Source organism: Microbacterium sp. P5_E9 (assembly GCF_054049175.1).
The window spans coordinates 169932-285274 of sequence record NZ_JBFUMV010000002.1 but is presented as its reverse complement, the minus strand read 5'-3'; the positions used below and the strand labels follow the sequence as shown (position 1 = coordinate 285274).

The window sequence follows — 115343 nt, the reverse complement described above, 5'->3', positions numbered from 1 at the left end:
CTATGAACTGATTAGGTCTTGATCGGTCCTAATTCACCGGCAGGATGGACGGGTGACCGATGCCACCACGACCTCGCGCGTCCTCCGTCTGCTCAGCCTCTTGCAGACACGTCGCTCGTGGCAGGGCACCGAACTCGCCGAGCGCGTCGGCGTCAGCCCTCGCACGATCCGTCGTGACATCGACCGGCTCCGCGAGCTCGGCTACCGCATCGCGGCCGAGCGTGGCGCCATCGGCGGCTACCGCCTCGAGGCGGGCACGGAGCTTCCACCGCTGCTCTTCACCGCCGACGAGGCGGTGGCTCTTGCTCTCGGGCTGCGTGCCGGCGCCGCGGACGGAGCCGTTCGCGACCTGTCCGATCTCACGGTCTCGGTGCTCGCCAAACTCGAGCAGGTGCTGCCGGCCACGGTGCGGGCGCACGTGCATGCCACTCAGGTCGCGGTCTCATCCCCCGCCCCCGTGCGAGCCCGCGAACAGGTCGATCCGGAGATCTTCGCATCGCTGGCCCTCGCCTGCCGCGACTCCGAGGTGGTGCGCTTCGGGTACGTCGCCGCCGATCGCGTGCGCACCTCGCGTTGCGTCGAACCCGTCTCGCTCGTGCCTGTCGCGGGCCGGTGGTATCTCCTCGCCTGGGATCCCGGAGCAGACGATTGGCGCACGTTCCGCCTCGATCGCATCAGCGCTCCGACTCACACGCGACTCATCGTGGCGCGTCACGCCGTTCCGGGAGCGGATGCCGCCGCCTTCGTCGTGGAACGGCTCGCGGCCGCGGTGACACCGCGCTTCACGGCGACGATCCGGATTGCTGCGCCGCTGGCGGAGGTCGATGCCCACCTCGGTCCGTATACAACGGGGCTGAGCGCCGACGGGCCGGCGCACACACTCTGGGTCATCCACGACGACCACCTCGAGATCCTCGCCGGCGCACTGACCTGGCTCCGATGGGAGTTCACCATCGTCGAAGGCGAGGAGCTCCGGCACTTCACCCACGACTTCGCGTCGCGGCTGTCCGCGTGAGGATTCTCTGACCTCAGCGGTTGCGGTCAGGGAGCGGTGTCGGCGCTCGTTCGGTCCGAAACGGCCCGGGCCAGCGCTCTGAGGTGGGCGTCGCCGGTGCGGGAGTCGGGTTCGAGGTAGCTGCCTTCGGTCCATTCGTTCCACGCGTTGATGATCACGACCTGAGTGCCTGCGCTGTCGGCCGCGAAAACCAAGGCCTCGGTCACCGATGCGCCGAACGACTCCGGAGTGTTGCCTACGACGACCGGGTAGTACGGCCACTCCGAGACGACCAGCGTGTCGTCCTGATCAACCCGGGTCGTGGAATCCCAGCCCATGGCGACGGTGGGAACGAAGTCGATGGCGTGCGTCTCCCGCAGCGAGTGCCACTCCTGCTGGGCGGCGGAACGCCACTCCTCGTATTCGAAGGTGAGCTGACCGGCGGGCAGGCTGGCCCACTGATCGGAGGGCCACCCGTAGGTGCCGACCGAGTCGAAACCCAGCGCGGCGATCGCCTGGGGATCGAAGGCCTCGTATGCCCCGAGAACGTTCAGGTGAAGCTCGCCGCAGCCGGCGGCACGAGCTCGTGCCCGGAAATCGGCAAGGAGGGCACGGGTGCGGTCGGCTCCCCCGAGCCCGGTCACCAGCTCCTCAAGGAGGAAGACGGTGAACCATGCTTTTCCGTCAACGCGCCAGTATGCGGGGTGGGCGAAGTATCGCTGGATGACAGCATCCGTCATCCGAAGGAATTCGGCTTCGTCGACAGCGCCCTTGAACCACAGTTCGGGGTCTTCGCCCACGTTGCCCGGGAACACCCCGCGCCAATCGTGGTTGGCCCACATCAGGGCGAACTTGATCCCCGGATCGGGCAGGCTGAGGAAGGTCTCGTCAAGGGGCCGATTGAGGAAATCCGCGCCGTCGTACCAGTACCAGTCCCACAGGAACGCGTCGATGCCGGAGCCTGCGGCCAGATCGCAGCTGCGCTGCATGTTCTCCGGCACGGTCTCATCGAGGTACCCGAGCGTCGGGATCTGAGGCTGATAGTGACCCTCGAACCGCGGTCGCCCCGCCTTTATCAGATCCCACTCGGTGAAGCCCTCACCCAGCCATGGCGCTCGACGCGGCTCGTCGTGCCAGCTCGGGAAGTAGATCGCAGCGACTTCAACGTCATGGGACACGGGGCTGCTCCTCGGGCGATGCGCGTGCCCGAGGAGCTTCCCCGGCCGAGGGTCAGATTAGCGCGTACCCGTCACGCGGCGGCGTGCGAAGAAGACGTACAGACCCAGCACGATAATGGCGCCGATGATCGAGCCGATGATGCCGGAGGGCTGCAGGAAGCCGCCGTTCGGGTCGCTCCCGAAGATCAGGAACCCGAGGAAGCCTCCGACGAACGAGCCGACGATTCCGAGCACGATCGTCAGCAGGATGCCGATGCTCTGCTTGCCGGGAATGACCGCTCGGGCGATCAACCCCGCGATGAGGCCGATGACGATGAGGCCGATGATGGTCCAGAGCATGATGTTCTCCTTCGAGTGGCGAGCGCCGTCGGGAATGCGGCGCTCAGGTCGGCGACCAGGCTATGACCCATGGTCCAGACGCGACGGGCCCTTCACATCGAGAACGCAGCGCGGTAGCATGCCGCACTCCTGCGGAACGGGCATGCGCTGCTGCGCTGTGAGTGAGCACATCCGTCATGCTGCAGTCGCGTCACTGCAGCAGCGGGAGGAGCAGTTCGCTCAGCGCGATCTCGGTCTCGGCGGGGTCGAGGCCGCCGTCGAATCGCAGGATGCGCCACGTGTTGGCATCGCAGATCGCGACGATCTGCGCGCGCCTCCTGGTGCCCTCTGCTTCCGGCAGTGACGGATCGAGCGTGAACGCGCGGCGGCACCAGTCCACGTGGAATGCGCGCCCGCGAGCGGTGATCTCGGGCAGGCCGGGCACGAGTGGGGCCTCGGAGTAGGTCTTGAGGATCAGCACCCCGTACCGCTCGTAGTGCAGCACGAGGTTGTGGATCGTGTCGACTGCGGACGCGTCTGCCGCGGCTTCGCGGGCCGCGACGATCCGAGCCAGTTCGCGTTCGACTGTCGCGTTCATGAGCGCGGGCTTGCTGCCGAATCGACGGATGACGGTCTGCCCGGTCACGCCGGCATCGGCGGCGATGTCCTCGATGCGAATGTGCTCGTACGGAGTTGATATCAGCCGCGCCAGCATGGCATCGACGATCCGCTCCGCAGTGAGCTCGGCATCCTTCGCCCGCGCTGTCATCCGGTACGGCCGCGTATTCATGTTAGTTACGCTAACAGCTAATTCCGCCGGTATTGATGTTAGTTCCGCTAACTTCAAAGCATGAACACCTACACCGAACACACCGAGCGGATCGAAACCCGCCTCGGAACCCTCAATGCCCGCGTCACCGGCACCGGGCGCCTCACGATCCTCTGGTCGTCGATGTTCGTCGACAGTCACACCTGGGATCGGATCCTCCCTCTCCTCATCGACGGGAGCGCGATCCGGCGGCGATTCGTGCTCATCGACCCACCCGGCTTGGGGCTGAGCGACGCGCTGGTCCGACGATCCACGATTTCGGAAGCCGCGGATGCCGCGCGCGACGCACTCGTGTCGCTCGGCGCCGATGAACCCGTCGACTGGCTCGGCAACGCCTTCGGCGGCCATGTCGGTCTCAACCTGGCGACGGATCCCAACACGCTGCGAAGCCTCGTCGCGATCAGCTCGCCGACCGAGCCGATCGCCCCCGCCCTGCGTCGCAAGATCGGTCTGCTGCACCCGATGCTCTCGATGGCCGGCCCGGTCGGCCCGGTGCGGGATGCGATCGTCGAGGCGATGCTGACCGACGAGTCCGCGGCAACAACCTCCACCCTCCAGGTCGTGCTGGACAGCCTGGCGCGTCCCACGAAGGCGAGCATGAGCCTTGCCCTGCGTTCCTTCATCATCGACCGCACCGACGTGACCGACCGGCTCGCCGACATCCGCGTCCCGAGTCTCTTCATCGCCTCCGACGACCGCGGTGACTGGAGCCCCGCCGATGCGCAGCGCGCGGCATCCCTCGCACCAGGCGCCCAGGTCATGACCGTCACAGGAGCACGCACCCTGGTCCCGCTCGAGCAGCCCGGGCAGCTCGCCGCGGAGATCATCGCCTTCTGGGATCAGCTCACCGACTGAACAGGACTCCCGTGCTGCGCGCCCGGGTGCGATCCCACCGGACCGCGCCCGGGCGCTCTGAGTGATGTCAGGCCTGGTCGGGCCGCTCGACCTCGGTTCTCAGATCGCCTTGTGCCGCACCCGATCCGCTGCGGCCGCCACCTGCGCCTCGCAGCACGAACGCCACCCCGACGGCGAGGACCGCCCCGAGGATGGGACCCACGATGTAGACCCAGTACCCGGTGAAGTCCCCCGCGACCAGATCCGGTCCGAACGTGCGAGCCGGGTTCATCGAGGCTCCCGAGATCGGGCTGCCCCACAACCCGGCGAGGGCGATGTACGCGCCGACACCGAAGGCGCCGACGATGCCGATGTTCTGCGCGCCCGAAGCTGTGCCGAGGATGACGCTCACCAGCCCGAATGTCAGCACCGCCTCCATCGTGAGGGCGGACCAGTCCGACCAGCCGTCGGCCGGGTAGTTGGACCCGAACGACGAGGACACCCCGATGACCAGCGTCAGGAACCACGCCGCGAGAGCGGCGCCGGCGAGCTGCACGACGATGTAGCCCGGCACGCGTCGCCATGGGAAATCTCCGCGCAGAGAGAAGGCGAGCGTTACGGCGGGGTTGAGATGTGCGCCGGAGACCTTTCCCATGAAAAGAATGATGGCCATCACCATCAGCCCGGGCGCGACCACGGCAGCACCTCGGTCGATGGTGTCAGGAAAGGCCTCGCCCATCATCCCGCCGCCGGCCGCGACCAGGACCAGGAAGAACGTCCCGAGAAACTCCGAAACGAGGCGACGCCACTCCTGCTTCCCATCTTGGAAGTCGGATATCGGCTGGATCACCTCGGCTTCGAACCACCGATCGAAGCGACCCTTTTCCGTTGCACTCGAATCCTGCGCCATCGTCAACTCCGTTGCTTGGGAACGACTTGAACGGCGCCCGGGACTCAAGTCGGCGAGTACTCGACGTCGGCATTCGCGAGCATAGGGGTGTCGTTCCGCACCCCACAAGAGATCGTCTGGTGCCGACTATCGTTGTGACTCGTGACTGACGGGCCGGCAACCAGATACGCGCGCTCGGTGAGCGCTTGGACGCCGCTCGATTGGTGGAAGCTCGAAGCCAGAGCGCTCTACGGCGTCCCGGAACTGCGCAAAGCGATGGCGTACTTCGCACCCGCCCCGGCATATCGGGACCTGGCGAAGGACGTCGCCCCGCGATGGGGCATTCTGCTGACGGCCTCACACATCGCGAGCTTCACCTTTCCGATCCTCGCCGCACTCGTCGTCTTCGCCCCGGTCATCCGCGGCGGAGTCGCCCAGGTCGGATTGGGCGGTGCATTGGCGGGAATCGCGGCGCTGATCGCCGTGATCGGGTTCATCACCGACAGTCGTGACCCCCTCGGAGTCGATCCCCACATCGGGCGGCTCCTGGGGAACCTGCACCTGCTGCCGTCGAGCATCGGCTCGGTCCTCGCGATCATCGCGATCGCGCAGGACAACGCCGCCGGAGCGATCGGCGTCATCGGCTTCATCGCCGACGCCGTCGTCGGCGCCCTCCACTACTGGTTCTACCGCGGTCCCGCTGATTCCGGCACCGCCCGCTGGACGCGCAACATCACGCGGCTGCAGCTGGCGTTGGACGCCACGCCGCCGGATGAGCAGGCCCGCATCAACTCCGACATCCAGCAGGCGCTCGCGGTGCTCGGGGAACGAGGCATCCTCCCCGACGAGACGCTGGCGCCTGCGAGGGCCGTGGCGATCGGGCGGCTGGGGATGACCATGGCCCCGCGGGATGACCTGAAGCCGGCGAAACGCTAAACCGCGCGTCCCTGGGGCGCCCGCGGTCACGGCCCGACGTCGAACCAGAAGTCAGCGCGGTCGCCCCCGTCGCGTTCGAACGCGATCTGCCAGCATCCGGGCGCATCGAAGGAGAACCCGATTCCCCATTCGCTGCCCGGACGATGAAAAGTGCTGCCGCCGTGAGGATCGGGGCCCCAGGCGAGCGGCCGCTGCAATCCGTCCGGAGCGAGAACATGCACGTGGAGTGTGCCACTGCCGGTCATCCGCACCGCCATCTTCGTCGTGCTGCCGTCGCCGACGATCGCATCGGCGTCTGGACCGAACAGCAGGCCGTAGGCGGTGACGCCGGTCGAACCGGTGCCCTGGATCACCTGCCCGAGGGTGGGCGATGGAGGGTCGCAGTCCTGGCCGCCGAGAGTGCCGAGATTCGATTCCGTGACCGATGGCGCAGCCGCAGGCGCCGGCGGAGCGGTGCACGAAGTCAGCACGAGCGCCGCGCCGATGGCGAGGGATGCGCCCCAGCGGCGGGAAGAGGACGGCCGATCAGACATCTCAGTAAGTCGCGCGCCCGCCGCTGATGTCATAGACGGCGCCCGTCGAGAAGCTGCATTCGTCGGAGGTGAGCCACGCGACCAGCGCGGCGACCTCCGACGCCCTGCCGACCCGGCCCATCGGGATCAGCGATGTGATGTGCGCGAGCACATCAGGCGCCGTCGCCGCGTTCATCGGGGTGTCGATCACGGCCGGCGCTATCACGTTGACGAGCACGCCGGTCTTCGCCAGTTCCTTGCCGAGCGATTTGGTCAGTCCGATGACGGCGGCCTTCGAGGCCGAGTACGCACTGAGATTCGGATTGCCGTCTTTGCCCGCCATGCTCGCGATATTGACGATGCGCCCCCAGCCCCGCTCGACCATGCCCGGCACAACCGCCTGGATGACGCGGAAGGTGCCGTGCACGTTGACGTCGAAGGTGCGCGCCCAGGCCGCGGGGTCGGTCTCGATCAGGGGCTTGTTCGGTCCGACGATGCCGGCGCTGTTGATCAGGATGTCGACCGGGCCGACCGCGGCGACGGACGCGGCGATCGAGGCGGGATCGGTGACGTCCACTCGGTAGTCCGCTTCCGAGGACACATCGAAGGTGATGACATCGATGCCGTCGGTCCGCAGTCGCTCGGCGCAGGCGGCGCCGAGTCCGCTCTCGCCGCCGGTGATGATCGCGCGCCTCATGCGGGGCCTCTTAGGTGTGTCAGTGAGATTCACGGCTGACCTTGTCGCCGCTCGCGCCCACGAGGAAGTCGAGGTCGGCGCCGGTGTCGGCCTGCATGACGTGGTCGACGTAGAGCTTCGCCCAGCCGCGCACCGGCGCAGCGTACGCAGCCTCGCTTGCGGGGGTCTGGCTGCGGGACTGCAGCTCCCCGTCGGTCACGTCGAAGCTCAGGACGCGGTTCTCGACGTCGACGGTGACGATGTCGCCGGTGCGGATGAACGCGAGCGGTCCACCCGCGGCCGCCTCAGGCGCGACATGCAGGATGACGGTGCCATAGGCCGTGCCGCTCATCCTCGCGTCGCTGATGCGCACCATGTCACGCACGCCCTGCTCGAGGAGCTTCTGGGGCAGCGGCATGTTCCCGACCTCGGGCATCCCGGGGTAGCCGCGCGGACCGCACCCGCGCAGCACGAGCACCGAGTCTGCGGTGACGTCCAGATCCGGATCGTCGATGCGGGCGCGCATGTCCTCGACGCTGTCGAACACGACCGCGGGTCCGACGTGCTGCAGCAGCTCCGCGGTGGCCGCCGACGGCTTGATGATCGCTCCGCGCGGGGCGAGGTTGCCGCGCAGCACCGCGATCCCGGCATCCTCCATCAGTGGCGTATCGCGCGGGAAGATCACGGTGTCGTCGAACACGGGGTGATCGACGAGGTAGTCGACGAGCGGCTTGCCGGTCACCGTGATGGGCTCGGGGTGGAAGAGGTCCTTGACCTGCGTCAGCAGCGCGAGAAGGCCGCCGGCACGGTAGAGGTCGTCCATCAGGAACTTCCCGCTGGGCTGCAGGTTCGCAAGCACCGGCACTCCTGCGCCGGCCGCGTCGAAGTCCTCGAGCGTCAGATCGATCCCCAGCCGCCCGGCGATCGCCAGCAGGTGCACGACCGAGTTCGTCGATCCGCCGACGGCCGCGACCGCGATGATCGCGTTGAGGAAGGCGTCCTTGGTCATGATGTCGCTGGGCCTGCGGCCGACCGCGACCAGGTCGACGATGAGCCGACCGGTGTCATGCGACAGCGCGAGGAGACGTGCGTCCGCGGCGGGCGTGCCAGCGAAACCTGGGATGGTCATGCCGAGGGCTTCGGCCACGACGGCCATCGTCGACGCGGTGCCCATCGTGTTGCAGTGCCCCTTGCTGCGGATCATGGACTGCTCGGACTTCATGAACTGCTCGTTCGAGATCGTCCCTGCGCGGGCTTCCTCGCTGAGTCGCCAGACGTCCGTGCCGCAGCCGAGCGCCTGACCCCGAAAGTGGCCCGTCAGCATCGGCCCGCCAGGCACCACGATCGCCGGGATGTCGACGGATGCCGCGGCCATCAGCAGCGCCGGAATCGTCTTGTCGCAGCCACCGAGCAGCACGAGCCCGTCGATCGGGTTGGCGCGGAACATCTCCTCCATCGCCATCGCGGCCATGTTGCGCCACAGCATCGCGGTCGGCTTGACCTGCGTCTCGCCGAGCGAAACCACCGGCAGGTTGTACGGCACGCCGCCCGCGGCCCAGACGCCCTGCTTCACGCTCTCGGCGACCTCATTGAGGTGCATGTTGCACGGAGTGAGATCGGAGGCGGTGTTCGCGATCGCGATCTGCGGCTTCGTGGCGTCGAGCGCCTCGACGGGGTTTCCCCGGCGCATCCAGGCCCGATGGATGTAGGCGTTGCGGTCGTTTCCCTCGTACCAATCGGCACTGCGGAGATCGTTCACCATTGAACCTCGTTTTCCACCATATTGAACCTTCCGCTAACATTCTGAATCATGCCACAGGCGGCATCACGCACCAACGCACGGGAGCCATGACCACTTTCACCGCTGAACAGGCCACTGACGCCGAGTTCGACCTCGCCGAGGGGATCATCTGGGACGACCGGGCCAGTCTCGTCCGCTGGGTCGATATCTGGAAGGGCCGGGTGCTCTCGGGCAGCCTGCGTGAGGGACGGATCGTCGACGTCGCATCCGTCGAGCTCGGCCAGACCACCGGAGCGGTCGCCCTCGCCGAGGACGGCGGGCTCCTCGTTGCCGCCGCACGCGGGCTGGCGACCATCTCCCCCGACGGCGCGATCTCGTTCGGCCCCGATCTGCTCGGCGAGCGCCGCGAGGTGCGCTTCAACGACGGCTCGGTCGACCCGCAGGGCCGGTTCGTTGTGGGCACTCTCGCCCTCGGTGCAGCGACCGGCGAAGAGGTCCTGCTGCGCGTCTCGCCGGACGGCTCCGTCGAGACGCTGCGGACCGGCATCGGTCTCTCCAACGGCATCGGCTTCGCCCCGGATGGCGGCACGATCTACCACGTCGACACGCTCGCCAACACGGTTTCGAGCCACTCCTACGGCCCCGACGCGTTCGACGATGATGAGCCCTGGGTGCACGTGGTCACGGACTTCCCGCACTTTCCCGACGGCCTCACCGTCGGCACCGACGGCACGCTGTGGGTCGCGCTGTGGGGCGGGTCCAGCATCCGTCAACACTCCCTCACCGGCGAGCTGCTCGACGTCGTCTACGTGGATGCGACCCAGGCATCCTGCCCCGCCTTCATCGGCCCCGACCTCGCGACGCTCGGAATCACCACCGCGCAGGAGGGCCTGAAGGACTGGACGGATGCCTCGGGCGCACTGTTCCTCGCCGAGGTCGGCGCGACCGGACTGCCGGTGCCGCGCTGGGCGGGCAGCACCACCACTCCCTACTGGAACAACGACAAGGAAGCACTCGCATGAGACTCGTTCGCCTCGGAACCGCCGGCTCGGAAACCCCCGGAGTGCTCGTCGATGACGACACGTTCGTCGACCTGTCCGACGTCGTCTCGGACTTCGACGAGAAGTTCTTCGGTTCCGGCGCACTCGCCGGCCTTGCCGACGTCGTCGCCGAACGCGTCGCCGCCGGTCGCACGGAGCCCGTCGGCGACCGTCGGTTCGGCGCCCCGATCGCCCGCCCGCACCAGCTGCTGTGCATCGGACTGAACTACAGCGACCACGCCGCCGAGACTGGCCAGGCCGTCCCTGCTGAGCCGATTCTGTTCACGAAGTCGCCGAACACCCTGATCGGCCCGAACGACGATGTGCTCATCCCCCGCCGGTCGGTCAAGACCGACTGGGAGGTCGAGCTCGGCGTCGTGATCGGCAGCCACGCCTCCTACCTCGCCGACGAGGCAGAGGCCGCCGCCGCGATCGCCGGGTACGTCCTCGTCAACGACGTCAGCGAGCGCGAGTGGCAGACCGAACGAGGCGGCCAGTGGTCCAAGGGCAAGTCGGCGCCGACGTTCAACCCGGCCGGGCCGTGGCTCGTCACGCCCGACGAGATCGGCGACGTGCTCGCCCTGGACATGCGGCTCGACGTCGACGGCGTACGCCGCCAGACCGGTTCGACGTCGACGATGATCTTCAGCCCGGCCTTCATCGTCCACTACCTCAGCCAGTTCCTCGCGCTCGAGCCCGGCGACCTGATCAACACCGGCACCCCTCCCGGGGTCGGCATGGGCCAGAACCCGCCGACGTACCTGCACGGGGGCGAGACCATGACCCTCAGCATCACCCGCCTCGGCACTCAGACGCAGCACGTCATCGCGGATCCGACCGCAGCGGGCTGATGCGCGCCCTCGTCGTCACCGCACCCCGCCAGGCCGCGGTGCTCGAGGTGGCCGATCCCGTCGCCGCTCCGGGGCAGCTGCTGGTCGACGTCGAACGCGTGGGCATCTGCGGCACCGACATCGAGCTCTACACCGGTGCGATGGCCTACATCGAGCACGGCCACACGCACTTCCCGATCCGCCTCGGTCACGAATGGGCAGGGCGCGTCGTCGGCGTCGGCGATCCGGCAGACGAGCAGTGGATCGGCAAGCGCGTCACCGGCGACACGATGCTCGGGTGCGGCCGCTGCGAGTACTGCCTGGCGGGTACCCATCACGTGTGCCCGAACCGGTTCGAGGTCGGCATCCGGGACGGCTGGGCCGGAGCGCTGGCGGAGAAGGTGCTCATTCCGACCCGTTTCGCCTACGAAATCCCCGAGCATGTCAGCCTTGCGGCGGCCGCGCTGATCGAGCCGGGCGGAAACTCGCTGCGCGCCGTTCGGGCGGCGAACATCACGCCGGGACAGAAGGTGCTCGTCCTCGGATCGGGCACCATCGGCCTGCTCGCGGCGCAGTTCGCGCTCGCGGCCGGCGCGGAGGTGCATGTCGGCGGCGTGCGCGAGGGCTCGCTGGCCCTGGCCCGTTCGCTGGGGGTGCCGCACACCTGGCAGCTCGCTGCCCTCGTGGACACGGCATCCGATCAGTTCGACGCTGTCATCGAAGCCACCAGCAACGAGACGATGCCGGCCCTGTCGGTGCGGCTCGCGAAGCCTGCCGGGCGCATCGTCTACATCGGGCTCTCGTCCACCCCGAGTCTCGTCGACACGCGCGATGTCGCGCTGAAGGACATCACGGCGGTCGGCATCCTCTCCGCCTCCCCCGGCCTCGCCGGGGCCATCGAGCACTTCGCCGACGGATCCGTGATCCCCGACGCGATCGTCAGCGAAGTGGTCTCGCTCGAAGACGTGCCTGCGCGACTCGAGGGGCGTCGTGGCGCCGATGCGGGGCCTGGCCCCAAGGTGCATGTCGACCCGCGCCGGGGCGGCTAGTCCGAAAGGGATGCGACGATGACCGACCTGAATTCCCCAAGCGACGGCCGCCTTCTGCCGGAGGAGAAGCTGGTCGGGGCCGACCGCGTCATCGCCGTGCTCACCGAACTCGCCGACCACCCGCTCGGCGTCACCCTCGACGAGCTCGCCGGCATCCTTCGCAGCTCGAAGCCGACCGTCCACCGCGCCCTGGCAACGCTGCGTCGGGCAGGGCTCGCCGACATGACCGGGCGCGGGGTCTATATCCTCGGCGACGAATACCTGAGGCTCGCCTTCCGCAACCTCGACGGACGGCCCGAGAACGCCCGCATCCAGCCGCTGCTCGAGCAGCTCGCCGCCCAGTATGGCGAGACGATCCACTACGCCGTCCTCTCCGGCAAGGACATCGTCTACCGGGCCAAGATGGATCCCCCGCAGGGCGCCGTCCGCCTCACCTCAGTGGTCGGCGGTCGCAATCCGGCGCACCGGACAGCTGTCGGCAAGGCGCTTCTGAGTACTCGGCTTCTCGTTCTCGATCAGGTCATCGACTGGTTCGGTGAGTTTCCGCTGGACCAGAAGACGCCGAACACCCTGGTCACCGCCGAGGCACTTCTCGCAGAGTTCTCGAAGACCCGACTGCGCGGCTTCGGCATCGACAACCAGGAGAACGAGATCGGCGTCAACTGCGTCGCCATCCCGATCCACCTCGACGGCTCCGCCACCCCCTCCGGCGCCATCAGCGTCAGCGCCGTCACCTTCCGCTGCCCGCTGGAGCGCCTCGTCGACGCCGTTCCCGACATCCGCGAGACGATCGCACGGATGCTGGGGCCCCACGCGCTGGGATAGCCCTGGACGTCAGCTGTCCTCGCCGGGTCCCGATTCGACGATCTGTCGCATGACTTCGAGCGAGATCTCGTGGCGCTCCCCATCGATCCATTCCTGAACCGTGAACGGGACGTCCAGACCATCGAGGTAATCGGCGGTCTGCTCGAGCCGGGGCACGACCCGGATGTGGTCGTTGCCGAACAGGGTCGCGGCGTAGACCGGCTCCCCGCCGCGGATCGCGCGCCGCAACTCGCCCGTCGAGCGCCCCGTGATGCGGTGCAGCGACTTCAGCACTTCGCTGCCGAAGTCGGGGGTTCCGACGATCGTGAGTGAGAGGGCGTTCTCGGGCGCGGTCATGATCCATCACATCACGTGACGCAGCCATCGGAGTGCGCGCCGAACCGCATCGGGATGGATGCCACCGCCTTCGCGATACGCTCACGGTTTCTGATCCTGGTTCCCCAGGCCGCAGCCGCCCAGAACGAGGCAAACATCCAATCGGTCGCCGCGCCCACTTCTGCGGTCGACGAGATCGCCAAGGCGAAGACCCTCCTCGACTCCGGAGCGATCACGCGGGCCGAATCGCGCATAGCCGAATCCAGCCGATCTTCGCAAGCCCCTCGGACGCGCCTTGCGACCGACTTAGATTCAGGTCAGACCCGCAAGGATGCAGGTCGGGGGGAGAAAGCATGACGAGCACACTCGACGCCTGACGCGCTGGCGACGCACCTCGCTGTCGCTCGAGCCGCACCGCAGTCCCATCGCATGTCCGCGCCCAGAGTCGATCTGGCGCTGGCTGGCTCCGCTCGCCCGAGGCCTTCCGTCGTCGGCAGAGCGCCGACGACTCTCTCGGCGGATTCGACCGCCGAGGATCTGTCAAGCAGCCGGCCCGCAGAGGGCGCTGCAGCTCTGGGAGGGGTATCGAATGAACAGTTGGAAGCCGCTGGCGAGCGTGACGCTTGCCGCCGCGCTGATCCTCGCGCCGATGGCATCGATGGGTGCCTATGCTGACGAGGTCGCGCCGCCCGACGGGGTCGTAGAAGTCAACGAGGCGGCCGAGGCCGTCGTCGATGAAGCCGCGCCACCGCAGGAAACGGTCACCGCTCCGGCGGAGAACCCGGGAACGACAGAGGCCGCGCCTGACGTCGCAGCTCCCGTCGAGGAAGCACCGGCTGGAGAGCCGGTCGCCGCGGCTGTCGCCGAACCGCTCGCAACTGCGCCGGTCGCCGCACAGGCCGACCCGCAGCCCGACGAGAAGTGGGTCTTCGTCTGCAAATACGTCGGCAAGCCCGGCGTCGATGAGCGCCTGCAGACGGGCAACAATCCCATCTCCGTCAGTGTCAACTCGATCAAGAATTGGGACGGGATGACGATCCCCTCGCCGCTGTTCGCGGACGCGCAGGGTCGTTCCGCGGTGATCGCCTGGGACCCGGACAAGGGTGAGGGCCAGAACAACGAGCCCTCGGTCAACGATTGTCCGCCCGCAGATGGTCCGGATGAGGTCACGCCGCTGTGGAGCTACACTCCCCCGACGTGCGACGCGGACGGCACGCTGACGTTCACCGACGTCGTCGGTGTGAGCTGGACCGCGGTGTCCAATGGCAACGGCACCACGACCTACACCGCCGTGGCTGCCGAGGGCTACGTGCTCTCCGCACCGGTATCGTTCACCGCGCTCGATGGCCTGGACCAGCTGACCGGGGAGCAGTGCGGGCCGGACGTCTACCCGGTGCCGGCACTGTTCAACGCTGAACCCGATGAGCCGACATGCGCGTCTCCGGGCACGTTCGCCACCGGATTCCTCGGTGAACCCACCGAGGTCTTCGGCGACGTCGCGCTGTACGAGTTCGAGAACGTCTTCGTGACCGTCGACCGTTCGGTGGACGGCGAGGTCACGCTCACCGTCGAGGCGATGCCCGGCTTCACGCTGGACGGCCTGGAGGAGCCGAAGTGGGACGTGAACGGGGACGCGACATCCGCGACACGAACGATCGTGCTGGGTGACCAGCGCAGTGGACCCGAGGCATGCCCGCTGGTGGTCGTCCCCGCTCCGGCAGCTCCGACGTTCGTCGATGTCTGCGGCACGGTGAATGACGAATACACCGTTCCGGCAGACACGGCGACGGTGCGCTACGAGGTCGCCGAGGACGGCGACACCGTGACCATCACGGCTGTGCTCGTCTCCGAGGCCGACGAGTTCCCCGCCGGTGCCGTGACGGAGTGGACGTTCACATTCACGGATGACGCCTGCCCCGCGCCGGCTGGAGGGTCGACACCGCCATCCGCGATGCTGCCGGCCACCGGTGGCGGCGACATGATGCCGTGGGGCATCGCGGCCGCGGTGATGCTGCTCGCCGGCGCAACCTTGGTCGCTTCGCGGCGCCTCGCGCAGCACTAGTCCGACAGTTGAGCGGCCCCGCCTCGATCCCCGGATGGAGGCGGGGCTGCGGTCGTTCTGGCGGCGAAGCGCTCAGCGCCTCGCCTCCCGCACCGCCTCCGCTACGAGCTCCGCGCTCGTGACGTCATGCCCGCTCGCACCGCCGCCGGGGCCCGAGGGAGCGTCGGCGCCCGAGCGCTGACGCGCAGAGAGGTGCACTGCGTCGACACCCGCCGCGAAGAGTGCGGGAATGTCTGCCGCTGTCACACCTCCGCCTGCCATCACTTCGATACGGCCGGCGGATGCCGCGGCGAACTCCGACAGCAGCGCGATGCCGTCGATGCTGCGCGCAGCGCCCCCCGAGGTGAGGACGCGATCTGCTCCCTCTGCGATCAGAGAATCGAACACCGCTCGCGGATCGGCGCTCGCGTCGATCGCACGATGGAACACGACCGTCGCAGTGCCCGCGGCATCCCTCCAGCGGCGCATCGCGTCGAGATCGAGCAGACCGTCTCGGGTGAGCGCACCGACCACGACGCCTCCGGCTCCCCGCTCCACGCACGCCCGGATATCGGCCTCGACGACGGCAACCTCCTCCGCGGAATACACGAAACCACCCGCGCGCGGACGCACGAGGACGTTCACGAGGAGCGGGTCGACCGCGGCGAGCACCGACTCCAGGATGCCCAGCGATGGAGTGAGACCGCCGGTCTCCAGCGCCTGGCACAGCTCGAGCCTGGCGGCCCCGGCGTCGAGCGCAGCACGCGCCCCTGCGGCGTCCTGAACCGCGATCTCGACGGCGGGGCCGACCATGGTCACCCCGAGAATTCGATCTGCGCGTCCGCGTTGTTGAGCACGATCACCGGTGTGATCGCCGGATGCCCAGCTGCTGCGATCTTCTGAAGGTCGAACTCCAGCAGCGGAGTGCCCGCTGTCACCCGGGCGTCCTTCGCGACAAGCGTCCGGAATCCATCGCCCTTCATCTGGACGGTGTCGATCCCGACGTGGATGAGCAGCTCAGTCCCGTCGTCGAGTACCAGCGCGATGGCGTGGCTCGTTTCGAACGTGGCGCCCACGGTGCCGTCGGCGGGCGCGATGACGGTGTTCCCGGTGGGTTCGATCGCGAGGCCCGGGCCCATCATCTCCTCTGCGAACGTCGGGTCGGGAACGGCGCTCAGCGGCACGACCGCGCCCTGGACCGGCTGACGGAGCTTGAGCGTGGTCCGAGTCATCGTTGCCGTGGCCGTTTCCGTGGCCTGTGCGCGCTCTGGTTCGATGGTGTCCACGACGACCTCGCCAGACATCACGCGCTCCATCGCATCCTTGACGAACTGCACGTTCGTGCCGTAGACCACCTGCACCGAGTGCCCGCCCGTTTTCATCGTGCCCGCGGCGCCTGCGCGCTTGAGTGCGACGTCGTCGACCTGCGACACATCCGCGATCTCCATGCGCAGCCGTGTTGCGCAATTCTCGAGGTCTGTGATGTTCGCCTTGCCTCCGAGCGCATCGATGAAGCGCACGGCGGTCATGTTGTAGGCATCGTCCTTCGAGTGGGTGTCGAACTCCGTGCCCTCGCCGAGGATGTCGTCGTCCTCGCGACCAGGGGTCTTGAGGTTGAACCGCTTGATGAAGAAGTAGAACACCCCGAAGTAGACGAAGAACCAGAAGACGCCCATGATCGGGATGATCCAGGGGTTCTGCGCCATCGGATTCTGCCAGTTGAGGACGAGGTCGACGAAGCCGGCCGAGAATCCGAAGCCCATCCGCACCGGAAGTATCTGGCTGATCGCCATCGAGATGCCCGTGAACAGCGCATGCACGACGTACAGCACCGGTGCGAGGAACATGAACGCGAATTCGAGCGGTTCGGTCACACCGACGAAGAACGACGAGATCGCGCCGGCGAAGAGGATGCCGTACGCCAGCTTCTTCCGCGTGGTCTTCGCGGTGAGATACATGGCAAGCGCGGCACCGGGGAGACCGAACATCATGATCGGGAAGAACCCCGTCATGTACTGGCCTGTGACGCCGTAGGTGCCTTCGCCCGACAGGAAGTTGTTGAGGTCGTTGATGCCTGCGACGTCGAACCAGAACACCGAGTTGAGCGCATGGTGCAGACCCACGGGGATCAGCAGCCGGTTCAGGAAGCCGTAGATACCTGTGCCGAAGGGGCCGAGCGTGACGATGAACTCACCGAAAGCGACCAGTCCGCCGTACACCCACGGCCATACGAAGTAGAGCCCGATGGCGACGACGAGTGAGATGCCGGCGGTGACGATCGCCACAGACCGCTTGCCGGAGAAGAAGGACAGCGCATCCGGCAGCTTCGTGTCTTTGAAGCGGTTGTAGCAGAAGGCGCCGATCAGACCGCAGATGATGCCGATGAAGACGTTCTGCACCTTCAGGAAGGCCGGGTCGACCTCGTTGACATCAGCGACTCCGGTGTACAGCGCGACAGTCTCGGGCTTGAGCAGCGTCGTGATCACAAGCCACGACACGAGGCCCGCCAAGGCTGACGTGCCATCGGACTTTTTCGCCATGCCGATCGCGATACCGACCGCGAACAGCAGCGCCATGTTGTCGAGCAGCGCTCCGCCGGCGGCGCCGAGGAACGCCGAGAAGATGTTGGGACTCGCGCCGCCGTCGCTGATCCACCAGCTGATGCCGGACAGGATCGCTGCGACCGGAAGCACGGCGACCGGAAGCATGATCGACCGGCCGAGATTTTGAAGGAACTTCATGCTCTTCTCCTCGTTGAAAAGTGGGGCGTGATGGAAAAGTGGGGCGTCAAAGCCCCTGCCACTCCGGCTTGTTGTCGTACGCGTATCGGTAGTAGTCCAGATGCTCGAGCTTCGACGCCGCGGCCTCGTCGATGACAACGGTCACGTGGGGATGCAGCTGGATCGCCGAACCGGGAAGCGATGAGGTGACTGGACCCTCTACAGCGCCGGCGACGGCATCCGCCTTCCCCTCCCCGAATGCGAGCAGCACCAGGTGGCGGGCGCGCAGGATCGTTCCGAGTCCCTGCGTGACGCAGTGCATCGGGACCTGGTCGATCGAATCGAAGAAGCGCGCGTTGTCGCTGCGGGTCTGGGCAGTCAGCGTCTTCACGCGGGTCTGCGACGCGAAGGAGGAGCCCGGCTCGTTGAATCCGATGTGTCCGCCGGTGCCGATGCCGAGAATCTGCAGCTCGACCCCGCCCGCGGCGAGGATCGCGGCTTCGTAGTCATCGCCCGCGTGCTCGATGCCCTCGGGGGCGCCGTTCGGGGTGTGGATGAGCTCTGGGGTGAGGCCGAGCGGCTCCACCACCTCGCGCATGATGACGTTGCGGTAGGACTCCGGATGCCGCGGGTCGAGCCCGACGTACTCGTCCAGCGCGAATCCCCGCACACGGGAGACGTCCACTCCTTGCAGGCGCGAAGGCAGCGCCTCGTATACGGGGGTGGGAGTCGAACCCGTCGCGAGTCCGAGCACGACGTCGGGCTGCCGGCGGATCAGAGCCGCGATTTCGTCGGCGATCAGCGCGCCGGCGGTCGCCTTCGAGTCAACGACAACGATTTCAGCCACCGAGCACCTCGACTCTGCGGCGTCCGTCACACCGCGATCGGGGCCCACGATAGCGCTTCATCGCTCGCGCGCACCAGTAGCCTGATCGCCGAAAGCACGTAAATGCCGATTACGGCATGTCAGCGCAGGCGACGGCCCCGTGCGAGGTCGACCAGTCGCGACAGCACGTCGCCCGCTCGAAGGCCGTTGTGCTCGTGCTCGCTGGTGATCCACGGTCTGACTCCGGGCAGGAGGGCCGAGGTCTCGATGGCGAACTCGAACGGCACGTAGACGTCGTTGACGTAGATGGCGGTCGCGCCGCGCGCTCCGGATGCCGCGATCGCCGCGGCATCGTAGAGCCGTGGCCACTCGTGGTCGGCCAGCGCCAGCGTGACACTCCGCCAGGGCTGCAGGCCCGGCACAGTGTCGAGCCACTCTCGACGCGCGTGCTCTCCGGTCAGCAGGGTCGGGTCGGAGCGGAAGTCCGCGGGCTCGACCCGATCCGCCGACCACCGCGTCGCGTGGCCGTCGGCATAGCTCGACTCGTGGAACACGTAGTACAGCGGGTTGCGGACACTGAACGGAAGCGCTTTGCCGAGGTCATGACGGAACGCGTTAGTCGCGGGGTCGGCGTCGAGCAGCGACCAGAGGGTCTGCCAGCCGTCGTTGGACCCGAGGAGCATCCCCAGCGAGCGCAGCCGCGTCACCGAGACGACCTCGCGGTCCTCGAGCACGATGCGTCCGGCATCCGCCCGATCGACGAGGCGCCGCATCGCATCTCGATGGCCGGGAAAGCGGCGGTAATACCGCTCCGACTCCACGCGCATCTTGTCGTACGTGAGCGAGTAGACGTCGTCCGGATGCCGCCCGATCGCACTGAGCCCACCGGTGATGTAGACATCCGAGAGGGACGCGGCATCCGTCGACAGATAAGCGAGCGTCGTGAAGCCGCCGAAGGATTGCCCGAGCACACTCCAGGTGTCGACGCCGAGATGCGCGCGCACGGCCTCGCAGTCGCGCACGATCGAGTCCGCGCGAAGGTGCGTGATGTACTCGGCGAGCTCGTCGGCACCGCGCTCGAGGTCGGAGTCGCCGATCGGGGTTGATCGGCCAGTTCCGCGCTGGTCGAGCATCACTACGCGGTACTCCTCGAGCGCCGCGTCGAGCCACGCCGGCTGCGTCGGCGAATGGAACGGCTGCGGCGCCTCGCTGCCCGGTCCGCCCTGGAGGAAGACGAGGTATGGGAGCGCCTCGCCACCGGAGCGCGTCGCGACGGCCGCGTGGATGTCGATCGTGCGCCTGTCGGCTGGGTTCGACCAGACGAGGGGAACCGTGAGGGTGTGGTGGTCGATCGTGAGGTCCAGGAGGGAGCGGCGCGTCGAAGGCATGTGACGACCCTATTCGCCGGCCGCGCGGTGGGCTGCGGCTCGGGAGCCCGCCGTTAGGCTGACCGTGGGAGGGGCAGATGCCGACCATCGCCGTCATCGGACCGGGCGCAGTGGGCGGCGCCATAGCCGCCTGGCTCGCCCAGAATCCCGAGAACGATGTCACGGTCGCGGCCCGCACCCCGTTTCGCCGGCTCGTCGTCGATGTGGACGGCCACGTCCTGCGCGCCACGCCGCGGTTGATCACGGAACCCGCCGAGTCCGCCCCCGTGGACTGGGTTCTCGTAGCGACGAAGGCATACGCCGTGCGCGGCACGGCGATGTGGTTCCCGGGATTCACCGAGGCCCACACCCGCATCGCGATCCTGCAGAACGGCGTCGAGCACGTCGAGCGATTCGACCCGTACGCCCCCACCGAGCGCCTGCTGCCGGTGATGGTCGACCTGCCCGCCGAGCGAGGAGCACCCGGCCGAGTGAGGCAGACGGGTCCTGCTCACCTCGCCATCGCTCGGTCGCCCGACGGTGCCGACTTCGCCGAGCTCTTCGCCGGCACCGGCATCGAGGTGACGCAGGAGGATGACATGAGATCGGTGCTCTGGCGCAAGCTGTGCCTTAACGCGGCCGGTGCGATCTCGGCTGTGACCCTCTCGCCACCGCGCATCGCGCGGCATCCGGCCATCGCACGGTTCATGCACGAAGTCGTGGAGGAGTGCGTCACCGTCGGCAGAGCGGAGGGCGCGAATCTTGAGGACGAGATCGCCGATCGGGTCGTCGCCGGCGCGCAGTCGTCCCCGCGTCACGCGGTCAACTCACTGCACGCCGACCGGCTCGCGGGAAGACCGATGGAGATCGACGCGCGCAACGGTGCGATCGTCCGGATCGGACGGCGGCACGGCATCCCAACCCCTCAGAATGCCCTGCTCGTTTCGCTCCTCGAGGCAGTGACCGTGGTTGGGCAGCCGCCCCTCGGTACGGTCGAGGGATGAGCGATGCTCCAGTCTCCGGCTTCGATGGGCGCGAGCCTGGTTGGGTCGAGCACGCGATCTGGTGGCGTGTGTATCCGCTGGGGTTCGTGGGCGCCTTCCCCGAGACGTCCGCAGGACCAGCGACGGCGGACGAGCACCGGCTGCTGCGCCTGATCCCGTGGCTTGACCACGTCATCGAACTCGGCGCATCCGGGCTTGCGCTCGGCCCGATCTTCGCGTCATCGACACACGGATACGACTCGCTCGATCACTTCCGGATCGACCCGCGCCTCGGCGACGATGGCGACTTCACGACTCTCGTCACCGAGGCCCGCGCGCGCGGCCTTCGAATTCAGCTGGACGGAGTCTTCAACCACGTCGGCCGCGGGCACCCCCTCGTCGCGACAGAGTCCGAAGCTGTGAAGCGAACGAAGGACGGCCGGTTGGTTCCGTTCGAGGGTCACGACGCCCTCGTTGAGCTTGATCATGCCCGGCCGGCAACCAGGCGCCTCGTCATCGACGTGATGCGGCACTGGTTGGACCGTGGCGCTGACGCGTGGCGGTTGGATGCCGCATATCGGGTGCCTGCGGACTTCTGGGCGGCCGTGCTGCCCGAGGTCCGCCGCACCCATCCGGAGGCGTGGTTCGAGGCGGAGGTGATCCACGGCGACTATGCCGCGTTCGTTCGCGATGGGACGGTGGACAGCGTCACGCAGTATGAGCTGTGGAAGGCGATCTGGTCGAGTCTCGACGAGCGCAATCTCTGGGAGCTCGCCTGGGCCCTCGGGCGGCACAACGAGATGCTCGACGTCTTCGCGCCGACCACGTTCATCGGCAATCACGACGTCACCCGAATCGCGTCGGCCATCCGCGACCCGCGCCACCACCCGCACGCGGTCGTCCTCCTCGCGACCTTGGGGGGCACGCCGACGGTCTACGCCGGAGACGAGTGGGGGTTTCGCGGCGTCAAAGAGGAACGCGCCGGCGGCGACGACGTGATCAGACCGGAGTTCCCGGTCGACGGACCGAGCGCCCTCCCGATCCCCGACCGATCGTTGGCGCCGCTCTACAAGCAGCTGCTCGGGCTGCGTCGAAGGCACCCGTGGCTGCACCGCGCGAAGACCTCGAAGCCGCGGGCGCTCAGCAACGAGCATCTCGAAGTCGACGTGGCCTTCCAGCGGAACCGGCTTACGATCGCCCTGAACCTGGCCGACGCGGAGTTCCCGCTCCCGGTTGGCACGCTGCTGGCGTCGGACGCGGCGACGGCACAGAGTGCCGGGCGGCTCGCTCCGCACGGGTGGGCCATCCTCGACTGACCCGATCTGAGTGGCTCTCCCGACACTTTCGCGTTTACACCTATTGACGTCAAATGAGATTTGGCGTTATCGTGCACTTACGCGAAATGATTCGCACTCGCCTACATGAGGAAGCCCTGCGATGACCGGGCCACAAGTCCCTGCCCCCCGCTCGTATCGGATGCGTGCCCGTGCCGACGCCGCGGAGCAGACGCGGCTGCGCATCATCGGCGCGGCGATCGAACTCGCGTTCGAGAAGCCGGTCGCTGCGATCACTCTCCCCGTGATCGCAGAGCGAGCGAGGGTCTCGGTGCAGACGGTCCTGCGGCAGTTCGGCAGCCGCGAGGCACTGATCGACGAGGCCGCCGAGTCCGGCCGCGCGGCGGTGCGTGCCGAACGGCCCGCCGATCCCGATGACATCGAAGGGTCACTCGACGCCCTGATCGAGCACTACGAGGCGCGCGGTGACGGAGCGCTCCTGCTGCTGGGCCAGGAGGGCTGGGACCGGATCGCTGCGGACCTCACACGTGAGGGCAAACTGCTGCACCGGGACTGGGCGACCCGCACGTTCGCGCGGACCCTCGACGCGCTTCCGGATTCACGTCGAGTGGAGACACTCGATCTTCTCGTGGTGGCCACAGACGTCTACGCCTGGAAGCTGCTGCGACGTGACCGCGCCCTCACGCGCGGCGACACGGCATCGCGGATGCGGATGCTCGTCGAAGCGATCATTTCCACCGCGTCCGCAGAGATCCAGGAGTAGATCATGTCCACGGACTTCATCGAGACGCGGATGCGGGCGCTCGTGGCACGGGTGTTCGCATCATCAGACCAAGGGGGCGCGTCGTGACATCTGTACTTTTCGTTACATGGGATGGCGGTGGCAACGTGCCGCCAATTGTTCTGATGGCTCGCGAAGTCGCGAGGCGCGGCGGCTCCCCACGCGTGATCGGCCATCCTTCGCAACGGGCCGCGGTCGAGGCAGCCGGTCTGGACTTCGAGGCGTACCGGCGGGCGAAGCCATGGTCCGTGGTCGCGCCGAAGGCAGGGCTGCGCGCCGATCTCGGCTATGCCGCCGTATTCGGCGACCGCGGCATGGGAGAAGACGTCGTCGACTTGGTGCGGCGCAACCCGGCTGATCGGATCGTCGTGGACGGCCTGCTGGTCGGGGTCATGTGGTCGCTCGCGCGCGCCCACATCCCGTACACCATCCTGATCCACACCCTTCGATCGGTGATGTTCGGAGCGCTGGTCAGCGGCCCGCTCGGGATGATCATGCGGCTCAGGGGCTTCCGGCCCCGTGACCTCTATGCAAGCGCCGAGGGCGAGCTGGTCGCTACCGAACCGACGCTCGACCCAGGATCCGACCAGCTGCCGCCGTCCATCCACTACACCGGTCCCATCATTCCGGCAGTCGCCGCGCCCTCCCATGCGTCGACCCCTCCGACCGTCCTCGTGAGTCTCAGCACCACATTCGTCAACGGGCAGGTCGAGCTCCTCCAGACCATCATTGATGCCCTCGCTCCGCTCGAAGTCCATACGGTGGTCACCACAGGGCCCGCCATCGACCCACTCGCACTTCGACCGGCCGAGAACACCGTCGTCCACGCGTTCCTTCCACACGCCGACGCGATGGCGGGTGCCTCGTTGGTGATCGGGCATGGCGGACACGCAACGACGATGCTGGCTCTCGCGCACGGACTCCCCCTGCTGGTCATCCCCACCAACCAGTCCTTCGACCAGCCCGCGATCGCAAAGATGATCGCCTCACACGGCTTCGGCCTCACCCTCCCGAAACGCGCGTCGGTGAAGCAGATTCGCACCGCGACCACAGAGTTGCTGAGCAATCCCGGCTACGCCGCCGCGGCCAGGGAACTGGGCGACCAGATTCGCTTGCGACCTGCCGCAGAAAGGGCCGTCGACACACTCACCGCCGCCCACAAGAGCTGACCAGTTGATCTCCAGGCGACCAGCACAAACACGGAGTGTCGGATAGCGCCGGCTGACCGACGACAAAAGAACCCCAGTCACCCGCGGCGAGCGGCGGACTCGACGAGCTTGGAGAAGTTCGCGCCGACTCGGCACCCAGCCAGGTAGAGAACATGTGCCTACCACCGGGCATTGAGGTAGTCGACAGCGGCCGTGATCTCCTCTTCTTTGCTCGAGTACGGGGAGTCACGTGTCTCTAGTTCGAGGACGATGTCCCCGATGTAGCCTGTGTTCGCGAGGGCAGTGAACAAGCGTTTGAAGTCGACTCGGCCCTGCCCGACCACGCGACGGATGTCGCCGCTGACGGCATCGCGGAGGTGGACGATCCCCGCGCGAGGCGCGAGCAGACGCCACGCGTCGACGACGGATTCGTCGGCAGCCTCGATGTGGGAGACGTCGAATGCCAATTCGATGTCGGGATCGAGTTGGTTCATCAATGCGATCGCACGGCCGACGGTGTCGACCGGCCGCCCGAAGTAGGGTGCTTCGACCGCGAGTCGAACACCTCGTTCCTGAGCACGGATTGCAACGTCGTTCAGTGCGTCGGCCATCCGGGCGATCTGAGGATCCTTAACCCGTCGCGGTGATTTCTCCCCCGCAGGGAGTACTAGGAGGGGGCTCTCCGTCTCGGCAGCGAACTCCGGGAGAAGATCCACCCGATGCATGACGTCCTTGATGTCGTCGAATCCGTCGAACGATCCGGGATCGGCGTTGACGCTCGCCGACCGGAATCCTGAGTCGGCGAAAACCTGCGCCGCGCAGCGCATTTCGTCGCGCGATCCCATCACTGGGACGTGCTCGCAGAGCCCACGGAGCCCAACGAGATCCACAGTGTCGAACCCGAGCTCACGAGCGACGCGGAGGGCTCGCTCAAAGTCGTACTGACGCAGACAGACGGTGGAGAGTGTGAACGGATGTGCGGAAGATGCCTGCGTCGGGGTCGACCCGACCGTGTGGGTCATCCCAGCCGGAGGATGGATCGACACGTCGAGCTCACCCCAGTTCGCGCAGCACGGTCGCGACGATCGAATTCACCGCTAGGCCGTATCGCTCGTGGAGGGTCGGGAGCGCACCCGCGTCGAGGAACTCGTCCGGAAGCCCGACGGGCACCACACGGCGAGTGACGCCGCGGCGCACCAGCGCCGAGGCGACCGTCTCGAAGAGTCCTCCAACCACCGTGTGGTTCTCGAGCGTCACCGCTAGCCGGAGTGTGTCGATCTCGCGGATCACGGTGTCTTCGTCGAATGGCTTCAGCGTCGGAGTGTGGACCACCGCGACGTCCACCTTGTGGGCAGCCAGGGCCTCGGCCGCTTGCAGCGCGCGCATCGTCATGAGCCCGCTGGAGATGAACACGACATCTGCACCTGGGCGGACGACCTTCGCTTTGCCGAGTTCGAACGTGTAGTCGTACTCGTCGAGGACTGTCGGCACGTTGCCGCGCAGCAGGCGCAGGTATGTTGGCCCCGGGGTTGCGGCGAGCTGGGGCACGGCCTGCTCGAGGTCGATCGAGTCGCACGGGTCGACGATGGTGAGGCCCGGGATGCCGCGGAAGATCGCGACGTCCTCAGTGGCCTGGTGACTGGGACCGTATCCGGTGGTCAGGCCAGGAAGTCCACCGACGATGTTGACATTCAGGCCGGGCTCGGCGATGTCCAGGCAAATGAAGTCATACGCCCTACGCGCGGCGAATACCGAATAGGTCGACGCGAACGGTACGAGTCCCACTTCGGCCATACCTGCGGCGGCCCCGAAGAGCAGCTGCTCGGCCATGCCCATCTGGAAGAAGCGCTCTGGGAACGCTTCCCGGAAGATGTGCATGTCGGTGTACTTCGCGAGGTCGGCGGAGAGACCGACGACGCGGTCGTCCTTCCCAGCGAGCGCCGCCAGCGCGTGACCGAACGGCGCGGATGCCGTCTTCTGACCGGGATCGGCGAACGAGGCGATCATCGCCGAGGTCTTGAGCTTCGGCTTGGCTGCAGTGGTGCTCATGATGCCGCTCCTTCGGCCGCGGTCGCGGCATCCGATTCGAATCCTGCGATCAGCTGGGCACGGCAGATCGCCCATTCCTGTTCCTCGATGCGCATGAAGTGGGATTTCTCACGCGTCTCGAGCAGCGGCACGCCGCGGCCGACCTTCGTGTCGCAGACGATGACATGAGGTGGGCCGACCGGATCGGGGTCGCCGATAGCGTCGAACGCGCGGAGCACGGCCCCCGGGTCGTTGCCGTTCACGCGCTGGGTGTGCCAGCCGAAGGACTCCCACTTCTCCTCGACCGGTTCGATGTTCAGCACGCCCACGGTGGGACCGTCTGCCTGAAGCGCGTTCATGTCGACCAGAGCGATCAGGCGGCCGAGTTGATGGGATGCCGCGCCCATGGCGGCCTCCCATGTCGAGCCTTCGTTGAGTTCCCCGTCGGAGAGGAAGTTGATCACGCGCGAGTCGCTGTCGAGGTGGCGGAGCCCGAGCGCCATGCCCACTGCCACGGTGAGTCCGTGTCCGAGCGATCCGCCGGAGATCTCCATACCGGGCGTATAGCTCGCCATGCCCGACATCGGCAGACGGGAGTCGTCGGATCCGTAGGTGTCGAGTTCTTCGACGGGGATGATCCCGGCTTCGGCCAAGGCGGCGTAGAGGCCGATCGCGTAGTGACCGGTGGAGAGGAGGAAGCGGTCGCGCCCCTCCCAGTGCGGGTCTTCCGCGTGGTACCGCAATTGATCGGCGTACACGACGGAAAGCATGTCGGCGGCGCCGAGCGCCTGGCCGACGTAGCCCTGGCCCTGCACCTCGCCCATTGCGAGTGCGTTCAGGCGGATGCGCTGTGCGGCTTCGCGCACGCGGCTGAGCCTCGTTGTGAGGTCGAGCACGGTCGACGCTGTGGTCATGGTCGGAACTCCTTCGTTCGGTCGCAAGTCTGAATCGGGTCGGCCGTCAGTGCATGTGGCTGCCGCCGTTGATGTCTACCGTCGTGCCCTGCAGGTAGCTCGCGCCTTCGCTGGAGAGGAACACGATCACCGCTGCGATCTCGTCGGGCGTCGCAGTGCGTCCGAGCGGGATGGCGTCGACGATTGCGGCCTCGATCTCGTCAGTCGTCCCCACTCGGATGTTGGTGTCGACCGCGCCCGGCGTGACGGCGTTCACAGTTACTCCGCTGGAGCCGAGTTCACGCGCCAGTGCCTTGGTGAAGCCGAGGATCGCCGCTTTGGCTGCCGAGTACGGGACCTTGCCGAAGACGCCGCCACCGCGCTGCGCTGAGACTGACGACATATTGATGATGCGGCCGAACCCCTGATCGATCATGTCGGGCAGGAACGCCCTGGTGACGAGATAGGTGCCTGTGGCATTGACCGCCAGGACCTTGTTCCAGAGGTCGAGGGTGGTCTCAAGGAATGACACCGGTGAGGTGATGCCAGCGATGTTCGCGAGAGCGCCCACGGGCGGCAATGCTCCGTCGGCCACCCGCGCGCCGATCGTCCGCTGTGCTGACGCCACAGAGGCTTCGTCTGCCACATTTACGGGGCCACCGTATGCCGCCACGCCATGCTCCGAAGCGATGTCGGCGGCGACGCGAGCGGCGAGTTCGCCGTCGAGGTCCAGGATCGCGACGGCCCAGCCGGCCTTCGCGTATGCCCGAGCGGTCGCCTGCCCGATGCCTCGTTCTGCTGCTGCGCCGGTGAGGACGGCGGTGCGAGTGAGTGTCATGAGTCTCCTGCCTTCTGCCGCTCCGTTGCGGCGGCATGTCGATAGTACGACGAATTTACCGACAGTTCAATAGTTGACTGTTTGATTGTTGACAATGACGGAATCTGCTCACATACTGGCTTCACCGCTCGCGCCGCGAGTCGGACACAATGACGTGAGAGAGGCAGAGAGATGAGCGAAGCAGCCATCACGATGCGGGGTGTGGTCAACGGCACTCCCGAACGAAAGCGCGTGGCAGTCGGTTCCGGCGTCGGCGCGGTCATCGAAACGTACGACTTCATCGGGTTCGGCACTGCCGCGGCTCTCTACTTCGGGACAGCGTTCTTCCCCGGCTCCGATCCGGTCACCGGCACACTGCTGTCGTTCGCGACGCTCGGCGTCGGCTTCGCCGCCCGACCGATCGGCGGGATCATCGGCGGACACCTCGGCGACCGCGTCGGCCGGAAGCCCGTCCTCGTGGGATCACTGATCGTGATGGGCCTCGCCACCTTCGCGATCGGCCTGCTGCCGACGTACGCGATGGTCGGCATCCTCGCGCCGATCCTCCTGGTCATCGTCCGCATCATCCAGGGCCTTGCGTTCGGCGCCGAGTGGGGCGGCGCGATCTTGATGACCTACGAGCACGCACCATGGCGCTTCAAGGGAGGCTTCACCGGCATCGTGCAGGCGGGCTTCCCTGTCGGTCTGCTGCTGGCGAACCTGGTCTTTCTCGTCAGCGTCCACTTGCCCGGCGACTGGGCGTGGCGCGTGCCATTCCTGGCCAGCATCCTCCTGGTCATCGTGGGCCTCATCATCCGCGCCAAGGTTCCCGAGTCCCCCGTGTTCGAGGACGTCAAGTCCGAGGGAAAGGTCCTCAAGGCGCCGATCATCGAGGTCATCAAGACCGACTGGGGCAACATCCTCCGGGGCATCGGCCTTCGCGTCGCTGAGACCGCCGGCTACGCGATCTCGATCACCTATCTGATCTCGTACCTGAACACGAACAAGATCACCGAGAGTTGGCAGACGCTGACCGCCCTGTGCATTGCGGCAGCAATCGGCATCTTCGCCACCTGGGGATGGGCGCGACTCACCGACAAGATCGGACGACGCCCGCTCTACCTCGCCGTCACCGCGATGGGTGTGTTCTGGGGATTCCTGATGTTCCTCGGCGTGAACACCGCCGTCTACCCCATGGTCATCGTGGTCATCGTGCTCTCCTACGCCGTGTTCCAGAATGCCCTCGCCGGAGCTCAAGGCGCATGGTTCCCCGAGCTGTTCAACGCCAACACCCGCACCTCTGGGGCGTCGCTCGCCTACCAGATCTCCGCCATGGTCTCGGGCTTCACGCCTTTCATCACGACTCTCCTGTTCGGAGCTTTCGGTTGGGTGGGACCAGCCGCGTTGTTCGCGCTCTATGCGCTGATCGGATTCATCTCCGCCTTGGTGACACCCGAAACGTGGACCAAGGCGCAGCGCGAGTACGCCGCGCAGGCATCTTCTGAGGCACGCGAGCTCGAGCCGGCGCGATGACGACCGAGATGTGATGAGAGGGCGGCGGACTCCGCGGAATACGCCGCCCTCTCTAGACTCAACCTGAGGGGGGCGAGCGATGACCGACGGACCAGCGATCCTGGGTCTGCAGCGCAACACTCTGCGCATGCAGGCGATCGAGGCGCTCCGCCGAGCCATCACCACCGGTGAGCTTCCCCCGGGTTCCCATGTCTCCGAGATCGAGATGTCCGCACGCCTCGGCATAAGCCGAGGCACCCTCCGCGAAGCCATGCGCACCCTGGAACTCGAAGGCCTGCTGACAACCGGTTCCCGCGGGCGACTGCTCGTCCGGCTCATGGACGAGGAGGAACTCCGAGACCTTTTTCGGGTGCGGGCCGCGCTGGAGGCGCTCGCCGCCCGTACCGTCGCGCAGAGTCCAACACGCGAACAAGCTGTCACGGACCTCAGAGCCGCCGCGGATCGCATGTCGCTCGCCGAGAGCGAATCTCTGGAAGCCCGGATGCGGGCAGACCTCGACTTCCATCGCGAACTTTGCCGCCTCAGCGGGAACGCAACGCTCGTCAGGGCATGGTCCGCCCTCGAAGGCTCCATCCTGATGTCGATCACCCGCTCCGGAATCGAACGGGCCGTTCAGAACATGGACGTGCCGCGCCACCTCCAGATCGTCGATGCGATCGCGACAGGCGACGCCGAGCACGCCTCCGCCGCAGTGGAATTGCACATGCGACTGGCCACCGAGACCCTCGTGTCCTGAACTGCGCTGCGTCCAGTCCGGACTGATCCCGGTGCGGTCACGCAGGCAGCCTGCCGGCCGCGATGAGCGCGGCTCGAACCTCATCGGCAGTTGACGTTTCGCCCGCATCCAGCTCCTGGATGCCTCGGCGGATCGCTTCGACCTCCGACGCGCTGCTCAGCACGTCGACCGTTTCCAGCAGCGAGTCGTAGTCATCGGCGCTCATCAGCACCGCGGCACGATCCCCATTGCGGGTGACCTCGAACCGTTCACGGGTCGTCACGGCGGACTCGACGACCTTGGAGAGATTCGCCCGGGCATCTGCCAACGAAAGCGTCGTCATGTACAGAATTCCAGCGCAGGAACGTTCAGCTTTTCGGGAGCCGCAAACTAAAGAGCCCCGGATTTCCGGGGCTCTGAACTTGTAGCAGGAGCGGGGCTTGAACCCGCGACCTCACGATTATGAGTCGTGCGCTCTCACCAACTGAGCTACCCTGCCACACGGCATCCGGTCGCAAGAATTGGATGCTGCGAGCCCCGAGTCAGGATTGAACTGACGACCCCTTCCTTACCATGGAAGTGCTCTACCACTGAGCTATCGGGGCGTGCTGCCCGCGAGCAGGCAACTAGAAGAGAATACCAGAGCCTCGGCATCCCACTTAATCGGCGTCAGCCGAGCGACGACCTTCCCGCGTTCGCACGCAGCCATTCGATCGGGTCGATGGCGGTGTCGCCGCCGGCCAGAATCTCGAAGTGCGTGTGGGCGCCGAACGAGTGACCCGTGTCGCCCGTCTCGCCGAGGATCGTGCCCGCCTCGACGTGCTGACCCTCGGCCACCTTGATCGAGCCGTAGAGCATGTGCGCGTAGCGGCTCGAGATGAGCTGACCGTCGATGATGTGGTCGATGACGACCTCGACGCCGTATCCGCCGCCGCTGCTGGTCGCGGTGCGCACCGTGCCGGCAGCGATCGCCTGGATCTCGGCGCCCTGTCCAGGCACGAAGTCCGCACCTTCGTGCATGCGACCAGACCGCATGCCGAACCCGTAGGTGATCGGCACACCGACCGCGAACGGCCATTGGATTGCGGCGTTCGGGTCGTTGACGAAGAAGTTCGAGTAGTTGCTGATGCCGAGCTCGGATGCGATCTCGCCCAGCGACACTGTCGAGTAGTTCTCGTCGCGCTCGATTCCGGCGCTCTCGATCGTCGACGGCGTCACGTAGGCCTGAATGTCCTCGTTCGCCTCAACATCGCCCGCCGCGGTCACGGTAGCTGCGGGGTTGTCGGAATCGGCCACGGCGAGTGCGTCGGCGGGAGTCGTCATGCCGACTGCCAGCAGGCCCACGATTCCCATCACACCGACCGAGAACGACGCCGTCGCCAACTGACGCCTGCGTCGACCCGGAACTCGCTCGGCGGGGGTAGCGGCCCCCTCGGCATCGACCGCCGCCTTGGGTGCGGGCGCGGCATCCTGCTTCTGCACCGGTGTCTCGCCCGTGAACGCGAACAGTCGCGCGGCCATCTCGAACTCGTCGACGACGGATGCCGGATCCTCCGTCGCAGGTTCTGTCTGCGGTGCGCGGGCCGCTGCGGGCGCAGCCTGCTCGGCCGCCTCCGGCTCAACCGCGGGCACAAGCGTTTCCGCTTCGAGCGCCGGTTCGGGCTCGACGGTCGGCTCGAGGAGCTCGAACGGCTCCACCGCGACGAGGACGGGCTCGAGGTCGGCACGCATGGCGGCCTGCTCGGCGACAGCGATCACGGCATCGACGACGGCCGCGGCATCCGGAATCGAGGATGCGGGCGCAGCGGTGCGGGAGTCACTCGGAGTCGCCCACACGGTCGACTGGGGCCCGGTCTCGGACGCACGCATCGCGCGAGCATCGCGGCGGCTCAGCGGAGCCACGGGACCCGCGGTCGGCGCAGACGCGACGGGGGTTCGACTGGATCTGCGCGTGCGCGCAGGCTCAGCCATCGTGGGTTCGAAGGGCAAAACGCAGGCTCTCGGGGTCGAGTCGCTAATGGGGCAACGAAGTCGGTCGATGTGCTCTGATCACCCTCGCCGTTCGGGCGGCAAAGGTAACGAATAGATAAACACTACCCTCTCCGGCCTGGGAAAGCGGTGTGCGGAGGGGCTGTGGCGCTGATATATCTCCTCAGGTTGCGCCGCCTGCCGGTGCGCAACGCCGCCGATCCGCTCAGTCGATGGCGGCCTCGAGCAGTCGTTCGAACATGCCGGGACCCGAGGCCACGATGAGGATGCGACCCCGCGCGTCGGCCGGTGCGCCACCGACCATGCCACCGGCCTCCTCGACCAGGAGCGCACCCGCGGCGTGATCCCACGGTTGCAGTCCGCGCTCGAAATAGCCGTCGAGTCGGCCGGCGGCGACGAACGCGAGATCCAGCGAAGCCGCGCCGATGCGGCGGATGTCACGGGCCAGGGGCATCACCCGCGCGACGCGGGCGAGGTCGGTGGCGTGCGTCGCCGGGTCGTAGCCGAAGCCGGTCGCGAGGAGCGCACCCGCATCGCTCGGCTCGGCGTTCACCACGAGCCGGCTCTCCCCCAGCCAGGCGCCGCCACCGCGGGAGGCGCGGAAGAGCTCGCCCGACGCCGGGTTGAAGACGGCTGCGGCGAGCGCCTCCCACCGACCGGGAACGGGCTCGCCGGCGACCGCCGCGATGCTCACCGCGTAGGACGGGATGCCGTAGGCGTAGTTGACGGTTCCGTCGATGGGGTCGACCACCCACGTTATGTCGGTAGAGGCGCGTTCCGCGCCGGACTCTTCGCCGAGGAATCCGTCCCCCGGCCGTTCGGCTGCGATCCGCGCCCGGATGAACTGCTCGACTTCCCGGTCGGCCTCGGTGACGATGTCCGCGATGGCCGATTTCGTCGCAGCGATCGATACCCCTTCGCTCCGACGCCGGCGGGCGAGCTCGCCCGCCTCCTGGGCGATCTCGACGGCGAGTGCTTCCAGGTCATGTGCGAGGGGCATGGCTCCACGGTATCGCCGCAGCTCGGGACGCGTCGGGTTACCGTAGGCGGATGAGCACCGCGAGCGCTGCCACCCACGATGTCGTGATCGTCGGCGGCGGGCACAATGCCCTGGTCGCCGCGGCCTATCTCGCCCGGGCGGGGCGCACCGTCGTCGTGCTCGAGCGCCTCGACCACACCGGCGGCGCGGCCGTCTCGGAGCGGCCGTGGGCGGGCGTCGATGCCAAGCTGTCGCGCTACTCCTACCTCGTCAGCCTGCTCCCCCAGCGCATCATCGACGACCTCGGCCTCCGGATCGAACTGCGGCGGCGCCGCTACTCCTCTTACACACCCGATCTGCTCGATCCCGCCCGAGGAATTCTGGTGGATTCCGCGGATGCCGCGGCCACCACGAACTCGTTCGCCCGCACGACCGGCGACCCCGACGAAGCCGCGCGGTTCGCCGCGTTCTACGAGCGACTGGCCCCCCTCGCGTCGCTGATCTTCCCGACGATGACCCAGCCGCTGCTGCGCGCCGAGACGCTGCGGGCGCGACTGGGCGACGACGCACTCTGGGACGACGTCATCGAGCGCCCGCTCGGCGACCTGCTCGGAAAGTCGCTGCGCAGCGACGTCGCCCAGGGCATCGCGCTGACCGACGGGCTCATCGGCACGTTCGCCCGCAGCGATGACCCGGGCCTCCGCCAGAATCGCTGCTTCCTCTACCACGTGATCGGCGGCGGAACCGGGCACTGGGACGTGCCCGTCGGCGGCATGGGCCGCGTCACCGCGGAGCTCGAACGAGCCGCGCGGGATGCCGGAGCCGACCTGCGCACCACTGCCGAGGTCACCGCCATCTCGCCCGACGGCGAGGTGAGGATCCACAACGCGCCGCCGCTCCGCGGGCGCCTCGTGCTGAGCGGCGTCGGACCCGCCGTGCTCGCCACCCTCATCCGCGCGGGTGGCGGGACCGCGGCCCCGGACACCCCGGCCGAGGGCGCCCAGGTCAAGGTCAACATGCTGCTGCGCCGGCTCCCCCGGCTCAACGACACCACGGTCAGCCCCGAGGCGGCCTTCGGCGGAACCTTCCACGTCAACGAGACGCTCTCGCAGCTCGACCGGGCGTTCGACGTCGCCGCGACCGGCGGCATCCCGAGTCCGCTCCCGGCGGAGATCTACTGCCACTCGCTCACCGACCCCTCGATTCTCGGGCCAGACCTTCGCGCTGCTGGAGCGCAGACGCTGACGCTTTTCGGACTCCATACGCCCCACCGCCTGCTGGCAGGGCGGGATCCGGATGCCGCGCGCGCTGAGCTGCTCGCCGCGGCACAGGCGTCTCTCGACGAGGTGATCGCGGAGCCGATCGCGGACTGCGTCTACGAAGCGCCGGATGGGTCGCCCTGCATCGAGGCGCGGACCACCGCCGACCTGGAGACGTCGCTGGGGATGACCGGGGGCGACATCTTCCACGGCTCCCTGTCGTGGCCGTGGGCGGAGGATCGCGAGCCGCTCGAGGACCCCGCCGCACGCTGGGGCGTCGCCACCGAGCACGACCGGGTTCTCCTGTGCGGCTCGGGGGCCCGGCGCGGCGGCGCGGTCAGCGGGTTGGGCGGACACAACGCGGCGATGGCCGCGCTGGAGATTCTGGGGCGCTGAGGGCGCTCCCGCTCAGGGCCGCGGCGGCAGCGGCGGCCGAGGCGGGTAGCCCTCGTAGCCGGACGGCGCGGTGCCGGGGTTGCCAGGCGCGGTCGGCGCCTCGGTCGCGGCCGGCGCCTCGGGCGCCGGGCTCTCGTCGACGGACGGTGCCCAGCCGTACGGTGCGCCGCCTGGAGGCGCCACGGGACCCCACGCAGTGGGGGCGATGGCCTGCGACACCGTCGATGGATACCCGGTGTAGTAGGCGGTCCAGTCCGGCGAGCCGTCGGGCATGACCGGGAGCGGCGTCACGCCGTCGGCGTACGTCGGCCATCCGACCGGGTAGGGCTGATACGGCGAGGTGTAGACCGGCTTGGGCTTCTTCGGCGCGAACAGCGCGTTGAGGAGCGGAATGAGCACGGTGCCCAGCGCGGCAAGGATTGCCAGGGCGACGACCCAGCGCCAGTAGGTGCTGGAGAAGATGAGGTACTCGCCGAAGGCGAGGGGCAGCACGAGCATGACGGCCAGGACGATGACCAGCGCGACAGTGATGACCGCCACGGTGCGGGTGAACCCGGTGACGTACCGCTGGTGCGCCCGCAGGTAGAGCCGCACGTGCAGCAGGGCGAGTTCGAGGATGAGCACGATCAGCACGAACGCGACGAAACGCGGATGCCGCCAGCCGTAGTCGATGCCGGGCATCCAGATGAGCAGGGCGCCGAGGATGAGGATCGCGACCCATGTGATCATGCTCGCCAGCGCGAACCACGCCGGTCGCCGGGGGGCGAGATGGGTGTCCAGCAGCGCGGCGCCGGCGAACCCCGCGAGCAGCAGGATCGTCAGGAACGCCTTGCCGATGATGCCGTTCTGCGGCCCGAGCAGCACCCATAGCACGCAGACGATCGCGGCGGCGATGAGGGCGCCGATCGCGGTCCAGATCGCGACCCGGATGACCCCGGACTCGGCGGGTCCGTTCGGTTCAGGCACGCTCATGACGATCCCCACTCTCTGCGAGTCCCGGCCCGCACGCTCATCCTGGCAGACGGTGCAGGTCGGCCCTACTCCCTGGTCAGCACGATGGCGGCCGGAAAGCGCGCGACGATCGGGTGGAAGAACGGCCTCGCCAATGCGGCGGCCTCCGCGGCCTCGACGATGCGCGGGCTGATGGTCTGCAGCATCCGTCCCTTCCAGGTGATCGGTGCGCCGCCCGCCGCGACGATGTTCCGGGCCCAGTTGGTCCTCGGCCCCCAAGGGAGTCCGATGAGGATGACGTCCGCTCTGGTGGTCGGCACGACAGCGACCGGCGTCTCATAGGGGGTGCCGCTCCGGCGGCCGCGATGGTGCACGACGGCCCACAGCGGAAACCACCGCCGGCCGGCGAACGCCCGCGCCATCGGCGCGGTCGCGCGCAGCACCCATCGGGGCGGGCCCGACTGACCGGCGAGTTCGCTCATGTTTCCAGCATCCGCCACATCCGCGGGAATGTCTCGGAGTCGGATGCCGCACCCGGCGCTGTGGGATTTCCGAAGCACCCGTAAACGACGGAAGCGCCCCACGAGGGGGCGCTTCTTTACTGGTGGCGAGTGAGGGATTCGAACCCCCGAAACTTACGTGTCTGATTTACAGTCAGATCCCTTTGGCCGCTTGGGTAACTCGCCAGTCGCGCACCCGCCCGGCTTTTTCAGTCGATCGGAGGCGCGATCAGCAATCTTACCCTTACTCGCGCGCGCCTCGAAATCGACGCCGGCCGACCACACGACGGCCGTCGACAGCAGGGTTCAGGTGCCGATGCGGTCGAGGTCGAGGTCGCCGATCGCCGAGGGAAGGCGCAGCAGCGCGCCTTCGAATCGGCAGGTCGCTGCCGCGACATCCATCGCCCGTTCGAGCGCGTCCCCCCACCCGTCAGCGTCGCGGGGGGCGTTGCCCCGCACCGCCGCGATCGCGGCCGCGAAGGCGGCGTCGCCGGCGCCCATCGTGTCCACGATCCGACCAGGAAGCGACGAGATCGGTCGGGTGACGACATCCGTCCCCGACTCGATCGTGGCGCCCGCCGACCCCTGCGTCGCGAGCACCGCGGCTACGCCCAGGTCGACGAGACGCGATCGCAGCGCATCGAGGGGTTCGCCGTACAGCAGCGCCGCTTCGTCTTCTCCGACTTTGACGAGGAATGCCCCGGCCGCGAGCGCCTCGAAACCGCGGACGAACTCGGCGCGATCCCGCATCATCCCCGAGCGCGGGTTGGGGTCGATCGCGAGCGGAGCCGGGCCGCGGACGACCTGGGCGAGTTCGAGGGTCTGCGAGACATCGTCGAACGGGAAGCAGCTGACCGCAACGAGTCCGGCATCGGCGATCGCGGCCCGTTCGGCATCCCCGAAGTGGATCTTGCGGTTCTTGGCGGCGTCGTTGAAGACGTAGACGGGCTCTCCCCCGCCGCTGCGGGTGCTGACCGCGCGAGACGACCCATGCGTGGAGGGGGTTGAGATCAGGCCGACGCCGTAGTCCTCGAGGTAGGACCGGATGTGGGAGCCGGCCTCGTCGTCGCCGACCATCGCGATAAGGGTGGCAGGCACTCCGAGTCGGGTCAGCCCGACGGCGACGTTCAGGGCGGCGCCACCCACGAACTCGCGGACTCCGCTGTCGTCGCGCAGCTCGTCGATCAGGGCAACGCCGATGACGACCACCGGTCCGGTCATATCCTGCTCCCCGCGGACTCGAGGACGGACTCCACGAAGGCCTCTGCCCGTCGCGTCGTGCCGTCGATCTTGCGGTCGACGCTCGCCCGCACCTCGTTCGGTGCGAGGGGCGCGGCCAGACGCACCGTCTCGTGACAGGAGAGGTCCGCGCAGATGTAGGTGCCGATGCTGTCGCCATGCGATCCGGCGGTGCCGGACTTGCGGGCGGTGAACAGCGAGACCTGATCGGCCGGCTGCATCGTGTGGCACACGTTGCACATCGCCGACCGGGCGCGCGATGTGCCCTCCGCGGCACGCAGGACGACACCGACGGGCCGTCCGCCGATCTCGGCGATGACGTAACCGCGGCCGCGCGCGCGAGGATCGCGCCAGGCCAGGAAGTCGAGGTGGTCCCAATCGGTGATCAGGAAATCGCTCGGAAGCGCCATGAGCCGAAGCTCATCGTCGGCGGCATTCACGAACGAGGTACGGACCTCTTGTTCAGTCAACGGGCGCATCGGACCTCCTCGCCGTTTCCCGACAGTCTACGAACCGCACCCCCGCTCGGCATCCGTCTACTTGACGGCGCCGGACGTCAGACCGCCCACGATGAAGCGCTGCAGCGACAGGAAGAGCGCCATCGGAAGGATGGCGGCCAGGACCGCCCCCGCTGCGAAGACACTCCAGTTCTTCGACTGGGCATTCGAAACGAACTGGAAGAGGCCGACCGAAAGGGTCTGCTTCTCCGGATCGATCAGGATCACGGAGGCGATCACGAACTCGCCGAACACCGAGATGAATGACAGCAGCCCGATGACCGCGAGGATCGGGGCGACGAGCCGCAGGATGATCGTGAAGAAGATGCGCGCGTGTCCCGCGCCGTCGATCTTCGCGGCCTCGTCGATGGATGCCGGCACGGTGTTGAAGAACCCGTACATGAGGTAGGTGTTCACGCCGAGCGCCCCACCGAGGTACACCATGATCAGACCGATCAGGGAGTTCAGGCCGAGCGCGGGGAAGACATCGGAGATGGCCGACATGAGCAGGAAGATCGCGACGAACGCGAGCAGCTGCGGGAACATCTGCACGAGCAGCAGAGTGAGCAGTCCGAAGCGCCTTCCGGTGAACCGCATCCGCGAGAACGCGTAGGCCGCGAGTGCGCAGAGGAACACCGTCCCGGCGGCGGTCGTGAGCCCCACTACGAGGGTGTTGACCCACCACGCGGCGTACGGGTAGTTCGGGTCCTGGAACAGCGCGACGTAGCTGTCGAAGCTCACGTTGGAGAACAGCGAGTTCGCGGTGAGCAGCGTTCCGCCCGGATTCAGCGACGCCGAGAAGACGTAGACGAGCGGGAAGATCGCGAACAGCAGCACGACGATGCCGACGATGTGCCGCCACCCTGTCTCGCGGAACCACTTCGGGAAGGGTCGACGGGGAAGCTTCACCTTCTTGCCGTCGGTGCGCTCGAAGACCGCCGCGTAGTCGACGGCTGTCATCTCCGGTACCGTGCCGGCGGACTCGACGCTCATGTCAGTTCAGCTCCTCGAGTGCTTTGGTCTGTCGGAACGCGATCCACGAGATGGTTGCGACCACGACGAAGATGATCACTGAGAACGCGCTGGCGAGCCCATAGTCGCGTTCCGAGCCCACGAACGCGACTTTGTAGACCATCGAGATGAGGATGTCGGTCTGACCGACGTTGATCGACGCGTCGGGGAACCGCGGACCGCCGCGTGTGAGGAAGTAGATCAGGACGAAGTTGTTGAAGTTGAAGGCGAACGACGAGATCAGCAGAGGCGCGACCGACACCAGGAGCAGCGGGAACTTGATCAGTCGGAAGATTCCCCACGGCCCCGCGCCGTCGACCCTCGCCGCCTCGAGGATGTCGTCCGGAATGGACTGGATCGCACCCGTGCAGACGAGGAACATGTACGGGAAGCCCAGCCACAGATTGACGGTCAAGATCGCGATCTTGGCAAGCCATGGGTCCTGCAGCCAGGGTATGGGCGCGCCGCCGAAGAACCACTGGTTGATGATCCCGAAATCCTGATTGAACATACCGGCCCAGACCAGGGCCGTGAGGAACCCGGGGAACGCGTAAGGCAGGATGACGACGACCCGGTAGAACCGCCTGCTCTTCATCCTGGGGTCGTTGAAGACGATCGCGAGGAAGAGTCCGAGCGCGAACGTCGTCGCGACCGAGAGGATCGCGAACACGAACGTCCAGACGAGCACGTACAGGAACGGACCTCGGATCGACTCCTCGGTGAACGCGGTGATGTAGTTGTCGAGACCGACATAGACCTGCCAACCAGGGAGCAGTTCGGTGCCGTCCTCCGCGGTGAACGCGCCCGTACCGATGTCGCTGTAGACGACTCCCGTCGTCGTGTCGGTCATCGTGTCGGCGACGGGGTCCCATTCGAGACTCGAGACGAAGATGTAGGCCGTCGAGCCGTCCGTGGTGCGCAGGAACCCGTCGTTAGGGTCCTCCGAGACGGGGACCGCGAGCGCCGCGATCTCGGTCTGATTCGCAAGGATCCCCGAGAAGTCGAGGGTCGTGTACCCGTCGACAGCGACAGCCTGGCCGCCGTCCATGGTGGCGTCGACCTCGGCGAGCGGGTCTTCGGCACCGCCCAGCTGAGCCTGACCGTCTTCATCCGTCACGAGGAAGAAGAAGGCGCCGCCCTGTTCCAGGATCTTGACGGGGTAGGCGGGCGAATCCTCCACGCGACTCTGCGACTGGAGGAGGAGCGCGTTGACCGCGTCGTCCTTGCTCGAGTTGTGACCCGATCCGAAGTTGGTCAGGGAGATGTAGACGGTGTAGACGATGAGGAAGATCTGAAAGACCAGCAGGAAGAGGATGCCGGGAGTCAAGTATTTCGCCGGCAGCAGGCCCGGCCAGAGGTAGACGAAGTTCACCGCGACGACGACGACGGCGATGATCAGCGGCGTCAGCCAGTCGCCCTGGGCCAGCAGCAGGAAGATGCCGTAGACGGCGAGCGCGTCGATGACGCTCAGCGACACGATCTTGACGAGCCAGACCTTCCATCCGGCGCCGGCCGCCTCGGCGATGGCGGCCGCGCGCTTCTGCTTGCGCAGAAGGGCCTTGTCGGCATCGTTCGCGGGCCGCTTGTCTTCGACCATGGGCCCCGTCATCGTCGGCTCCTGTCTGGGGCTGCGCCCGCATAGTTGTGAGAGTAAGTGATGGGGCGGCGCCCGACCAGGCACCGCCCCACCGCGCCCCGACTATCCGTCGATCTTGGCCTGGATGTCGGCAGCCATCTTGGTCCAGGTGCTGGCGGGGTCGGCCCCGCCGATGATCGCCGCCTCGGCGATGCCCCAGGCCTCCCACACGGATCCCATCTCCGGGATGCTGGGCTGCGGCGCACCGTTGGCCCCGACCTCACCGAATCCCTTCGTGATCGGGTCGGACTGCGCCTTCTCGTATGCGGCCTTGAGCGCCGGCGGGCGGTTGCCCGCCTCGTAGAGGGCGGTCTGCACGTCCTCGCGCGCCATGTAGTTCACAAGGAACTCGTTCGCGGCGAGAGTGTTCTCCGACTTCGCGCTCAGGTAGAAGCCCTGCACACCGACGAACGGACGTGCCACCTCGCCCCCCGCGGTCGGGATCGGGTCGATCGCGATGTCGATGCCCTTGGCCTGGGCATCCGCCACGTTCCACGGCCCCGTGATGATGAACGGCGTCTCACCAGAGTTGAAGGCCTCTTTTGAGAGGTCCTGCGTCAGGTTGAGGTTGACGGTGCCCGCCGCGCCCTGCGCGCCGAGCCAGCTCGCGTAGGCGAGTCCGGCGTCGTCGCCGATCGTGAGCTTCGAGCCGTCATAGGTGCCGTCGGCGTTCTGCGCGAACACCGAGTTGCCGAAGGAGGTCTGGAACCCGTAGAGGTGGTACGGGTCCGCATTCTCCGGGTCGAGGCCGACCACGAAGGGGTATTTGGTGCCTGCCGCCGTGCCCGCCGCGATCATGTCATCGAACGTCGCGGGAGCCTCACTGGCCAGCGCGGTGTTGCGCATGAGCGCGATGTTCTCGATGGCGTAGGGAAGGCCGTAGACCTTGCTGTCGTACGAGAAGGCAGAGACGGCGACGTCCAGGAAGTCCCCCGCCTTGTTGCCGAGCTCGATGGGCGCTACGAGACCGTCCTGCACGAAGGCGCCGAGCCAGTCGTGTGCGCCGATCGTGATGTCGGGACCTTTGCCGGTCGGGACCTGTGCTGTGAAGTCGTCTCGGATCTTCGCGTTGTCCTTGACGACCAGAGTGACGTCCACGCCGGTCTCGTCCTCGAACGTCTTCACGATGTCCTTGAGCGCGTCAGCACGGTTCTGGTCGACCCAGACGGTCAGCTTGCCGGACATCTCAGGAGCCGACGAGGCCGACCCTCCGCCGCCGGCGCAGCCGGCGAGTGCCAGCATGCTCCCTGCGATGAGCGCGCCGAGTGCGAGCGCGCTCTTCTTGTTCACCTTCATTGGTGTGCCTCTCCATAAGGGGACGAGCACGGTCCCGGTCGGCACCTCGATGCCTTCCAACACCGTCTTCCTGCTCGCGATTGCAAGCGCGTGCAGTTCACCACACTCCATAATTCGACCAACACTTTGGAGTCTGATTCGATACGTGTTCGTGACCTGTTCGCGCATCCGCTCGACCGCCCTGCCGCCCGCGGCCCGCGTGGCCGTGCACGTCGGAGCGGCCGGGCGCGGCATCCGTCCCCGGCGGTAGACTCGCCGGCATGGCCGACGCATCCTTCGACATCGTCTCAAAAGTTGATCACCAGGAGGCGGACAACGCCCTCAACCAGGCCCGGAAAGAGGTCGAGCAGCGCTACGACTTCAAGGGCACCGGGGCGTCGATCGACTGGAGCGGCGAGGCGATCCTCATCAAGGCGAACACCGAGGAGCGGGCCAAGGCCGTCCTCGACGTGTTCCAGTCGAAGCTCGTCAAGCGGGGCATCTCGCTCAAGAGCCTCGAAACGGGCGAGCCGGTCGCAGGCAGCAAGGAATTCCGCATCACATCGACGCTGAAGGATGGCATCTCGCAGGAGAACGCCAAGAAGATCGGCAAGGTCATCCGCGACGAGGGGCCCAAGACGGTCAAGTCGCAGATCCAGGGCGATGAGCTCCGTGTGCAGTCGAAGAGCCGCGACGACCTCCAGGAGGTCATCCGCATCCTCAAGGCCGCCGATCTCGACGTCGACCTGCAGTTCGTCAACTACCGCTAGCGCGCGCCCCCGGAAGGGTTCCGGATGCCGCGCCCCCGCGTGGCCCGCAGGACTCCACTCCCGTAGCCGAGGAGATTCGCACTTCCGAGGACGCTTCGACCTCTCGGCATCCTGAGCAATGCGAATCTCCTCGGGAGCGAAGCGCGATCACTGCTCCTTGGGCGCCCGGTGCAGGCCCTGGGCGACAGCACGCATGATCTGCTCCTGAACGTGCGGCCAGCCGTGCACGACGGCCTGGTAGCCGACGCGGATGACGTGGTAGCCGAGCAGCATGAGCTGGGCATCGTGATCGATGTCGGCGGTGCGCTGTGCGCCGACGTGGTGCGCACCGTCGATCTGGAGCACGAGGCGCTCGCCGATCAGGAGGTCGACCCGATGCCCGGCGATCCACACCTGCCGCCTGAGCGGAAGGCCCATCCACCGCAGCCGCGGAACCACCATCGTCTCGAGGCCTGAGTCGGAGTAGATCTCGGCTTCTCGCAGGATCCGCCGGGCTGCCGGGCCGAGCGGCAAGGCTGCGAGCCCCTCCTTCGAGACGAGCTGCTGGCGAAGGGCCGACTCCCATATTGCGAGTGCGCGTTCGTATGGCTGACAGGCCGCCACCGCGGCAAGGACATTCTCGATCGGGTCGACCAGCTGCCCGGGCGCACGCGCGATGAGGGGGCGCGACCAATGCACGACCACCTTCGTGGCGGTCGTCACCCGGCTGGATCGAGGGTCGGCCCCGACGTGGTGACGGTCGTCGTCTGCCAGAACCCACAGCCCGAGCCGCTTCGCCTGGGTGACGCAGGTGAGCACGACCCCGCGGTGCGCAGCAGCCACCAGGAACCGGTCAGCTGCTTGCAGCGCGACCCAGCCGCGTCGCACCCGCTTCAGCGCCCCGATCTCCAGCGCCTTGTGAAGAACCCAGCGACTGTGGCCCGCATCCACGATCTTGGCCACTGTGACGACCCCACCGTTGTCCCGGACGAGGGAGCAGAGGCGCTCGATGTCGGTCGACGCTTCGGTGGACGGGTCGGTGTGCAGGTCGAGCTCAGGCCGCGGCATCCGTCGATCCTGGATCCGTCGCCACAATCACGCATCGCTCGGCGGCGAACTGTGGAATGACCCGCCGCGGCCGGCGGCGGGGAGGATCGTCCGCCCCGCGTCGCCGCGTTGCAGCCGAGGAGATTCGCACTTCCGAGGATGCCCGTTGGGCAATTCATCCTCGGTACTGCGAATCTCCTCGGTTGTGCGAGCAGGTGAGAGCGAGAGCGGACGCGCGGGAGCGGATGCCTCGGCCCGAGGCGCCCGCTACTTGCTGCGGGAGATCGACACCATCTCGTCGCGGGGCACGACCTTGATGCGCGCACGGCCCTCCGGCTGACCGAGGGCGATCTCGTGCTCATCGAGCGAGTGCCAGCCTTCGAGGTCGGTCCAGGTCACGCCGCGCGACTCGAGGAGCGCGGGGATCGACGCCTCGGACGGGTCAGCGGGCTGCCACCACGATCCCTGGTCGTTGATGACGTGGCGGATGGTCTCCATCGCGTCCGACTTGGTGTGGCCGATCAGCCCGACCGGGCCGCGCTTGATCCAGCCGGTCGCGTAGACGCCGGACACGCGCTCGTTGTTGTCGTCGCGCAGCACCTGACCCTCGTGGTTGGGGATCACGCCGTGCTTCTGGTCGAACGGCACACCCGGCAGCGGGGATCCGAAGTACCCGACCGCGCGGTAGATCGACTGGATCGCGACCTCGCGGATCTCCCCGGTGCCGACGACACCGCCCTCGCCATCCGGACGCGTGCGCTCCCACCGGAAGGCGGACACTCGCCCGCTGTCGTCGGTGACGACCTCGAGCGGCTTCGCGTAGAAGTGCAGGTGCAGACGGCGTGATGCCCGCTCGCCCGGCTCCGCCGCGGCGTAGTTGTTGGCCGACGGGCGCTTGCGCCACGACTGCAGCACCCGGTCGATCACCATGACCTGCTTGTTGCTGGCGATCGCCGCCCGGGAGGCGTCGTCGTAGTCGAAGTCCTCGTCGTAGACGATCGTGTCGACGTCGCGCATCTCGCCGAGTTCGCGCAGCTCGAGCGGCGTGAACTTCACCTGCGCCGGCCCTCGGCGCCCGAACACGTGCACGTCGGTGACCTGGCTGGCAACGAGCCCGCGGTGCACATTGTCCGGGATCTCGGTGGGAAGCAGATCCTCGGCGTGCTTGGCGAGCATGCGCGAGACGTCGAGCGCGACGTTGCCGTTGCCGATCACCGCGACCGACGAAGCGTCGAGGGGCCATTCGCGCGGCACGTCGGGATGCCCGTCGAACCAGCTCACGAAGTCGGCGGCACCGTAGGAGCCGACGGCGTCGATGCCCGGAATGTCGAGGTCGGTGTCGCGGATCGCACCGGTGGAGAAGATCACCGCGTGGTAGTGGTGCTTCAGATCGTCGAGCGTGATGTCCTCGCCGAAGCGGACGTTGCCGAAGATGCGGATGTCGCCACGGTCGAGCACTTCGCGCAGGGCGGTGATGATGCCCTTGATCCGCGGGTGGTCGGGGGCGACGCCGTAGCGGACCAGCCCGTAGGGCGCCGGGAGCTGCTCGAACAGGTCGATCGAGACGTCGAACTTGCGCTCCGCCTTGAGGATGATGTCGGCGGCGTAGATGCCGGCAGGCCCGGCGCCGACGATCGCGAGTCGGAGCTTGGTCATACGGGTCCTTTCGAAGTCACCCACCGCAGACATCGCGAGAGCGAAGGCCGCGGCGCGGTGAGCGGGGTCAGCTGGAGCGGTCTGCGACGGCCTCGGCGAAGCGGGTGAGCGCCTCGCGCACCGGTCCGTCGGGAATCGGGGCGAGGGCGTCGATCGCCTCGCGCGACCACTGGGAAGCGAGGTCGAGGGTCGCCTTCGTGGCGTCGTTGTCGCGCAGCGCGGCGAGCGGCTCATCGAGGATCGCCGGGTCGGCACCGTCGGCGATCTGCGCGACGCCCTCGTCGATCGTGGTGCGCAGCGAGACGGATGCCGCGTCAGTGCGCTGCCCGAGGAGCAGGTAGGGCATCGTGGGCACGCCTGCGCGCAGGTCGGTGCCTGGCACCTTGCCGGTCTCGTCCGGGTCCGCGGAGAGGTCGATGACGTCGTCGAGCAACTGGAAGGCGACGCCGGCCTTCTCGCCGAAGATGAAGATCGGGGCCTCGAATTCGGCCGGGCCGTCGCTGAAGATCACACCCGCCTGTGCGGCCGCCGCGATGAGCGATCCGGTCTTGTCCGCGAGCACCTGCAGGTAGAACTCGACGGGGTCCTCCCCCGGCTGCGCCCCGACGGTCTCGTGCATCTGGCCGAGCACGAGACGCTCGAAGGTGTCGGCCTGCAGCCGGATGGCGCGGTCGCCGTAACGTGCCATGATCTGGCTCGCCCGGGAGAACAGCAGATCCCCGGTGAGGATCGCGACGCTGTTGCCCCACACCGCGTGCGCGCTGGGCACGCCGCGGCGCTTGTCCGCGGCATCCATCACGTCGTCGTGGTACAGCGATCCGAGATGGGTGAGCTCGAGAGCGGCGGCACCGTCGATGACGGCCTCGGTCGCTCCGTTGCCGAGCTGGGCGGTGAGCAGGGCGAGCATCGGCCGCACCCGCTTGCCGCCCGCGTCGTAGAGGTAACGACTGGTGGTGTTCGCGAGCGCGTCGCTGACCTGGAGTTCGTGGCGCAGCGTCTCGTCGACCCGTTCGAGGCCGTCTTCGACCACCCGGATCAGCTTGCGGGCCCGTGGCCCCGCGAAGATGCGATCGGAGAGGCCCAGCTTGCTCGCAAGTCGAGGGCCTGGCATCGACGGAGTCACGATCACAGCCTACCCGGCGGCTTTGCGGGCGCGGTGGAGGGCGACGATGCCGAACGAGAGGTTGCGGTACGCGACATCCGTCCACCCCACCGTGCGGATCCACGAGCTGAGCGTCGGCTGATCCGGCCAGTCCTTGATCGACTCATTCAGATAGTCGTACGCCTCGGCGTTGGAGCTGACCGCCTTGGCCACCGTCGGAAGGATCCGGTTGTTGTAGAAGCGGTAGAGACCGTTGAAGGCCGGCGACGGCGGGTGCGAGAACTCGCAGATCACGAGCCGCCCGCCGGGCTTTGTCACCCGCAGCAGCTCGGCGAGCGCCTTCTTGGGCTCGTTGACGTTGCGCAATCCGAACGACATCGTGACGGTGTCGAACTCGGCGTCGTCGAACGGCAGGGCCGTGGCATCCGCTTCGACGAAGGAGAGATTCGAGGTGCCGCGGTAGCGGCGACGGCCCTCGGCGATCATGCCCGGCGAGAAGTCGGCCGCGACGATCTGGGCTCCGCTGCCGGCGAGCGCGATCGAACTCGCACCGGTTCCGGCGGCGAGGTCGAGGATGCGCTGCCCTGCGCGTGGGGCGACCGCCCGCGTCGTCGCTACGCGCCAGAGGCGGTCGTTTCCGAGGCTCAGGACGGTGTTGGTGCGGTCGTAGCCGCTCGCGACCTCGTCGAACATGCCGCTGACCCGCGCCGGATCCTTGTGCAGGTCTGCGCGGTTGGGCTCGTGCTCGGTCACCGCTCGAGTCTAGAGGGCGGGTCGATCGGCCGTGAGTTCGGCGAGACGCGCGAGCCAGGCATCCGTCGTCCGCGTGTCGAACGGCGCCGCCCGCGCGGTGACCCGCCGCTCGAGGTCGAGCGTGACGGTCTCGAGATGCTCGACGATTTCCTGCGGGTAGCCGTACTGCACCCGGTGCTCGTCCCATTCGTCGCGGTCGTCGATGTAGATGCCGCGATCCTCGTGCTCGACGACGTCGAGGTCCATATCGATCCCGCGCGGCTCGCCCGCTTCCCATCGCAGGTCCCAGGCGAGGTCGATGTAGATCTTCGTGCGGGCGGGGCTGGCGTTGTGCGTGAAGGCGAAGTCGCCGCTCGGCGGGACGAGGGTGACATTCGGATGCCGCGGCACGACCTCGCGCCCTGGCCGGACGCTCGACCAGCCGGGGAGCTGGCCGAGCCAGTCGCCCCACTCGTCGGCGCCGAGGTAGATGCACTCGTGCAGCCAGTGCTCGCCGCCGTCCCACTTGCGCCACCGGAAGGTCAGCGGCGTACCCGGCGCGGGGCGGGGCTCGTCGATCACGGTGCGAGTCTAGGGTGGAAGGGTGATCGCAGAGCTCCGTCCGCCGCGTCTGGTGGCCGAGACCCGCGAGATCGATCACATCGACGATCTGCTGCTCTACGCCGACCCCGACGACCCGCTCGCGTGGCTGCGCCGGTCGGACGGAATCGTCGGGCTGGGCAAGCCCGTCATCGCGATCACCCGCGGTGGCACCGCCGACGATGCCCCGGTGACGGCAGGCGCGATCCCCGGCCACGCCGAGGCGTGGCGCTGGGCCACCTCGAACGCTGCGACCGACGATCCGGTGCGCCTCCCCGGCACCGGGCTGGTCGCGTTCGGCGCGTTCGCGTTCGACCCTCGATCCGAGCGCTCGAACCTGCTCGTGATCCCCCCGCTCGTGATCGGCCGCCGCGGCGGGCGCAGCTGGATCACCCGCATCCGCAACCTCGACGCCCCGTCCGCCGATCCCGCACTCGTCGAGACGCCGTACGGCCAGTACTGGTCGGCGACCCTCGGCCCCGGGTCGCTCGATCCGGCGGGTTACGAAGACGCCGTCCGCGCCGGGCTGACGGCCATCGCCCGCGGCGAGGTCGGCAAGGTGGTGCTGGCCCGCGATCTCGTGGGCACCGTCCCCGCCGGGGCCGACCTGCGCCGGCTCGCCCGCGCGCTGTCCACCGGGTACCCCGACACCTGGACGTTCGCGGTCGACGGTCTCATTGGTGCGAGCCCGGAGACCCTGGTGACCGTGTCGGGCGGTGCGGTGACCGCCCGCGTGCTCGCCGGGACCTTCCCCCGAGGGGCGGACGCGGATGGGGATGCCGCGGCATCCGATTCCCTCGCGCACAGCGGGAAGGACCTGAACGAGCACCGCTTCGCCGTGCAAAGTGTCGTGGACGCCCTCGCGGGCCACACCCGCACGCTGCAGGCGGACGCCGAGCCGTTCGTGCTCGAGCTGCCGAACCTCTGGCACCTGGCCACCGACGTCGCCGGCGAACTTGCCGACCACGCATCGGCCCTTGATCTCGTGGCGGCGCTGCACCCCACCGCGGCAGTTGCAGGGACACCGACGGATGCCGCGATCGAGGTCATCCGCCGCATCGAGCCGTTCGACCGGGGCCGCTACGCCGGGCCGGTCGGCTGGGTCGACGCCAACGGCGACGGCGAGTGGGCGATCGCCCTGCGCTGCGCCCAGATCGGGGGTGCTGCCGGTGGCCCCGAGGGCCATGAGACGATCCCGGTCGTCGCACACGCCGGTGCGGGAATCGTCGCCGGGAGCGACCCCGACACCGAACTGCTGGAGACCCGCGTGAAATTTCGACCGATCGTGGATGCGCTCGCATGACCGCGGATTCGGAATCGGCGGAGTCGCGGCATCCGGACTCCGCCGTCAGCGAGCTCTACGACCTGAGCGTGGTCGTCGAGCGCATCGAGGGGCGCTCGGTGTGCGGCATGAAGGTCGGCGACCACATCGATCTGGTCCAGAGCAGCCGGCTGTGCCTGCCCGACGGCGGGCATTTCTGCATGTACGCGCTGCAGGCGGTGCTGCCGCTCCTGCCCGCGAAGCAGCGCAGGCTGCCACCCGGAGACTGGCTGGAGCGGGACGACCTCGTCGCCTGCCCCGACCCCGAGGAGCGCCTGATCATGCGCGTGGTGCGCACCGGCATCCGCTCGATTCCGACGGATGAACTGACGTGACGCGAATTCCGGTGTCGCTGGGGCTGCAGACCGATAAGGCACCCGGCGAGTACGCGAAGCTCGCCACGCTCGCCGAGGACCTCGGCTTCGACGGCGTCAGCGTGTTCTCGGACCTGCTGTACCAGCCGCCGGTCGCGGCGCTGCTCGAGATGGCTTCGGCGACCACTCGGCTGCGGCTCGGCTGCGCGTGCTGGAACCCGTACACCCTGCACCCGTACGAGATCGCGGGGCAGTTCGCCGCGGTGGATGCCGCCTCCGGCGGTCGCGCGTATCTCGGGCTCGCGAAGGGGTCGTGGCTCGAGGCGATCGGCGTCGACGCACCGAAGCCGATCGCGCACCTGCGCGATGCGGTGGGGTTCATCCGGGCGCTCCTGGACGGTTCGGTTCGGGGATATGAGGGCTCGGCGTTTCGGCTGGAGCCCGGGGTTCGGCTGCGGTATCAGCTGGTGCGGCCCGACGTGCCGATCCTGCTGGGATCGTGGGGACCGCTGGGCATGACCCTCGCCGGCGAGGTGGCCGACGAGATCAAGGTCGGCGGAAGCGCGAACCCCGCGATGGTCGGGGTGGTGCGCTCCCGCGTCGACCGCGGGATCGAGCGGGCCGGACGTGCCCCCGGCTCGGTCGGGGTGGTGCTCGGTGCAGTGACCGTGGTGGATCGGGATGGGGATGCCGCGCGCGCCCACGCCCGGCGCCAGGTCGCGATGTACCTCGACGTGGTCGCCGCGCTCGACCCGACCGTCGAGCTGCCCGAGGACCTGCTGCCGGCGATCCGCGCGCGGCTCGCCGAGGGCGACGACGAGGGCGCCGGGCGCCTCGTCCCGCGGGACGTGCTCGACCTGTTCGCCTTCGCGGGCACCCCGGACGACATCGCAGCCCAGTCCCAGCGGCTCATCGCCGCGGGCGTCGACCGCATCGAGTTCGGCACCCCGCACGGCATCGACTCCGCGGCGGGGATCGAACTGCTCGGGCGCGAGGTGCTCCCCCAGCTCGAGGATTGAACGAGGACGGATGCCGCCACCTCAGCCGCGGCATCCGCTCGTCTGACGTTCCTGCGAACGTGGCGCGAGTTGTCGCCTCAGCTCAGGGGAAGCGACCATTCGCGACCCGTTCGCGGCGGGCCCGCCCGAGAAGGTGGCACATGTGGTCGCGTGGGCACAGGCGAGGCGACAATATGCGCCACCAACGCGGCCGGCACGGCTGGCGTCAGGGCCGGGTGAGCAGCGCGCGGAGCGGATCGAGGCCCATCGGGCCGAGGCCGAGGGCGTCGCGGTGGAAGTCGCGCAGCGAGAAGTCGTCACCCAGCTGCGCCGACCGTGCCGCGCGGGCCTCGTTCCAGAGCCGGGCGCCGACCTTGAAGGCGAGCGCCTGCCCCGGCCAGCCGAGGTAGCGGTCGACCTCGAACCCGGCGAGCGTGGGCTCGACCAGGGCGTAGTCGACGAGCATCCGCTGGGCGAGCTCGGGCGTCCACTCCCCTTCCGGCACGAGCGACCCCGCCGGGATCGGCCACCCGGTGTGCAGCCCGATGTCGGCGACGATGCGCACCGCGCGCCAGATCTGGCCGAGCACGAGTCCGAGCCGTTCGGCGGGGTCGCGGATCAGCCCGAGCTCGTCGGCGAGCTGCTCGGCGTAGTGCGCCCAGCCCTCCGCGTAGCCGTGGATGTGGCACAGGTGCCGCTGCCATGGGTGCAGGTCAGGGTACGACGCCGTGACGACGAACTGCAGGTGGTGCCCCGGCAGCCCCTCGTGGTGCACGCTCGACACCTCCTGCCAGGTCGCGGCGACCGGCACGCCGCTCGGGATCGTCCAGACGATCCGGCTCGGCGTGGACCCGTCCGGCGCACCGGGCGTGTAGTAGACCACGCCGGAGGCCGCCTCCGAGACGAGGCACTCGACATTCCGGATGCCGGGGGGCAGGTCGAACGCGGGCTCCAGTGCGTCGGTGGTCTCGGCGACGCGCTGGACGAGCCAGTCCCGGATCGTGTCGACGCCATCGAGGCGGTAGCGCGGGTCCACGTCGAGCCGGGCTGCCGCATCCCGGACAGGATCGTCCCCCGAGCCGCCGAGGTCCGCGGCGAGCGCGCGCGCTTCGGCGACGAGCCGTTCGAGCTCCGCCCACCCATAGGCATAGGTCTCGGCGAGGTCGACCCGGGCGCCCAGCATCGCGGCGGCAAGGTCCTGGTAGACCTCCTCGCCCACGCCGTCGACCTCGGTGGCGACCGGGCCGAGCTCGTCGCGGAGCAGGAGCACGAGTTCGTGCAGCGCGACGTTGATCTCGTCGGCCGCCGCTCGCACGCGGGGCCCTGCCGAGGCATCCGTCCCCTCGGCGATGGGGACCGAGCCGAACCAGTCCAGAGCGACCCACGACTCGACCTGTGCGGCGAGGGTGTCGAGCTGGCGAACGGGAGCGATGCCCGTGCCGGTGAACCGGTCCGCGTGATCGCGAGCCCAGCGCAGCGACCCGGCGTACTGCCGCACCGCGGCCGGCGCCGCCTCGAGCCGGCGCAGGAGCGCCTCTCCCGCGGCATCCGGAGTCACGGTCAGTCCCTCGATCGCGTAGCGGACGAGGTGCACCGGCGTCGCGAGACCGGCGACGAGTCGAGGCGTGAAGCCGGCGTCGAACAGCAGGCGCTCGCGCTCCAGCCGCTCGCGCAGGGCGGCGCGCAGCACCGGGTCGCCCGCATCCGGGGCGAGTGCGTCGAGCGCGGCGATCGTCTCGCCCTGCAGCTCGTACTTGCGCTGCAGCCACTCCAGGCCCAGATCGGGAAGGTCCGGCGTAGCGTCCGACCCGATCGCCTGCGCCGCATCAGGCTCGTGCCGGGCGAGTTCGGCGACATAGACGTCGGCGACGGCGTGGACGGGATCGGCTTGACGAAGGCTCACCGATCAAGCCTACGCACGGGAGCGACGGATGCCGCAGCCCCGGTCTCGCGCTGTCCAAAGCGCCATCCGCTGCCGCTTCAGCAGCGCGGCGATTGCTCGCGCTGTCGAAACCGCCATCCGCTGCCGTTGCTTTCGGGCGCGAGAGGCGGTTTCGACAGCGTGAGACGGGGTAGACCTTGCGTGAGGTCGCCGCGCTGGGTCAGATCGAGCGCTGGTACGCCCGGATCGAGCGCACCGCCCAGACGAAGGCGAGTGCCGCGAGCAGCGCGAGGCCGCCGGCCTGCCACCAGCCGTTGTCGGGGTAGGTGCCGCTGAGGCCGCCGCGGCCGAGCTCGACGGCCCACGTCATCGGGTTCCAGCGCGACACGCTCTGCACCCACTCCGGCATGAGGTCGGCGGGCATCATCGTTGTCGACAGGAAGGTCGCGGGCAGCACGATCAGCTGCGACAGGCTGATCAGCGCGATCTGGCTGCGCGCGCGCAGGGCGACCGCGGTCGAGGCGCAGCAGAAGATCGTCGCCAGGAGCGTCGCGATGCCCAGGGCCACGAGCATCCCGCCGATCCCACCGGGGTAGCGCGCGCCGGCCAGCCAGCCGATCCCGAGCACGACGACGGACTGGACGACATTGATGATCAGCTGCTGCGCGAGCTGCCCCGAGATGATCGCGGTGCGCGAGATCGGCGAGGTGAGGTACTGGTCCATGACGCCGGAGTTGATGTCGTCGATGTAGCCGGTGCCGGCCCACGCGCCGGAGTAAAGCACGGTCATCATCAGGATGCCGGGCACGAGGTAGTCGATGTAGCCCGCGCCGCCGAACTGCGGCAGCGCGCCGAGCGACGAGAACACCGACCCGAACAGCAGGATCCAGATGACCGGCTGCACGAGCGACATGATCGGGCCCCAGGCCTGACGCCAGGTGGAGAGCAGCCAGCGGCGCAGCACCTGCCCGGTCTGGGTGAACCAGCCCGCACGACGGGGGACGGCGGCGACCACGGGGCCGCCGAGGGTGAGAGTGGTCATGCTGCTGCTCCTGTCTGGGTCGCCTCGACGCCGGTCCCCGAGCTTGTCGAGGGGTCGCCGATCGTGTGTCCGACGAAGTGGAGGTACACATCGTCGAGGGTGGGGTGGGATGCCGCGACCTGACCGAAGCGGATGCCCGCGGCATCCAGCGCGGCGATGACAGCCCCGACCGCCGCGGAGGCATCGTCCGTGCGGGCGGCCAGGACGCCTTCGACCCCGGAGACCTCCACGACGATGTCGCGCAGATCCGCGACCCCGGCCACGGCCCGTCGCACGGCATCGGGATCGGGTTCGATGAGGCTCACCCTCAGCGAGTCGCCATGCAGCGCGGCCTTCAGCTCGGCAGGCGTGCCCTGCACGACGGCCCGCCCCTCGTCGACGAGCAGGATCTCGTGGGCGAGCCGATCTGCCTCTTCGAGGTAGTGAGTGGTCAGCACGACGGTGAGCGCCTCTTCGCCGGACAGCCGGCGGATCTCCGCCCACATCGTGGCGCGTGCCTCAGGGTCGAGACCCGTCGTGGGTTCGTCGAGGAACAGCACCTGCGGGCGGTGCACGAGCGCGGCCGCGACATCCAGCCGCCGCCGCATGCCGCCGGAGAACGTGCTGACGGGGCGCCGGGATGCCTCGGCCAGGCCGAACTCGTCGAGCAGCCGGCGCGCGCGCGACCGGGCGTCGGCGGCGCCCATGCCCCGCAGGCGGGCGGCGATCTCGAGGTTCTCGACCGCGGTGAGGAGCGGATCGGTGCTCGAGCCCTGGGACACATAGCCGATGGCCGCGCGCACAGCGTCGGCCTCGCGGGCGACATCGTGACCGGCGACCCGCGCCGTGCCGCCGGTGGGCCGCGAGAGGGTGGTGAGGATCTTGGTGGTGGTGGACTTGCCGGCCCCGTTCGGGCCGAGGAGGCCGAAGACGCGACCGGGCGGAACGGTGAAGCTCAGTCCGTCGAGGGCACGGACGGCGGGGCGCCGTCCCCGACCCGGATAGACCTTGACGAGGTTCTCGGCGACGATCGCCTGGTTGTTTTCAGGCATGGCGAAGCATCCCTTCCTTCTGATGGGTTGTGTGAGAGGAGTGGGCCGGCGGACCGGCTACGACTTCTTGGCGCCGAACATCATGCGGGCGAGCACCAGCATCATGACGGCGAAGCCGCCGACGAAGGCGAGCAGCGCCCACCACCAGCCGACCGTGAAGACCAGCGCGATCATGAGGGCGAAGGTGAGGATCCAGATGACCGCCGTGTAGATCCCGAACCGGGCTGCGGTCTCGGGCTCCTCCTCGAAGCGGTTGGGCGGCATCTGAGCGTCGCGCTGCGCGGCGACGACCCACGCCTTGTGCCGGTTGGTCTGCGTCGCTCCGAGGAACGAGACCAGGACGATGCCCAGCACGCCCGCGACCGCGGCCAGGACGACGACCCACATCGCGAGGATGCCGGTGAGGATGAGACCGGTCAGCCCGAGCCCGACCACGACGAGACTCGTCGCCAGGGCGAAGCCGGCGGCGCGCCTGCTCGGCATGGGATGGTCTGATGTCGTCTCCTGCGAGAGCGACGACCCCACGATCCAGCCTGCGCCGGCGGCGCCGAGCACCAGGATGGCGATCGTGCCGGCGACCGGGAGGGTCAGCACGCCCGTCGCGGCGAGTGCGACCACGATGAGCGACGCCACGGTGACGACCGACGCGACGACGACCCCGACCACGAATCCAGGTTTCGGGCGCACGTGGTGGCGCTGCTGCACCATCGCGTACGACTCCTTCTGCGCGGGAGCGATGGATCCTTCCAGCAGCTCGCGCACGTCGCCGAGCTCCGCGATCGCCTGGCGCGCGGCATCCGCTGCCGACAGGCCGGCGGCCTCGAGCTCGTCGGCGCGCGCGACGAGGTTGGCGCGCACCTCTTCCTTCAGGTCCTGTGCGTCGGGCGTCATCTCGATGCCGGCGAACGCCTCGTCGAGGAGACGATGGATGTCGGAGTTCATTGCTGTTCCTTCAGGTCGGTGCCCTTGAGATCCAAGAGAGAGTCGATGATGCGTCGGGTGGCGACCCATGCCGTCACCTTGCCGCGGTAGACCGCACGGCCGGCGTCGGTGATGCGGTAGTACTTGCGGCGGCCGCCCTGCGTCTCGTCGCCCCAGTAGGACTCGACGAGTCCGTCCTTCTCGAGCCGGCGGTAGGTGGCGTACAGGGTCGCCTCCTTGATCTCGTGATCACCGCCGGTCGCGTCGCGGATGGCTTTGTAGATCTCGAAGCCGTACTGGTCGCCGTGACGCAGGACGCCGAGCACGATCGTGTCGGTGTGTCCCCGCAGCAGATCCGCTGCGAACGCGTCTTCCTGTGTCATGACAAGTACTATATCACATCAAGTACTCGCTGACACAGTGATCTCTAACGGCTCAAACCCGGCGAGCGTAGACTCGCTGCCATGTCGTTCGATGTGGCCGCCGAGGCCTACGACAGCTTCATGGGGCGGTACTCCCGTCCGCTCGCCGCGCTGTTCGTCGAGAGCGCGCGCCTCCCCCGCGAGGGCCGCGCGCTGGACGTCGGCTGCGGTCCTGGTGCCCTCACCGAGCAGCTCGCCGCGCGCTACGGCGAGGCCGAAGTGGCCGGTGTCGATCCGTCCGCGAGCTTCGTCGCCGCGGCGGCCGCCCGCCACCCGTGGGCCGACATCCGCCACGGCGTCGCCGAGCACCTGCCCTTCGACGACGACATCTTCGTCGCGACGCTCGCCGAACTCGTCGTGCATTTCATGACGGATGCCGCGGCAGGCGCCCGCGAGATGGTTCGCGTCACGCGACCCGGCGGCGTGGTCGCCGCCTGCGTCTGGGACTTCGCCGGTGGCCGCGCCCCGCAGAGCCTGTTCTTCGCGGCCCTCGGATCCGTCGTGACGGGCATCGACGACGAGTCCCACAAGGTGGGCGCCCGCCACGGCGACCTGGGTGCGCTGCTCCGTGCCGCCGGCTGCGGGGCCGTCGAGGAGGGTGAGCTCACCGTGGAGGTGCGGTACGCCGGATTCGAGGAATGGTGGACGCCCTACACGCTCGGCGTCTCGCCCGCGGGGGCACAGCTGGCGGCACTGCCCGACCTGGAACGCGACGCCGTACGAGCCCGCTGCGCCGAACTGCTGCCGGACGGTCCGTTCACGGTGACCGCGACAGCCTGGACCGCACGCGGCGAGGTCTGAGCCGGATCAGGTGGCGGCGAGGCGGGCCTTCTCGGCGGCGATGTCGTAGGTGGCCACCGGCCACTGCGGGTCGATCTGCTCGAGGGTCTCGAGCAGCAGCGCCTGCACCGCAAGCCGCGCGAACCACTTCCGGTTCGCGGGGATCACGTGCCAGGGCGCGTAGTCGGTCGAGGTGCGCTCGAACACGACCTGGAAGGCGTCCATGTACTTCGGCCACCGCGCGCGCTCGTCGACATCGCCCGGGTTGTACTTCCAGTGCTTGTCCGGTCGATCGAGCCGCTCCGCGAGCCGCTCCCGCTGCTCCTCGGGTGAGATGTGCAGCATGACCTTCACGACGCGGGTTCCGGCATCCGTCAATCGCTTCTCGAAGTCGTTGATGGCCCCGTAGCGCCGTTCGATCTCCTCCGGCGGCGCGAACTCGCGCACCTTGCCGATCAGCACGTCCTCGTAGTGCGAGCGGTCGAACACGCCGATGAACCCAGGCTCGGGCACGCGTTTCTCGATCCGCCAGAGGAAGTCGTGCGCGAGCTCCTCCTTGGTCGGCTTCTTGAACGCGGTGAGCGAGATGCCCTGCGGGTCGACCGAGCCGACGACGTGACGGATGATGCCGCCTTTTCCCGCGGAATCCATCGCCTGCAGCACCAGGAGGACTCTGGCGTCGGTCTGCCCGGAGCGGCTCTCGGCGAAGAGGCGCTCCTGCAGCTCGTCGAGCTCTTCGACGCCCGATGCGAGGTCCTTGGCGCCGTGCTTCTTGCCGCCTGTGAATCCCGGCGTCGACTCAGGGTCGACGTCCGTGAGGCGGAATCCCGCCCCCACGCGCAGCAGCTGTGCGGGGTCGCCGGTCCAATGCTTCTGGCTTTTCGCAGTCATGGGCCCATCTTGCCCCTGCCGGCCCCCGCGCGTGCGGATCAGCGCGGCAGCGGAACCTCGATGAGCTGCCTGCCGCCGACCGGTGAGGTCAGCGCCTGATCGAAAGCGCTGCGGGTGGTGACGCGCCGGTACTCCCACCCGTAGGCGAGCGCGAGCTGCTCGAGTCGCACGGTGTGCGGTGTGTAGAGCACGCGGTCCATCGCGTCACGGCCCGCGACGCCCGCAACCTCGAGGCCGTCGAAGATCGTGCCGCCGCCGTCGTTGCCGACGATGACCTGAAGGCGCGGCGCGCGCTCCCCGGGGGCGAGGAGCAGGGCGCCGACGTCGTGCAGGAACGCGAGGTCGCCGAGCACGACGCGCGTCACCCCGGGTCGCCCCCCGGCCTGGCTGGCCAGCGCGATGCCCATCGCCGTCGCGACCGTGCCGTCGATGCCGGCGAGACCGCGGTTCGCGTGCACGGGCACCTTCTTGCCGCCCAGCACCGCATCGGCGACCCGGACCAGCCGGGACGAGCCGAACACGAGCCGATCGTGCGGCCACGTGGCCCGCCACACCGCGTCGACCAGCCCGGCGCGGTCGAGGGGTGCCCGGATGGCGCCGAGTTCGGCGGCGATGGCGCCGAGGCGCTCCCCCGGCACGGCGGACGACAGCCCGTCGGCATCGGGGGCGGGCGGCGAGAGATCTACGGATGCCGCGCGCGAGGCGCGCAGCCAGTCACCCAGCCACTCGCTGTCGACTTCCCCGGGGGCCACCGCCAGAGCATCGAGTGGCACCGTGGCGTCGTTGAGGTTGAGCGGCTCCCCTGGGCCGCGGACCGCGAAGACCGCGATGTCGGGATCGGACAGCAGTGCGGCCACCTCGCGGCTGAGCGTGGGGTGCCCCAGCACGATGGCGCGCTCGATGCGCCCGCCGAGGTCGGGATCCGCCAGCAGTTCGCGATAGCCGTGCACGAGGTTGCGACCGAACCGAGCGCCGCTGACGATCTCAGCGATGAGGGGCCAGCCCCCCTCGTGTGCCAGCAGCTCCGCGTCGGGGCCGGCATCGGCGCCCGCGATGACGATGGTGCGCGGTCCGCGCTCGATGACGTGGGGCCGGTCCTCCGGCTCGATCGGCACATCGGATTCGCCGATGCCTCCGCCGCCCTGGTAGAGGGCGCCGAACACCTCTTCCTCGGCCTCATCCTCGACCGGCGCGGCATCCGGGTCGGGGTCGGCCTCGACGATGAGCTCGACCTCGGCGGCGCTCAGCCAGACGGGGAGATCTCCGGCGAGCGGCTCGCGGAACGGCAGGTTGAGGTGCACCGGACCCGGCGAACGGGTTCCCGCGCCGAGCGCCGCGGCGACGGCGTCGCCGGCGATGGCGCGGAGCATGGCGCTCTGCTCGGAATCGCCGTCGGGGTCGGTCAGCTCCGGAACGGGGACGTCGGCTTCGAATCGCACGTTCGGCGCGAACATCCCGGGCTGCCGAGTGGTCTGGTTCGCACCGACGCCACGCAGCTCGGGCGGGCGGTCCGCGGTCAGCAGCAGCAGCGGGACGCCCGCGTGGTGGGCCTCCAGTGCCGCCGGCAGCAGGTTGGCCGCCGCAGTGCCGGACGTGCAGACGACGGCCGCCGGCATCCCGTCCTCACGTCCGATGCCCAGGGCCGTGAAGCCGGCCACCCGCTCGTCGATCCGCACGTGCACCGACACCGCTCCGCGTGCCTCGAGCTCGGCGGCGACGAGCGCGAGGGACTGAGAGCGCGATCCGGGGCTGAGCACGATGTGGCGCACGCCGTGCTCGAGGAGCGCGGCGATGAGCGCGGCAGCCGCATCGGTCGCGGGCGCCGGAGTGGCGCGCGGATCGTCGCGCGGCTCGTTCGTCTCGGGGACGGCGTTTTCGCCGCCCGCTTCTGGGTCCATGCTCAGCCGACGGCTCCGCGCTGGCCGCGGCCGTCGTCGTCGGCATCGGGTGCCGCCCCACGCACCGGCGGATCGGCGGGGGCGCCGGTCTCGGTGGGGGCCGCCGACGTCTTCGGGGCGCTCGCGTCCGGAGTCTGCCACTTCGGGTCGTCATCCTCGGCGTCGAGCTGCGCGAGCTCCTCTTCGAGCCGACGGATGCGCTCGTCCTGATCGCTCATGGTGCCGATCCGGCCGAGGAACTCGATGTCGTCGTCTGGCGCGGAGCGGGTCGGAAGGGCGCTGGCGCGCACGCGGCCGACCACGAACCAGAGGATGCCGCCGAGCACCGGCAGCAGGATCACGATGAGGATCCACACTGGCTTGCTGACGCCGCGGTGGCGATACGAAGGCTGGGCGGCGCAGTCGACGATGGTGAAGACCCAGAACGCCGTCAGCACCAGGGCCAAGATAAGCAGCACCCTCGTCACAATCCCCATCCTAGGCGTGCTGCGCCCGGTCTGGCCGGGTCGTGACCGAACCGTCGCCCGCAGGTATGCCCCCGACGACCCGTGAACCATGGCCTGGCCGAACCGAACGTACGATGAACAGGTGAAAGTCCGCTCCGCGCTCGTCTACACCGTCCTGCGGCTGCTCGCCTTCCTGGTCCCGTTCGCGATCCTCATGCTGTTCCCGATCTTCCGCGAGCTGTACTGGCTCGCCGCCATCTTCGCCGCGCTGATCGGGCTCAGCCTTTCGCTGCTGTTCCTGCGCCGCCCGCTCACCAGCGCGACCGAGGGTCTGGCCGAGCGTCCGCGCAAAGCGCGGAAGACGCCGAGCGATGAGGACGTCGAGGATGCCGCCGCCGACGCCGCGGACGGTTCTCCGCGCTGAGCGTCAGCCGACGAAGGCCCAGAACAGGAACCCGCCGTACGCCAGTGAGGTGGCCGAGGTGAGCGCCAGGGCGATGACGAGCTCCTTCGGCAGCCGGTAGGTCCACACGATGAGGATGGCGGGCAGCGCCGCGAGCAGGGCGAGCAGCGTCAGCCAGGCGATCGGGTAGAACACCGCCAGGAAGCAGGCGATCGCGAAGGCGACGAGCACGAAGGCCGTGAAGAGCCACTTCGTCGCTTTGCGGCCGATCAGCACGGTCAGCGTGCGCTTGCCGGCGATGCGGTCCTGGTCGATGTCGCGCAGGTTGTTGGCCAGCAGCACCGCGCAGGCGAGCAGTCCAGCGCCCACTCCGCCGAACCACGCCTCCTGCGGGATCGCGAGCACCTGCACCCAGGCGGTGCCCACGGTGGCGACGAGCCCGAAGAAGACGAAGACGAACAGCTCACCGAGCCCGTAATAGCCGTAGGGCCGCTTGCCGCCGGTGTAGAACCAGGCGGCGACGATGCACAGGGCGCCGACCAGCAGCAGCCACCACTGCTGGGTGCGGATGACGACCGCGAGACCGGCGAGCGCCGCGATCGCAAAGAACGACAGCGCGACGATCAGCACAGTGCGGGGCTTCGCCTTGCGCGATGCGGTCAGTCGGGCGGGCCCGACCCGGTGGTCGTCGGTGCCGCGGACGCCGTCGCTGTAGTCGTTCGCGTAGTTCACGCCGATCTGCAGGCTCATCGACACGACGAGGCAGGCCAGCGCGAGCACCCAGTGGAGCTGCTGGTCGACGAGGTGCGCGGCGCCCGTGCCGATCAGGATCGGGGTGACCGCGAGCGGCAGCGTGCGCAGCCGCGCAGCGCCGATCCAGTCCCCTGCTGTCGCCTTCTGCACCCGCACCGGGCTGCCCGACTCACGCACCTTCTGCGGATTTCCCCGCGACGGCTGCTTCTTCGGACCGGACGTGCTGCGCTTCTTGCTGGGGGTGCCTGCCACGAGGTGAAATCCTAGATCCCCGAGACAGCTCTTGCCGCCACCCCCTGGCCGTGGCATCCGTTCCCGCGCGAAAATGTCGGCATGCTGACCATCGCAACGACTGTGCTGACCGTGGAGGACATCGATCGTGCGGGGGAGTTCTGGCGCGCGGCCCTCGGCTACGTCAATCGCGCCGAGCCCTCCGATGACTGGGTGATCCTGGATCCGCCCTACAAGAAGCATTGGGACGCGCCGGGTGCGAGTATCGCGCTGTCGGTGACCGGCTACCCGCAGCACTACCCGCCGCGCATCCACCTCGATCTCTACGCCACCGACCAGTCCGGGGAGATCTCCCGACTGCTCGCCCTCGGCGCGCGGGAGGTCGACTGGGACGACTACCCCGAGGACGCCGACTGGATCGTGCTCGAAGACACCGAGGGCAACCGGTTCTGCGTCGTCGACACCGGCCCGGCCGACGCGGCCTGAGACCCGGCGACCTACACCTAGCGGAGCGCGCCGATCGCGCGGCGAATCGCCTCGCGGTCGGGCTTGCCCGAGGGCAGCGTGGCGAGCTCGTCCACGAGCACGAGCCGGGTCGGCCGGGCGTGCGCTCCGATCTCGGCGGCGACGGCGTCGCGCGCCTCCTCGAGCTGCACGGATTCGCTGCGGCGGAGGGCCTCGCCACGAGAGGCGACGACGACGGATGCCTCGCCCCAGCGGTCGTCGGGCACCCCGACGACCACGGCGGAGGCGAGCCCGGGCACCCCGCGGACGATGCGCTCCACGCGGTCCAACGAGATGTTCACCCCACCCGAGACGATGACATTGTCGATGCGCCCTCGGACGCGCAGGATGCCGTCCTCCCAGAGCCCGGAGTCGCCGGTGCGGTACCACCGGGTGCCGTCGGCATCGCGGCGGAACGCGGCATCCGTCGCCGCCGGCTCACCGAGATACCCGTCGGCGAGCGTCGGGCCGGCCACCTGCACCTCGCCGTCTTGGATGCGGAGCGAGACGCCGTCGAGGGGCGCCCCGTCGTAGACGCAGCCGCCGCTCGTCTCGGTCGAGCCGTAGGTGCGGACGATCCGGGCTCCCGCGGCCTGCGCGCGCTCGAGGATGACGGGCGGCAGCGCCTGCCCGCCGACGAGGATCGTCTCGAAGGAGCGCAGGGCTGTGGCGACGGAGCTGTCGTGCTCGGCGGCGTCGAGCAGCCGCGCGAGCTGCGCCGGCACCAGCGACGTGTAGGTCGGCACTCGCCGGCCGCCGTCGCTGGAGACCATGAGGTTCGCGGTGGCGGCGAACGCGGTCGGCGTGAAGGAACCGGAGAGGATCGCGGGCTCGCGGCCCGAGACGATGGCCCGGACGAGCACCTGCATGCCGGCGACATAGCTCGCCGGCAGGGCGAGGAGCCAGGCCCCTTCACCGATGCGCGCGCCCGTCGCCAGCGCGCTGGCGGTGAGCGCGTCGCGGCTGAGGACCACGCTCTTCGGCACGCCGGTCGAGCCCGAGGTCGTCACGACGACCGCCGTGCCCGGCCGCACCTCGGCAGGCAGGTCGCTCACCATCCCGAGCCCGAGGGCGGGGCCGGCGCCGTGGATCGCCGAACGCAGGGCCCGCATGATGTCGCGGGGGTCGTCTCCGATGACGGGTTGGAGCTTCATTTCCTGCCTAGTACTGCCATGGGTAGGGCGCCCAGTCCGGGTCGCGCTTCTCGAGGAAGGAGTCGCGGCCCTCGACGGCCTCGTCGGTGCCGTAGGCGAGCCGGGTGGCCTCACCCGCGAAGACCTGCTGGCCGACGAGCCCGTCGTCGACCGCGTTGAACGCGAATTTGAGCATGCGGATCGCGGTGGGCGACTTCGTCAGGATCGTCCGCGCCATCGCGATCGCCTCGCGCTCGAGCTCGGCGTGCGGGACGACCCGGTTGACAGCGCCCATCTCGAAGGCGCGCTGCGCGGAGTACTCCTCGGCGAGGAAGAACACCTCGCGCGCGAACTTCTGCCCGATCTGCCGGGCGAAGTACGCCGAGCCATAGCCCGCGTCGAACGAGCCCACGTCGGCGTCGGTCTGCTTGAACCTGCCGTGCTCGGCGGACGCGATTGACAGGTCGCACACGACGTGCAGGGAGTGACCCCCGCCTGCCGCCCAGCCGGGGATCACGGCGATGACGACCTTGGGCATGAACCGGATGAGCCGCTGCACCTCGAGGATGTGCAGGCGGCCGGCGCGCGCGGGGTCGGTGACCGCATCGGACTCGGAGTATTTGTAGCCGTCGCGGCCGCGGATGCGCTGGTCGCCGCCGGAGCAGAACGCCCAGCCGCCGTCCTTCGCGCTCGGGCCGTTCCCGGTGAGCAGCACGACGCCGATGCGGGGATTCTGCCGGGCATCGTCGAGTGCCCGATAGAGCTCGTCGACGGTGTGCGGACGGAACGCGTTGCGCACCTCGGGGCGGTGGAACGCGATGCGAGCGATGCGGCCGTCCTTCGACACGTGAGCGGTGATGTCGGTGTAGGAATCGGCGCCGGATGCCGGCACCCACTCGTCTTCGTCGAAGAGATCGGAAACGGTCACCTGGTCAGCCTACGGCCGGTCGCGGTCGGACGTCATGCGGCCGCAGGCGGCGGATCGGGGGCCGTAGCCTGGAACGGTGACTTCGACTCTTCGCACACTGACCGCCACGGCGGCCGTGGCCCTGCTCCTGTCCCTGGCCGCGTGCTCGTCCTCTCCCGCGTCCGACACGGCTGCGCCGTCGGCCTCGGCATCCGCCGACGGAAGCTGCGCCGGCGTCACCGTCGTCGTCGACGCGAGCGCCTTCGATGAGGCGGACGACATCTCCCAGTCGCAGTGCATCGAGACGGACGAGGCGATCGCCGCGAGCGACGCACTCGCCGAGGCGGGGGTCACGACCGAGGGCACCACCGAGTACGGCGACCAGGTGGTGTGCCGCGTCGACGGCCTGCCCGCCGAGGACGTCGCGCTCACCGCGGAGGACGGCTCGGAGTACTTCGAGACCTGCGAGTCGATGCCCGCCGGCTTCGCGTACTGGTCGCTGTGGGTGCAGCCCGAGGAGGGCGAGTGGGCGTACGCGACCGAGGGCCTGTCCACCCTTCAGCTCGAGCCGGGCGAAAGCGTGGCGCTGCTGTTCACGCTGAACGGCGAACCGGCCGCGCCGACTTCCTAGCCCCATGACCGTGCGACTCGAACCCCTGCGCGCCGCGGCGGCGCTCGCGGCGGGGTTCGTGGTCGTCCGGGTCCTGTACCGGGTGCTGTTCCACGGCGCCGACGGGTCCGGGGCGGTGCTGCTCGACCTCCCCGAGGTGCCGCTGCCTGCACCGTTCGCGCACGTCGTGCTGCTCGGGCCGGTCACGACGGGTGGGCTGTGGGATGCCGCGGCGAGCGCACTCCCGATCGCCATCACGATCCTCGTGTTCGGCCTGATCAACGCCGTGGTGGATCTGCCCCGCGTGATCGCGCGCGGCGCGCGTCGGGGTCCGCTCCGCGGCGTCGCGCGCACCCTGGCGGTGGCGTGGGCGACCCTGCCCGCGCTGGCCGACGCGGTGCGCGCCGTGCGGTTCGCACAGCGACTGCGCGGCGAGCGGGGCGGTGTGCGGCTGCTGGCTCCGGTGCTGAGCAGGACGCTCGCCCGGGCGACCGCGGTCGCTGCGGCCCTCGAACTGCGCGGGCTCGCCGGGCGGCCCGTCGAGGGCGACTGCCTCTTACCCGTAGAGGTGCGAGGCGCCGTGCTCCGCCATCGAGGTGCCGCCGAGGGCGCGGTCCGTGTGCCCGACCTGCTGCTCGAGCCTGGCACGCTCACCGTCCTGGCCGGACCCACGGGGGCCGGCAAGTCGACGCTGCTGCGGGCCCTCGCGGGTCTGCACACCCACGTCGACGGCGGCGGCATCGACGGCATCGTGCGGGTGGTCGGGCATGACCGCACGGCCGTACCCCCGCGCAACACCGCACAGCTGGTGGGTGTGGTGCTGCAGCATCCGCGTGAGGCGTTCGCGACCGACCGCGTGCGCGACGAACTCGGACTCGCGCTCGAGCTTCGAGGCGTCGCCGCCCGGATCGTGCACGCGCGCGTCACCGACGTCGGCGAGCGCAGCGGCATCACCGACCTCCTCGACCGCCCGCTGCGTGGCCTGTCGGCCGGTGAGGCGACGAAGGTCGCCATCGCCGCGGCGATCGTCCAGCACCCTATCCTGCTGCTCGTCGACGAACCGCTCGCCGACCTCGACGCCGACTCCCGTCGCGAGATCGTCGAGCTGCTCAGGGCGCTCGCGCACGACGCCGGCGTGTGCGTGGTCGTCGCCGAGCACCGCGTCACCGAGCTCGACGCGATCGCCGACCGGCGGATCGAGCTCGGCAGCGCACCCTTTGTCGACGAGAGCGTCCCACCGCGCGCGACGGCACATCCCGACCGTGCGACATCCGCTGCGGGAGGACTCCAGGTCGATCGGCTCGATGTGCACCGCGGCTCGCATCTGGCGGTCGCGGGGGCCACGTTCTGCGTCGGGTCGGGTGAGATCGCGGCACTCGTGGGGCCGAACGGGGCCGGCAAGTCGAGCCTGCTCGCCGCGATCGCGATCCCGGATGCCGCGGCCGCTGTCACCGTCGGCGGCCGGCCCGCACGCGGGTCCGCCTCCAAGCACGACCGACGCGCCGGCGGGGTCGCCCTCGTCCCCGACCTGTCCGACGACCTGTTCATCTGCGACACCGTGCGAGCGGAGTGCGCCCACGCCGACCGGCGCGCGGGAGAGCCGCGCGGCACGACACTGACGAGGTGGGCGGGCTTCCTTGGCAAGGCTGCCGACGACCCGGAGGTCGCGGCCCAGGCGGCGCGGCATCCGCTCGATCTCTCCGTCGGCCAACGCCGATGCCTTGCCATCGCGCTGCAGCTCGCCGCGGCACCGCGCGTGCTGCTCGTCGACGAGCCCACGCGAGGGCTGGATGCCGCGGCTCGCGCTCTCGTCGCCGCGACGCTCCACGACGTCGCGTCGGCGGGTGCGGCCGTGCTCATCGCGACGCACGACCCCGACTTCGCCCACGCGGTCGCTGCCTTCCTCCTTCCGATGGAGGCCGGGAAGGTGGCGCCCGCACGCGTGCCGGTCGGCGCTCGACCATCGGCCGTCGAGCGGGGTGCGCAGGGCGAAACACCTCAGCCCGCCGCGGCGCGTTTCGTCTCGCTTCGCTCGCTCAACGACCCTTCTCCGGTAAGCGAGGGCCCTTCGCTCCCGCGCCCCGCGGCGCGTTTCGTCTCGCTTCGCTCGCTCAGCGACCAAGGCCGGATCCGCACCATCGCCGTCGCCGCGGCGAACCTCGTCGCCTTCGCCGCGTTCGCCTGGCCGCTCGTCGTCTACGCGGTGCCCGCGCAGGCACAGGCCGCAGTGCCCGCGGCGGCATTCGCGCTCGCACCGCTCGCGGCCGTCGTCATCTTCGGCGCCCTCGACGGCACCGTGCGCACCGCGCATACCCTCGCTCTGCTCGGCACACTCGCCGCCATCGGCGCAGCCATCCGGATCGTCGGCACCGGCGTCGGCGGGGTCGAAGCGGTGTTCGTCCTGCTGATCCTGGCCGGGCGCGCGTTCGGTGCGCGGTTCGGCCTGCTGCTCGGCCTGTTCGCGATCCTGCTGTCGTCGGTCTTCACGGGTGGGATCGGCCCGTGGACGCCGTTCCAGATGTTCGCCTGCGCGTGGGTGGGCGCGGGTGCGGGTCTCCTCCCCCGCCGGGTGACGGGCACCGCCGAGGTCGTCATGCTCTGCGTGTACGGGGTAGTCGCCTCCTACGCGTTCGGGCTCATCATGAACCTGTGGTTCTGGCCCTTCGCGGTCGGTTCCGGCACGGAGATCTCCTACGTCGCGGGTGCACCGATCGGCGAGAACGTGGCGAGCTTCCTCCTGTACTCGCTCGTGACGTCGACCGTCACGTGGGACACGCTGCGCGCGATCGTCAGCGTCGTCGGGATCGTCGTCGTCGGGCGGGCGATGCTCACCTCGCTGCGGCGGGCGAAGGCCGTCACACCGACCGTGTGACGCGGCCCTCTCGACTCAGACCGAGAAGTACTTCGCTTCGGGGTGGTGGAAGACGAACGCGTCGGTCGACTGCTCGGGGTGCAGCTGCAGCTCTTCGCTGAGCTCGACGCCCATCCGCTCCGGGCGCAGCAGCTCGACGACCTTCCTTCGGTCCTCCATGTCAGGGCACGCGGGGTAGCCCAGCGAGAAGCGCGCGCCGCGGTACTCGAGCTTGAAGTGACCTGCGATGTCGTCGGGATCTTCCTCGGCGTGGCCGAGCTCCGACCGGATGCGCGCGTGCCAGAACTCGGCGAGCGCCTCGGTCAGCTGCATCACGAGGCCGTTCAGCTCGTAATAGTCGCGGTACTTGTCTTCGGCGAACAGCTTCGCCGTCACGGCGTCGATGCGCGAGCCGGCTGTCACCAGCTGCACCGCCATCACGTCGATCTGGCCCGACTCGCGGGACCGCACGAAGTCCGCGAGGCAGAGATGCCGGTCGCGGCGCTGCCGCGGGAAGTGGAACCGCAGTCTGTCCGTGCCCAGCGCGCCGCCCGAGCCGCCGTCGGGGGCGAGCAGACCAGCCGCCCCGAGGATGCCGGACGCGTCGTCGCCATGGTGCAGGACGACGATATCGTCGCCTTCCGAGACCACCGGGAAGTACCCGTACGCGACCGAGGCGTCGAGCATGCCTTCCGCGAGGATGCGGTCGAGCCAGTAGCGCAGCCGCGGTCGTCCCTCGGTGTCGAGGAGCTGCTCGTAGGAGAGCCCGCCTTCGCCGCGGCCGGGCTTGAGCCCCCACTGCCCCATGAAGGTGGCGCGCTCGTCGAGGAACGCGGCGTAGTCGTGCAGCGCGATGCCCCGCGAGATGCGGGTGCCCCAGAACGGCGGCACCGGCACCGGGTTGTCGGAGACGACATCGGACCGCGCGGGCATCGCCTCGGGCTCGGTCAGGGTGAGCTTCGCGCCCGCCCCATGGATGCGCTTCTTCAGCGGCGGCAGTCCGACCTCATCCGGCGCGGCGCCGCGCGCGATCTTCACGAGAGGCTCCATCAGGGTGAGGCCCTCGAATGCGTCGCGCGCGTAGCGCACCTCGCCGTCGAACTGCCCGGCCAGGTCGTCCTCGACGTACGCACGGGTGAGCGCGGCACCGCCGAGGATCACCGGCCAGCGCTTGGCGAGACCGCGCGACTGCAGCTCCTGCAGGTTCTCCTTCATCACGACCGTGGACTTCACGAGCAGGCCCGACATGCCGATCACATCCGCGTTGTGCTCCTCGGCGGCGGCGATGATGTCGGCGATCGGCTGCTTGATGCCGAGGTTCACCACGTCGTAGCCGTTGTTCGTGAGGATGATGTCGACGAGGTTCTTGCCGATGTCGTGCACGTCGCCGCGTACGGTCGCGAGGATGATCTTCCCCTTGCCCGAGGCATCCGATTTCTCCATGTGCGGCTCGAGCAGCGCGACCGCGGTCTTCATCGTCTCGGCGGACTGCAGGACGAACGGCAGCTGCATCTCGCCCGACCCGAACCGCTCGCCGACGATCTTCATGCCTTCGAGCAGGTGGTCGTTGATGATCGAGAGCGCGCTGAGGCCGCCGGCGCGCGCGAGGTCGAGGTCGGCCTCGAGTCCCTTGGACGCACCGTCGATGATGCGTCGCTCGAGGCGCTCGCCGACCGGCAGCGCGGCGAGCTCGGCCGCGCGCTGATCGCGGACCGCCGCCGTGTCGACACCGGCGAACAGATCGAGCATGCGGGCGAGCGGATCGTAGGTCGTGTTCCCCTCGGCATCGAACTCGCGCCGGTCCCACACCAGGTCGAGCGCGACCTGGCGCTGCTCCTCCGAGATCGAAGCGAGCGGCACGATCTTGGACGCGTCGATGATGCCCGAGTCGAGTCCCGCCTCGACGGCCTCGTGCAGGAACACCGAGTTCAGCACGCTTCGTGCAGGAGGGTTCAAGCCGAACGAGACGTTCGAGACGCCGAGGGTCGTGTGGATGCCTGGGTACTTCGCGTTGAGGCGGCGGATCGCGTCGATCGTCTCGATCGCGTCGCGCCGCGTCTCCTCCTGGCCTGTGGCGATCGGGAAGGTGAGGCAGTCGACGACGATGTCCTCGACCTTCATCCCCCACTCATCGACGAGGGTGTCGACCAGGCGCGATGCGATGCGGATCTTGTCGTCGCCGGTGCGCGCCTGCCCCTGCTCGTCGATCGTGAGCGCGATCACGGCCGTGCCGTGCTCCTTGACGAGCGGCATGATGCGTCCGAACCGGCTGGTCGCGGCATCCCCGTCTTCGAAGTTGACGGAGTTGATGACGGGTCGTCCGCCGATGAGCTCGAGCCCGGCACGGATGACGGCGGGCTCGGTCGAGTCGATCACCAGGGGCAGCGTCGACGCGCTGGCGAAGCGCGACACGACTTCGCGCATGTCCGCGACGCCATCGCGACCGACGTAGTCGACGCACACGTCGAGGAGGTGCGCGCCGACGCGGATCTGGTGGCGCGCGATCTCGACGCACTCGTCCCAGTTCTCGGCGAGCATCGCCTCGCGGAACGCCTTCGACCCGTTCGCGTTCGTGCGCTCCCCGATCGCGAGATAGGACGCGTCCTGCTCGAACGGCACGTGCTGATACAGACTGGCGACGCCCGCCTCGACCTCGACCACGCGGTCGGCACGCCTCGTCTCGCCCGCGGCCTCGGCCGACACCCGCAACGGGCGCAGCCGGTCGACGACAGCGGCCAGGTGCTCGGGGGTCGTGCCGCAGCATCCGCCGATCAGCCCCAGCCCGAATTCGCGGACGAACTGCTCATGTGCGGTCGCGAGCTCGGTCGGGCTCAGCGGGTAGTGCGCTCCGTCGGCAGTGAGCACGGGAAGGCCCGCGTTCGGCATGCAGGCCACCGGCACTGTCGAGTGCTTGGAGAGATGGCGCAGGTGCTCGCTCATCTCGGTGGGGCCGGTCGCGCAGTTGAGCCCGATCGCGTCGACGCCGAGCGGTTCGAGCGCGGTCAGCGCAGCGCCGATCTCACTCCCCATGAGCATGGTGCCGGTCGTCTCGACGGTCACCTCGACGAAGATGGGCAGACGGATGCCGCGGCTCACGATCGCCTGCTTGCAGCCGTTGACGGCCGCCTTGGTCTGGAGCAGATCCTGCGACGTCTCGATGAGGAACGCGTCGGCGCCGCCGTCGATGAGACCCTCGGCCTGCTCCGCGAACGTCTGCTTGAGGTGCTCGTAGGTGGTGTGCCCGAGGCTGGGGAGTTTCGTGCCCGGACCCATCGAACCCAGGACCCACCGCATCCGTCCGTCGCCGGCTTCTGCCGCATCGACCCGTTCGCGCGCGATCCGGGCGCCCGCTTCAGCGAGCTCGGCGATGCGATCGTCGATGCCGTAGTCGCCGAGGTTCGACCAGTTCGCGCCGAACGTGTTCGACTCGACGGCATCGATGCCGACCGCGAGGTACTCGTCGTGGATCGCGCCGATCATGTCGGGGCGGCTGATGTTGAGGATCTCATTGCAGCCCTCGAGCTGCTGGTAGTCCTCGAGCGTCGGGTCGTGACGCTGGAGCATCGTGCCCATCGCGCCATCGGCGATCACGACGCGCGTGCGCACCGCGTCAAGCAGCGCCTGGGAGCGCTCGGGGCGGGGAACGCCGTCGATGTCGAGGGCGAAACGGGGCTGAGGGGTATCGCCGGTCACCAGCGCGAGTCTAATCGGGCGAGCGCGTGACGGCGCCGTGGTTACGGGGCGCCGCCGGATGCCTGTCGTACCCGCACCCGCTGTGCGATGATCGCGCCATGGCAACGGATCCTTCTCCCCGGCCGACCTGGAGGGCGCGCCTGCGGCGTGTGTTCTTCGGCAAGCCGCTCACGCACGAGCAGATGACGGGGATGGGGTCAGCCGATGCGGCCTCGCGGCGTGTGGACCCGGTGGCACTCGCAGCCCAGACCGCGCATCACAACGCGCGCTTCCAAAGCCCGAGCATGTAACGCCCGGTCAGGACCCGTTCTTGGCGTCGCGCCAGCGCAGCCAGGAGCGCACGAGGTCGTAGTCGTAGTCGGGGCCCGGGAATGCGAGGGTGAAGATGCGCGTGCCGACGTCGTACAGCGCATCGGCGACGTCTTCGCCACGGCGATGAAGCTCGTTCGAGATGACGAGCGTCGAGGTGTCGCGCTCCTCTTTCTCCGCCCACTGCTCGATCACGCTGAGCTTGTGCGCCACTTCCTCAGCGGGCACGAAGCTGTGCCAGATGTCGGCGTGCCGCGCGACGAGCCGGAGCGTCTTCTGCTCGCCCTTGCCGCCGATCATGATCGGGATGCGGCGGGTGGGCGGCGGGTTGAGCTTGTCCCACCGGGTCGTGATGCGCTCGAGGCCATCGGCGAGGTCGTTCAGGCGCGATCCCGGGGTGCCGAACTCGTACCCGTACTCGTCGTAATCGCGCTCGAACCAGCCGGCGCCGACGCCGAACAGGAATCGCCCGACGCCGTCACGCGCACTGATGTGGTCGAGGGTGCGGGCCATATCGGCCTGCAGGTCGGCATTGCGATAGCTGTTGCAGTGGACGAGGCATCCGAATTCCACACGCTCCGTCTGCTCGGCCCACGCGCCGAGCATCGTCCACGCCTCGTAGTGCAGTCCGTCGGGATCGCCGGAGAGCGGGAAGAAGTGGTCCCAGTTGAAGAGAATGTCGACGCCGAGGTCTTCCAGCTGCAGCACCGCGTCGCGCAGCTGCGGGTAGGTGACGTGCTGGGGCTGCAGCTGCACGCCGAGGCGCACGGGAGTGTCGAGAAGCATGGGGCCAGCCTAGGGCGCCGGGCACAGCTCGGGCCCCGGACGTTTCGTCCGGGGCCCGAGGCCGTCAGCGGGCGCGACGCGCCTTCAGGAAGACGTCGATGATGCCCCAGATGGTGAACCCGACGATGCAGAACCCCGTGATGACAGCGATGATCGAGGCAACCTCGGCGGCATCGGAGGCGTCGGGGATGACCGCGGGGAAGAACGCCGGATTCAGCAGCCGGCCGTTCACGAGCAGGATCATCGCGGGGACGGCGATTGCCAGATCGAGGAGCGTCTTGGTCACGGCGAGGGGAATGGTCCAGCGGCCGACGAGGTACACGATCACGCCGAGGCCCGCCTCCACCGCCATGAGGATCAGCAGCACCGCGATCCACCACGGCCACAGTCCGGGGTTGAGGACCGGAGGGAGATCGTCGATCCAGGCGAAGCCGAAGCCGATCGTCTGGTCCCAGACGAGAGCGGCGGCGCCGATCGCGAGGAACACGATGTTGGCGATCATGTCGACGAACCCTGCGCCCTGAGCGCGCGGCTCCGGCAGGTGGTCCACCGTCCAGACCGTCAGGGGCTTCGCGCCGGCGGACCCGCTGCGCTCGACCACGGCGAACACCAGCGTCGTCCAGAAGAAGAGGTGCACGGTCGTGGTGAGCAGCACGACCCAGACCGTGCCGACGATCTCGCCGAACGGCTTGCCGGCGAGTGTGAGGCCGAGGGCGACGCCGAACGCTGCGAAGGGCAGGACGATCCACAGCAGAAGCTTCAGCAGCCGCCACCAGTCGAGATAGTACCGAGGCCCGATCAGGTGCAGCGGCCGGTCGGTGTAGCCCGCCGCCAGCTTGTCGGGGTCGCCGAGGTCGGTGAGCACGGCTCGCTCGGCCGCCTCCGGGGCATCGCCGCCTTCCACGCGGGCGTCGATCTGGTCGCCGATCGACGCGCGGAGCTCGGCCGACAGGTCGGGGCGCTGCTTCTCGGGGACGGTGCGCATCGCAGCGTCGACATAGCGGTCGGTGAGTGTCGAGGTCATGTCAGTCCTCCTGTCCAAGTGCGTCGATCGCACCTGCGATCGCGCGGAATTCATCGGTGAGTGCTGCGGCCAGGCGCGCGCCTGCCGTGCTGGTGCGGTAGAACTTGCGAGGCCGCGCCTCGTCGGTGTTCCACTCGCTCGTAAGGTGCCCCTGCTTCTCGAGTCGGCGCAGCAGCGGGTAGAGGGTGTTGGCATCCGTGTCGAACCCGCGCGCGCCGAGCTGTTCGAGCAGCCCGTAGCCGTAGCCGGGCTGCTCGAGCAGTCGCAGGCACGCGAGCACGACGGTGCCGCGACGCAGCTCCTGCAGGTGCGTGTCGAGTGCTTCCGTCTCGCTCATGTCTCACACTGTACTGTGTCTCACACACTATAGTCAATGACACATTGATGTTCTCGAGCGCGTTGCGCTCTTGCCCATCCATCGCCGCCGTGCAAGCCCCTGCCCGGCGCGACCCGCCTCGGCGAGACTCGGGCGATGGTCTTCATCGGGTACCACGCCTCGCACGAGCAGCTCCCCCCGAGCATCCTCCTCGATTCCGTCCGTCGCGCCGAAGCTGCCGGATTCGATGGCGCGATGTGCTCCGACCACTTCGCGCCGTGGGGAATCCGGCAGGGCGAGTCAGGATTCGCCTGGAGCTGGCTGGGTGCGGCGCTGGCCACGACATCCTTCTCGCTCGGCGTGGTGAACGCCCCCGGCCAGCGCTATCACCCGGCGATCGTGGCACAGGCCATCGCGACCCTCGGCGAGATGTTCCCCGGCCGATTCTGGGCGGCGCTGGGCAGCGGCGAGGCGATGAACGAGCACATCACCGGCGACCCCTGGCCGGCCAAGGACGACCGCGACCAGCGCCTGGCCGAGAGCGTCGACGTCATCCGCCGGCTCCTCGCCGGCGAGACCGTGACGCACGACGGTCTGGTCCGCGTGCACCAGGCCAAGGTATGGAGCCGCCCGGCGACACCCCCGCCGCTCTTCGGCGCCGCGGTCGGCGCCGAGACCGCGGCCTGGGTCGCCGGCTGGGCGGACGGACTCGCCACGGTCGCCCAGCCGCCCGCCGCTCTGGAACAGGTCGTCGCCGCCTATCGTGAGCACGGTGGACGCGGACCTGCGGTCCTGCAGCTGCATCTCTCGCTGGAGCGGACGGATGCCGAGGCCCTCGCCGTCGCGAAGGATCAATGGCGCAACGGCCTCGTGCCGCCGCATCAGGCCTGGGACATCGCCCAGCCCGAGGCCTTCGATGCGGCCGCCGGCGAGCCGACCGATGCCGAGATGCGCGACGCGGTGCTCGTCGCCCAGGACGCCGGCGAACTGGCCGAACGGATCGCCGAGCTCGTGCGATGCGGCTTCGGCCGCGTCTACCTGCATCACGTCGGCAAGGACCAGGAGGAGTTCCTGCGTCGCTGCGAGCATGAGCTCATCCCCCGGCTGAGGGAGGCCCTGTGAAGATCACCGACACGAGCGACCTGTGGTGGAAGACCGCGGTCGTCTACTGCCTCGACGTCGAGACCTTCTTCGACGCCGACGGCGACGGGGTGGGCGACCTCTCCGGGCTCGCGCAGCGGATCGACTACCTCGCCGACCTCGGGGTGACGTGCCTGTGGCTGATGCCGTTCTACCCGAGTCCAGACCGTGACGACGGCTACGACATCACCCACTTCTACGGGGTCGATCCGCGACTGGGCACGCATGGCGATCTCGTCGAACTGCTCCGCACCGCCAGCGATCGAGGCATCCGCGTCATCGTCGACCTCGTGGTCAACCACACCTCCGACAGGCACCCGTGGTTCGTCAATGCGCGGCGCGGCCGGAACGCGAAGTTCCGGGACTTCTACGTGTGGGTCGACAAGCCCCCCAAGAAGCAGGCGCAGACCGTGTTCCCTGGCGAGGAGTCGAGCGTGTGGGAGCTCGACAAGACCAGCGGGCAGTACTACCTGCACAGCTTCTACCGCTACCAGCCCGATCTGAACATCGCCAACCCGCACGTGCGCGACGAGATCGCCAAGGTGATCGGCTTCTGGATCGAACTCGGCGTCTCGGGGTTCCGGGTTGACGCCGTGCCCTTCCTCATCGAGGCGCCGCCGGGCGTCGACATCGGCGACCCCCACGAGTATCTGCGCGATCTGCGCCGCTTCCTCGCGCGTCGCCGTGGCGATGCGGTTCTCCTGGGAGAGGTGAACCTGCCCTACGCCCAGCAGGTGGAGTACTTCGGCGTGCACGGCGCCCAGGAGCTGACTCTGCAGTTCGACTTCAACTCGATGCAGGCGCTCTACCTCTCGCTGGCGCGATCGGATCCCGCCCCGCTCATCCGCGCGCTCAAGGCCAGACCCGAGATCGCGCCGGAGTCGCAATACGCCAACTTCGTGCGCAATCACGATGAGCTGACCCTCGACAAACTCACCGAGGCAGAGCGCCAGGAGGTGTTCGATGCGTTCGCGCCGGACGAGCGGCAGCGCGTCTATGGACGCGGCATCACCCGTCGGATCCCGCCGATGCTCGGGGGCGATCCTCGTCGCATCCGCATGGTCTACAGCCTGCTGTTCACCCTGCCCGGCACCCCCGTGCTCTTCTACGGCGAGGAGATCGGGATGGGCGAGAACATCGAGATCCAGGGACGCCAGTCGGTGCGGACGCCCATGCAGTGGACCCGCGGCAAGAACGGCGGGTTCTCGTCCGCGCCGCCCGCACGACTCGTCGCGTCGCCCCCTGCCGACGGCTACGCGCCGCAGCACGTCAACGTCGACGACCAGCTCGGCGACGACGACTCACTGCTGCAGTTCGTCCAGCGGCTTGCGTCGCGCTACCGCTCCTCCGCCGAGCTCGGCTGGGGCCGGTTCGAGGTGCTCGAGCAGGATCAGCCCGCCGTCCTCGCGCACTCGCTCGCCGCCGACGTGGGGCGCTTCATCGCCCTGCACAACTTCGCGGACGTCCCGGTCACGACGACCATCACGCTGAGCGACGATCCGGATGCCGTGTCCCTATCGGATCTGCTCGGCCCCGACCGGATCGCACTCGACGACCGCAAGAGCGTCGTGATCGAGCTGCCGCCCTATGGATACCGCTGGCTCCGGGTCGTGCGGCCCGGGGACGGGCGACTCTCCTGACCGCGGCGAGTGACACGCGACGAGCGACACCGCCGCCGAGGGGCATGATGGATCCGTGAGCACTGACGCCGCGGCATCCCTCCCCTCCCTCGACGACCTCCTCGGCACCGCGCGGGTGGTCTCGCTCCCGCTCGCGACGAGATTCCGGGGAGTCGAGAACCGCGAGGCGGTGCTGCTGCAAGGCCCGGAAGGCTGGACGGAGTTCTCCCCCTTTCTCGAGTACGGCGACCGCGAAGCCGCGACGTGGCTGGCTGCGGCGATCGACTTCGGATGGATGCCGCAGCCTGCGCCGCTGCGCCGCGAGATTCCCGTCAACGCCACGGTGCCCGCAGTGGCCGCGGCATCCGTCCCCGAGGTGCTGGCGCGCTTCGACGGCTGCCGGACTGCGAAGGTGAAGGTCGCGGAGCCGGGGCAGAGCCTCGCCGACGACATCGCGCGCGTGCGCGCCGTGCGGGACGCGATGGGCGCGGAGGGACGGATCCGCGTCGACGCGAACGGCGCCTGGAATCTCGACGAGGCCGAGCACGCGGTGCACGCCCTGGCGGAGTTCGACCTGGAGTACATCGAGCAGCCGTGCGCCACGGTCGAGGAGCTCGCCGAGCTGCGCCGCCGGGTGAAGTATCTCGGCATTCCGATCGCGGCCGACGAGAGCGTGCGCAAGGCCGAGGATCCCCTCGCCGTCGCCCGCGCGGGCGCGGCCGACCTGCTCGTGATCAAGGCCCAGCCGCTGGGCGGGGTGCGCCGCGCGCTCGAGATCGTCGCGCAGGCGGGGCTCCCGGCGGTCGTCTCCAGCGCCCTGGACACGTCGGTCGGACTGGCGATGGGCGCGGCGCTGGCCGCCGCCCTGACCGACCTCGACTACGACTGCGGCCTTGGCACCGCCGCACTGTTCACCGCGGATGTCTCGGCGACCCCGCTCCTGCCGCGCGGCGGAATGCTCCCGGTCGGAAGGGTGACTCCCGACGTGGAGTCCCTCGACGCGCGCGCCGCAACGCCGGAGCGGCAGCAGTGGTGGCTCGCCCGCCTCGAGCGGTGCCACGCGCTGCTCAGTGCGCCGGCGGCTCGATGATGAGCTGGGCGACGCGGCCGAGCTCGTCGTTGGTGCGGCGGCACATCTCGGCATAGTCGACACCGGCCATCGCCGCCCGCACCGAGGTGCCTTCCCAGATCGTGATCATGAGCCGAGCGGCTTCGACGGCGGAGACCCGCAGGCGCAGCGCGCGCACCCGGACGATGTCCTCGATGATCTGCGCGACGCTGCCGATCATCTCGGCCTCCTGGGCGAGGTAGGCCGCGGCGAGCTGGGGATCGCGCAGCGCGCGAATGCGGATCTCGCTCATGAGCAGGATGCCGAGCCGGTCGTCCGCGGAGATATCGAGCACCTGCTGGATCATCGCCGATGCGTCGGTCGGCGCAGACCCGAGGTCGCCCTCGGTCTCGAGATCGGCGACCCGCGCGCGGACGGCCGCGACGCGCTCCCCCGCGACCCGGCCGGCCAGTTCGAGGAACAGCTCGTCCTTCGAGTCGAAGTTCGAGTAGAACGCGCCGCGCGTGAAACCGGCGCGCTCGCAGATCGCTTCGACGGATGCCGCGTCCAGGCCGACCTCGGCGAAGACCTCGGCGGCGGCATCCAGCAGCCGTTGGCGCGTCAGATCGCGCCGGCGAGACGTGACGACATCGGTCACCGTCGCTCCTTTCGCTGGATTCACACCGCACGTTCAGGTTTGCGTTGAGATCCGAATCTACGATACATCTATGTATTGGATACACCGGCGTATCGAGACTGTACTCAACTGACCCTGCCGGACCACCGGCGCATCGCAATCTGTCGACCCGGAGGCTCCCGTGTCCACCATCCTCTATTCGCTCGGGCGTTGGTCGTACCGACACCCGTGGCGTGTGCTGGTCGCCTGGCTTCTGCTGCTCGGCATCGCGGGCGGCAGCGCCGCTCTGTTCATGAAGGGCACCGACAACTCGTTCTCGATCCCCGGCACCGAGTCCCAGGCCGGCATCCAGCAGCTCGGCCGGTCATTCCCGCAGGCGAGCGGCACCAGCGCACAGATCGTGATCGTCACCGCGGACGGCGACAGCGTGCACGACGAGCCGTACGCCTCGGCGATCGAAGACGCGGTCAGCTCTCTCGAAGACCTCGACGGGGTGCTCGCCGTCACCGATCCGTTCAACGAGATGGTGTCGGGACTGGTCTCGGACGACGGCGATGCCGCCATCATCCGCATGCAGTTCGAGGGACAGGCCACCTCGGTCTCGCCCGAGACCAAAGCCGACCTCAAGGAGGTCGGCACCGACCTCGAGCAGGCGCTGCCCGAGGGCTCGCAGGTCGCCGTCGGCGGCGACCTCTTCTCGAACTCGCTGCCGACCATCTCGCTCATCGAGGCGGCCGGCGTGCTGATCGCCCTGTTCGTGCTCATCGTGACGTTCCGCTCGTTCCGGCTCGCCTGGTTCCCGCTCACCAGCGCGATCATCGGCGTGGCGCTCTCGGTTTCGCTGATCTTCGTGGCGACCGCGTTCGCCTCGATCTCGGCGACCACGCCGCTTCTGGCCGTCATGCTCGGTCTCGCCGTCGGCATCGACTACGCCCTGTTCATCACCGCGCGGCATCAGGACCAGGTGCGCACCGGCATGGCTCCGGACGAATCGGCCGCCCGCGCCAACGGCACCGCGGGGTCGGCAGTCGTGTTCGCCGGCGTCACGGTGCTCATCGCCCTGATCGGCCTCTCGTTCGCGAACATCCCGTTCCTCACGACGATGGGCATCGCGGCATCCGTCGCGGTCGCCATCGCCGTCCTCATCGCGGTCACGCTCACGCCGGCGTTCCTCGGCTTCGCCAAGGGCCGGGTCGTCGGCTGGAAGGCCCGCGCGCCGCGCCGCGCGCGGAACGCGGATGCCGTGGTCAAGCCCGCGCGACGGGGCTTCGCGACAGTCTGGGTCAACGGGGTGACGAAGCATCCGATCATCACCACGGTCGCCGTGGTGGTCGGCCTCGGCATCCTCGCGATCCCGGCTGCGAGCCTGCGGCTGGCTCTGCCCAACGCCGGCATGCAGCCCACCTCGAGCGAGGCCCGTCAGGCGTACGACCTGGCGTCCGAGCACTTCGGCCCCGGCTTCAACGGCCCGCTCATCATGACCGGCACGATCGTCACGTCGACCGATCCGCTGGGCCTGATGGCCGATCTGTCCGACGAGATCGAGAAGATCCCGGGCGTCAAGGAGGTCGCCCTCGCGACCCCGAACGCGACGGCCGACACCGGCATCATCCAGATCGTGACCGAGACCGCTCCGGACGACCCCGCCACCGCTGACCTCGTGCGCGAGCTGCGCGACCAGCACGACCGCCTCCTCGACGAATACGGCGTCGACCTCAAGGTCACCGGATTCACCGCGGTCGCCATCGACATCTCCGACCGCCTCGGCGCTGCACTGCTGCCCTTCGGCATCTTCGTCGTCGGTCTGTCGCTCGTGCTGCTCACCATCGTATTCCGCTCGATCTGGGTGCCGATCAAGGCCGCCGCCGGCTTCCTGCTCTCCGTGATGGCCGCCTTCGGCGTCGTGGCGGCGGTCTTCGAATGGGGCTGGTTCGGCGAGGCGCTCCACGTCAGCAGAACCGGACCGATCATCAGCTTCATGCCGATCATCCTGATGGGCGTGCTGTTCGGCCTCGCGATGGACTACGAGGTGTTCCTCGTCTCACGCATGCGCGAGGACTTCGTCCACGCCCGCGCCCGCGCCGGCGGCGCCGATCGCGCACTCGCGGTGAGCACGGTCCGGTCGGGGTTCACGGCATCCGCCCGCGTCGTCACCGCGGCCGCCGTCATCATGTTCGCGGTCTTCGCCGCGTTCGTCCCGGAGGGCGACGCCACGCTCAAGCCGATCGCCTTGGGGCTCGCGGTGGGGATCGCGATCGACGCGTTCGTCGTGCGCATGACACTGGTTCCCGCGGTCATGGCACTCCTCGGCGAGAAGGCGTGGTGGATGCCGCGCTGGCTCGACCGGGTGCTCCCCCACTTCGACATCGAGGGCGAGGCCGTCGAGCGCGAGCTGGCCCTCGCGAACTGGCCAGGGCCGGACTCCACCGCGGTCGTGGTCGCCGAGCAGCTCGAGGTGAACGCCGACGGGATCCCGCTCATCGAGGCGGTGTCCGTGCGCGTCGAGCCCGGCGCGGCGCTCGTCGTCACGAGCGCGTCCCCCGCGGCGAACACGGCGCTGCTGCTGACCATCGCCGGGCGCGTGATGCCCACCGGCGGCCGCCTCCGGGTGGCCGGTCACCTGCTGCCGGAGCGCAGCGCCTGGGTGCGGGCGCACGTCGGGGTCGCGCTGCTGCACGGCTCCCCCGACCCGCTCCACGAGCTGCGGCTCGCCCTGCGCGGGCGCACGTCGCTCCTCGTGATCGACGGGATCGACGCGATCCCGGCCGGGGCCGAGCGCGACCGCGCCGCCGCCATGCTGCGGGACGCGGCATCCACCACCGTCCTCGCCTCCGCGGTCGACCCCGTCGGCGCGCAGGCGTTCTTCGCCGAGGCCGGCCGCGCGAGCGTGCCGGTGCTCGATGTCTCCCGCTCTTCCGTTCCCACTCCCGCCGAGGTGTCCGCATGACCAGCGCCGGAATTCCCCACATCATCGAACGCGCCCGCTCGCGGCGGCCGGTCACCTGGATCACACTCATCGGGGTGCTGCTGCTGCCCGTCGTGATCGGCGGCATCCTCGTGGCCGCGCTCTACAACCCCGCTGAGCGGCTCGACAGCCTCAACGCGGCGATCGTGAACGAAGACGAGCCGGTGACGATCAACGACCAGCTCGTGCCGCTCGGACGCCAGCTGACCGCGGGCCTCGTCGAAGGCTCCGACGAGCAGGACAGCAACCTGACCTGGACCATCTCCAACGCCGACGACGCGGAAGAGGGCCTCGCGGACGGCACTTACGACGCCGTCATCACGATTCCGGAGAACTTCTCCGCGGCCGCGACTTCGACCGCGCCGGGCGGCACGCCCGAGCAGGCGACCCTCGAGGTGCAGACCGCCCCCGACGCGCTCATCGTCGACGACGCCATCACGGCGCAGGTGACCCAGGCTGCGGCGTCGCTGATGGGCGAGCAGCTCTCGCAGGTGTACCTCGAGAACGTGTTCCTCGGCTTCACGACACTGGGCGACCAGCTCGGCGAGGCAGCCGGCGGCGCCCGCACGCTCGCCGACGGCGCGCAGCAGGCGTCCGACGGCGCGGCTCAGCTGCCCGGCGGCGTCACGCAGCTCGCCGCCGGTGCGGGCGGGATCTCGTCGGGAGCCACCGCGCTCGCCGGCGGTCTCGACCAGATCGCCTCGGGCATCGGCCTCGCCTCGAACGGTGCGACCGACCTGGCCGCCGGGCTCGATGGCGCTGCCACGAAGGTGCAGAGCCCCGAGCTGAATGGCGCCGCCCAGGCGACTGCCCAGTATGCGAAGACCGCCGCCGACCAGACCGCCGCCCTCGCCGGGAAGGTGGGCGGCGTCGCGCAGTCCGCCGGAGCCCTCGCCACGACCCTGGGTGGTCTCGACGCCGACTGCGCGGCATCAGGCGCGTCGGTGGACTACTGCACGCGCGTGACCGCGGCACTCGCGAGCGCACAGACCCTCGCGACGGATGCCGGAGCTGCCGCGCAGGACGCCGGCGCGGCGGCCGTGAGCGCCGGCACGGCCAGCGGCTACGCCGCCCCCACGGCAGCCGGCATCGGCACGCTCACCTCGCAGACCAGCAGCGGACTGACGGATGCCGCAGACGGCGCGCGCGGACTCGCGAGCGGCCTCGACAAGCTGGCGGCCGGTACGACGCAGTCCGCGGACGGCGCACGCCAGCTCGCGAGCGGCGCGTCGCAGCTCTCGAGCGGCGGCGATCAGCTCGCCACCGGCGCGCAGAGCCTCGCCGACGGAGTAGCCCAGCTCGCCTCGGGCACCGACCAGCTCGCCACCGGACTTGAGACCGCGACCGAGAAGATCCCCACCTACACCGACACCGAAGCGGCCGACCTCGCCGACGTCGTCTCCAACCCGGTCGTCGCCAAGGGCGCGGGCACGAGCCTGTTCGGAGCTTCGGCGATCCCGCTGCTGGTGACCGCCGCGCTGTGGTTCGGCGGCCTGGCGACCTTCGTCGCCCTGCAGGCGGTCAGCCGCCGGTCGCTCGCCTCGCGCCGGCCGTCGGCGCTGCTCGCCTTCCGCGCCTTCCTCCCCGCCGCCGCGCTCGGCGCCCTGCAGGGGCTGATGGTCGCAGGCATCGTGCAGCTGGCCGCCTCATACGACTGGTCGCAGTGGTCGCTGTTCGCAGGGCTCTGCGTCGCGGCCGGCGTCGCCTTCGCTGCGGTGAACCAGGCGCTGGTCGCCGTGTTCAGCGGCGCAGGCCGGTGGATCTCGGCCCTCGTCGGCGCGCTCACCATCGCCACAGGGGTGGTCTCGACGGTGCCCGGGGTGCTGGCATCCGTCGCCTCGCTGATGCCGACCGCGCCCGCCTACAACGGCATGCTCGCAGCGCTGACCTCGACATCCGGAGTCGGCGCGGCCCTTGCCGGCCTCGCGATCTGGACGCTCCTGGCGTTCGGCGCGACGATCCTCGCGGTCGTCCGTCGCCGGACGGTCTCGGCACGATCGCTGCTGACGTCGTCGCCCGCCACCGCGTGATCGACGTCGCGTGACGCCGGGCCGCCGCGGGGGGCAGAGCTCCCCAATGCTCTGACCCGCGCGACGTCGACCCCCAGGCCTCCGCGCGGCTGCTACGTGATGGTGACTTTGCCGCTGGACTTCTTCAGGTTCGCCGCAGCGTTCGGCGTGAGCCGTACGACGAAGAACTCGTTCGGATCGCTCAGGCTGTCGCCCACGATCGTGTAAGTGATTGTCGCGGTGGTCTGGCCGTCCGCGAAGTTGACCACGCCTGAGCTCGCTCCGGTGTAGTCGCTGCCCGCGGTCGCGGTGCCACCGGGGTCGACGGCCCAGCTGATCGCCAGCGCACCCACCGACGACGATCGGGTCACCGTGACTGTCACGGTCTTGGTCGTGCCTGAGGCCCCCTCGGCCACGGAGACGTCCGCGATCGAGACGGTCTGCGGCGGTGGCGGCGCGCCGCCGTAGGCCGCGGCATCCGTCTTCAGGTGGTAGTCGGCGATCGACACGACCGTGCCCGTGCCCAGGCCGAACACTCCCTGTCTGCCGTCGCCGAGCGGTGCGTTGAAGGTGATCGACGCGAGCACCTGCCCGGCGAAGGTGACGGTGACGACGTTCGCCTTCAGGACGATGTTCAGGAGGTAGTCGGCACCGGCGGTGAAGGTGCGGGCGATCGCATAGTCGATGACCCGGCCGGCACCGATGACGTGGCCGACGATGATGCGCTGGCCCGCGGTATCCATCGCGACGAACTTGTAGTCGGTGCTGGAGTACCAGTCGAACATGAACCCGGTCGTGCCGATCGCCTTGAAGGTCGCCTCGAGCTCGATGTAGGTGAGCGGGTCGAAGGTGGGCACCTTGGTGACGCCCTTGACGCTGGTGGCGACGCCGAGGAGAGCGGATGCCGAGCCCCCGGTCGCGGTGCCTTCATAGCGACCGCCGGTCTGGGTCCACGTGCCGGTCTGCGGCGTCTTGGTGGCGTTGTCGGTGCCCTCGAAGTACTCGGTGCTGTCGAGGGTGATCGCCGGCGAGATGACGGTGAGGGCGATGTTGTCGAACAGACCGTGGGCGCCGTTGGATCCGAAGCCGACGAGACCCTTGTTGAGCGCGACCTGGTCACCGCCGATGATCCGTGGCAGGAACATGTACGAGAACGCGTTCTTTCCGTCGATCGTCACGGTGACGACCAGGCCGTTCACGACGACGTTGAGGTTGTAGTAGGTCCCGGCCTTCACGCCGCCGGGCACCGTCCCTTGCGCCACGGTGTGCCAGCCGCTCGCGTCCCGGTAGCCGATCACCATCTTGTTCGTGGACTGGTCGACGCCGGCGAACTTGAAGTCGGTCGGGCTGAAGTAGTCGAAGATGACGTACGCGTTGGCCTTCCAGCCGCCCGTCGGCTTGTCCATCGAGATCTTGGCGGCAAGCTCGAAGTAGACGGTCTTGTAGGCGTCCGAGTACCAGACCGCAACGGCATCACCGGAGGTGTCGGTCGCCGTCACCTGCAAGATGCCCTGGGTGATCGTGAACGCCCCGGAGTCCGTGGCGAAGCCCTGCATCGTCCCGTCGTTGAAGTCGGATCCCCTCAGCGTGTCGCGCCGACCGCCCGGGATGTTGCCGGCCTGCGGGTCGGTCGGGCCGCCGGTCTGCGTCTGCCACAGGCCGTGGTCCTCCTGGCGGATCAGGCCCAGCTCGCCGTACGGCTCGCCGTTGCGCTGGGGGTTGCCCTCGCCATCGCTCGAGCGGGTCATGTCGACGCCCTGGCTGCGGCTCAGCGCGTACAGGAACTCCGGCAGCTGCGGCTCGTTCTGGCGGCTCACGGTCGCGATGCCGAACGGCGCGAACGGAACGAGGTAGCTGTTGTACTCCCCGACCCAGTCGATCAGCCGGTCGCCGCCCGTGTTGCCGATCAGGATGTCCACGCCCGCGCCGCCGTAGACGCGGTCCTGGAAGCTCGAGTTGACGCCGTCGGGGGTGTCGTTGAGGTACGTGTCGCCCGTCTGCGTGCAGGTGCCGTTCGGCTGGGCCGTCACGCATCCGGAGTGCAGGTCGTCGTCGGCGTTGTTGAGGTCGTTGCCCCAGCCGCCCCACAGTGTGTCCTGTCCGGTGCCGCCGACGAGCCAGTCGTTGCCGAGGTCGCCGAAGATGACGTCGCTGCCGTCCGTGGGCTGGTTGAGCTTGGTCGCGGTGCAGTTTCCCTGGTTGTCGACGGCGACGCACGCGCCGGGTGCCGCCACGTAGTTGCCGAACAGGTCCTCGTTGTTGAGGAAGAACTGGTTCGGGAAGAGGCTCGACGCCGGGCTGCCGGTGCAGGTGTGCCCGCTCGGGGTGTAGGAGGTGCAGCCCCACGTCTGGCCGGCCGCATTGAAGCGGATCTCACGCCGCGGGTCGTACTCGTCGTAGAGGAGGAACTCACCGAGTCGCAGCGCGTTGTGGTGGTTGGAGTGCCATGCGTTGGTGTCGGCGCCGAAGTGCAGCACGTCTCCTGGGTTCCACGGGTGGGCGAAGTCGATGTACTCGAGGCCGCTCAGGTTGCCGGAGCCGTCGAAGTGCTGGTTGTAGCCGGAATCGGCGACCTTCGGTCCGTCCACCCCGCCCCAGCCGCGGCTGTCGTCGGGGTCGGTGCCGATCGCCTCGGCGCCGCTGATCGCGTCGTCGCCCGCGCCGCCGTGGATCCAGTCCGATCCCCAGCCGCCGAAGATGATGTCGTCGCTGTTGTTGGCGTCGTACATCGGGGCGTCGACGACCTTGTTCTGGCTGATGTTCTCGTTGGGGCCGAGGTTGTAGACGGTGAGGTCGACGGCCTTCACGAGCTCGTTGGCGATGTTGATGGTCGCCGTCTGCACCTGGCCGGGCGTGTAGATGAACTCGTTGAGGACGTCGCCCTGGCTGGTCTTCGTGTCTGGGTCGAGCCTGCGGAAGCTCTTGATCCCGAACAGGGGCTCAGCGAGCTCCTGACAGACGGTCGTCGAGGACGCGAGGCATCCGGTGTTTCGGCTGGTGAAGATCCGGCCGTCGTCGCCCAGGATGCCGTCGGCTCCGGTGCCGCCCGAGATCCAATCGTTGCCCCAGCCGCCGATGATGTCGTCGTTCTGCGCGTCGCCGTAGATGACGTCGTGGTCGGCGCCGCCGTAAACGGTGTCGTCGCCGGTCTCGCCGTGGACCTCGTCACGACCGCCGATCTGCGTCGTCTTCCAGGAGCCCTGCGTCGTGTCCAGCACGTTCGAGCACGTCGGCTGGGTCGGCGAGCCATTGGGGTCGGGGCAGTTGGCGCCGACCGGGAACCCGAAGTTCTCCGGCTTGAAGTCCGGCCCTCCGACCGTGTAATCGAGCAGGTGCACACCGCGGACGACGAGACGCTGCGTGCCCGCCACGATCGTCAACCCGGCCGCGAGCCCGCTGAAGGTGTCGTAGTTGAAGGTCAGGTAGTTCGGGTACGTGACCGGCTGAGTCGCGTCGAACAGGGGCGGCACACCCGTCGAGCCCTTGTTCCCGTTGCCATTGACGTCGTTGCCGCTGATGCCCACGATGCGGATGATCCGGCCGTTGTCACCGACGATCGTGTCGGCGTCGCGCGCGTCCATGTCCTGCGGGAGCGTCGAATCCACCAGCACCCCACCCGGCGCGGCGATGGTGCCCGCGACGCCACGTGTCTGGTCGTTGATGGCGATGCGCGTACCCGAGCCGCCGAAGATGATGTCCGCACCGCGGTCGTCGCGCACGCCGTACCAGTCGCCCGGGTCGGCGAGGCCGTCGGGGCGCTGCGCCGCGTTCGTCAGGCTGAAGAAGTCGCTCGAGCCGCCGACGATGTCGTCCTGGCCAAGTCCGCCGAAGATGCGGTCGTTGCCCGCGCCGCCCTCGATGTAGTCCTGACCGTCGGTGGCGGCCTCGAGCGAGGCGACGACCACGAGTGTGCCGGTGAAGTCGCACACGACTGCGCCGGCAGGTCCGACGCATCCGGTCGGCGTGCGGCTCGCCCCCGTGTGAATGGTGGTCTTCTGCAGGCCGTTGCGATCCTCGTCGGTCGCCCGAGCGAACGCACGCTCACCGTCGCCGTCGCCCTCGAGCACGTCGTTGCCGACCTGGCCGAAGATCAGGTCATTCGCGGCGCCGCCGAGCAGGTGGTCGTTGCCGAAGCTGCCCGCACCGACGTCGCCGTGGTCGATCGCGTACGTGTGCCACAGTTCGTTGACGTTGTACTCGGCCCACCACGGTGCCCCATCGGGATCGCGGTAGGGACGCTCGATGCCGTCGGTGAGAAGTTCACCGGAGCTGTCGGCGGTCGGCACCGGGTGCAGCGGGGTCGAACCGGCGATCGGGCAGAGGTTCGCAGGATCGATGATGTCGCTGCGGCTGTACAGCAGCGTGCCGCAGAGCGTCTGGAAGCGTCCGCTCTCCCAGTAGCCCGGCGTCCGGCCGAACAGGACGTTGTCGCCGAACACGATGTCGTCGGCGGCATCGCCATCCACGAGGTCACTGCCTGCCCCGCCGACGAGCACGTCGCGGCCCAGCCCGCCGAAGATCGCGTCATCCGCTCCGCGCTGGATGTTGCGGCTCTCGATCGAGACGATCGTCGAGATCGCGGTGGTCTGGATCTTCTGCAGGCGGATGTCGGGAAGGTTCGTGTCGGCGGTGTTCCAGGCGTTCGGGCCGTCCTGGATCACGACGCCGTAGTCGCCGAAGATGATGTCGTCGAAGACCCACTCGGGTCCGGTGGGCACCGTTGCGCCGCGCGCCGGGTCGTCCTCGCCCCAGAGAAGGTCGCGGCCGGCGACGAGGAGTTCGTCGCGAACCGGCGATCCGTAGGGCTGGATCGTCGTGCCGTTGTTGATGTACCCGGCGCCGGTCACGCTCGGCCGCGGCGACCGGTCGGTCACGGCAATGTCGAGCGCGCGGGTGAAGATATCGACGTTGATGCCCGCGTCGCCGTAGATGTGGTCGACTCCGCGCATGCCGCGGATCTCGTCGTCGCCCGAGCCGCCGGCGAGGTGGTTGCCCGCCTGGCTGCCGATGATGAGGTCGTCACCGAGGCCGCCGTAGGCCGTGATGCCGACCGTCGGGAGGTTGCTGCAGGTCGTGTTGCACACGATGTTCGAGAACAGGCCGCTCGCGTCGATGATGTCGTTGCCGGGGTTGTCGAACGGGTCGGCGAGGCCGAACAGCCACTCGTCGTCTTCGTTGCCCGCGTCGGGGATGTATGTGAACGGGTCGAACGGCTTCGGGCCGAACTCCATGCCGAGCACGTCGCCCGGACGACCCGAGTACCAGACGCCGTCCTGCGACGTGTCGCCGTAGACGACGAGCGGCGAGTTCGGGCCGGCCGTGTTCGCCTGGTCGCACGCGACGGTGCGTGCCCGGTTCGGATCGGCCGGATCGATCGGCGAGGCGAGGTTGCAGACGGTGAGGATGTCGCCGCCCATCCGCTGGCCGCCGCTCTTGGCGTCTTCGTACCCGGTGATCGTCAGGAACGTGGTGAACCAGGTTGCGACGTCGCCCACGAGCTTGACGGTCGGCTGCAGGGCCGTGTTGGTGAAGATGAGCTCGGTAGCGGTGACCGAGGCAACGGTGTAGACGCCGGGCAGGCCACTCACGCGGACCTGCATGCCGGCCCGGAATCCGGCGAATGCGCCGGCAGGGCCGACGAGCCGGTCGAACTTGATCTGGAACTGCCCGGTGACTTCGATCTTGAGCGGCTCGACGACCTGCACCGAGACGTTCTTCGTGCCCGCTGTGAGCACCGTGCCCGCCGGGGAGGCCGGGGTGGGCAGGATCGGTGCACTCAGGTACATGATCGAACCGGCGCCGCAGCCCGGGAACGGGTCGTCTGCGGGAAGGCACACCGCGTCGCCGAAGCCGAGGATCAGACGCGTGTAGGTCTCACCGGCGAGCTGGACGTGCTGGTAGGCCGTGCCGTAGGGGTTGCCGGCGACATACCCGCTGCCGGCGTAGCCGTTCGTGTACGCCCACGACAGCCGGTCGAGGCGGGAAAGGGCGAGCGCGGATCCCACGGGTACGCCGGCACCGGCCACGGGCACGGTGACCGTCATCTGGAAGTCGTTGCGGATCGGCGAGTTGCCGCCGCCGTGCACGGTCGTCAGGCCGCCCTGAGGTCCCGGCACGAACACCGTGCGCGCGCCGCCCATTTCGGCGGTCATGAGGTCGCCGCGCGTGAGGGTGAGCACCGATGTGATCACACCGCCGACCACCGTGTCGGTCACCGCGATGATCCGCCATTGGCCGACGACGTTCTGGATCCGTACGAGCTGGCCGACGACGAATCCGTCTGCGGCCCAGCTGCTGCCGGACCGGGAGACGGTGCCGCCGTCGCCCGCGATGTTCGGTGCGACCGTGATCGTTCCGGTGAAGGTCACCGGGACGTCCGTCGCGACCACCGTCGTCGCGCCTGCCGAGATTCCTGTGGCCGGAGCGGTACCGGTCAGCAGCTGCAGGTACATCACCGTGTTGTCGGTCGTGTCGCCCGGGAACGAGTCGGCGAATCCCACGACCTTGAACTGCCGATCGGGCTGGTTGCCGATCGTCACCGTCTGGCCGATCAGGAAGCCCTGCGCCTTCCAGTCGAACGGCGCGCCGCGCGTGAGCTGGAAGCTTCCGGCCGGCGGCGCCCCGAACCCGGGGTAGGTCGCGGCGGTCGAGAGTGTCACGGTTCCCGTGAGCTTGACCGGCACATCCGGCTGCAAGGTGCCCTGGATGTCCAGGCGATCGTTGCCCGAGCCGAGCAGCACGTTCACGACCTCGATCGTGGACTTCGCCGAGTCGGCGAGGTAGGTGCCGTCGACGAACTGGATGCTGCCGAAGCTGATCCCGCCGGCGAAGGTGATGTGGCCCGCGTTCGTCGCCTCACCGTAGGTCTCGCCCGTCCCGACGAGGAAGTCGAGGTCCTTGGCCATGCCGAAGCCCGTGAGGCCCGTCTTGGTCATCACCCCGACGCCGTGGGCGACGCTCGAGTCGTTGTAGACGGTGAGGATGTCGATCTGCTTCGACTCCGGCGCCTGAGTGGCGATCGCGAACAGCGGGCCGTCCTGCTCACCGGGGAGCTTGAGTCCGAGCTCGAGCGAACGGTCGGCGCCGGTCACGCCACCCTCGACGGCGAGCGGACCGCGCAGGCGAGAGAGCAGGTGCGTGTTCGCCGGGAAGATCTTGACGCCCTGGCGCTGCAACGGCTGCGAGTAAGACGTGTCTGCCTTGAGCTCGATCGGCTTCTCGGTCGCCCAGTCGCCGTTGAACGTGACGACCGCGGCGATGCGCCGGACGGTGAACCCCGCGCCGGACGTGAGCGCGGTGAGTGTGTCGCCGCTTGCCGCCTCGAGTCGCAGCTCGAGGATGTTGTCCTTGCCGAGGTTGGTGCCGCGGATGACCGCGATCTTGGCCCGGACGCACGTGCCGCCCTTGCAGATCTCGACCCACTGGCCCTCGAGGAACCCGTCGCCCAGCCACGAGCTGCCCGCCGCGGCCGGGTCGCGGACGAGCCGCCAGCCGGCTGTCGCGGTGCCCGCCACGACCGTGGCTGATCCGTCCCAGGTGCCGACGCGGGTGAGGACGTTGATCCTGGCGCCCGTGATGGTGGCGGGCGCGCAGGCCGGCTGGCCGCTCTTCAGCGTGATGGCGGATGCCGTGACCGAGTCGATCGTGTAGATCGTCGGTCCGCAGGCCGAGATCGTGATGCGCTGATCCTTGAGGAAGCCTTCGTCGATGAAGCTGCCGAGATCGCTGCCGTTCGCCCGGGTGAGGAGGAGTCCGTTGATCGTGAGGTTGCCCAGGAAGCGGCGGCTCGGGACGTCTCCGCCGATCACCACGTAGTTCGTCGGGGTGACGGTGTCGATGCCGACCTTGACGACATCGGCCAGTCCGTCGGTCACGAGCGCGATCTGCACCTGGCCGTTGGGGGCCATCGTCAGGCGGATCGTGTAGCTGTCGTTGCACGTGGCGGGGTTGCCGCACGGCGCCAGGACCGTGTCGGTGCCGGTCGGGATCGAGACGACGTTCGGGGTCTCGTCGTCGTAGACGAGCACATCGGTGCGCTGCTGGCCGCTGCGCAGGTTCGGGAACGGATAGGCGTTCGCGGTGGCCGTCGCGGTGCGGGTCGTGTCGAGCGTGTAGTTGATGACCGCCGTCGTCGGGTCGCCCGGGTCGTCGTTGACGCGCGCGTGCACCTTGATGCGGACCGGGATGTCCCAGTTGCTCGCATCGAACCAGATCGAGTACCAGGTGCCGGTGCTGTCAGTCGTCTTCACCCAGCGCGGGTCGACGACGGGCGACGGGATGCCGCTGAAGTCGAGCGTGATGAGGCGCTGGCTGTCGGCATCCATCGAGATCTTGACCCAGACGCGGTCCGACACCGCGGTGCCGGCCGGTGCCTTCGCGAGCGACAGCAGGATGTCGTCGGTGCGCTCGACGCCCGGCGCTCCTTCGATCACCAGGGTGCGCCCGTCAAGCACGGTGCCGCCGGGCGTGACCGGGATGGCGTAGACACCCGGCGTGTCGTTGTCGTACACGGTCGCGTTGACCTGGCGCACGGCGACGCCGTTGAACCGCTGGTCGGCCGAGATCACCGAGTGCTGGATGACGACGATGCGGTCGCCCTCAGCCCGGGGGTCGTCGACGGCCCAGAGGTACACGCGCTGTTCGACGCCGGCGGCCGAACCCGCGAGGAAGGTGAGGACGACGGCCCTTCCGTCCTCGTACACCCACTGCCCGTTGACGACGTGGCCGCGCTTGAACTCGTTGAGTTCGTCGCACTGCGCCGCGGTCGCGCCGACGCACAGCAGCACGGTGTCGCCGATGCCGTTGGGAAGCGGAGCAGGGTTCTGGAGTGTGCCGTTCGCCTCCTGCGACGGCGACCACGCGGCCGAAACCGTAACGTAGACGTTCGCAGACGGCATGACGGCGAGGGAGACCGCGTAGGACGCGATGGTCCCGATCGTCGACCCGCCGCCCTCACGCACCACCGTGCCGCCGGTGGCCTCGCGGATCACGACATTGCCCTGCGTGCCGGTCGCGACGTTGTACGGCATGCCATCGGTCGGCAGCCCGTTGTAGCCGGCGTCGGTGCCCGACGTCACGATGTGGTCGACGGCTCCGGAGAGGCCCTCGAGCTCGCGTGTCACGATGTCGGCGGTGACGTCGCCGCCGACGTTGATGCGGTCGGACCCGAGGCCGCCGATGACCCGGTAGGCCACGCCGAAGGCCGTCGAAAGAACGAAGAACTCGTCGTCGCCCTCGAGTCCGTCGATCTCGAGCACCTCGATCGTCGTGTACTTGACGTTGAGTCCCCCGCCGTAGACCGCCTTGTCGGTGATCGCGAAGTCGTCGGCGAACTCGGTGCCCAGAACGACGAGCTTGTCGAAGCCGGTCCCGCCGTCGACGTTCACCGGTGCGTTGACGTTGTACTGCACTTCGTCTTCGCCGCCGCCGGCGCGGATGTCGAGCGGTCGAGCCGTCGAGAAGCCGAGGCCGATGACCGGGACCGCGACGCCGTTCGCGTCGAGCGGGATGAGGTCGTCCTGCCACTTCGTGTTGTCGAGGTCGACATTGGAGCCGGGCAGGTGGGTGAAGGTCATGTGCGCGTCGGCGTTGTTGCATGTGCCGTCGCCGTTGTTGTCGGTGCGGCTGTAGTTCGGGACGGTCACCCCACCGCGGGTCGTGTAGGTGCCGATCACGCAGGTGCCGAACGGCGCCGTCGTCGGGAAGTCGCCGTTCGCAGGACGGTAGTCGACGTCATCGAGGCCGCAGCCGGCGATGCTGTCGGCGTTGGTGTCGCAGACCGCGGCGATCGCGAAGGCGCGGACGATGAAGATGTCGTTGTCGTCGTCGCCGTTGAGCTGCACCTCGGCCTGGTTCGAGTAGACCGTGAACCGGTCGTTGCCGGTGCCGCCGGTGGCGAGCAGCGGGGCGTGGGTGCCGGGGCTCAGCCATCCGCGCGTGGTCGCAACCAGTGCCGGGAACGTGTCGGCCGGCAGCAGAGCGCCGCCGTCGGGCGCCGCCTGGCTGTCGCGCTGCGTGCCGAAGATCTGACCGATCTGGAACGTGTCGTTGCCGGCGCCGCCGTCCAGCGTCATCGTCGCCTGCGTGTCGTCGACGTAGAAGGCGTCGTTGCCGCCCTGGCCGAAGACCGTGATGCGGCCGTTGATCGCGCGGTCGTAGTTGATCCGCTGGACGAGGGTACTCGGGTGAGTGGCGGGGTCGCGGTCACGATAGAGGCCGATGCCGCCGTCAGGGCTGTCGTTGCCTGCCAGGAGGGCGACGAAGGCGGGGTGGTCAGCCGGTTCGGTCGCGTTCGCTCCGCACGAAGCCGGGACTCCGGTCACCGCGAACGGCGACTCGTTGTCGATGCACGTGAGGGCGCGCATCAGGAAGATGTCGTCGGTCGTCGCGTCGGTGACGCCGACGCCCGGTGCGGCCTTGTCGTATCCGTAGATCGCGAGTTCGTCGACGCCGGCGCTCGGGGCGCCCGAGTCGAGCACGTTGATGACGTAGTTGCGGGTGCTGCCGTGGCTGCCGTTCGTGTAGATCGCGTAGTAGTCGGTCTCGCCCTGACCATCCAGGTTCAGGACGCGGCCGAACCCGGTCGCGTTCGCCGGGCTGGTGGCGACGCTCATCGTCTGCAGGTACCAGACCGTGATGCGGTCTTCACCGTCGGCGGTGAGCGATGCCGAGGTCGCGTTGCCGTGCACCGTCGTCTTGGAGCCGAGGAAGATGTAGCCCTGGCTTCCGAGCGTCGTCTTGGAACCGGTCTGGACCGTGTCGAGGCCCGACGGATCCCCGAGCTGGATGTTGTCGACATCGCTTCCGCCCCAGACGTGCGTCTGGTTCGCGGACGGGTTCGCGCTCACCGGCCGGCAGTCGCCCATCGGCTCGTCGCCGGGGCCGCCGGCTGCGACGTCACAGTCGGCGATGATGCTGCCGCGCAGGATGATCGACGTGCCCCACTCGGGGCCGGGGCTGCCCTGCGTTCCACCGCTGTCGGCGTTGCCGAAGTCACCGCGGATGTGGATCGAGAGGTTCGCGAGGATCTGGCTGTTCTGATGGGTCGTGATGTCGTCGCCGATCCGGAGCTCGACACTGCCGACCTCGGCGAAGACCGTGCCGTTCGTGATCACGCGGGGGGCGTCGAGGTCGGAGTTCGGACCGCGGCCGTTCGACTCTGCGAATCGGGCGTCGCCGCTCTTGATGAGGTAGAGGTCCTGATCGTTCGCCGCTGCCGTGCTGCCGGTGCGGTCGGGGACCGTCAGCCGGATGCTGCCGTTGAGCGAGTGGGCGAGCACGAGGCGGAGGTACTTGGCCGTCTCGGTGTAGGCGATGTCGCCGGTCGCTTCGAGGGCGACGTCGTCGCCGGCGGTGGCGAGCGAACTGTCGGACGTGCCGTTGAGGTTGTTGCCGCAGTTGAGGTTGACGCACTCGAACGGGGGCGCGCGGTTGGAGTCGACCATGACGTCCTTCGACAGCAGACCACCGATCGAGCCGCCGTTCGCATCCAGGTCGACCGAGTCACCCCGGATGTTGTCGGTGTCGGCGACCTTGGCGTTGATTATCGAGCCGCCGACCGTGCGAAGCGAGACGTTTCCGGTGCCGAGAGCGGCGCTGCCCGTCGTGAAGACTTCGAACAGCGGCATGTCGCCGGTGAGCTCGTCGAGGAAGATGCCCAGCGTGCCGCCGTCGGCATCTGTCGTGTCGTAGGCCTTCAGCACGCCGTCAGCCGGCGATGCCCAGGCCGTCGCGCCGATGAGCGCTGCCGTGTTGATCTCGAGGAAGTCGGTCGGAAGGCCGATTCCACCGAACAGACCTGCAAGACCCGCGTGGAGCGTGATGTTGATGCCTGTGACGTCGATCGTGGGACGGTGGTCCGCATCCAGAATCCGCTCCGGGGAGTTCAGCGTGACATCGCCGTTGGTGGAATGGATGTGCCCGACGAGCATGTCGCCGGCGAGCTCGGTCGCGGTGATGTCGCCGTTCGTGCGGATGAAGATCTGCGACACGTTGGTCGAGCCCATTCCAGGGTCATCGGCCGCGCCGGGCGCACCGCCCGTCCACGCGACATCCGTGTTGATGACGATGTCGATGGTGGTGTCAGGCGTCGTGTCGGCGGTGACGACGTGCGTGGCGCTGTCGATCGCCGACGTGAAGCAGGTCTTCGGCTCCTCGCCGCCGGTGGTTACGTGGCAGATGTCGATATCGTCGCCGGCGCGCACCTCGGTGAAGTTGTAGGTCGAGTCGATCTCGCCGTCGTTGTCGGTGCCAAGCGCACGGAGGATGTGGATGAGGTTCAGGTTCGAGACATCGGGACGGAAATGCGTCTCGTACTGACCAGAGCCGGTGCCGCAATCGCCCGGGTACGTCCCGGCGCAGTCGCCGCGCTCGATCGAGTCGCCGTCGTTGATCGCCGGAGTGAACGTCGACGGGAAGGTGAAGCCGTAGTACGTCGATGTGGCGGCGGGATCGTACTGGTCGACGACGACGAGGACGAGGCCGGTCGGGTCATCGCCGTTCTTCGAGTCGTTGAGCACGATATCCACATCGTCGCCCGCACGGATCCGGTCGATCACGATCGTGAGGGCGCTTCCGAGTGCCTCATCCGTCCGGCGGAAGAACGTGAGATCGATCACGGCGTCCTTGCCTGCGTCGACGGTGACGACCGGCACCTTCAGGCACGGCGCGCTGCCGGTGCAGAAAGTGGCGTCGGGGTGCTTGTAGAACACCAGTTCGACCTCGATCGGGTTGCGCTCGCCATCGGGGTTCGCGTGGGTGGGGCTCTGGTGGCCGATATCGCCGTGTGGCGCGTCGAGATCGAGAACATTCGTGCGGATGAGCTCGTGGCCGGATCCGGAGAGGATGTCGCCCGACGCGTTGAAGATCTCCGTCTCGCCCAGGGGGTTCTCGATGTAGTCGTCGAGGCGGATGAACGGGTTGCGGACCGGGCAGGTGAAGGCACAGGTGTTGTGGACCTGCACGAAGGTGGGCGGGAAGGTGTACTTGATGTCGAAGTCGAACGTCGTGTTCGGGTCGCCCTCCGACAGACTCACGTTCGCAGCGCTGCCGTTCGTCCAGATCTTGTCGACGCGGATGTCGATCCGCGGCGGGTTCAGCGTGTTGACCACATCGATGATGTTGGTCACGAGGTTGAGGTTCGAGGCGTTGAGGATGCGGACGTAGTCCCAGGTCTGCTGGAACTCGAAGCGTCCGACCGCTCCCCAGATGTGGCCGATCGTGCCGCTGACCGATGAAAGGTCGTTGGCCAGGAACCGCGCACGGGCACCGTGGTCGTAGACGATGTCGTCGACCGTGGCTGTCGTGCCTGACAGGGCGCCCTGGGTGTGGGTGTCGGTGAACGGGTTGTCCTCGTAGCAGTGCCCCGCGTTGTCGCACACTTTGACGTTCACGATCTTCGTGATGTTGCCGCTGCCGTCGATCTCGAGGACCGGGTTGGGCTCACCGAGCATGATGACGCGCACCTCCCAGAAGATCTCGCGCGTGAGGCTCTGGTTGTCGCCCGGCTCGAGGCCGTCGTTGCCTCCGTCGAGGAGACCGCCGGAGGTGGTGGCGTGGCGGCGGAGCTGCGTGACCTGGTCGTTGACCTGCACGGTCAGGTCGGAGGTTGTGATGACGGCGAGGTTGAAGCCCAGGACCTTGGCTTCGAGGGTGGGGTGCAGCCGACCATACGAGTCGGTGTCGCCGCCACCGCAGTCGCATTCCGCGTAGGCGTCGGAGTTGAAGTCGATCGCCAGCCACTCCGCGAGGATCGCGGTGTCGACCTGACCAGTGATCGCGACGTTCGGCTTGAGCGTCGTCCGCGTTGAACCCACGACGGTGATCTCGGAATCGGCATCCGAGTCCGCTCCGAGCGCGATCGCGTACGTGTAGGTGTGCGCGTAGGCCTTTGCGGAGTCGACGAACGCGCCGATGCGAGTGTGCCGACCGGTGAGGCTGCCGCCGACCTCGGTGAGCGTCTCGGCGTGCCCGCGCAGATCGGCGGCATCTGTGCAGATCGTGACGTCGCACGACCCGATGAGCACGTTGGCTTCGGTCTCGGCATCAGCACCGAGGCCGCCGACGTCGGCGGTGGAGTCCGAGAACCCGTCGAACGATGTGTGCGACTCGACGGCGAGGTGGTTCCCGGCGAGAAGCGTGCCGTCGGAAGTGGTCTTCGTCGTGTAGCCACCACGGGCGTCCGTCGAGCCGAACGAGCCCCCGACGAATCCACCCTGCTGAGTCGAGGCCAGCACCTTGGGGTGCAGATCGGAGTGCGCGGCGATGGTGAGGTCGTCGGTGGCGGTGATGGTCGCACCGGCCAAGACCGTGATGTCGTTGTCGACGAGGGTCGTCGCGCGGGCGGCGGAATCGCCGATCGAGATCGCGCCACCGCCCGCGTTGCCCGCAATGCCCTTTGCCAGGCCGGTGGCGTGGGTCGTGATCTCAACATCGGCACCCGAGATGTGGGCGTTCGTCCCGACCGACACACTGACGGTCACGGAAGTGCTCGCGGCAGAAGTGGCCTTCGAGACGTTGATCGCACCGCCGCCGCCACCGGCGGCCGACGCCGAGATGACACCGTCGGACGAGCTCGTCGCGCCCGACGGCCCGCCGATCCCGTTGAGCTTCTGGATGCCGCTCGTCGCGCCGATCTGGAGGATGAAGCGCTGCGCACCACTGCCGTTGCCGGTGAGGTTCAATCCCTCGACCCGGAAGATGTGCGGGTACCCGCCGCCGTCGCTGAGGTTGATCGCGGTGCCGCCGAACGTGTTCGACAGCTGGAAGTTGGTGCCATCGGCCCCGACGACGTAGTACCCGTGCCCGTCGTCGAGGTTTCCGATCTCGAAATCCGTCACGGCGTGGAGCTGGTGACGGACTGCCGCGAATTCGGATGTGATGTTCGGAGTCAGCGGGATGAACACGACCGACGCGCTTCCCGGAGCCCCGTCGTCACCGCCGATGCCACCGGAGAAGCTGCTCTGGCAGCCGTTCGTGTTGACCGCGATCCCGCGGGCCGCGCAGTAGCTGCCGGCGAGCCTCAGGTGCTGGCCGTCGACGCGGATCACGTAGTAGGTCGAACCGCTGAAGAGTCCGCCGATGGGCTTGCCCGTGTCGCTCGCGACGTACATGACGGGCGTGCCGCTCGCCGGGACCGTGTCGTCGATCGATTGGTTGCCGTCCTGGTCGAGGCTCACGTTTATCACGCTGCCGCTCACCGCGACCGACGAGAACGTGCCTGCCGGCGGTGCCGTGTGGTACGTGACGTACTGGCCGTTGGTGAACCCGCCCGCGATCTTGTCGTTCGTGGCGTCGACCTGGTCGCCCGTGATGATCACCTGCGGCGGGTTCGTGACATCGACTGTGGTCGACTGCAGCTTCAGCCGGGTCGCGTCGATCCGGTACACCTTGTAGACACCCGAAGCCAGCCCGCCGATCGCGCCGCCGACGGCCTGGTAGAAGATGAGGTCGCCGGTCACGAAGTGGTGGGCTTGGCCGCCGAAGTCGATGATGTCGGTGACGGGATCGACCGTGACGGCGCCCTCGACGATGTCAGGCGTGGCCGGGTTGTCGAAGGTGAACTCGAGACCGAGCTGCAGGGTCTGGTCACCGGTGACGATGACGTTGATGCTGCGTCCGTCGAGCCCGGCCGCGATCGGGGTGACGGCGCCTTGCGTGCTGTAGACGACGAGCTGGCCGGTGTAGGCGTTGTGCTTCAGTGCGAACGAGATCGTGTTGCCGGATACGGTCGCCGCGTCGAAGCTGCCGTCCGAGCTGGGCGCCGGCGGCTGGTTGCTGATCGCATCGATCTTGACGTCACCGCTCGTGCTGGTGATCGAGGCTCCCCCGGTCACCACGATGTTGACCGTCGGGTTCATCGACGCGTTGGCGCTGTAGGTCGAGATCCGCAGCAGGCCACCCGAGACACTCGAGGTCGCGGCGTCGGCGTCGTTGAGACTCTCGGCCTTCGCCGAGATCGTTCCCGAGGTGAGGATGACGCTGGACGCCCCGCCGAGGGTCGTCTTGAGCTTCGGCGATCCCTTCGCAGTCGAGTTGGAGCTGGAGAGCTCGAGCAGCCCACCACCCGCGTTGTCCATCGCAGCGCGCGCGAGATCCTCTGCCTTGGCGAGTACCACGAGCGACGATGCACCGCTCGAGGTTCCACCGTTGACGACCCGGACATGGCCGAGCAGGTTGGCCTCGGTCGTGCCCTTGGACTCCGCGGTCGGGTTCGCTGCAGGGGCCACGCTGATCAGGCCGCCCTGCGTCCGGTCGAAGCGGGCGAGGGAGTAGTTCCCCGACAGCGACTCGAGCGTGACCGTGCCCGATGCCGCCGCCAGGGTGGCGTCGGCCTCGACCTCGGCCTTCGTGGTCGCCTCGGCCACGGCATCCAGGCTCGCCGTCCCGATGGCGAGAAGCAGGGACCCGCTGACCATCTTCGAAGACGCTTCAACCACGTTCGACTTGAGGAACTGGCTGCCGTCGAAGTTGTGCCACGCCGAGACCGTGACGCTGCCCGTCATCGACCGAGCCGTTCCTGAACCGGTCACCGCGGTGCGGATGCTGGAGGTGTCGGTCGCATCGACATCGGCGGTGCCCACCGCGGCGAGCGCCGCGAGCTGCAGCGCGTGGTACTCGGCCGAGGCGGAAGTGCGGGCATCCGAGCGGATCAGGACCGTCCCACCCGCGACGAGGTTCCCCCCGATCAGAGTGTTCACCGTGACGGCGACAGTGGCTTCCTGATTTCCGATGTTCGCCGCGGCTCCCAGTGCCCCGCTGAACCCGCGGCCCTTCGTCGACGCGCCGGCGCTGACGATGCTCCGGATGTCAGCAGACCCGATCGTGCCCGAAACGCCGTAGAAGCCGGCGCTGACCGTGCCGCCGGAGGTCGCCTTGCCGCTGACGAGGCCGATGCCGGCACCGAGACCCGCCGCCAGCGAGAATCCATCGACCTGGCTGTCACCGAACGACCGCGCCGTGATCGTGAGCGCGCCCGCAGCGCTGACGGACGTTCCACCGCCGACTGCGGCGGCGACGATCGGAGAGTTGATCGCCTCGGCCTTCGCTCCCGCCACACCCTCGATCAGAGACGCCGATCCGAGCGAGACTCGCGCGAACGCCGGCGCGACGGTCGTCGGCGTGTTGTTGCCGATGATCGTGTTGTAGGTGTGCTGGGTGCTGATCGGCGTGCCGTCGGCGGCGACGTTCGACCGGGCGACCAGCGTCACGGAGCTGCCCGAGAGTGAACCGCCGTTGACCGTATAGGCACGGATGGCCGGCCGCAGATCTGCCTTGGTGGAGGTCAGGCCCGCCGAGAAGCCGAGCCCCACTGAGAAGCCGGTGGCATCGGCGATCGCGGTCACCGTCGCAGCGGCGTCGAACAGGAGCGGACCGCCGTTGGCTGTGGCCTGCGCGAGGTCACCGAGGTACGCCGCGATCGACGGCGTGGCGGTTGCGGTCGCTTTCACCACACCACCCGCAACGCCCAGCCCGATCCCCACGGTGAGGGCGTTGGCGAGCACGTGCGCGGTGTAGGCGGTCTTCACCGCGATGCCGGCTGCGCCGCTCGTCGTGACGCTCGTAGGGTCGAGTGCATCGGAAGCGCTGCTGCCGTCAGCCGGCCCGATCCAGCTCGCGACATAGGTCGTGTCGCTCGTCGCCAGCGACACACCCGCGACGCTGGCGATCGAGACGCCGACGCTGGTGCTCGACGCGGTCGGCGAACTCGTGCCGCCCGCCGTCATCGTCACGGATCCGGCCGTCACGTCGGCACGATCGTCGATGTGCGTCGTGATGCTGCCCGCGGTCGTGGCGAGGAGATCGACCAGGCTGATCGAGATCGGCGAGATGCTCACCCCGGTGGTCTTCACATCGGCGTTGCCGAGGCGAGTCGCCGTCACTGTGATGGCGCCCGATCCCAGCGTCACCGTCTCGTCGAAGCCGATGTACGCCTCGACCGTGCCACCGACGGCTGCGCGCGGCTTGGCTTCGAGAATGTCGACGAGGAACGAGAAGCCCACCATCTCGGCTTCGGCCGAGGCATCCGGCGTCGCCATCGCCGTGATCGTCAGCGACCCGGCCTGCACCGACTTGCTGTTTCCGACGAAGGCCCGCGTGATTCCGTTGGTGCGGGCATCGGGCTGGAGCAGCGAGACCTTGAGCACGCCGACCCCGAGACCGCCGACCTTCGCGGTCGCATCGTCGTCGCTCGTCGCGCTCACGACCACCGCACCCGAACCGACGTTCGCTCCTCCGAGTGCTGCTTCGGTGGTGGAGGTGACCTCGGCGAGCGCGTACGCGAGACTCACGGCGACGAGACCGATCGTCACCATGCCGGACGCGTCGGCGAGCGCAGTGTTGTGCGAGTTCGACGTTGCCGAGGCGGACGTGCCGCTGGTGACCTGGCCGAGGTAGCTGGCGCGCGTCGACCCGCCCACGGTTGCGTGCGGCATCTTGAGATCCACGGCGATGAGGCTCGCCGTCGGACCATCGGAGTCTGCGGTGGCGTTGTAGGTCGAGTCCGCAGTCACGATGAAGGCGCCGGTCGACCCTGCCGTGCCGGCGTCCCCGCCCGCGATGGTGTCGCTCGTGATCTGCGCCTCGGTGCCACTGGCGTTCACGGCGACGCCGCCGAAGCTCGCGAAATCGGTGGTGGCGATCGCGTCGACCTCTGCGTCGGCATTGATCGTGATGGCCGAGGAAGCGCCGATCTGACCGTTCAGCTTGGCCCTCACCGAGCCCGAGACGATGGCCTTGCCATTGGTGAGGCCGAAGGCCGCGCCGAGCCCGCCCGTGGCGCCGCGGATCTTCGACTCAGCGACGTTCTGATAGCCGCGAGCCCCATCGACGAGGTGCGCGTCGATCGTGATCGCGCCGGAGACGAAGACGTTGGCGTTGGTGTCGACGAACGCATCGGTGTCGCCCGAGACCGTCGCCTGCGATGCGATGACGGTGACGCCCGCACCGAGGCTGACCGTGATCACGTTCGTATCGGTGAGCGCGTCGTTGCTCGCGATCGCCGTCACGGCCAGGCTTGCCGTCTTCGTCGGCGTGTTGCCGACGTCGCCGTCGAACGAGGCCTTCGTCGAGCCGGCGATGGTGACGAGGCTCTTCTGCGCGCTCACCGCGATGAGGGCGGATGCCGAAACCGCGGTCGTCGTGGCGGATGCGACGTTCGTCGCGGTCGCCGTCACCGAGACGGCACCGCCCGGTGCGCTGACCGCCGAGTTCGCGAGCACGAGCGCCTCGGTGTCGGCGGTTGCGGAGATGCGGGCATCCGCGATGTTCACCGCGATCGCGCCGAGGCCGCCGATCGAGACGATGAGCACATCGCTGGTCGCCGAGTTGTGGCTCAGGGCAGCGACGTTCACGCCGGCGGCGCCGGCGGTCAGGTTGCCCTCGACGCTCGCCCGCGTCGCGGCCGCGACCTCTGCGATCGGAACCGAGACGGCGACTCCGAAGAGAGCACCGCCGGCGCCCATACCGGTCTTGACCTTCGCGGTGTTGGTCGACGTCGCAGTGAATGCGATCGCGCCGGTGCTCGTGACCTGCTGGTTGTTGTTCGCGTCGGACGACGTGGCTTCGACGACAGCTGCGGCACCGAGCTGCGCGATCGCGACGCTCACGGCGATGCCGGCGAGTCCGGCCGCGGCGACGACGACGAGGTCGGACTTGACGTAGTTGGTGCCCGTGGCGCTGACCGTCACGGACGCGGAGCTCGTCACATTGCCGTCGAGGTGCGCCCTCGTGGCTCCACCGCTGTAGGCGAGGGCCGCGAAGACCGAGGCGCTGGCGAAGAGGGAGGCTGCCACGTTCGTGCCCTTGGCGATCGCCTCGTTGCGCTGGTTCGCGCCCTTCATCTCGGCGATCACCCGCACCGTGCCGCTCGAGGCGAGGGATGCGACATCCGTCACGAGCGCGGAGATGTCCGCGCCGTCCGAGATCGTCGCGGATGCGACCGCGACGGTGACACCGACGCCGGAGATGCCGATCACCAAGACGTCGGCGATCGCGCGGTTCTCGGCGATCGCGTGGACGTAGATGCTGGTGGATCCGGAGACCGTGCCGCTGATCGTGGCCGTGGTGTGTCCTGAGACCGTCGCGATGGGGATCATGGCGGCGATCGCGGCGATGCCGATCGCGATGCCGGGCGTGTTGGCCGTGACGACGTTGCGGGCTTCGGCCTCCACCAGGACAGCGCCGCCGGCGTTGAGCGAGCCGCCGAGCTCCGCCTCGGTGTGCCGCGAGCTCGTGGCCATGTTCAGGGTGAAGCCGACGGCGATCGCGCCGGTTGCGACGTTCACCGTGTTCGCCTCGATCGGAGCACGGTCGCCCCAGGCCCTGACGGTCACTCCCCCGCCGAGCACGCCGCCGCCGGTGGCGCGGGAGGCCGCCCGAGTGGTGCCGGAGTACTCGATGATCGCGACGATGCCGCTGAGTCCGCCGAGGACGCCGCCGACGATGCCGATGGCCCAGGCCGTAGGAGTGAAGTGGTCAGTCGCGGTGACCGAGATGGCGCCGATGGATCCGCCGCCGCCCAGTGCGACGATGCCGATGTCAGCGGTGGTATTGCCCGACACATCGATGACCGAGACTGCAGCTCCGATGCCGGCCGCGGCGAGCGTGATGCCCACGGCATACCCGGCCACGTCCTTGTCGGAATCAGCCGAGACGAAGATCCCCCCGCTGGCCCGCGTGATCGCGGCACCGGTGTCGATGTGGGCGTTGGTCTTCGAGGTGTCGGTCAGGACCAGGATCTGCCCGGCGAGGGCCACCAGGCCGACCGACCCGGTGACCGCGAAGATGTCGATGTCCTCGTCGAGTTCGGCGGTGACCGTGATCGCAGCGGCTGCGGACACGGCTGCGGTGCTGTAGATGCCCGCGTCGACGTTCCCGGCAACGGTGAGGATGGCGATGCCTGCGCCGACCGCACCGGCGCCGCCGGCCACCGCGCCCGCGAGCACGAACACGTCGGTGCGCTCCCGGGCCGTCACATCGACGCCGCCCAGCAGGGAGTGGACTCGACCGTAGATGCCCGAGGAAACGCCTGACGGCGGCGCGGGCTGCGTGAACCGGTCGGATGTCGGGCTGGTCGCGGAATACGACCCGCCTACGGCGGTGTCGGATGCCGCCGCCCCGCCGGTCACGCGGAAGCGGTAGTCGTCGTCGGCGAGTGCCCACCTCGTGGTGTCGAGCGTCGGGTTCGAGCCCGAGACGAAGTTGCTCTTCGCGCGGTAGTGGTGTCCGGCGAAGGTCACATAGCTGCCCATCGTGTAGGCGTGGGCGGTGACGAACGCGGCCGTGCTGTCGGCCGGGGCGCCGTCGAGCGCGGACTTCCAGCCGTCCTTGACGCCGTACCAGTGCGAGTTGTGCTCCGGGTCGGCCTCATTTGCCGCGACGGCGGCGGTGGCCTGGTACTTCGTCCCGTTGTAGGTGACGTAGGCGCCCTTCGCGTACGACGACGGGCCGTTCCACAGCGGGGCCGGCGCGTCGCTGCCGTTGCCCGAGGCGACCTGGTCTGCCTGGTGCTGCCCGTCGGTTCCCTCGCCTGAGGTCGCGGTCTTGGGCACGTCCTCCACCCAGATCGCGCTGTTCGATCCCGGGGTGACGCCGGTGCTGTTGTTCTTGGCGACCCACGTCTTGCCGCCGAAGGTCACGACATCGGCGGTCTTGTAGGCGACCGTGTTGACCCACGGTCCGCGCTTCGGTCCGTTGGCGTCGCTCGAGTACGAGGCGGTGGGCGCTGTTCCGATCGACCACACCGATACGGCGCCAGCGACGCCGACGAAGCCGCCGCCGACCGAGACGGCGTACGACTGCACGTTCTTGATCCCGAGGGCGTTGACCTTTACTGCGGCGTTGGCCCAGACATCCGTCCCCGTCGCGAGGTACGCGGTGACCGAGATCGAAGCGACGCCGATGTCGATGCCACCCGCCGCGCCGACGAAGCCGCCCGCCACGCCGCCGGCGAACGTGATCGAGTCGAACAGATCCGTCGCGGTGACCGACACGCCCTGCGCGTTGCTCACGCCGGCGATGATCGAGTCATCGGCCAGGTTCAGAGGCGTGCCGTTGTCGTTCCGGTTCACTGTCGTGCCCAGGTCGACGTAGGCCTGTGTCGTCACGGTGAAGACGTTGACCCCGATGTTCGCGGTGACGCCGACGAATCCTGCGCCGACACCTGCCACGAGCCCGAAGAGCTTCTCGCTCGACTGCGATTGGACGACGAGGCCACGGAAGGTCGCGACCGGGAATCCGCTGGCACCGATCGTTCCGATGACGACCCCGGTGAGCCCGCCACCCAGCGCCTTGACGATCACCTTGTTGTTCTGACCGAGGTACGCCTTCGTGGTCTTCTCGACTACGGCGACGCCGACCCCGACCCCGACGCCGACGTAGCCGGCGGCAATCGAGGCGGTGATGAGGATGAGCTTCGAGGCGCTGTTCGCGAAGACGCCGATGTTGTTGTCGGCGCGCAGCGTGACGCCGTCGCCGGTGAAGGCGTTTGTGAACTCCTTGATGACGGTGACGCCGACGGTGCCGGCGACGCCGACGGTGCCGCCGCCGGCAGCTGCATTGACGGAGACGACGGAGTCGGTCGCGGTGGCGATGATCTCGATGTTGTTCTTCGCGTTGACAATCGCGTTCGCCGCGATCGAGGCATCCGTGTGCAGCTCGACGACCCGGACGGCTGCGGAGGCGCCGACGCCGGCCGATCCGCCGATGGCGATGGATGCCGCGATCCCGAGGGTGCGGAAGTTGTTGACCGCCGAGACCAGCACCGACTGGCCGCCTTCGGCGGAGCCGCTGTTGGCGCTGCAGGCGACATCGAGGTCTGCGCAGTTGATCTTGGCGCCGGCCCCGATCGTCGCGGAGGTGTGGACGGTGATCACGGCGATCGAGCCCGAGAGGCTCACCGCCGCCGTCCCTGCGCCGCCCGCGGCGATGCCGATCGAGCCGAGGTAGTCGCTGTTCGAGGCGGTGACCGCGACGCCGCCGAAGCCGGTGCGTACGGGGGCGTCGATGATCTGGGGGCCGACCTCCGAGCCGGGTCCGGCGGGCAGCATGCCCGACGGCACCAGGCTGTGCGAGCGGCCGCTGCCGGTCGAGGTGAAGTCGATCGGAGTGCCGCGGGCGATGTCGGAGGGAGTGTTGCAGTCGTCCTTCTTTCCTGTGGCCTCGCACTTGGTGCGGACCAGCTGCACGTGGTTCAGATCCACGAGGCCGCCGAGGGACGGAGTGAAGAAGTAGTAGGTCGCTCCGTCGACGAGTCCGCCGATCGGGGTGCCGCCGCCCGCGCTGTAGATGACCGGGTCGCCGTTGCGGAGGTCGAGGGGGGTCTTCTCGACGGTGGCGCTTCCCTCCTCGTCACGGAAGAGGTCGTAGGGAAGGACGAGGTAGTTGCCACCTACGCTGACAGCGCGTTCTGCGGTGAAGCGGGGGGATACATCGGACTTGACGCCGGGCTCGGTGGTGGACACGAACCGGTGGTTCTCGCCCATCTTCGCGCCCGCGGGCAGGGTGAGCCCGGTGACCAGCTTGCCGGGGGCGCAGGAGTATTCACTCGACCCGGGCGCGACCGGAGGCCCGCGCTCCGTGCAGAGCTTGATCGCCGTCGACGACAGCGGGATCAGCACGACGTAGTAGGTCTTCCCATCGACCAGGCCCCCGATCGGCACACCGCCGCCGGCGTCGTAGACGACCTGCTGACCGTTCTTGAACCCGTGGTTGTAGCCGAGGTTGATGGTGGCTCCGTCGCCCTGCACGCCCTTGCCGTCGAGCGGCGAGCCGCTCGGGAACGGCACCGGCCAGCCGCCCTGCGTGCCACGCGGATCGAAGCGGATGTCGGTGCCCGTCGTCGCGTAGCTGCCCGCGTTCACGCTGGTGTGGGTCATGTGCCCCGCCTGTGCGAGCCCCGTGACCCGGGCGTTCGCGCCGATGGTTGCCGTGGTCGTCTTCGTGACGACCGGCACTGCCACGCTGGCGCCGACGGCCGCAGTGCCGCCGACCGAGATGTTGCCGGCGATCGAGAAGAGGGTCATGGCGTCATCGGCCATGACGAGCACGTTGCCGCCGGCGCGCACATCGGCGCCGCTGCCGATCGAGGCGGTTGTGGTGATGGTGATGACCGGCACGGTGACGTTGACGTTGACCGCGGCCGTGCCGCCGCCACCGCCGCCGACCGAGATCGACTTGAAGTCTTCCTTCGAGGTCGACTGCACCACGACGTCGCCGTTGGCGCGGACGATCGAGTTCGTGCCGATCGAGGCGGCCGTCGTCTTGTCGATGGCCTGCACGTCGACGCCGACGCCGACGCCGGCTGTGCCGCCGACGGCGATGACGCCCGCGAGGTCGAGGGCGCTCGTCACATCGGACGCCTTCACGACGACATCCTGAGTCGGGTTCGCGGTGACGTTGGTGCACCCTCCGCCGACGCAGTTGACCTTGACGCTGCTTCCGATCGCCGCCGTCGTCGTGTCGCTCAGGACGAAGATGCTGACCGAGCCGCCGACGCCGACCGAGTTGCCGCCTGCCCCGCCGACGGCGAGCAGCAGGTAGTCGCCTTCTTGGAGCGCCTCGACAGTCAGGTCGTCGCCGGCCCGCACATCGGCTCCGTCGGCGATCCGCGCGGTCGCGACGCTGTCGCGGACGACGACGGTGACGGCTGCGCCGATTCCGGCGCCGCTCGTCGAGACGGCCAGGTTGCCGCTCGAGAGATCGGCGTTGGTGAGCTTCTTCGCGTGGACTGTGACGTCGGCTGCGGCATCCACGAGCGAGTCGCCGATCTGCGCGAGCACCTGCGGGTTTGATCCGCCCTGGTTCGAGACGACGACGAGCACCGCGCCGGCCACGGCGGCGTTGCCACCGCTGACCGCGCCCGCGATGGCGAGGACGAACCAGTCCTCACTCGAATCGGCCTTCACCTCGACGGTGCCGCCCGCGCGCACCGCGGCGCTGTCGCCGATCCAGGCTCGCATGTCGGAGTTCGAGATCTCGACGACGACAGTGATGCCGACACCGGCCGAGCTCTTGCTGAGGGCGAGAGCGCCGCCGACGTTGTCGATCGTGATCGAGTCGGACGCTGCGACGGTGACATTCTGGCCCGCGCCGCCGAGTACCCCCTCCTGGTTGATCTCCGCGCCATCGGCGATCCAGGCCCGCGTCGAGAGGTTGAAGATGTCGACGATGAACGAGCCCACCACTGCCGCGCCACTGTCGCTCGCCCCACCCGCGATGGCGACGTTGGTGAGCTTGAGGAAGTCGATCTTGCCGGCGAGCGGCTTCGGAACCTTGGGTACGAGCGAGTCGAGCGACGCGGTGGCCGTCACCGCGATCGTGCCGGAGGCGTCAGCCGACGTGTGGTTGACGGCTGTCGAGTCGACCCATGCCCGAGTGTTGACCTCGAGGTAGTTGACGAGGAACGCTCCGCCGATCGCTGAGCCCGATCCGGTGGACAGTGCGCCGGCGATCGCGAGGTTCTGCAGGCCCATCGGCTGCTTCGCATCCACCGTGATGTCACCGGCAGGAGCGTCGATCTCGGCTCCGATGCCGATCGATGCCTCCGTGGTCAGGAGCGTGATCTGGACTGCGGCGCTGCCGGCGACCGACGTGCTCTTGCCGCCGCCTGCCGCGAATGCCCAGACGATGAAGTCATTGCGCACGCCGTCGGGAACCGACGCGCGGACGGTCACCCCGGTGTGGCCGGTGAGGTGTGCGCCGCCGCCCACGATCGCGATGTTGTCGACATCCTGGACGTTCAGGCCGATCGCGGCGCCAACCCGCGATCCGTCATGCTCCAGGTCGATCGCCGAGCCCATCGCGAAGGCGTTGGCGCCGAGGGTGAACAGCGAGATGACCGAGAGGGCTCCGGTCGTCGCGGTGACCGTCGTGCTCGCGGCGATGCGGGCGGTCGACGATGCCACAAGCCAGTTGACCGCGACCGCGGCGGCGACTTCGGTCGTGCTGCTTCCGCCGGAACTGGAGGAGCTGGACGACTGGCCAGACTGCCCCGCCTGCGCGTTGTTGGCGCCCTGTGCGCCGTTCGAGCCGTTCGTGCCGCCGTTCGACGTCGGCATCGAGGCGGTCTGGGTCTTGGTGCCCTGGGTGTTCGCGTTGTCGCCGTTGACCGCACCGGTCGACTCCTGGTCGCCCGACTTGCCGCCGTCGTCCGACGACTTCGCACCCTTCGCGCTGGCGACCGACTTGGCCTCGGTGAGGGCGACCGAGGTCGCGACGACGTCGACGGCCGTCCCCTGGGCGTTGCGGGCGATCTCGGCGAGGGTCTGCCAGCCCACGATCGCGTTGACGATGACGATGGCGCCGACCGCCGTCTTCTTGCCCGCGGCATCCGCTCGTCCCTCGGTCTTGACCCACATGGTGTGGGTGGCCTTGACCGCGATCGCGCCGGTGCCGACGTACGCGGAACCGGTGCCAAGCCGGCCGGTGACGTGGTCGTCGACGCTGATGACGAGTGCGACGACAGGGGTGACCGCGGTCTCGCCCGCCGTGCCGCCCTCGGCCTTCGTGGCCATGTCGCGGAAGCCGATCGCCTCGATCGTGAGGCCGGCACCCCCGTTCACCGTGGCGCCGTCGGCGACCTCGGCCGTGACGGTGCTGCCGTCGATGAGCTGCAGCACGAACGATGCCCCGACGCCCGTCGCGGATCCCACCTTCGCCTTGCTCGTCGCCGTCGCCGAGTCGCGCTCGTTGCTCTGCGCCGTGATGGCGGATGCCGCAGTCGAGAGCGTCACGACGGCTCCCACGGGAACGATCGCCTCGACGTGCGTGTGGAGGATGTTGATCGCCAGCGCCCCGGCGACGCCGACCTTCTCCGACTTGCTCACGCCGGCGCGCGCGGTCGAGGTGACCTCGTGCTCGAACAGCCGGAACAGCTGGTCGGCGGTCGGGGCCGTCGGCAGCACATCGCCGTCGGTTACCGACGCGGACCCCTGGATGACCCAGGTGTGCTGGTCGTCGCGCTTGTAATAGCCGACGGCGTTTGCGCCGTCCGCCTTGGTGAGGTGGAACCAGGCGTCTTCCTCGATGTCGTCCTTGGGGAGCTGGCTCTTCTGCTCGACGACGTACTTGGTCACGAACGTCCAGGTGGTGCCGACGAGCTTCCAGACGCTCCCCGCGGGGTGTCCGTCCTTCTCGAAGCCGAGGATGTACCAGCCGGCGGTGGTCGGGAGGTCTGCTTCGGAGTCGATCGGCTCGGCATCGGTCAGGGTCTGGTTCGTCTCGATCGCCCAGTCGCTGCCGTCGAACTTGTACAGCCCGTCGTCTCCGCCCGTGGTCTCGTCGCCGTCGCCGTTCGTCTTGACGAAGTAGAGGTCGTTCTTCGAGGGGCCAGGCAGCTGCTCGCCGGACTCGACGATCTCCCAGCGCTTCGCGGTGTCGTTCCAGCGCCGTACGACGTCGTCCTCGTCGCCGTCGAGCATGCCCGCCGTCAGGATGAGCCCCGTAGCCGTGATCGTCGCGGCGCCGGTCGTGGCGCGCACCGTGATGTCGACGGCCTGCACCACGACGCCGGCGCCGATGCCGACATTGCCCTTCGTGGCGGAGTCGCCGCGGGCCTCGGCCGACGAGTCGGTGTCGCCGCGGGCTTCGAGTGTCACAGCGCCCTGCGCGGTAACCGTGATGAGGTCGGCGAACCAGGCCCGGGCAGTGCCCGAGACGACGGCGATCGCGATCGCGCCGGCGATCGAGAGTGACGCTCCGCTGTTGCCACCCGTCTTGTCCTGACCCGTCGATGCCTTGGGCGTCTCGGAGGTCGACGTCGTGCCGCCGCCATTGGTGGACTTGGTCGTCTTGGCGTTGTCGAGGTTGCCATCGGCCTTCTCGTTGACGTCCTTGCCGCCGGGCTCGTCCTTGCCCTCCTTCGGGTCAGCGCCCTGGGCAGAGGCCTCGGCGACGGTCTTGGCGTCGATGCGCTGATGAGCCGTGAACGAGACCGCCCCGCCGACGGTGAGGCTGCGCGCACTGCCCGAGTCGACCGAGACGTCGTCGAGGATCGCGAGGGCCAGCGAGACGCCGATCCCGGCGGTGGATCCGGCGGTGGTCGAGCCCTTGGAGGTGGTCTCAGCGCTGACTTCCTGCGAGGCAGAGGCGGTGATGCTCGACGCGGTGAGCGGAGCGGTGCTTCTGCCGAGGGAGGCGCTGGTGCGGATGACCGCGAGGACGATGGCGACCGAGGGGGTGATCGAGACCTTGTCCGAGCCGGCTCCGGCTTCGGATTCGGTGGTGAGTTCGACTTCGTGCGTGGCAGTGATGGTCAGTGCTCCAACGCCACTGAGGGGGGGACCCCGCGTCGGGTCGGTCACCGGGCTGATGCCCGCGTACACCACGTGCGTCGGCAGGTTGAGGGCGATGGCGGCGCCAATGCCGACCGATCCGTCGCCGGACTGGGTCGCCTTCGCGGAGGCCTTGTCGGAGCTCTTGGAGCCCGCGGTGATGGCGACCGCTCCCCCGCCGAGGATCGCGACACCGGGGGCATGTCCGCCCACGGGGGGCAGCGGAGTCGAGTCGTCGGCGTCGAGCACGGCACGCGTGGTCTCGTTGGCGATGTTGAGCGCGAACGCAGCCGCCACACCGAGCGTTCCACTGGTGTTGGAGGCGCCGGCCTCGGCACTCGCCTCAAGCGTGTGGGTGCCGTCGGCCTTCATCTCGGCCGTGATCGTGAGGCCGGTCGCCTGCAGGTACGAGCCCACTCCCACGCCCGCCAGCGTGGTGATCGTCACCCAGTTCACGGCGACCGCTGCGCCGATGCCGACGCTGCTCGAGTTCGTGGCGGTGCCCTTGGCTGTGGCCGAGGCATCCGTGTCATTGCGGGCGATGAAGGATGCCGTGCCCGGCGTCGTGAGCGACCAGCCGTCACCGAGCTTGGCGGTCACCGTGGAATCCACGATGTTGAAGGCGATCGCGGCGGCGACCGAGACCTTCGTGCCGCTGTCGTCCTTGGCCTCGGGCGTCGTCGTTCCGGCACCCGCGCCGCCCGAGTTGCGCGAGGCGGCCTTGCCGAGCTTCTTGTCCGACTTCTGGTTGACGTCGTCGCCGGTGCTGTCCTTGCCCGTCGAGGTTCCGCCGCTCTCCTTCTCGGCCTCGGCACCGGCGGCGCTGGCCTCGGCCGAGGTGGCCGTGGTCGACACGCCCTCGGCCGTCAGGCTGACGGGGCCGCCCGCAGCGACGTTGCGGCCTATCGACGCGTCGGTCAGGTGGTCGGCGCTCGTCAGCGCGAACGAGATCGTCGCTGCGAGTGTGGCGCCGCCTCCGGCCTCGGTCGCGCCCTCGGCCTTGGTCGTCGCCTTGGCGGTCTGGTCGGCCTTGGCGGTCAGGCCGCCCGCGAGGGTGAGCACCGAAGCCGGGGTGGGACCCGCGAGGATCGAGGCCCGGGTGTGCACGTTGTGGATCGCGACGCTTGCGACGCCGGTGAGCGAGGCTGAAGTGCCGCCCGCTGCGCCGCCCTTGGTCTCGGTCGTCGCGTCGTCGACGCCGGTCGCCTCGATGAAGAGGCCGGAGATGCCCGCCGCCGTGGCCCCGGACACGATGCCGGCGAAGATGTCGTTCGTGATGAGACTGATCGCGACGGAGGCGCCGATGCCGACCGAGCTGCCGCTGTCGCCGCCGGCCTCCTGCTTCGAGGTCGCCTTCGCATCGCTCTTGTGGCTGCCGCGCGCCTTGAGCGCGAGGTCCGCGCCGCCGAAGGTGCCGGTCGTGCCGCGGAGGTCGGCCGTCGTCGCTGCGGTGATCTTGTTGAGCGAGAGCGAGCCGGCCGCGGCGACCGCTCCGCCCGAGGCCTTCTTGCCCGAGATCGAGGTGGCGGTGAACGAGCTCTCACCGGTCGCAGGCCCCATCGCCTCGACGGTGATGCCGCCGGACGTGGCCGTGAGTACGGCGCCGTCCAGGAACGCGTGCGTCGTGAGGTCGATGATGTTCACCGCGATACCGACGCCGACGCCTGCCCCGCCACTGCCGTCCGTCGTACCGCCGTCGGCGAGCGACGTCACGGTGTTCCCGCCCGTGGCCGAAACCTTCTGGGCGCCGGTCGTCGTGACCTTCGCTCCGACGATCCGTCCCGTCGTCGCCGTGGTCAGGATGCCCACCGACAGCGCGCCGGCAACCGAGATCGATCCGGAAGCCGGGGTGCTGTCCGCCGACCCCGCGTCATCGGTCTTGGCCTGACCCTTGGCCCGGTCCGGGTCGTTGGCCGGCTTGCTGTTGTTCTGGGCACCGCCCTTGCCGGCGTTCGAGGTGGCAGTGACGCTGCCGGTCTGCGCGGCCACGAGGTTCAACGAAGCGGCCGTCGTCGGTGCGGCCGAGGTCGAGATGATCGCGGCATCCGTCGTCTGCGACAGGTTGACCACCGCGATGCCTGCGCCGCTGGTCGCGTTCTTCGCATCCGCGATGCCGGAGACGACCGCGGTGTTGGTCGCCAGCACGTCGAGCACTCCGGTCGCGACCACCTTGGCTGTACCGGCGAGAAGGCTGATCGCGGACGCCGTGACCGTGACGATCGCGACAGCTGCATCGACGCTGTTCGCGCTCGAGTTCCCGCTGGCGTCGCTGCCGTCGCCTTCGTCCTTGGCCGCATCCGATCCGACGTTCGCGCCGGCGGTGACGTCTGACGTCGAGGCGAGCGACGTCTTGCCGCTCGAGGTGACGGTCGCCGAGCCGCCCACGGTGACGGCCGCCTGCGAGTCGACGATCGCCAGATCCCCGTACTTCTTGTTGAGCTCGAAGGGGCCGACGGTCGAGGTCGCGGTGAGAGACACGTCGCCTCCGGTGGCGGTGACGATCGATGTGCCGTTCACCGTGACCGATGCCTTCGATGACACGTTCGCGACGTACGCGGTGGCGTGGCCCTCGTTCGGATCGACTTTCGCGTTCGCGGTGAGCGAGACGGCCCCGGCCGTGAGTGTCGAGTTCGTCACCGCGATGCTGACGTCCGCGCAGTGCGTGACGGGGAACGTGCAGGAGAGCAGGTTCGGGTCGGTGACCGTCGCGTTCTCCGCGGTGAATCCGATCGACCCTGCGCTGACGGTGGCACCGTCGATGACGATCCGCTCGAAGGCCGCGAGGAAGGCCGCGATGCCGAGGCTGATCGCGCCCTTGATCGTGAGCTTGTCGTTGCCGCCGCCACCGGAGATGCTCAACGTCGTCCCACCAGCCGTCGGGGCGGTGAACGACGTGCTCTCGAATCCCGCGTTGAGGCTCTTCAGCCACAGGATCGTCGGGTCGACGCTGTCCGGCGTGAGCTCTGCGTCGTCGTCGCTGCCAGTGAGCGCGAAGGTCGCACTGCCACCGGCGCCGCTGTTCGCGATCGGCTCGATGCCCGAATACTGGACGGTGGTGCCCCCGAAGACGAGCGAGCCGGACGAGCCGTCGACCGCATACGATTCGAAGCCCCCGACGTTGCCTTTCGTGACGAGCGTGTCGTAGCCGACCGCGCCGTCGAACCAGATCGTGATGCCGGGGTCCGTGCCGCCGAAGTCGACCGTGAATGTGTCGTCGCCGCCACTGCCGGTGACGCGGATCTCCGAGATCTCGGCGAGCGGCCGGGTCTGACCCTCGAAGGTGACGGTGCCGTCGCCGTTGAAGACGAGGGATGCCGCGGTCCCGGTCATCACCAGGAGCCACGGCGTGGGAGCGGCGGGAGCATCGCCGGCGGGGGTCGGGTCGGCGGGAGCCGGGTCACCGGCGACGGAAGGGTCGGATGCCGGATCTGCCGGAGCGGGGTCGGCCGGAGCGGGGTCGCTCGAGGCGGGCACGACGGCGGCCGGATCGGCCGGAGCGGGATCCGCCGGGGCGGGGTCTGCCGGAGCAGGATCCGCGGGCGCGGGTGCGGCGGGAGCAGGCTCTGCGGGTGCGGGATCTGCCGGCGGTGGCGCGGTTGCGACGACCGCGGGGTCGGCTGGCGGGGTGGCTGCCGGGTCGGTGGCGGTTTCGTCGAACGGGCGCACGTTCAGGTACGCGGCCGCTCCGACCACGCTGGCCGGCGCGGCTGCGCCCTCGACCGAGACCGGCACACCCGAAGTCGGCGCCGATGCGGCGACCGTGGGTACCGGCGAAACGACCAAGCCGCTTGCGGCCGGGGCGGTCAGCGTGAGTGCGACGACGAGGGCGGTGAAGAACGCGAGCGCACGAAAAGTCGCGCTCTCCGAGCGCTCCATTTCGTGTTCCCCAGCCATCGCGCCTGCCCATGATCGGACCTTTGACACCGGGTTCTACTGCCTCGGAAGGCAATCCCCAACCCGGTGCTGACCACAACACTGTGGATCTCCCGACCGCTTTCGTCATGTCAGGTCGATCCGCGGGTCAAGCTATGCCCAGCGTCGAGCGCGCGTCAAGAGCCCTAGGGAAAACGACCCATTACCACGGGACATGCTCACATCGGCATAAGACACGCGGCGCATGCGCGAATCAAATTCAGCCCAGATCAGGGAGTGGAATCGCCCCCGAGGTCAGCTGAGGCCGCTGTAGACGTGCAGGCCCTTGAAGAACATGTTCACGATCGTGAAGTTGAACATGACCGCTGAGAAGCCGATGATCGACAGCCACGCCGAGCGTGAGCCGCGCCATCCGCGCGTCGCCCGCGCGTGGATGTAGCCGGCGTAGAGCACCCAGATGACGAAGGTCCAGACTTCCTTCGTGTCGAAGCCCCAGTAGCGTCCCCACGCGTCGTTCGCCCAGATCGATCCGGCGATCAGTGTGAAGGTCCAGAAGATGAAGCCGAGGATCGCGAACCGGTAGGCGA

Annotated in this window: 79 protein-coding genes and 3 tRNA genes (1 of these 82 only partly in view); 29 read left to right on the top strand and 53 right to left on the bottom strand. The window is 68.8% G+C overall.

Annotation, left to right across the window (positions count from 1 at the left end; all coding sequences use genetic code 11):
- The first annotated feature begins 52 nt into the window (after positions 1–52).
- Positions 53–1015: a helix-turn-helix transcriptional regulator gene (locus tag ACXJ3V_RS04585; RefSeq protein WP_457099078.1), complete on the top strand. Its 963-nt coding sequence runs from the start codon at positions 53–55 to the stop codon at positions 1013–1015.
- A gap of 26 nt (positions 1016–1041) precedes the next feature.
- On the opposite strand, the gene ACXJ3V_RS04580 is transcribed toward ACXJ3V_RS04585, so the two are convergent.
- The 3 genes from ACXJ3V_RS04580 to ACXJ3V_RS04570 form a co-directional block, all read right to left on the bottom strand.
- Positions 1042–2172, bottom strand: a complete 1131-nt coding sequence (locus tag ACXJ3V_RS04580; protein ID WP_457099077.1) for a glycoside hydrolase family 99-like domain-containing protein — start codon at positions 2170–2172, stop codon at positions 1042–1044.
- 57 nt (positions 2173–2229) lie between these two features.
- Complete coding sequence (locus tag ACXJ3V_RS04575) at positions 2230–2511, bottom strand: GlsB/YeaQ/YmgE family stress response membrane protein (protein WP_457099076.1); 282 nt, start codon at positions 2509–2511, stop codon at positions 2230–2232.
- Positions 2512–2701: 190 nt separating this feature from the next.
- On the bottom strand, positions 2702–3280 hold the full coding sequence (locus ACXJ3V_RS04570; RefSeq protein ID WP_457099075.1) for a TetR/AcrR family transcriptional regulator: 579 nt from the start codon (positions 3278–3280) through the stop codon (positions 2702–2704).
- A 60-nt stretch (positions 3281–3340) separates the two neighbouring features.
- Here ACXJ3V_RS04570 and ACXJ3V_RS04565 point away from each other — a divergent pair, with 60 nt between their 5' ends.
- Positions 3341–4174, top strand: a complete 834-nt coding sequence (locus tag ACXJ3V_RS04565) for an alpha/beta fold hydrolase (protein WP_457099074.1) — start codon at positions 3341–3343, stop codon at positions 4172–4174.
- Between the two features lie 67 nt (positions 4175–4241).
- Here the strand turns inward: ACXJ3V_RS04565 and ACXJ3V_RS04560 are convergent, their stop codons facing one another.
- Positions 4242–5063 carry an MIP/aquaporin family protein gene (locus tag ACXJ3V_RS04560; protein ID WP_457099073.1) on the bottom strand — a complete coding sequence of 274 codons (822 nt, stop codon included), beginning with the start codon at positions 5061–5063 and terminating at the stop codon, positions 4242–4244.
- Positions 5064–5240: 177 nt separating this feature from the next.
- On the opposite strand from ACXJ3V_RS04560, the gene ACXJ3V_RS04555 reads away from it, so the two are divergent.
- The gene (locus tag ACXJ3V_RS04555) at positions 5241–5978 is read left to right on the top strand and encodes a hypothetical protein (RefSeq protein WP_457099072.1); all 738 of its coding nucleotides are present in this window, start codon (positions 5241–5243) and stop codon (positions 5976–5978) included.
- Between the two features lie 26 nt (positions 5979–6004).
- On the opposite strand, the gene ACXJ3V_RS04550 is transcribed toward ACXJ3V_RS04555, so the two are convergent.
- The 3 genes from ACXJ3V_RS04550 to ACXJ3V_RS04540 are packed head-to-tail and all read right to left on the bottom strand — an operon-like array spanning position 6005 to position 8928.
- Positions 6005–6511, bottom strand: coding sequence for a hypothetical protein (locus ACXJ3V_RS04550; protein WP_457099071.1), 507 nt, complete (start codon positions 6509–6511; stop codon positions 6005–6007).
- A 1-nt stretch (position 6512) separates the two neighbouring features.
- Positions 6513–7187, bottom strand: coding sequence for an SDR family NAD(P)-dependent oxidoreductase (locus ACXJ3V_RS04545; protein WP_457099070.1), 675 nt, complete (start codon positions 7185–7187; stop codon positions 6513–6515).
- 19 nt (positions 7188–7206) lie between these two features.
- Positions 7207–8928, bottom strand: a complete 1722-nt coding sequence (locus tag ACXJ3V_RS04540) for an IlvD/Edd family dehydratase (protein ID WP_457099069.1) — start codon at positions 8926–8928, stop codon at positions 7207–7209.
- Positions 8929–9014: 86 nt separating this feature from the next.
- Between ACXJ3V_RS04540 and ACXJ3V_RS04535 the strand changes: the two genes are divergently transcribed.
- From ACXJ3V_RS04535 to ACXJ3V_RS04520, 4 genes are read left to right on the top strand one after another with little or no spacing between them, the layout of a single operon-like run.
- Positions 9015–9929, top strand: coding sequence for an SMP-30/gluconolactonase/LRE family protein (locus tag ACXJ3V_RS04535; RefSeq protein ID WP_457099068.1), 915 nt, complete (start codon positions 9015–9017; stop codon positions 9927–9929).
- The gene (locus ACXJ3V_RS04530; protein WP_457099067.1) at positions 9926–10798 is read left to right on the top strand and encodes a fumarylacetoacetate hydrolase family protein; all 873 of its coding nucleotides are present in this window, start codon (positions 9926–9928) and stop codon (positions 10796–10798) included. The genes ACXJ3V_RS04535 and ACXJ3V_RS04530 overlap by 4 nt, the downstream gene beginning before the upstream one ends.
- Positions 10798–11826 carry a zinc-dependent alcohol dehydrogenase gene (locus ACXJ3V_RS04525; protein WP_457099066.1) on the top strand — a complete coding sequence of 343 codons (1029 nt, stop codon included), beginning with the start codon at positions 10798–10800 and terminating at the stop codon, positions 11824–11826. The genes ACXJ3V_RS04530 and ACXJ3V_RS04525 overlap by 1 nt, the downstream gene beginning before the upstream one ends.
- Before the next feature lie 18 nt (positions 11827–11844).
- On the top strand, positions 11845–12651 hold the full coding sequence (locus tag ACXJ3V_RS04520) for an IclR family transcriptional regulator (RefSeq protein ID WP_457099065.1): 807 nt from the start codon (positions 11845–11847) through the stop codon (positions 12649–12651).
- Between the two features lie 9 nt (positions 12652–12660).
- On the opposite strand, the gene ACXJ3V_RS04515 is transcribed toward ACXJ3V_RS04520, so the two are convergent.
- Both ACXJ3V_RS04515 and ACXJ3V_RS04510 read right to left on the bottom strand, forming a co-directional pair.
- On the bottom strand, positions 12661–12987 hold the full coding sequence (locus ACXJ3V_RS04515; protein WP_457099064.1) for a hypothetical protein: 327 nt from the start codon (positions 12985–12987) through the stop codon (positions 12661–12663).
- Positions 12988–12998: 11 nt separating this feature from the next.
- The gene (locus tag ACXJ3V_RS04510) at positions 12999–13169 is read right to left on the bottom strand and encodes a hypothetical protein (protein WP_457099063.1); all 171 of its coding nucleotides are present in this window, start codon (positions 13167–13169) and stop codon (positions 12999–13001) included.
- Between the two features lie 386 nt (positions 13170–13555).
- Here ACXJ3V_RS04510 and ACXJ3V_RS04505 point away from each other — a divergent pair, with 386 nt between their 5' ends.
- Positions 13556–15028 (top strand): LPXTG cell wall anchor domain-containing protein, encoded by a 1473-nt coding sequence (locus tag ACXJ3V_RS04505; RefSeq protein ID WP_457099062.1) that lies wholly within the window; start codon positions 13556–13558, stop codon positions 15026–15028.
- A 72-nt stretch (positions 15029–15100) separates the two neighbouring features.
- Here ACXJ3V_RS04505 and ACXJ3V_RS04500 read toward each other — a convergent pair whose 3' ends face one another.
- The 4 genes from ACXJ3V_RS04500 to ACXJ3V_RS04485 all read right to left on the bottom strand — a co-directional run bounded on the left by ACXJ3V_RS04500 (position 15101) and on the right by ACXJ3V_RS04485 (position 19941).
- On the bottom strand, positions 15101–15820 hold the full coding sequence (locus ACXJ3V_RS04500; RefSeq protein ID WP_457099420.1) for a copper homeostasis protein CutC: 720 nt from the start codon (positions 15818–15820) through the stop codon (positions 15101–15103).
- A gap of 2 nt (positions 15821–15822) precedes the next feature.
- A complete protein-coding gene (nagE, locus tag ACXJ3V_RS04495) occupies positions 15823–17748 on the bottom strand; it encodes an N-acetylglucosamine-specific PTS transporter subunit IIBC (RefSeq protein ID WP_457099061.1) in 1926 nt (641 codons plus the stop codon).
- A 46-nt stretch (positions 17749–17794) separates the two neighbouring features.
- A complete protein-coding gene (locus ACXJ3V_RS04490) occupies positions 17795–18574 on the bottom strand; it encodes a glucosamine-6-phosphate deaminase (protein WP_457099060.1) in 780 nt (259 codons plus the stop codon).
- Between the two features lie 119 nt (positions 18575–18693).
- Complete coding sequence (locus ACXJ3V_RS04485; protein WP_457099059.1) at positions 18694–19941, bottom strand: alpha/beta fold hydrolase; 1248 nt, start codon at positions 19939–19941, stop codon at positions 18694–18696.
- A gap of 77 nt (positions 19942–20018) precedes the next feature.
- Here ACXJ3V_RS04485 and ACXJ3V_RS04480 point away from each other — a divergent pair, with 77 nt between their 5' ends.
- The 4 genes from ACXJ3V_RS04480 (at position 20019) to ACXJ3V_RS04465 (ending at position 24148) form a co-directional block, all read left to right on the top strand.
- A complete protein-coding gene (locus tag ACXJ3V_RS04480; protein ID WP_457099058.1) occupies positions 20019–20924 on the top strand; it encodes a 2-dehydropantoate 2-reductase in 906 nt (301 codons plus the stop codon).
- On the top strand, positions 20921–22219 hold the full coding sequence (locus ACXJ3V_RS04475) for an alpha-amylase family glycosyl hydrolase (RefSeq protein ID WP_457099057.1): 1299 nt from the start codon (positions 20921–20923) through the stop codon (positions 22217–22219). The genes ACXJ3V_RS04480 and ACXJ3V_RS04475 overlap by 4 nt, the downstream gene beginning before the upstream one ends.
- A gap of 121 nt (positions 22220–22340) precedes the next feature.
- Positions 22341–22961: a TetR/AcrR family transcriptional regulator gene (locus ACXJ3V_RS04470; RefSeq protein ID WP_457099056.1), complete on the top strand. Its 621-nt coding sequence runs from the start codon at positions 22341–22343 to the stop codon at positions 22959–22961.
- Between the two features lie 143 nt (positions 22962–23104).
- Positions 23105–24148, top strand: a complete 1044-nt coding sequence (locus ACXJ3V_RS04465; protein WP_457099055.1) for a glycosyltransferase — start codon at positions 23105–23107, stop codon at positions 24146–24148.
- 158 nt (positions 24149–24306) lie between these two features.
- Here the strand turns inward: ACXJ3V_RS04465 and ACXJ3V_RS04460 are convergent, their stop codons facing one another.
- From ACXJ3V_RS04460 to ACXJ3V_RS04445, 4 genes are read right to left on the bottom strand one after another with little or no spacing between them, the layout of a single operon-like run.
- The gene (locus ACXJ3V_RS04460; RefSeq protein ID WP_457099054.1) at positions 24307–25149 is read right to left on the bottom strand and encodes a sugar phosphate isomerase/epimerase family protein; all 843 of its coding nucleotides are present in this window, start codon (positions 25147–25149) and stop codon (positions 24307–24309) included.
- Between the two features lie 31 nt (positions 25150–25180).
- On the bottom strand, positions 25181–26176 hold the full coding sequence (locus tag ACXJ3V_RS04455; RefSeq protein WP_457099053.1) for a transketolase family protein: 996 nt from the start codon (positions 26174–26176) through the stop codon (positions 25181–25183).
- Positions 26173–27069 (bottom strand): transketolase, encoded by an 897-nt coding sequence (locus tag ACXJ3V_RS04450; RefSeq protein ID WP_457099052.1) that lies wholly within the window; start codon positions 27067–27069, stop codon positions 26173–26175. The genes ACXJ3V_RS04455 and ACXJ3V_RS04450 overlap by 4 nt, the downstream gene beginning before the upstream one ends.
- 46 nt (positions 27070–27115) lie before the next feature.
- Positions 27116–27886: an SDR family NAD(P)-dependent oxidoreductase gene (locus ACXJ3V_RS04445; RefSeq protein WP_457099051.1), complete on the bottom strand. Its 771-nt coding sequence runs from the start codon at positions 27884–27886 to the stop codon at positions 27116–27118.
- 171 nt (positions 27887–28057) lie between these two features.
- Between ACXJ3V_RS04445 and ACXJ3V_RS04440 the strand changes: the two genes are divergently transcribed.
- Positions 28058–29398 (top strand): MFS transporter, encoded by a 1341-nt coding sequence (locus ACXJ3V_RS04440; protein WP_457099050.1) that lies wholly within the window; start codon positions 28058–28060, stop codon positions 29396–29398.
- Between the two features lie 79 nt (positions 29399–29477).
- Positions 29478–30134 carry a GntR family transcriptional regulator gene (locus ACXJ3V_RS04435; RefSeq protein WP_457099049.1) on the top strand — a complete coding sequence of 219 codons (657 nt, stop codon included), beginning with the start codon at positions 29478–29480 and terminating at the stop codon, positions 30132–30134.
- 37 nt (positions 30135–30171) lie between these two features.
- Here ACXJ3V_RS04435 and ACXJ3V_RS04430 read toward each other — a convergent pair whose 3' ends face one another.
- The 5 genes from ACXJ3V_RS04430 to ACXJ3V_RS04410 all read right to left on the bottom strand — a co-directional run bounded on the left by ACXJ3V_RS04430 (position 30172) and on the right by ACXJ3V_RS04410 (position 33102).
- Positions 30172–30456 carry a type II toxin-antitoxin system Phd/YefM family antitoxin gene (locus ACXJ3V_RS04430; RefSeq protein WP_457099048.1) on the bottom strand — a complete coding sequence of 95 codons (285 nt, stop codon included), beginning with the start codon at positions 30454–30456 and terminating at the stop codon, positions 30172–30174.
- An 82-nt stretch (positions 30457–30538) separates the two neighbouring features.
- Positions 30539–30612 (bottom strand) — tRNA-Met (locus ACXJ3V_RS04425).
- Between the two features lie 34 nt (positions 30613–30646).
- A tRNA-Thr gene (locus ACXJ3V_RS04420) sits at positions 30647–30718 on the bottom strand.
- A 64-nt stretch (positions 30719–30782) separates the two neighbouring features.
- Entirely contained in the window at positions 30783–31982 is a 1200-nt protein-coding gene (locus ACXJ3V_RS04415; protein ID WP_457099047.1) for a M23 family metallopeptidase, read from the bottom strand.
- 325 nt (positions 31983–32307) lie between these two features.
- Positions 32308–33102 carry an inositol monophosphatase family protein gene (locus tag ACXJ3V_RS04410; protein WP_457099046.1) on the bottom strand — a complete coding sequence of 265 codons (795 nt, stop codon included), beginning with the start codon at positions 33100–33102 and terminating at the stop codon, positions 32308–32310.
- Between the two features lie 50 nt (positions 33103–33152).
- Here ACXJ3V_RS04410 and ACXJ3V_RS04405 point away from each other — a divergent pair, with 50 nt between their 5' ends.
- Positions 33153–34736 carry a phytoene desaturase family protein gene (locus tag ACXJ3V_RS04405; protein ID WP_457099045.1) on the top strand — a complete coding sequence of 528 codons (1584 nt, stop codon included), beginning with the start codon at positions 33153–33155 and terminating at the stop codon, positions 34734–34736.
- 12 nt (positions 34737–34748) lie between these two features.
- On the opposite strand, the gene ACXJ3V_RS04400 is transcribed toward ACXJ3V_RS04405, so the two are convergent.
- From ACXJ3V_RS04400 to ACXJ3V_RS04365, 8 genes are all read right to left on the bottom strand, one after another.
- The gene (locus tag ACXJ3V_RS04400) at positions 34749–35708 is read right to left on the bottom strand and encodes a hypothetical protein (RefSeq protein WP_457099044.1); all 960 of its coding nucleotides are present in this window, start codon (positions 35706–35708) and stop codon (positions 34749–34751) included.
- 65 nt (positions 35709–35773) lie between these two features.
- On the bottom strand, positions 35774–36169 hold the full coding sequence (locus ACXJ3V_RS04395; RefSeq protein WP_457099043.1) for a nitroreductase family deazaflavin-dependent oxidoreductase: 396 nt from the start codon (positions 36167–36169) through the stop codon (positions 35774–35776).
- A 120-nt stretch (positions 36170–36289) separates the two neighbouring features.
- Positions 36290–36373 (bottom strand) — tRNA-Tyr (locus ACXJ3V_RS04390).
- A 120-nt stretch (positions 36374–36493) separates the two neighbouring features.
- A complete protein-coding gene (locus ACXJ3V_RS04385) occupies positions 36494–37408 on the bottom strand; it encodes a carbohydrate kinase family protein (RefSeq protein ID WP_457099042.1) in 915 nt (304 codons plus the stop codon).
- Positions 37405–37905 carry an FBP domain-containing protein gene (locus ACXJ3V_RS04380; protein WP_457099041.1) on the bottom strand — a complete coding sequence of 167 codons (501 nt, stop codon included), beginning with the start codon at positions 37903–37905 and terminating at the stop codon, positions 37405–37407. Before ACXJ3V_RS04380 ends, ACXJ3V_RS04385 begins: the two co-directional genes overlap by 4 nt.
- Before the next feature lie 57 nt (positions 37906–37962).
- Positions 37963–38883 carry a sugar ABC transporter permease gene (locus tag ACXJ3V_RS04375; protein ID WP_457099419.1) on the bottom strand — a complete coding sequence of 307 codons (921 nt, stop codon included), beginning with the start codon at positions 38881–38883 and terminating at the stop codon, positions 37963–37965.
- Positions 38884–38917: 34 nt separating this feature from the next.
- A complete protein-coding gene (locus ACXJ3V_RS04370) occupies positions 38918–40543 on the bottom strand; it encodes an ABC transporter permease subunit (RefSeq protein ID WP_457099040.1) in 1626 nt (541 codons plus the stop codon).
- Between the two features lie 90 nt (positions 40544–40633).
- A complete protein-coding gene (locus tag ACXJ3V_RS04365) occupies positions 40634–41866 on the bottom strand; it encodes a sugar ABC transporter substrate-binding protein (protein WP_457099039.1) in 1233 nt (410 codons plus the stop codon).
- Positions 41867–42126: 260 nt separating this feature from the next.
- Here ACXJ3V_RS04365 and ACXJ3V_RS04360 point away from each other — a divergent pair, with 260 nt between their 5' ends.
- Positions 42127–42615, top strand: coding sequence for a YajQ family cyclic di-GMP-binding protein (locus tag ACXJ3V_RS04360; RefSeq protein WP_457099038.1), 489 nt, complete (start codon positions 42127–42129; stop codon positions 42613–42615).
- A gap of 147 nt (positions 42616–42762) precedes the next feature.
- Here ACXJ3V_RS04360 and ACXJ3V_RS04355 read toward each other — a convergent pair whose 3' ends face one another.
- The 5 genes from ACXJ3V_RS04355 to ACXJ3V_RS04335 all read right to left on the bottom strand — a co-directional run bounded on the left by ACXJ3V_RS04355 (position 42763) and on the right by ACXJ3V_RS04335 (position 47713).
- Entirely contained in the window at positions 42763–43662 is a 900-nt protein-coding gene (locus ACXJ3V_RS04355) for an endonuclease domain-containing protein (RefSeq protein WP_457099037.1), read from the bottom strand.
- 246 nt (positions 43663–43908) lie between these two features.
- On the bottom strand, positions 43909–45297 hold the full coding sequence (locus ACXJ3V_RS04350; RefSeq protein WP_457099036.1) for an FAD-dependent oxidoreductase: 1389 nt from the start codon (positions 45295–45297) through the stop codon (positions 43909–43911).
- Positions 45298–45364: 67 nt separating this feature from the next.
- Positions 45365–46420: a polyprenyl synthetase family protein gene (locus ACXJ3V_RS04345; protein ID WP_457099035.1), complete on the bottom strand. Its 1056-nt coding sequence runs from the start codon at positions 46418–46420 to the stop codon at positions 45365–45367.
- 9 nt (positions 46421–46429) lie between these two features.
- Positions 46430–47152 (bottom strand): bifunctional demethylmenaquinone methyltransferase/2-methoxy-6-polyprenyl-1,4-benzoquinol methylase UbiE, encoded by a 723-nt coding sequence (ubiE, locus tag ACXJ3V_RS04340; protein WP_457099034.1) that lies wholly within the window; start codon positions 47150–47152, stop codon positions 46430–46432.
- A 9-nt stretch (positions 47153–47161) separates the two neighbouring features.
- Positions 47162–47713 carry a DUF402 domain-containing protein gene (locus tag ACXJ3V_RS04335; protein ID WP_457099033.1) on the bottom strand — a complete coding sequence of 184 codons (552 nt, stop codon included), beginning with the start codon at positions 47711–47713 and terminating at the stop codon, positions 47162–47164.
- A 25-nt stretch (positions 47714–47738) separates the two neighbouring features.
- Between ACXJ3V_RS04335 and ACXJ3V_RS04330 the strand changes: the two genes are divergently transcribed.
- From ACXJ3V_RS04330 to ACXJ3V_RS04320, 3 genes are read left to right on the top strand one after another with little or no spacing between them, the layout of a single operon-like run.
- Positions 47739–49034, top strand: a complete 1296-nt coding sequence (locus ACXJ3V_RS04330) for an isochorismate synthase (protein WP_457099418.1) — start codon at positions 47739–47741, stop codon at positions 49032–49034.
- The gene (locus ACXJ3V_RS04325; protein WP_457099032.1) at positions 49031–49387 is read left to right on the top strand and encodes a TIGR04076 family protein; all 357 of its coding nucleotides are present in this window, start codon (positions 49031–49033) and stop codon (positions 49385–49387) included. The genes ACXJ3V_RS04330 and ACXJ3V_RS04325 overlap by 4 nt, the downstream gene beginning before the upstream one ends.
- Positions 49384–50385 (top strand): LLM class flavin-dependent oxidoreductase, encoded by a 1002-nt coding sequence (locus ACXJ3V_RS04320; RefSeq protein ID WP_457099031.1) that lies wholly within the window; start codon positions 49384–49386, stop codon positions 50383–50385. Before ACXJ3V_RS04325 ends, ACXJ3V_RS04320 begins: the two co-directional genes overlap by 4 nt.
- 205 nt (positions 50386–50590) lie before the next feature.
- Here the strand turns inward: ACXJ3V_RS04320 and ACXJ3V_RS04315 are convergent, their stop codons facing one another.
- The 5 genes from ACXJ3V_RS04315 to ACXJ3V_RS04295 form a co-directional block, all read right to left on the bottom strand.
- On the bottom strand, positions 50591–52267 hold the full coding sequence (locus ACXJ3V_RS04315) for a DUF885 domain-containing protein (RefSeq protein ID WP_457099030.1): 1677 nt from the start codon (positions 52265–52267) through the stop codon (positions 50591–50593).
- Between the two features lie 199 nt (positions 52268–52466).
- Positions 52467–53288, bottom strand: coding sequence for an ABC transporter permease (locus ACXJ3V_RS04310; RefSeq protein ID WP_457099029.1), 822 nt, complete (start codon positions 53286–53288; stop codon positions 52467–52469).
- Positions 53285–54319: an ABC transporter ATP-binding protein gene (locus tag ACXJ3V_RS04305; protein WP_457099028.1), complete on the bottom strand. Its 1035-nt coding sequence runs from the start codon at positions 54317–54319 to the stop codon at positions 53285–53287. Before ACXJ3V_RS04305 ends, ACXJ3V_RS04310 begins: the two co-directional genes overlap by 4 nt.
- A 57-nt stretch (positions 54320–54376) precedes the next feature.
- The gene (locus ACXJ3V_RS04300) at positions 54377–55261 is read right to left on the bottom strand and encodes a permease prefix domain 1-containing protein (RefSeq protein ID WP_457099027.1); all 885 of its coding nucleotides are present in this window, start codon (positions 55259–55261) and stop codon (positions 54377–54379) included.
- The gene (locus ACXJ3V_RS04295) at positions 55258–55623 is read right to left on the bottom strand and encodes a PadR family transcriptional regulator (protein ID WP_457099026.1); all 366 of its coding nucleotides are present in this window, start codon (positions 55621–55623) and stop codon (positions 55258–55260) included. The genes ACXJ3V_RS04300 and ACXJ3V_RS04295 overlap by 4 nt, the downstream gene beginning before the upstream one ends.
- An 81-nt stretch (positions 55624–55704) precedes the next feature.
- Between ACXJ3V_RS04295 and ACXJ3V_RS04290 the strand changes: the two genes are divergently transcribed.
- Complete coding sequence (locus ACXJ3V_RS04290) at positions 55705–56463, top strand: class I SAM-dependent methyltransferase (protein WP_457099025.1); 759 nt, start codon at positions 55705–55707, stop codon at positions 56461–56463.
- A gap of 6 nt (positions 56464–56469) precedes the next feature.
- Here ACXJ3V_RS04290 and ACXJ3V_RS04285 read toward each other — a convergent pair whose 3' ends face one another.
- Genes ACXJ3V_RS04285 through ACXJ3V_RS04275 form a run of 3 tightly spaced genes read right to left on the bottom strand, consistent with a single transcriptional unit; the run spans position 56470 to position 59707 of the window.
- Positions 56470–57333, bottom strand: coding sequence for a polyphosphate kinase 2 family protein (locus ACXJ3V_RS04285; protein ID WP_457099024.1), 864 nt, complete (start codon positions 57331–57333; stop codon positions 56470–56472).
- A gap of 38 nt (positions 57334–57371) precedes the next feature.
- Positions 57372–59231, bottom strand: coding sequence for a 2-succinyl-5-enolpyruvyl-6-hydroxy-3-cyclohexene-1-carboxylic-acid synthase (gene menD / locus ACXJ3V_RS04280; protein WP_457099023.1), 1860 nt, complete (start codon positions 59229–59231; stop codon positions 57372–57374).
- 2 nt (positions 59232–59233) lie between these two features.
- Entirely contained in the window at positions 59234–59707 is a 474-nt protein-coding gene (locus ACXJ3V_RS04275; RefSeq protein ID WP_457099022.1) for a PLDc N-terminal domain-containing protein, read from the bottom strand.
- 112 nt (positions 59708–59819) lie between these two features.
- Here ACXJ3V_RS04275 and ACXJ3V_RS04270 point away from each other — a divergent pair, with 112 nt between their 5' ends.
- Complete coding sequence (locus ACXJ3V_RS04270) at positions 59820–60101, top strand: DUF4229 domain-containing protein (protein ID WP_457099021.1); 282 nt, start codon at positions 59820–59822, stop codon at positions 60099–60101.
- Between the two features lie 3 nt (positions 60102–60104).
- Here the strand turns inward: ACXJ3V_RS04270 and ACXJ3V_RS04265 are convergent, their stop codons facing one another.
- The gene (locus ACXJ3V_RS04265) at positions 60105–61085 is read right to left on the bottom strand and encodes a 1,4-dihydroxy-2-naphthoate polyprenyltransferase (RefSeq protein ID WP_457099020.1); all 981 of its coding nucleotides are present in this window, start codon (positions 61083–61085) and stop codon (positions 60105–60107) included.
- 81 nt (positions 61086–61166) lie between these two features.
- Here ACXJ3V_RS04265 and ACXJ3V_RS04260 point away from each other — a divergent pair, with 81 nt between their 5' ends.
- Complete coding sequence (locus ACXJ3V_RS04260; RefSeq protein WP_457099019.1) at positions 61167–61550, top strand: VOC family protein; 384 nt, start codon at positions 61167–61169, stop codon at positions 61548–61550.
- A 17-nt stretch (positions 61551–61567) separates the two neighbouring features.
- Here the strand turns inward: ACXJ3V_RS04260 and ACXJ3V_RS04255 are convergent, their stop codons facing one another.
- A complete protein-coding gene (locus ACXJ3V_RS04255) occupies positions 61568–62722 on the bottom strand; it encodes an AMP-binding protein (protein WP_457099018.1) in 1155 nt (384 codons plus the stop codon).
- A 7-nt stretch (positions 62723–62729) separates the two neighbouring features.
- Positions 62730–63629 carry a 1,4-dihydroxy-2-naphthoyl-CoA synthase gene (locus ACXJ3V_RS04250; RefSeq protein ID WP_457099017.1) on the bottom strand — a complete coding sequence of 300 codons (900 nt, stop codon included), beginning with the start codon at positions 63627–63629 and terminating at the stop codon, positions 62730–62732.
- A 76-nt stretch (positions 63630–63705) separates the two neighbouring features.
- Here ACXJ3V_RS04250 and ACXJ3V_RS04245 point away from each other — a divergent pair, with 76 nt between their 5' ends.
- Positions 63706–64239 carry a hypothetical protein gene (locus ACXJ3V_RS04245; RefSeq protein WP_457099016.1) on the top strand — a complete coding sequence of 178 codons (534 nt, stop codon included), beginning with the start codon at positions 63706–63708 and terminating at the stop codon, positions 64237–64239.
- Positions 64240–64243: 4 nt separating this feature from the next.
- On the top strand, positions 64244–67090 hold the full coding sequence (locus ACXJ3V_RS04240) for an ATP-binding cassette domain-containing protein (protein WP_457099015.1): 2847 nt from the start codon (positions 64244–64246) through the stop codon (positions 67088–67090).
- Positions 67091–67105: 15 nt separating this feature from the next.
- Here the strand turns inward: ACXJ3V_RS04240 and metH are convergent, their stop codons facing one another.
- From metH to ACXJ3V_RS04220, 4 genes are all read right to left on the bottom strand, one after another.
- Positions 67106–70762, bottom strand: a complete 3657-nt coding sequence (metH, locus tag ACXJ3V_RS04235; protein ID WP_457099014.1) for a methionine synthase — start codon at positions 70760–70762, stop codon at positions 67106–67108.
- 297 nt (positions 70763–71059) lie between these two features.
- The gene (locus tag ACXJ3V_RS04230) at positions 71060–71857 is read right to left on the bottom strand and encodes an LLM class F420-dependent oxidoreductase (protein ID WP_457099013.1); all 798 of its coding nucleotides are present in this window, start codon (positions 71855–71857) and stop codon (positions 71060–71062) included.
- Between the two features lie 64 nt (positions 71858–71921).
- The gene (locus ACXJ3V_RS04225) at positions 71922–72881 is read right to left on the bottom strand and encodes a permease prefix domain 1-containing protein (RefSeq protein ID WP_457099012.1); all 960 of its coding nucleotides are present in this window, start codon (positions 72879–72881) and stop codon (positions 71922–71924) included.
- Between the two features lies 1 nt (position 72882).
- A complete protein-coding gene (locus tag ACXJ3V_RS04220) occupies positions 72883–73218 on the bottom strand; it encodes a PadR family transcriptional regulator (RefSeq protein WP_457099011.1) in 336 nt (111 codons plus the stop codon).
- A gap of 135 nt (positions 73219–73353) precedes the next feature.
- Here ACXJ3V_RS04220 and ACXJ3V_RS04215 point away from each other — a divergent pair, with 135 nt between their 5' ends.
- Genes ACXJ3V_RS04215 through ACXJ3V_RS04205 form a run of 3 tightly spaced genes read left to right on the top strand, consistent with a single transcriptional unit; the run spans position 73354 to position 77046 of the window.
- Positions 73354–74319 (top strand): TIGR03885 family FMN-dependent LLM class oxidoreductase, encoded by a 966-nt coding sequence (locus tag ACXJ3V_RS04215; RefSeq protein ID WP_457099010.1) that lies wholly within the window; start codon positions 73354–73356, stop codon positions 74317–74319.
- The gene (locus ACXJ3V_RS04210) at positions 74316–75977 is read left to right on the top strand and encodes an alpha-amylase family protein (protein WP_457099009.1); all 1662 of its coding nucleotides are present in this window, start codon (positions 74316–74318) and stop codon (positions 75975–75977) included. The genes ACXJ3V_RS04215 and ACXJ3V_RS04210 overlap by 4 nt, the downstream gene beginning before the upstream one ends.
- A gap of 55 nt (positions 75978–76032) precedes the next feature.
- Positions 76033–77046, top strand: a complete 1014-nt coding sequence (locus ACXJ3V_RS04205) for an o-succinylbenzoate synthase (RefSeq protein ID WP_457099008.1) — start codon at positions 76033–76035, stop codon at positions 77044–77046.
- Here the strand turns inward: ACXJ3V_RS04205 and ACXJ3V_RS04200 are convergent.
- Positions 77024–77662 carry a TetR/AcrR family transcriptional regulator gene (locus ACXJ3V_RS04200; RefSeq protein WP_457099007.1) on the bottom strand — a complete coding sequence of 213 codons (639 nt, stop codon included), beginning with the start codon at positions 77660–77662 and terminating at the stop codon, positions 77024–77026. The genes ACXJ3V_RS04205 and ACXJ3V_RS04200 overlap by 23 nt on opposite strands.
- A gap of 160 nt (positions 77663–77822) precedes the next feature.
- Here ACXJ3V_RS04200 and ACXJ3V_RS04195 point away from each other — a divergent pair, with 160 nt between their 5' ends.
- Both ACXJ3V_RS04195 and ACXJ3V_RS04190 read left to right on the top strand, forming a co-directional pair.
- Positions 77823–80588, top strand: coding sequence for an efflux RND transporter permease subunit (locus ACXJ3V_RS04195; protein ID WP_457099006.1), 2766 nt, complete (start codon positions 77823–77825; stop codon positions 80586–80588).
- Positions 80585–82636 (top strand): YhgE/Pip domain-containing protein, encoded by a 2052-nt coding sequence (locus ACXJ3V_RS04190; RefSeq protein ID WP_457099005.1) that lies wholly within the window; start codon positions 80585–80587, stop codon positions 82634–82636. Before ACXJ3V_RS04195 ends, ACXJ3V_RS04190 begins: the two co-directional genes overlap by 4 nt.
- Before the next feature lie 92 nt (positions 82637–82728).
- Here the strand turns inward: ACXJ3V_RS04190 and ACXJ3V_RS04185 are convergent, their stop codons facing one another.
- On the bottom strand, positions 82729–114759 hold the full coding sequence (locus ACXJ3V_RS04185; protein WP_457099004.1) for a Calx-beta domain-containing protein: 32031 nt from the start codon (positions 114757–114759) through the stop codon (positions 82729–82731).
- A 291-nt stretch (positions 114760–115050) separates the two neighbouring features.
- Positions 115051–115343: the 3' portion of a c-type cytochrome biogenesis protein CcsB gene (ccsB, locus tag ACXJ3V_RS04180; protein ID WP_457099003.1), read on the bottom strand. 784 nt of this gene lie beyond the right edge of the window; 293 of the gene's 1077 nt are visible here — the last part of the coding sequence; its start codon lies beyond the right edge, outside the window — the gene reads right to left on this strand; it ends in the stop codon at positions 115051–115053.

Coding starts and splice junctions, on each gene's coding strand:
- ACXJ3V_RS04255 (WP_457099018.1), bottom strand. CDS start 62,722: ATGAAGCTCCAACCCGTCATCGGAGACGACCCCCGCGACATCATGCGG.
- ACXJ3V_RS04230 (WP_457099013.1), bottom strand. CDS start 71,857: ATGCTTCTCGACACTCCCGTGCGCCTCGGCGTGCAGCTGCAGCCCCAG.
- ACXJ3V_RS04275 (WP_457099022.1), bottom strand. CDS start 59,707: ATGGGGATTGTGACGAGGGTGCTGCTTATCTTGGCCCTGGTGCTGACG.
- ACXJ3V_RS04560 (WP_457099073.1), bottom strand. CDS start 5,063: ATGGCGCAGGATTCGAGTGCAACGGAAAAGGGTCGCTTCGATCGGTGG.
- ACXJ3V_RS04285 (WP_457099024.1), bottom strand. CDS start 57,333: ATGACTGCGAAAAGCCAGAAGCATTGGACCGGCGACCCCGCACAGCTG.
- ACXJ3V_RS04445 (WP_457099051.1), bottom strand. CDS start 27,886: ATGACACTCACTCGCACCGCCGTCCTCACCGGCGCAGCAGCAGAACGA.
- ACXJ3V_RS04480 (WP_457099058.1), top strand. CDS start 20,019: ATGCCGACCATCGCCGTCATCGGACCGGGCGCAGTGGGCGGCGCCATA.
- ACXJ3V_RS04505 (WP_457099062.1), top strand. CDS start 13,556: ATGAACAGTTGGAAGCCGCTGGCGAGCGTGACGCTTGCCGCCGCGCTG.
- ACXJ3V_RS04350 (WP_457099036.1), bottom strand. CDS start 45,297: ATGACCAAGCTCCGACTCGCGATCGTCGGCGCCGGGCCTGCCGGCATC.
- ACXJ3V_RS04435 (WP_457099049.1), top strand. CDS start 29,478: ATGACCGACGGACCAGCGATCCTGGGTCTGCAGCGCAACACTCTGCGC.
- ACXJ3V_RS04185 (WP_457099004.1), bottom strand. CDS start 114,759: ATGGAGCGCTCGGAGAGCGCGACTTTTCGTGCGCTCGCGTTCTTCACC.
- ACXJ3V_RS04225 (WP_457099012.1), bottom strand. CDS start 72,881: ATGACCTCGACACTCACCGACCGCTATGTCGACGCTGCGATGCGCACC.
- ACXJ3V_RS04485 (WP_457099059.1), bottom strand. CDS start 19,941: ATGCCTTCGACGCGCCGCTCCCTCCTGGACCTCACGATCGACCACCAC.
- ACXJ3V_RS04190 (WP_457099005.1), top strand. CDS start 80,585: ATGACCAGCGCCGGAATTCCCCACATCATCGAACGCGCCCGCTCGCGG.
- ACXJ3V_RS04450 (WP_457099052.1), bottom strand. CDS start 27,069: ATGACCACAGCGTCGACCGTGCTCGACCTCACAACGAGGCTCAGCCGC.
- ACXJ3V_RS04310 (WP_457099029.1), bottom strand. CDS start 53,288: ATGACCACTCTCACCCTCGGCGGCCCCGTGGTCGCCGCCGTCCCCCGT.
- ACXJ3V_RS04475 (WP_457099057.1), top strand. CDS start 20,921: ATGAGCGATGCTCCAGTCTCCGGCTTCGATGGGCGCGAGCCTGGTTGG.
- ACXJ3V_RS04530 (WP_457099067.1), top strand. CDS start 9,926: ATGAGACTCGTTCGCCTCGGAACCGCCGGCTCGGAAACCCCCGGAGTG.
- menD (WP_457099023.1), bottom strand. CDS start 59,231: ATGGACCCAGAAGCGGGCGGCGAAAACGCCGTCCCCGAGACGAACGAG.
- ACXJ3V_RS04540 (WP_457099069.1), bottom strand. CDS start 8,928: ATGGTGAACGATCTCCGCAGTGCCGATTGGTACGAGGGAAACGACCGC.
- ACXJ3V_RS04370 (WP_457099040.1), bottom strand. CDS start 40,543: ATGACGGGGCCCATGGTCGAAGACAAGCGGCCCGCGAACGATGCCGAC.
- ACXJ3V_RS04405 (WP_457099045.1), top strand. CDS start 33,153: ATGAGCACCGCGAGCGCTGCCACCCACGATGTCGTGATCGTCGGCGGC.
- ACXJ3V_RS04525 (WP_457099066.1), top strand. CDS start 10,798: ATGCGCGCCCTCGTCGTCACCGCACCCCGCCAGGCCGCGGTGCTCGAG.
- ACXJ3V_RS04500 (WP_457099420.1), bottom strand. CDS start 15,820: ATGGTCGGCCCCGCCGTCGAGATCGCGGTTCAGGACGCCGCAGGGGCG.
- ACXJ3V_RS04520 (WP_457099065.1), top strand. CDS start 11,845: ATGACCGACCTGAATTCCCCAAGCGACGGCCGCCTTCTGCCGGAGGAG.
- ACXJ3V_RS04545 (WP_457099070.1), bottom strand. CDS start 7,187: ATGAGGCGCGCGATCATCACCGGCGGCGAGAGCGGACTCGGCGCCGCC.
- ACXJ3V_RS04295 (WP_457099026.1), bottom strand. CDS start 55,623: ATGACACAGGAAGACGCGTTCGCAGCGGATCTGCTGCGGGGACACACC.
- ACXJ3V_RS04400 (WP_457099044.1), bottom strand. CDS start 35,708: ATGAGCGTGCCTGAACCGAACGGACCCGCCGAGTCCGGGGTCATCCGG.
- ACXJ3V_RS04565 (WP_457099074.1), top strand. CDS start 3,341: ATGAACACCTACACCGAACACACCGAGCGGATCGAAACCCGCCTCGGA.
- ACXJ3V_RS04380 (WP_457099041.1), bottom strand. CDS start 37,905: ATGCGCCCGTTGACTGAACAAGAGGTCCGTACCTCGTTCGTGAATGCC.
- ACXJ3V_RS04290 (WP_457099025.1), top strand. CDS start 55,705: ATGTCGTTCGATGTGGCCGCCGAGGCCTACGACAGCTTCATGGGGCGG.
- ACXJ3V_RS04440 (WP_457099050.1), top strand. CDS start 28,058: ATGAGCGAAGCAGCCATCACGATGCGGGGTGTGGTCAACGGCACTCCC.
- ACXJ3V_RS04240 (WP_457099015.1), top strand. CDS start 64,244: ATGACCGTGCGACTCGAACCCCTGCGCGCCGCGGCGGCGCTCGCGGCG.
- ACXJ3V_RS04375 (WP_457099419.1), bottom strand. CDS start 38,883: ATGACAGCCGTCGACTACGCGGCGGTCTTCGAGCGCACCGACGGCAAG.
- ACXJ3V_RS04355 (WP_457099037.1), bottom strand. CDS start 43,662: ATGCCGCGGCCTGAGCTCGACCTGCACACCGACCCGTCCACCGAAGCG.
- ACXJ3V_RS04460 (WP_457099054.1), bottom strand. CDS start 25,149: ATGACCCACACGGTCGGGTCGACCCCGACGCAGGCATCTTCCGCACAT.
- ACXJ3V_RS04410 (WP_457099046.1), bottom strand. CDS start 33,102: ATGCCCCTCGCACATGACCTGGAAGCACTCGCCGTCGAGATCGCCCAG.
- ACXJ3V_RS04470 (WP_457099056.1), top strand. CDS start 22,341: ATGACCGGGCCACAAGTCCCTGCCCCCCGCTCGTATCGGATGCGTGCC.
- ACXJ3V_RS04385 (WP_457099042.1), bottom strand. CDS start 37,408: ATGACCGGACCGGTGGTCGTCATCGGCGTTGCCCTGATCGACGAGCTG.
- ACXJ3V_RS04575 (WP_457099076.1), bottom strand. CDS start 2,511: ATGCTCTGGACCATCATCGGCCTCATCGTCATCGGCCTCATCGCGGGG.
- ACXJ3V_RS04515 (WP_457099064.1), bottom strand. CDS start 12,987: ATGACCGCGCCCGAGAACGCCCTCTCACTCACGATCGTCGGAACCCCC.
- ACXJ3V_RS04260 (WP_457099019.1), top strand. CDS start 61,167: ATGCTGACCATCGCAACGACTGTGCTGACCGTGGAGGACATCGATCGT.
- ACXJ3V_RS04325 (WP_457099032.1), top strand. CDS start 49,031: ATGACCGCGGATTCGGAATCGGCGGAGTCGCGGCATCCGGACTCCGCC.
- ACXJ3V_RS04535 (WP_457099068.1), top strand. CDS start 9,015: ATGACCACTTTCACCGCTGAACAGGCCACTGACGCCGAGTTCGACCTC.
- ACXJ3V_RS04395 (WP_457099043.1), bottom strand. CDS start 36,169: ATGAGCGAACTCGCCGGTCAGTCGGGCCCGCCCCGATGGGTGCTGCGC.
- ACXJ3V_RS04550 (WP_457099071.1), bottom strand. CDS start 6,511: ATGTCTGATCGGCCGTCCTCTTCCCGCCGCTGGGGCGCATCCCTCGCC.
- ACXJ3V_RS04220 (WP_457099011.1), bottom strand. CDS start 73,218: ATGAGCGAGACGGAAGCACTCGACACGCACCTGCAGGAGCTGCGTCGC.
- ACXJ3V_RS04430 (WP_457099048.1), bottom strand. CDS start 30,456: ATGACGACGCTTTCGTTGGCAGATGCCCGGGCGAATCTCTCCAAGGTC.
- ACXJ3V_RS04215 (WP_457099010.1), top strand. CDS start 73,354: ATGGTCTTCATCGGGTACCACGCCTCGCACGAGCAGCTCCCCCCGAGC.
- ACXJ3V_RS04365 (WP_457099039.1), bottom strand. CDS start 41,866: ATGAAGGTGAACAAGAAGAGCGCGCTCGCACTCGGCGCGCTCATCGCA.
- nagE (WP_457099061.1), bottom strand. CDS start 17,748: ATGAAGTTCCTTCAAAATCTCGGCCGGTCGATCATGCTTCCGGTCGCC.
- ACXJ3V_RS04305 (WP_457099028.1), bottom strand. CDS start 54,319: ATGCCTGAAAACAACCAGGCGATCGTCGCCGAGAACCTCGTCAAGGTC.
- ACXJ3V_RS04570 (WP_457099075.1), bottom strand. CDS start 3,280: ATGAATACGCGGCCGTACCGGATGACAGCGCGGGCGAAGGATGCCGAG.
- ACXJ3V_RS04300 (WP_457099027.1), bottom strand. CDS start 55,261: ATGAACTCCGACATCCATCGTCTCCTCGACGAGGCGTTCGCCGGCATC.
- ACXJ3V_RS04455 (WP_457099053.1), bottom strand. CDS start 26,176: ATGAGCACCACTGCAGCCAAGCCGAAGCTCAAGACCTCGGCGATGATC.
- ACXJ3V_RS04465 (WP_457099055.1), top strand. CDS start 23,105: ATGGCTCGCGAAGTCGCGAGGCGCGGCGGCTCCCCACGCGTGATCGGC.
- ACXJ3V_RS04360 (WP_457099038.1), top strand. CDS start 42,127: ATGGCCGACGCATCCTTCGACATCGTCTCAAAAGTTGATCACCAGGAG.
- ACXJ3V_RS04415 (WP_457099047.1), bottom strand. CDS start 31,982: ATGCGTGCGTCCGAGACCGGGCCCCAGTCGACCGTGTGGGCGACTCCG.